Below are 115,343 nucleotides of genomic sequence, written 5' to 3'. Positions count from 1 at the left end.
TTGGGACATAGGGGGGATTTGGTTGGCGGAAATCATCTTCCAAGGCAAGATGGATGCAAAGCGATTTTATAACCACTTGCTGACGTATTTAAAAGATTGTTTAACTGAACATGATATTCTTCTCCACGAAGATCGATATATAGTAAAAATTTTTGAAGGCGGATTATCTGCTTTAACGTTTGAAAAAGTAAAGGATGCCTTTTTCGGGTTTATTGTAAAAATAAAGACAGAAGACTGGTATAGGGACATACTCAAGGAACATTTTTATTATGATGACCCCGAAGAGCAGCAGCAAATTATCGATATTATTTATTCAATCCAGGAAGGGCATCGGGAGGATTTAGCCATTTTATTAAAAGAAACAGCTGAAGAACCGAAGGTCAAGGAAGCAATTGAACAGGTTTTTCAAGAAAATATTTCTTTTTCCTTCGATTCCTTTCTTAAATTTCGGCTGCGTCCCTACCTGCAGATGCTTGAAAACTATGTAGAAATTTCAATTGATGAATATAAAATGGAGCAGGAATATCAAATGTTTATTCAAACTCTACGTGAATTTTTGGCTGGACGAGAGCCGAAAATGGACACGCTCCATCTATTGTTTGATGAGGAAATCACTTTCTTTACTGCCCAATTTGCAGAAATCAAAAGGGGGGAGTTAACAAAAATGATTGACCGAAAATTACTGGTGAATCATCCGGTCTATGTTGACTCTGCATCGATTGCACCGCTTTTGTCGATTGCGCCCAAAACGATTTTTCTTTATGCAAAGGAACCTGATGCACCGCTAGTTCGAACCATTCAAAATATTTTTGAAGAAAGGGTTACGCTCAAATCCTTTCAAGCACTGCGGAAAGTAAAGGAGCAAGAGGAGTATAGGAATGAAATGGGGGAAAATCATGCGTGAAAAATAAAAATGCAAAAATGGGCTAAAGGAACTTGATTTTTCAAAATTGAATCATTATAATTACGTACATAGTTTACTTACAATCATACATGCGTAAAAAGTAATGATAAGGATAACAGTATTTTTTTACGGTTTCTAGAGAGGGAGGTCCTAGGCTGAAAATCTCCTATCACGAGAAAAATACTTACCACCTTTAAACTTCGGCAGTGAATACCTTTCTTTTCTGCAGGGTTAGTAAATGCTGACGGCTAATCATCCGTTATTTGTCCAAAGTCATTTTAAAAAGCAAAAGGTCTTTTAAAATGAAAAATTGGGTGGAACCACGTGTTAATTATAACCCGTCCCTTTCTTTAGGGACGGGTTTTTTTATTTTTATAAAAAATATTATAAGGTTCGATTAGTGTCTAGCTCCAGCGCCTAGGGGCTCTAGGTCATAAGCCAATCCGTCGAGAAGGTTAAAAACCAACCTTCACGCCGGCTCGTCTTATGCTTGTCGCCCCTGAGCAAGGCGCTTCCGCTTTTCGAGTAAGGAGGAATTATCATGTCAGACGTTGTTAAGATTTCGTTTCCAGATGGGGCAGTAAAGGAGTTCCCACGGGGAACAACAACGGAAGATATTGCTGCTTCCATCAGTCCCGGCCTCAAGAAAAAGGCGATTGCCGGCAAATGGAATGGTAAATTAGTTGATCTTCGCCGTCCAATTCCAGAAGACGGTTCAATAGAAATTGTTACACCGGATTCAAGTGATGCATTAGAGGTTTTACGTCACAGTACAGCTCATTTAATGGCACAGGCAGTTAACCGGCTTTATCCAAATGTAAATTTAGGTGTAGGCCCTGTCATTGAAGGCGGTTTTTATTATGACATGGATTTGGAAGATTCGTTAACACCTGAAGATCTTCCAAAGATTGAAAAAGAAATGGCGAAAATCGTCAATGAAAATCTTGAAATTGTTCGTAAAGAAGTAAGTCGTGCAGAAGCTGTACAACTGTTTAAAGAAGCTGGCGACCCGTATAAGCTTGAATTAATCGAAGCGATTCCTGATGAGGAAACAGTGACAATCTACGAGCAGGGTGAATTTTTCGACCTTTGCCGCGGTGTTCATGTACCGTCAACTGGAAAAATTAAAGAATTTAAGCTTTTAAGCATTGCAGGTGCCTATTGGCGCGGTGACAGCAACAATAAAATGCTGCAGCGTATTTACGGTACAGCCTTCTTCAAGAAAGAAGATTTAGCAGAACATCTTCGTCTGCTCGAAGAAGCAAAAGAGCGTGATCATCGTAAAATTGGTAAGGAATTAAGTCTTTTCACAAGTTCTCAATTAGTTGGGCAGGGATTACCAATATGGCTTCCTAAGGGGGCAACGATTCGACGTATCGTTGAGCGTTATATTGTTGATAAGGAAGTAAGCCTAGGATATGACCATGTTTACACTCCGATAATGGGGAATGTGAATCTTTATAAGACTTCAGGTCACTGGGACCATTACCAGGAAGACATGTTCCCAGTTATGGACATGGATAACGAACAATTAGTGCTTCGCCCAATGAACTGTCCTCATCACATGATGGTTTATAAAAATGCGATTCACAGCTACCGTGAGCTGCCAATACGGATTGCCGAGCTAGGAACTATGCACCGTTATGAAATGTCTGGTGCGTTATCAGGGTTGCAGCGTGTCCGGGGAATGACTTTAAATGATGCCCATATCTTTGTCCGCCCTGATCAGATTAAGGAAGAATTCCAGCGCGTTGTCCGCTTAATTTTGGATGTCTATAAAGACTTTAACTTAACAGAATACTCGTTCCGTTTGTCCTACCGTGATCCACAGGATAAAGCGAAGTACTTTGATGATGATGCAATGTGGGAAAAAGCACAAAGCATGCTGAAGGAAGCAATGGATGATATGGGTCTAGAGTATTATGAAGCGGAAGGGGAAGCGGCATTCTACGGACCTAAACTTGATGTTCAGGTTAGAACAGCATTAGGTAAAGATGAAACACTTTCTACTGTTCAATTAGACTTCTTATTGCCTGAGCGTTTTGATTTAACTTATGTAGGGGAAGACGGAAAGCAACACCGTCCAGTTGTTATTCACCGTGGTGTCGTTTCAACAATGGAACGCTTTGTTGCCTTCTTAATTGAGGAATACAAAGGGGCATTCCCAACATGGTTAGCACCTGTTCAGGTTCAAGTTATTCCGGTTTCACCTGCAGCACACTACGACTATGCTAGAAAAATTCAAGAACAGCTAAAAAGCGCCGGCTTCCGTGTTGAATTAGATGGACGCGATGAGAAGATCGGCTATAAAATCCGTGAAGCTCAAATGCAAAAAATTCCATATATGCTCGTTGTAGGCGACAAGGAAGTCGAAGAGAATGCCGTCAATGTCCGTAAATATGGCGAACAAAACTCAGAAACTATAGCCTTTGCGGCATTCCTTGATGCATTAAAGGACGAAGTAAGAAAAGGCTAATTTTTTAAAAGGAAGGATTTACCTTCCTTTTTGTTTTTGAAAAAACTATTGAATAATTTTTTGTTTCTTGCTAAAATAAATTTCGTTGCATGAACATAGTCTATTTGACATTACGTCTTTGCTTATGTTATAGTAATCAAGGTGAAAATAGAATACGATTTTAGGAAAAGAAGGAGCACCCGCTTCTCACCTGATTGACGCTTTTTAGCAGTTGGCAGGTTTTACGTGAACTTTTTGTTTTATTACTTATGTTTCGTAAAGTGTGGGTGGTTTCATCCGCACTTTTTTGTTTGGTTAAAAAAACAAAGCATTGCTTAAAAGTTTTAGTATCTGACGATTTGCTTAGTGTCATAAGTAACGAGGAGCCTTTTTAAGATCCTTCTTGACCTGGATGTTGTTTTCGTGATTAAACCTTGGAGGTGGCTAATTATTAGCAAAGACATGTTGTTAAATGAGGGAATTCGCGCTCGTGAGGTTCGCCTAATTGATCAAAATGGTGAGCAGTTAGGAATTAAATCCAAAAACGATGCGTTGGAGATTGCAGGACGAGTGAATCTTGATTTAGTGCTTGTAGCACCAACTGCAAAGCCTCCGGTAGCCCGAATTATGGACTATGGAAAATTTAAATTCGAGCAGCAAAAGAAAGACAAAGAAGCTCGTAAAAACCAAAAAATCATTACCACGAAGGAAGTTCGTCTAAGCCCGACAATTGATGAGCATGATTTTAATACAAAGCTTCGAAATGCCATTAAGTTTTTGGAAAAAGGCGACAAGGTAAAAGCTTCAATCCGATTCAAGGGCCGGGCAATTACCCATAAAGAAATCGGTCAGCGTGTGTTAGACCGTTTTTCCCAAGCGTGCAAAGAAGTTGCGACCATTGAGTCACATCCTAAAATGGACGGACGAAGCATGTTCCTAGTTCTAGCACCTAAAACAGACAAGTAATAAGGAGGAAGTTCCCAATGCCAAAAATGAAAACTCACCGCGGCGCTGCAAAGCGTTTCAAAAAGACTGGTTCTGGTCAATTAAAGCGTGACCACGCTTATACAAGTCACTTATTTGCTAACAAATCTACAAAAGCAAAGCGTAAGCTTCGCAAATCTTCACTTGTTTCAAAAGGCGATTTCAAACGCATTCGTCACTTATTAACTTACGTTAAATAATCTCGTATTTTCGATTTATATAGGAGGGAAATTACATGCCACGTGTAAAAGGCGGTACAGTTACGCGCAAGCGTCGTAAAAAGGTTCTTAAATTAGCAAAAGGTTATTTCGGTTCTAAACATACTTTATATAAAGTTGCAAACCAACAAGTAATGAAATCATTACAATATGCATTCCGTGATCGTCGTCAGAAAAAACGCGATTTCCGCAAACTTTGGATTACTCGTATCAATGCAGCAGCACGTATGAACGGTCTATCTTACAGCCGTTTAATGCACGGATTAAAGCTTGCTGGTATCGAAGTAAACCGCAAAATGCTTGCTGAATTAGCAGTAAGTGATATAAATGCATTCAATGAATTAGCAAACGTTGCAAAACAACAAATTAACAAGTAATTATATAAAAAGCCATTCTCTTCTTTGAGGATGGCTTTTTCTCATAAGGAGGAATCGTGAGTGGAGGGGAAAACAATCTTAATACTCGCTTATATTGTTATGAATTTCACGGGGTTAATCATTATGTGGGAAGATAAACAAAGAGCGATTCATCATAAATACAGAATTCAAGAAAAAACATTATGGCTTGTGGCATTGTTCGGCGGTGCAGTAGGAGCAACGATGGGAATGCAGCTTTATCGCCATAAAACGAAGCATGTTCAGTTTAAAATCGGTTTTCCGTTGCTAGCCGTTATAGAATTTATCCTAATGCTCTATTTATTTTTAAAATATTAAGTGTCTTTTAGGAATTCCTGAATCGGACTTTTCCAATGAATCTCGGCATATGGATATTTTTCACAGATCTTTTTTTCAATAAAAATAAAGTCTTCTTTAGCTAATCCACTTGGCTTATTTTGTGGCCAAATCGTAATGGAAATAGCGGTACTACCGTTATATTTTTCACCTGTAAACACAGCCCCTTTGTAGGTCAGCTGGAAGTTCCTTCTAACATCATCACTATCAAGAAGCAAAAAACGCTTTTGTTTCCGGGCAGATTTAAGCTTCCTAGAAGGGGTAAAAATGTTTTTGAGTATGACATAAAAAAAGAAAATAATAAAAATCAATAAAATGATGCGCAGAAACCAAACCATTGGTAATGCCTCCCAGAGAGAGTTTTCTTTCTATACGATAGCGTGGCAAAAAAGTTTCATTCGTTTTTGAGTTTGATATAATTCTCTAAGGGAGTGATCAAAAAGATGCAGCTTGAAAAATTGTTTGAAATGCAGAAAGCATTAGATTCTCATATTCAAGAAAAACATGGTTTGATGGCGGAAGATTTAGTAAATAGAAAGATTCTTGCATTGCTTGTTGAAATTGGGGAATTGGCAAATGAGACCCGCTGTTTTAAGTTCTGGAGCGTAAAACCTTCTTCTACAAAGGAGGTTATTTTAGAGGAATTTGTTGATGGTATTCATTTTATATTATCTCTTGGGATTGAATGCGACTTTCATGACCGTGAATTAGTAATGAGACGCACAGAAGCCTCGATGAACCTAACAGAACAATTTCTTGCGATTTACGAATTAGTTGGTAATTTTCAAAAGAATAGAGGTTTTAATGAGTATCAAGCATTATGGGAAGGGTACTTGCAATTGGCTTCACTTTTGGGATTATCTTCTGAGGAAATCGAACAGGCATATTTTGCAAAAAACGAAGTAAATTATCAAAGACAAGAAAATAATTATTAGAAGGAAAATTTGTTAATTTGTTAATCGATTTTGTATAATGAAAGTTGGTACATAAGAGGATGTTTTAGAAGTGTTAAGCTAGACATTCTCAAACAATCCAATCAAAAGGGGGCAGAAAAATGGCTAAACTAGATGAAACTTTAACAATGTTAAAAGATTTAACTGATGCCAAAGGGATTCCCGGTAATGAACGCGAAGTTCGCGAAGTCATGAAAAAATACATAGCTCCATATGCTGATGAAGTTATAACAGACGGACTTGGCAGTTTGATTGCCAAAAAGGTCGGTAAAGAAGGCGGTCCGAAGATTATGGTGGCCGGTCATCTTGATGAAGTCGGCTTTATGATTACCCAAATCGATGATAAAGGCTTTCTTCGTTTCCAAACTGTCGGCGGTTGGTGGGGGCAGGTCATGCTCGCTCAGCGCGTGACGATTGTTACGAAAAAAGGTGAAGTAACCGGTGTAATCGGTTCAAAGCCGCCGCATATTTTATCTGCTGAAGCGCGGAAAAAACCAGTTGAAATTAAAGATATGTTCATTGATATTGGTGCCTCAAGCCGTGAAGAGGCAATGGGCTGGGGCGTTTGTCCGGGGGATATGGTCGTTCCATATTTTGAATTTACGGTAATGAACAATGAAAAAATGCTGTTGGCTAAAGCTTGGGACAATCGAATCGGCTGCGCGATTGCAATTGATGTTCTAAAACAATTGCAGGGTGTGGACCATCCGAATGAGGTTTATGGTGTGGGCACCATTCAAGAAGAAGTTGGTTTACGTGGAGCGCGGACATCAGCTGCAAAAATTGAGCCGGATATCGGTTTTGGTGTTGATGTAGGAATTGCCGGCGATACTCCTGGAATTTCTGAGCAGGAAGCCATGAGCAAGATGGGGAAAGGACCGCAAATCATTTTATATGATGCATCGCTTGTTTCTCATAAGGGCTTACGTGATTTTATCACAGATGTTGCAGATGAATTAAATATTCCGTACCAGTATGATGCGATTCCAGGCGGTGGAACGGATGCAGGTTCGATTCATTTGACGCATAAGGGTGTTCCGACTTTAGCGATTACTATCGCTACGCGTTATATACACTCTCACGCGGCCATGCTTCATCGTGATGATTTTGAAAATGCGGTTAAATTAATTGTGGAAGTCATTAAGCGATTAGACCGCGAAACGGTTGATAAGATTACATTTGAATAAAGATATTTTCCCCCGGGGGCAGCGCCTCGGGGGATTTATTTTATAGTCTCTATTAAAATTAGTTGTTGATTTCCGCTCCAGGCACAAGGGGTTCGTGGGCGGTTGGGGGAGCCTCCTCGTCGCTTCGCTCCTGCGGGTCTCCCCTGTCCCGTACTCCCACAGGACACTGAATTGCTTCCTTGAATCCGCCCAAGCACGAAGAAAATGCGTTAGCATTTTCGAGGAGTCTTCGTGCCTTCCGCTCCAATCAACGCTGTTCAAAAATCAACATTGTCCTTTAACACAGCCATTTTATAAAAAAACTGCCGATCTCAAAATCGGCAGCTAACTTCATCCATTATTGTTTTAAACCATTTTCAAGTGAAGACAGCATCTCTTTTTTCTCATCCTCGGAGGAATTTTTCCAAATTACTTCAAATAATACCCCAAGACCTGGGAGCATTTTTTCTTCGCCATTTTGGATGGCATCCACAATTGTATCCTCTAACTCAGCCTGTGAGTTCCCAGATACATTATGAATAATAGCATTTCTTAAGTTTAGGTTCATCCATACACACTCCTTTTTAGCCTTCGATTCTTTATTATCATTTCTAATTTTGGTTTAATTATGTATAATGAGGAAATTAAAAAGCATGTAAAAGGAGATTTACTGTTGAAACACATTCAATCTGTCCAAAATCCACTGGTGAAACAATGGAAAAAGCTGCAAACCAAAAAAGAACGTGATAAAACAGGATTGTTCATCGTAGAAGGATTTCACTTAGTAGAAGAGGCCCTAAAACAAAGAGAACAGGTTCTAGAAATTATTATTTCAGACAAAGCGGAGCTGCCGCCGCGCTGGGATACCGGATCAGTATCCATCACACTAGTAACAGAAGAAATTTCGAATACATTATCCGACACAGAAGCCCCGCAGGGAATTTATGCAATTTGCCGTCAAGAAGGCAGCGAAACTGCACTAAATAATGCGAAAACATTTCTATTCATTGATGCAGTTCAAGACCCGGGAAACTTGGGAACGATGATCCGTACAGCAGATGCTGCTGGAATTGAGGCTGTTATCGTCGGACACGGCAGCGTGGATATTTTTAACGCAAAAGTCCTAAGGTCCGCACAGGGCAGCCATTTTCATCTCCCAATTGTAAGGGGAGACCTAAATGAATGGATCCAAATACTGAAGGGAAAAAACATCCCGGTTTATGGTACTGCACTTGAAAATGCTTCTGTTTATACAGAAACTAAAACATCTGAATCCTTTGCTCTTGTCGTCGGTAATGAGGGAGCTGGCGTCAGTAAAGAGATCCTGTCCAATACAACCGCCAATCTCTATATCCCGATTTACGGCAAGAGCGAATCCTTAAATGTAGCCGTCGCAACTGGCATCCTTCTTTATTATTTGAAAAAATAGGCTTGATTAGGGTTTGAAACCGCAAGAAAATTATTATATAATAATGAACAATATTGATATTCTCAAAAACAATGACGGAGAAAAGTATCTTGTACAGAACCTTTTAGGGAGAAAGTGCCGTGACTGAAAGCACTTTTACGCGTTCACACAAGAGAAGTTCACCTCCAGAGTTGGCATCGGGACCATTTTCGAGCGAAAATGTAAAGATGCATCGGCGAAAAGCCGTTATCCGAATGAAGCGAACGCTAATGTTTTATACATACAGTGTTTACAAGGGTGGTACCGCGAACAAAACCTCGTCCCTTTTTGGGATGGGGTTTTTTTATTTTGTTGAATTCGACAGAATCCGACAGGTGCCTGTCGCCACCCGAAATTTGTCGAAATTAAAAGGAGGAAATTCTGATGCAAGAACGTTTAAAGGAGTTGCAGGAGGAAGCAATCGGAAAGATTGAGCAGTCTTCTAGTTTGAAGGAATTGAATGATATTCGTGTTGCGTATTTAGGGAAGAAGGGGCCGATTACGGAGGTGCTTCGCGGGATGGGTAAGCTTTCAGCGGAAGAGCGTCCGATTATGGGGGCACTTGCGAATGAGGTGCGTGAAGCCATTTCTGTAAAGCTTGAGGCAAAGCAAAAGGATTTAGAGGAAGCAGCGGTAATGGAGAAATTGGCATCGGAAACGATTGATGTTACGCTGCCTGGTCGTCCGGTCAAAGTGGGGAACCATCATCCATTAACAAGAATTATCGAAGAAATTGAAGATTTATTTATCGGTATGGGCTACCAGGTGGCAGAGGGTCCGGAGGTTGAGCAGGATTACTATAACTTTGAAGCGTTAAACCTGCCAAAAGGACATCCGGCTCGCGATATGCAGGACTCTTTTTATATCACAGAAGAAATCCTGCTTCGTACGCATACATCACCGGTTCAAGCAAGGACAATGGAAAAGAATGAAGGTAAAGGTCCGATTAAAATTATCTGTCCGGGTAAAGTGTACCGACGCGATAATGATGATGCGACACACTCCCATCAATTTATGCAGATTGAAGGACTTGTGGTTGGCGAAAACATCCGTATGAGTGATCTGAAAGGGACATTAGAGGTTTTTGCAAAGAAAATGTTTGGTGAAGACCGCGAAATCCGCCTTCGTCCTAGTTTTTTCCCATTTACAGAGCCATCTGTTGAAATGGATATTTCCTGTAAAATTTGTGGTGGTCATGGCTGCAGCGTATGTAAGCGAACAGGCTGGATTGAAATTTTAGGTGCCGGGATGGTTCATCCAAACGTATTGGAAATGGCCGGATATGATTCGAAAAAATACACAGGCTTCGCATTTGGAATGGGTCCAGAGCGGATTGCCATGTTAAAATACGGGATTGATGATATTCGTCATTTCTACACAAATGACGTTCGTTTCTTAAAGCAATTTTCAACGCATGAATAATAACAGGCCATCGGTCACTTAAGTAAATCAATAAGGAGGAGTAACGACATGTTCGGTTCATATAAATGGCTCCAGGATTATGTAGATTTATCCGGAGTAACGGCAGAAGAATTAGCTGAAAAAATTACAAAGAGCGGGATTGAAGTTGAGGGCGTTGAGGTTCTTAACGAAGGAATTAAGGGTGTCGTAGTTGGGTATGTTCAAGAACGTGAACAGCATCCAAATGCAGATAAACTTAGCAAATGTCTTGTTGATATTGGTGAAGAAGCACCCGTTCAAATTATTTGCGGCGCACCAAATGTCGCCCAAGGACAAAAGGTTGCAGTGGCCACGGTTGGTGCAGTGCTTCCAGGCAATTTTAAAATTAAAAAAGCAAAGCTTCGCGGCGAAGAATCAAATGGGATGATTTGCTCGTTAACGGAGCTTGGCATGGAAGGAAAAATTGTACCAAAAGAATATTCTGAGGGAATCTTTGTTTTTCCTGATGATGCTGAAGTCGGGACTGATGCGCTGGCATTATTAAACAGAGATGACCAAGTTCTTGAGCTTGGGTTGACACCTAATCGATCCGACTGCTTAAGCATGCTTGGTGTTGCCTATGAAGTGGCAGCAATCCTCGGGCGCGATGTAAAGCTTCCGGAAACAGTTCTTCAATCAACTAGTGAAAAAGCATCTGATTATGTAAAAGTGGTTGTTGAAGCAAAAGAGGATAATCCGCTATATGTTGCGAAAATGATTAAAAATGTAAAAATAGGCCCATCCCCATTGTGGATGCAAACACGCTTAATGTCAGCAGGAATTCGTCCACACAATAACGTCGTCGATATTACAAACTATATTTTATTAGAATACGGTCAGCCGCTTCATGCGTTTGACTACGACCGCTTAGGTTCTAAAGAAATCCTTGTCCGCCGAGCGAAAGATGGGGAAAAGATTGTAACACTTGATGATGCAGAACGCACCTTGACCTCTGACCATCTTGTCATCACAAATGGTTCAGAACCTGTAGCCATTGCCGGAGTAATGGGTGGTGCTAACTCTGAAGTAATTTCAGACACCACTACGGTTCTATTAGAAGCGGCTTATTTTAGTGGGGCAGCTGTCAGAAAAGCTTCAAAAGACCATGGATTACGAAGCGAAGCAAGTGCGCGTTTTGAAAAAGGGGTTGACCCGAATCGTGTTCGTGCTGCAGGAGACCGGGCAGCTTACCTAATGGTGAAATATGCCGGAGGTGAAGTGTTAGAAGGTACTGCAGAAGTGGATACCCTTACAGTTGAGCCTGCTATTGTATCAATTACACTTGAAAAAATTAACCGTGTCCTTGGAACAAATCTAACTGCAGCCGATGTTAAAGATATTTTTGACCGTCTGCAATTCGGTGTGACGATTGAAAATGATTTCGTTACGGTTTCGGCTCCGACCCGCCGTGGTGATATTAAAATTGAAGAAGACTTAATTGAAGAAGTAGCGCGTCTATATGGCTATGACAATATTCCAAAAACATTACCAATCGGTTCTTCCACTCCTGGAAAACTATCTGATTATCAGAAAAAACGCCGTATTGTCCGCCAATATTTAGAAGGTGTGGGACTTTATCAAGCGGTTACGTATTCCTTAACTAGTGAAGAAAAAGCGGCGCAATTCGCTCTTAATCAAGGTGAGTTCATCCGCTTGGCGATGCCGATGAGTGAAGAACGGAGCATTCTCCGCTTAAGTATTATGCCACAGCTGTTAGAGGTATTAAAATACAATAGTGCCCGTCAAAACGACAGCTTGGGGGTTTATGAAACGGGTGCTGTTTTCTTAGCTAATGGGACTGAAGTCCTTCCAACAGAGGAAGAACATGTAGCGGCTGCGATTACCGGCTTATGGCATAGCCATTCATGGCAAGGTGAGAAAAAGCCTGTTGATTTCTTTGTTTTAAAAGGGATTTTAGAAGGAATGTTTGCGAAACTAGGACTGCTTGATCAGGTGAATTTTGTCCAAGCGAGAGTAGATAGCATGCATCCGGGCCGTACAGCGGAAGTACAGCTGAATGACCAAAAAGTGGGCTTTATCGGGCAGGTACATCCAAAGGTGCAAAAAGAGCTTGACTTAAAAGACACTTATGTGTTCGAGCTTTCGTTGAAAGATATTCTTGGTGAGGAAACCGCTGCACTTCAATATGAAGCAATTCCTCGTTTCCCATCGATTACAAGAGATATAGCCCTTGTAGCCAATAAAGAAACAGTTTCCAACACCTTGAAGGAAATTATTTTAACAACAGGTGCTCCTTTAATTAAAGAAGCCCATGTGTTTGATTTATACGAAGGGGAGCATATGGAAGAAGGCAAAAAATCCATTGCGTTCTCATTAAAATATGCTGATCCAGAGCGGACTTTAACAGACGAAGAAGTCACAAAGGTTCATAATAAAGTGCTTGATGCATTAAAAGAAAAATCTGGGGCAGTATTACGAGGCTAGATAAAAGAGGGGCTGAATATCAATTCAGCCCCTCTTTTTCTTTACAAGATTCATCGCTTTTTCAGTGTTGGCAAAATGCAGTTTCACATACGCAGGCAAAACATCCTGCCCTTTTTTCAAAATCAGCTTGGCTGCCGCTTCATCTACCTGTGACCCTGCACCCTTAGGAATCGTAAAGCCTGCTGCAGCACTGAGTTTATCGATATACTGAACGAAGGCATAGCGCGCAAGGATGGAGGCAGCAGCAACTGCTAAATGGATCCCTTCTGCTTTCGTACTAAAATAAACATTCTCACGGGCAATCGCTTTCTGTCCCTTAAGATGTTGAAAATAAGTACTCTCCTGCACAAATTGGTCAATCAAAATGGCCTCCGGTTTTGCAGGAGAGATTTTTTCTAACACATGCAAAATCGCTTGATTATGTAGGATCGCCTTCATTTTCCCCTGTGACATTCCCGATTGCTGCAGCCTATTATACTTTTCATTTTTTAAAGTTAGCAGGCTGTAAGGAACAACATCCTTAATTACTTTAGCAATTGCAATAATTTTTTCATCATTTAAATCTTTTGAATCTCTGACACCCAATTCTTTTAATAGAGGGATATCCTCTTTTTTAACAAAAGCAGCGACGACTGTAATCGGGCCGAAAAAGTCCCCGGTACCGACTTCATCCGAACCAATGGCGGACATAAGTCCTATTCCCGTTGGCACATTGCCCTTAGCTGAACCAGTTTTCGCCGCAGTATTGCTTTTTCGAATAGGCGCAGAAGCTTTGGGAGTAGAATTCCCCCATTTGCTTGCCTCTCCTTCACAATTATTGCCTTGAAAAAGCACTTTGCCTGACTTATAGGCCGTAATCATACAAGCTGGGGTTTTGGCAGCAAAAATACTGCCAGGAGGCGTTTTATCGGTCAGAAAGGAATTATAATAGTTTTTCATTTTTGTGATTTCAGTTAGATCGCAATTTAAAACAACATTCCCCAAAATTTGCACCACATTTCTATAAAATTAGATTTGATTATGTGAAATTCCCAAGAGTTTTCCACATTTCTGTATGGTTTAACTTTTCCACGTATACCCGTTCGTGGTATGATAGAGAGTAGGATTCCTTTGAATGGAGGCATTTACGTTGTCAAACTCACAAAAATCAAGAACAACCGTTGATATTTACGGACAGCAATATGTCATTGTCGGAGATGAAAGTTCAAGCCATATCAGGCTTGTCGCCTCATTAGTTGACGATAAAATGCGGGAAATCAGCTCCAGGAATCCGTCGCTCGATGTAAGTAAATTAGCCGTACTAACAGCGGTAAATGCCGTTAATGATTATATTAAAATCAAAGATCAATTGGAGCGGCTGAAAGCTGAATTAATTAAGGAAAAGGACTGAAAAGTCAATGCTGGATTTAGCCATTATTATTTTATTAATTATCGGATTTTTTACAGGTCTTAGAAGGGGATTTATCCTTCAGCTTGTACATTTAACAGGTTTTATTATTGCATATATTGTGGCAAATTTATACTATGATGATTTGGCTTCAAGGTTAACATTGTGGATTCCTTATCCCAAATTAGGGGAAGACACTACCTTAAAGCTGTTAACGGGCAGCAGCAATATGGAAGTAGCCTTTTATCGGGCGATTGCCTTTGCCATCATCTTTTTTGCTGTAAAGGTACTGTGTCAAATCATTGGTTCCATGCTTGATTTTATTGCCCATTTGCCGGTCCTTAGATTTTTAAATGTTTGGGCAGGGGGATTCCTTGGATTTGCCGAAGTCTATTTACTTATTTTTATTTTATTATATATTGCAGCGCTTATTCCATTGGAAGTTTTACAGAATCCATTAGATCATTCTGTATTGGCCGGGATGATAGTAAAGCATACCCCAATCCTTTCGCAGCAAATTAAGAGTCTATGGATTGAATATTCAACTGCTTTAACTTCTCTGTAGCAGAGAAGTTTTTCTATTGATAAGGAAATGCTATTCTTTAAGGTGGGTGGAATTCATGGAAGTAAATAAAAAAGAAGTCATTCGTTTATTAGAAATCATTGCGGTCTATATGGAACTGAAAGGGGAAAATCCGTTTAAGGTTTCCGCTTTTCGAAAAGCCGCCAATGCTTTGGAGGCAGACGAACGCAGTTTATCAGAGATTGAAAACTTTACGGCGATTTCCGGTATTGGGAAAGGAACGGCCGCTGTCATTGATGAATACATAAAAGACGGTACATCCACTGTATTGGATGAGCTAAAAGAGGAAGTTCCAGCTGGATTAATTCCGTTATTGCAAATCCCTGGACTCGGAGGCAAGAAAATTTCAAAGCTATATCAGGAGCTGGGAATTGAGGATGTCAATGATTTAGAGGAAGCCTGTAAATCTGGCAAAGTGCAGGGGCTTGCTGGCTTTGGCAAGAAAACAGAAGAGAAAATTTTAGCGGCTATCGCGGGCTTAGGCAATCGGCCGGAGAGGCTGCCACTGGCCTATATGCTTCCAATTGCGGAGCAGATTGAGGCAATCTTGGCAAACACCCCGGATATTGAGCGCTTTTCAAGGGCAGGAAGTATCCGCAGAATGAGGGAAACGATTAAAGATTTGGATTTTATTATTGGGACGGACCATCCTGAAAGTGTAAAAGACTCCTTGCTGAAACTTCCAAAAATTAAAGAAGTCATTGGAGCTGGAGACACAAAGGTTTCCGTTGTATTTGGACTAGATTATGATGTTTCAGCTGATTTCCGTCTGGTAAAACCGGAGGAATTTATTACGACCTTACATCACTTTACCGGTTCAAAGGACCACAATGTCCGCATGCGCCAGCTGGCTAAGGAACGCGGTGAGAAAATTAGTGAATATGGTGTTGAAAATCTTGAAACAGGTAAAATTTTGACTTTTTCCTCCGAGAAAGAATTTTTCAAACATTTCGATCTCCCGTTTATCCCGCCAGAAATCAGGGAAGATGGCAAAGAAGTCGGAGAATTCACAGCAAATGAGGAACTAATCGAGCTGAAGGATATAAAAGGGGATCTCCATATGCACTCAACATGGAGTGATGGGGCCCATACGATCGAAGAAATGGTCGAAGCCTGCCGTGCCAGAGGCTATAAATATATGGCAATTACCGATCATTCCCAGTATCTCAAGGTGGCCAATGGTCTTACTAGAGAGCGGCTTTTAAAACAAAGGGAAGAAATAAAAAAATTAAATGAAAAATATGATGATATTCTCATTCTATCTGGGGTGGAAATGGATATTCTTCCGGATGGAACATTAGACTATGAAGATGATTTACTCGCTGAGATGGATTTTGTGATTGCCTCAATCCATTCCGCTTTTTCCCAACCGCGGGAGAAAATTATGGAACGGCTTAAAACAGCTTTAAATAATTCCAATGTCGATTTAATTGCACATCCAACCGGCCGAAAAATCGGACGCCGTGCCGGCTACGATGTCGATTTGGACCTGCTCATTGAGCTCGCAAAAGAAACCAATACGGCCTTAGAATTAAATGCAAACCCAAACAGGCTTGATTTAGCGGCAGAATATTTAAGAAAAGCACAGGCAGCGGGTGTAAAGATTCTGATTAATACGGATGCACATAGAATGGATACATTAGCCCATATGGAAATTGGCGTTTCAGCTGCCAAAAAGGGTTGGATTAAAAAATCCACGGTGATAAATGCACTGGAAACGAATGATTTACTGGAATTTTTGCATAATCGATCATAAGAAATAAGGAGGTCTCTTTCCATGCAAGAAAGAACCTTAAAGGTATTAGAATTCATTAAAGTGAAGGAACAGTTGCTTGACCATGCTGCTTCCTCACTTGGTAGAGATAAAATAAAAAACCTTGTTCCCTCAACAGATTTTTCCGAAGTCGTGAAACTCCAAGCAGAAACGGATGAAGCGACAGCTGTACTAAGGTTAAAAGGAAATGTGCCTCTCTCAGGGGTTCACGATGTACGGGCACATATTAAACGTTCGGTCATTGGCGGTGTCTTGAGCACGCATGAGTTGGTTCAAACTGCCAGCACGATCTATACAAGCCGGCAAATGAAACGTTTTATTGAGGAGATTGCGGATGAAAAATTGGATCTACCTATTTTAGCAGACCAAGCCGGACAAATTATTCCGCTGACAAACCTTGAACATTCAATTAAATATGCCATTGATGAAAGTGGAGAAGTGTTAGATGGGGCCAGTGAGCTATTGCGTTCGTTGCGGTCCCAAATGCGCTCCAATGAGGCAAGGATCCGCGAAAAGCTTGAAAGCATGATTCGTTCTTCAAGTGCGCAAAAAATGCTGTCTGATGCGATTGTGACGATTCGTAATGACCGATACGTTATCCCGGTAAAACAGGAATATCGCGGACACTACGGCGGAATCATCCATGACCAAAGTTCCTCCGGACAAACATTATTTATTGAACCACAGGCAATTGTTCAATTGAATAATCAGCTCCAGGATATTCGGGTAAAAGAGCAGCTTGAAATTGAACGGATATTAACGGAGTTATCAGCAAATGTGGCTGAGCATGAGTCCGAACTAAAGGTAATTGTTGAAGTTCTTGGTGATTTGGATTTTATTTTTGCAAAAGCACGATATGGCCGGCAAATTAAAGCGTCAATGCCAATCATGAATAATGAAGGAAGAATTCGTTTATTTAAGGCAAGACATCCATTAATCCCGATTGAGGAAGTGGTCGCTAACGATATTTTCCTTGGAACAGACTATTCAACGATTGTGATTACTGGACCAAACACGGGCGGGAAAACAGTGACATTAAAAACATTAGGTTTATGTTCGTTAATGGCTCAAGCTGGGTTGCAGGTGCCAGCATTAGATGGTTCGGAGCTCGCTGTTTTTCATGCCGTGTATGCTGACATTGGCGATGAACAGTCAATTGAACAAAGCTTAAGTACCTTTTCCTCCCATATGGTCAATATTGTCGATATCTTAAACAAAGTGGATTATAAAAGTCTGGTTTTATTTGATGAACTTGGCGCCGGTACTGACCCGCAAGAGGGTGCGGCATTAGCCATCTCAATTTTAGATGAGGTGCATAAAAGGGGAGCGCGGGTGATTGCCACGACCCATTACCCTGAATTAAAGGCCTATGGCTATAACAGGGAAGGGGTCTTAAATGCGAGTGTCGAATTTGATGTAGAAACACTTAGCCCAACGTACAAGCTGCTATTAGGGGTACCAGGGCGAAGCAATGCTTTTGAGATTTCCAAGCGACTAGGATTGAACGACCGGGTAATCGAGGCTGCCCGCTCCCATGTCAGTGAGGATACCAATCAAATCGATAAAATGATTGCTTCCTTAGAGGAAAGTAAGCGCCAGGCTGAAAGAGAACAGGAAGAAGCCCGTGATTACTTAAAGCAGGCAGAAAAGCTTCATAAGGACCTGCAAAAACAAATGATAGAGTTCTACGAGAATAAGGACAGCTTGCTCGAAAAAGCGGCCGAAAAGGCTAAGGATATTGTTGATGAGGCAAAAGGAGAGGCTGAAAAAATTATTCGTGACCTTCGGAAAATGCGCATGGATAAGCATGCCGAGATTAAGGAACATGAGTTAATTGATGCGAAAAGACGCCTTGAAGAAGCAGCACCTGAAATCAAGAAATCAGCAAATTCAACAGCGAAGAAAACGAAAAAACATACATTTGCATCTGGTGATGAAGTAAAGGTTTTAACTTTTGATCAAAAAGGCTTTTTAATCGAAAAAACTTCATCAGGTGAATGGCAGGTTCAAATTGGGATTCTCAAAATGAAGGTGAAAGAAAAAGACTTGGAATATTTGAGCACCCCAAAACAAGTAGATACAAAACCTATGGCCATTGTAAGAGGAAGAGATTCTCAAGTAAAACTTGAACTGGATCTTCGCGGGGAAAGATATGAGGATGCCTTGTTAAAGGTGGAAAAATATATCGATGATGCATTATTATCAGGGTATCCACGTGTTTCGATTATCCATGGAAAGGGTACGGGGGTTTTAAGGCAAGGGGTTCAAGAATATTTACGAAATCACCGCTCCGTTAAAAAAATTCGCTTCGGAGAAGCCGGTGAAGGCGGATCAGGTGTAACCGTGGTTGAATTCAAGTAGATTTCAACTGGTGAATTTAAATCATGTTCGGGGAGAAGCGTAATGAACCAGTTTTGGGAGAACGACTATATTCAAATTGCAGCCAATTATAGTGTTGTTATTTTATGTATGATTGTCTTTTTAGCGATTTTTGAAGTGGTAACGAAATATCGAAATTGGGAAGAAATTAAAAAAGGAAATATGTCGGTGGCAATGGCGACAGGGGGAAAATATTTGGAATCGCCAATATTTTCCGCTATTCCATTGAGCAGAATGAATCGCTGCTCATGATGATTGGCTCAGGAGTTTTTGGGTTTGTGCTTCTTTTAGCCGGTTATTTTATCTATGAATTTCTAACGCCGAAATTTAAGATTGATGAAGAGATTCAAAGTGATAATCGGGCAGTTGGTTTTATTTCGATGGTCATATCAATCGGATTATCTTATGTAATTGGTGCAGGAATATCGTAAGGGGAGAACTTTAGTGGAGACATTAGCAAAGGTACTGATGGGATTGTGCGGGCTGTTTTTGCTGATCGGATTAATTTATATGATCTTTTTTTAAATACAAACCGCTGAAAATATTCAGCGGTAATTTTTTTGCTTTGTTACTGGCTCAAACTTCGTACCGCTTTTCATTGTCTAAAAAATTCACCTATATTATAATGAAAGTAGTTAGAATTTTTTAATAATTTTAAAAAAGGAGGAGTTCAATGTCCGACCTCAAACCATGGTTAAAACACTATCCGGAGGAAATTCCCGCCACATTGGAGTATTCTACAGAGCCTGTTCAGCAATATTTAATCAATGCAGCCAAAAATTATCCAGATAAGATTGCGATTCATTTTATGGGGAAGGAAATGACTTATAAAAAGCTTTATGAAGAGTCACTCGTGTTTGCCGGGTATCTTCAGGACCTCGGGATTTCAAAAGGTGACAGGGTCGCAATTATGCTTCCAAATACACCACAGTCAATTGTTGCCTACTACGCTATTCTTATGGCGGGCGGTATTGTCGTTCAGACCAATCCTTTGTATACGGAAAGGGAACTTGAGTATCAGATGAAGGATTCAGGGGCAGTCGCCATCATTACCCTCGATATCCTCTATCCGCGTGTATCCAGTGTACAATCGCGAACCGATCTCAAGCATATTTTTGTAACCGCCATCAAAGATTATCTGCCATTTCCAAAAAAATTAGTTTATCCGTATATCCAGAAAAAACAATATGGAATTGTCGTCAATGTAAAGCATGAAGGAAGTACCCATCTTTTGAAAGAGATTATAAAGGGTCAGCCGAAGGAATTAAAGGAGTTTGATTTCAATTTTGAGGAAGATTTAGCCTTACTCCAATATACAGGAGGAACAACGGGTTTTCCGAAAGGGGTTATGCTAACGCATAAAAATTTAGTCTCAAATACTTCAATGTGTCAGGCATGGCTTTATAAATGTAAACCGGGTGAAGAATCAGTCCTTGGAATCCTGCCTTTTTTTCATGTGTATGGCATGACAGCTGTTTTGATATTATCTGTTATGCAGGCGCAAAAAATGATTTTATTGCCCAAATTTGATGTCGTTACTACATTAAAAACAATTGATAAAATGCGCCCGACCCTTTTTCCAGGTGCACCAACCATTTATATAGGTCTATTGAATCATCCTGATTTGAAAAAATACAATCTTTCTTCCATTAAGGCCTGTATTAGCGGGTCTGCTCCATTACCAGTTGAAGTTCAGCAGAAGTTTGAAGACGTAACCGGAGGCAAATTGGTAGAAGGTTATGGTTTAACAGAGTCCTCACCTGTTACCCATTCGAATTTCCTTTGGGACCGTCCAAAAGTGAAAGGAAGTATTGGGGTTCCGTATCCAGATACGGACGCCGCGATTTTTTCAATGGAAGGTGAAAGACTTCCTGTGGGAGAAATCGGTGAAATTGCCGTAAAAGGACCACAAGTAATGAAAGGCTATTGGAACCGGCCCGAGGATACAGAACAAACCTTACGAGATGGTTGGCTGTTAACGGGAGATCTTGGCTATATGGATGACCAAGGATATTTTTATGTGGTCGACCGTAAAAAAGACATGATTATTGCAGGCGGGTTCAATATTTATCCTAGAGAGATAGAGGAAGTTTTATATGAACATCCGGATGTACAAGAGGCTGTAGCCGCAGGAATTCCTGATCCATATCGCGGGGAAACGGTTAAAGCTTATGTTGTACTAAAAGATGGTTCAACTGTCACAGAGGATGAATTGAATCAATTTACTAGAAAATATCTAGCTGCCTATAAGGTACCAAGAATTTATGAATTTAGAAAGGAGCTCCCAAAAACAGCTGTTGGAAAAATTTTAAGAAGAACATTGGTTGAGGAAGAAAAGAAAAAACTAGATGAGGAACGACCTAAGCATGCATAACATGGAAAGGCCGTGAAATTCAGGTCTTTTATTTTTTGACAGAATCAGCTTGTCTTCTTTTGTTGTTTAAAGTTTTCGGAAAAATTGGTATAGTATTTCTTGACAGATGTTTGAATAAAATCTATTATTAATTTATGAATGATGGTTCATTCATTTTCTATCCCAGATAAAAAATGAATGAACTTTTTCTTCAAAGGGGGGATATGACAACGATGAAAAAAAATAAACCAAAATATATGCAGATTATTGATGCAGCAGTAATTGCCATAGCAGAGAATGGCTACCACCAAGCTCAGGTTTCGAAAATTGCCAAGCAGGCAGGAGTGGCTGATGGTACCATTTATCTTTATTTTAAAAACAAAGAAGACATCCTAATCTCACTCTTTGAAGAAAAAATGGGGAACTTTGTTGAAAAAATTGAGGAAATGATAGCAGGAAAACACTCGGCGGCAGAGAAATTATTAATAATGATAAAAGCTCATTTTCAAATGCTCTCTGATGATCATCACTTGGCAATTGTTACCCAGCTCGAATTACGCCAATCCAATAAAGAATTGCGCTTAAAAATAAACGACGTTCTAAAAGGATACTTAAAGCTGATAGAGAGAATCGTGTTGGAAGGCAAGGAAACAGGGGAATTTTCAATTGACCTGGATGTGCGCCTTGCAAGGCAGATGATTTTTGGCACAATTGATGAAACCGTGACATCGTGGGTAATGAATGAGGAAAAGTTTGATTTATACGCACTTGCACCCTCGGTCCATCATCTTTTAATTAATGGATTTGGGAGCCGGGAGTGTTAATCAAATGGGGGAGAAAATTGGAATTTTTAAAATGGTCTAAAGAAGACCAAATCGCAACCATCACGATTGAACGTCCTCCGGCGAATGCCCTTTCATCAGGTTTACTCAAGGAACTTTCGTCTGTGTTGGATGAAATTGAATCGAATCTTGATGTAAAAGTGATTGTACTACATGGAGAGGGGCGCTTTTTCTCAGCGGGGGCTGATATTAAGGAATTCACGACCATTTCTTCGTCAGAAGGTTTTTCGCAGCTTGGTAAATATGGACAAGATGTTTTCGAACGTATGGAGAAGTTTCCAAAGCCGATTATTGCCGCCATTCACGGGGCTGCTCTTGGCGGGGGCTTGGAGCTGGCAATGGCCTGCCATATCAGGCTTGTCAGCGAAACGGCGAAGCTTGGCTTACCGGAACTTCAGCTTGGGTTAATTCCAGGTTTTGCTGGAACGCAGCGACTGCCAAAATATGTCGGAGTTGCCCGTGCTGCAGAAATGCTTTTTACTTCTGAGCCAATTACTGGTGTACAGGCTGTTCAATATGGGCTTGCTAACCATGCTTATCCAGAAGGGGAAGTATTAGAAAACGCTTATAAATTGGCTAGGAAAATTTCTAAAAAAAGCCATGGCTCTTTAAAGTCAGCTATACTATTATTAAATTATGCAAAAACAGAAGAGTTCTATGAAGGTGTAAAAAAGGAAGCCGAGTTATTTCGTGAAGTATTTATGTCAAATGACGGCCAAGAAGGAATCCAAGCCTTTATTGAAAAAAGGGAACCACATTTTAAAGGTGAATAAACTTCGCTAGCGTGGTTGAACGCGCATCGAAGCCTTTATAAAATTTTTTTCGAAAAAGTTTTCTTAATCTTTCAAACTGAGCGAATGCTCGAAATTTAGGAGGGAAACCATGAACATTTATGTGTTAATGAAAAGAACCTTTGATACTGAAGAAAAGATTTCGATTTCCGGAGGAAAAATCAATGAGGACGGTGCAGAATTTATCATCAATCCTTATGATGAATATGCGATTGAAGAAGCCATTCAAGTACGAGATGCAAACGGCGGCGAAGTAACCGTCATTTCCGTTGGCACTGAGGAAGCTGAAAAGCAATTACGTACAGCATTAGCGATGGGTGCTGACAAAGCGGCTTTAATTAACATTGAAGATGATATCGAACACGGTGATCAATTCACAACTGCAAAGATTCTTGCTGAATACTTAAAGGACAAAGATGCCGATTTAATCCTTGGCGGTAATGTGGCAATTGACGGCGGCTCTGGTCAAGTGGGTCCACGCGTTGCAGAACTATTAAATATTCCATATGTAACAACCATCACAAAGCTTGAAATTGACGGAAGCAATGTAACCGTTACCCGTGATGTTGAAGGAGATTCTGAGGTGATTGAAACGAGCCTTCCATTGCTTGTTACAGCACAGCAAGGCTTAAACGAACCTCGTTACCCTTCATTACCGGGAATCATGAAAGCGAAAAAGAAACCGCTTGAAGAACTTGAATTAGATGATCTTGATCTTGAGGAAGATGACGTTGAAGCAAAAACAAAAACAATTGAAATTTATTTACCGCCTAAAAAAGAAGCTGGAAAAGTTTTAAGTGGAGAGCTTGCTGACCAAGTAAAAGAACTTGTTCAACTTCTTCATACGGAAGCAAAAGTAGTTTAATCGGTTTACAATAAGAGACTTGTCAATTGGCTTAGGAAGTTGGGGAAGGAAAAAGACAGGGTTGAACGATTAGCCAAAATTGTTGCAGGAGGTAAAGGGAATGTCTAGAAAAGTATTGGTATTAGGGGAAGTCCGTGACGGATCATTACGTAATGTTTCATTCGAAGCAATTGCTGCTGCGAAAACAGTGGCAGAAGGCGGAGAAGTGGTTGGAGTTTTGGTCGGCGAAGCTGTAAGCGCTTTAGGTTTAGAACTCATTAAATACGGTGCGGATCGTGTCGTTGTTGTCGAAGATGAGAAATTAAAGCAATATACATCAGATGGTTATTCTCAAGCTCTTTTAGCTGCAATTGAGCAAGAAAAGCCGGAAGGTCTTGTTTTAGGCCATACTGCACTTGGAAAGGATTTATCTCCAAGGATTGCCGGCAAGCTTGGCTCTGGCCTCGTTTCTGATGCTACTGCAGTTGAAGCTGCAGGTGGTAACATTGTCTTTACAAGACCAATCTATTCAGGTAAAGCATTTGAAAAGAAAATCGTAACAGATGGCTTAATTTTTGCATCTGTTCGTCCAAACAATATTGCTCCATTAGAAAGAGACGACAGCAGAACAGGCGAGGTTTCCAGCCTTTCTGTTGATATTAAAGACCTTCGTGCGATTATTAAAGAGGTAGTTCGCAAAGCAAGCGAAGGAGTTGACCTAAGTGAGGCGAAGGTAGTTATTTCCGGCGGACGCGGTGTGAAAAGTGCCGAAGGCTTTGAACCGTTAAAGGCATTAGCGCAAGTTCTTGGCGGGGCAGTTGGAGCTTCCCGTGGTGCATGTGATGCTGATTACTGTGATTACTCCCTGCAAATCGGGCAGACTGGTAAGGTAGTAACTCCTGATTTATATATTGCCTGCGGTATTTCCGGAGCGATTCAACACCTTGCGGGAATGTCTAACTCTAAAGTAATTGTTGCCATCAACAAAGATCCGGAAGCCAACATCTTTAAAGTAGCTGACTATGGTATTGTCGGCGACCTATTTGAAGTCGTACCAATGTTAACGGAAGAGTTTAAAAAACTTAAAGTTCACTCATAATAAGAAAAGCGAAGGCGAGGGTGCTCACGCTTGAAAATTGAAGCGAGCGGAATGATCCGCTCGCTCTTATTACGATTTTGTAAAGAATACTTATGGATTTAATGGGAAAAATATCTACGAAACATATTATTAGCTTGATTTACCAAACGATGGTATACTTTCGGTAGTAATTCAGTAATTTATAGGAGGTCAATATAAATGGCTATTTCACATGTAACTGATCAAAACTTTTCTGCTGAAACAGGTTCAGGTCTTGTTCTTGCAGATTTCTGGGCACCATGGTGCGGACCTTGTAAAATGATCGCTCCTGTTCTTGATGAACTTGATTCAGAAATGGGCGAAAAAGTAAAAATCGTTAAACTTGATGTTGACGAAAACCAAGAAACTGCCGCTAAATACGGCGTTATGAGCATTCCAACTTTGCTTGTTTTCAAAGATGGCGAAGTTGTCGATAAAGTTGTCGGCTTCCAACCAAAAGACGCATTAGCAGGCGTGTTACAAAAACACGTTTAAAAATAGCCCAAAAAACCTTAGCTGGAACTTTCCGGCTAAGGTTTTTATTTTTCCTATAAAACACAGCTTTTCTTTAAACGTAATTTAATTTAAACTTTAGCTATGTTAGAGAATAATGTTGATTATTAAACCTTAGTTGATTGGAGCGGAAGGTGAGGAGGCTCCCCAGACCGCCCACGAACCGCAAGCACCTGGAGCGGTAATCAACTTTTAAACAGATATAAAGAATGGGGTGGGGTGGCCGGAATGAACGAAACAATAAAACAAAAATTAACATTACTGCCTGATCAGCCTGGCTGCTACTTAATGAAAGACCGCCAAGGAACAATTATTTATGTAGGTAAAGCAAAAGTCTTAAAAAATCGTGTCCGCTCCTATTTTACCGGCTCACACGATGGCAAAACATTGAGACTGGTAAATGAAATTGAGGACTTCGAATACATTGTAACTTCCTCTAATATTGAAGCACTGCTTCTTGAATTAAATTTAATTAAAAAGTACGATCCTAAATACAATATCATGCTAAAGGATGACAAAAGCTATCCGTTTATAAAACTGACAGCAGAAAGGCATCCAAAGCTAATCATTACAAGAAAAGTTAAAAAAGATAAAGGCAAATATTTTGGTCCCTATCCGAATGTTGGAGCAGCAAATGAAACAAAAAAGCTGCTTGACCGCCTCTATCCATTACGGAAATGCTCGACCCTGCCGGACCGCGTCTGCCTTTATTATCATTTAGGACAATGCCTCGCACCATGTGTGAATGAAGTGGCGGAAGAACAATACAAGCAAATGACCGATGAAATTACCCGCTTTTTAAATGGCGGCTATAAGGAAATCAAAAAAGATCTTACCGAAAAAATGACCGCAGCGGCGGAAGAATTGGATTTTGAGCGTGCAAAAGAATTCCGCGATAAAATTATCCATATTGAAACGATTATGGAAAAACAAAAAATCACGATGACTGATTTTACTGACCGTGATGTGTTTGGCTATGCTGTTGATAAGGGCTGGATGTGTGTCCAAGTCTTCTTTGTCAGGCAAGGGAAACTCATTGAGCGGGATGTATCCATGTTCCCGATTTACAATGAACCAGAGGAGGAAATCCTCACCTACCTAGGTCAATTTTATCAGAAGTCCAATCATTTTAAGCCAAAGGAGATTTTAATCCAGGATGAAATTGATCTCGACATGGCTGAACAACTTCTTGAAGTAAAGGTGTTGAAGCCTCAGCGCGGGCAGAAAAAAGATCTCGTTAAAATGGCGATTAAAAATGCGAAGATTGCCTTGAATGAGAAATTTTCATTGATTGAGAAAGATGAAGAGAGAACGATTAAGGCTGTAGAGACCCTTGGAAATCTTCTTGGAATTTATACGCCGCATCGGATTGAAGCCTTCGACAATTCAAATATTCAAGGGACGGACCCGGTGTCGGCAATGGTCGTATTTACCGATGGAAAGGCAAACAAACGGGAATACCGCAAATATAAAATTAAATCCGTTCAGGGACCTGATGATTATGAGTCAATGCGCGAGGTTACGAGACGAAGATATGCAAGGGCTTTAAAGGAAGAACTACCACTTCCGGATTTAATCATCATTGACGGTGGGAAGGGACATGTCGAGGCGGTTAGAGATGTATTAGAAAATGAACTTGGTCTCGATATTCCAATCTCCGGCCTAGTGAAGGATGAAAAACACCGTACATCTCAATTGTTGTACGGGAATCCCCTTGAAATAGTCCCGCTTGCAAGGAACAGTCAGGAGTTTTATTTGCTGCAAAGAATTCAAGACGAGGTTCACCGATTCGCGATTACCTTTCATCGCCAGATCCGTGGCAAAACAGCTTTTCAATCGCTGCTCGATGATATCCCCGGTATTGGAGAGAAGCGGAAAAAAATGTTATTAAAGCATTTTGGTTCCGTGAAAAAAATGAAAGAGGCCAATCTTGAGGAACTTATTGAAGCTGGCCTGCCGGTAAATGTTGCTGAAGAATTAATGAAAAAACTTCAAAGTTGACCGTTGTCAGAAGAATAGTCCTATGCTATAATGAGTGAAAATTTAATAACACTTTATCAACGTAAAGTGTAGGTAGAGGTGCGAGCTTCAAGAGTAGTGGTTCTGAGAAGGATGAGCTTCAAGGAAGAATCATGAAAGGGAATGTTCGCCGAAGTGAAGAGAGTCTCATTTCTTTCTTTGCTGGTCCTGTGTTGAATAAATACTGGATTGTCAAGACTACTAGTAGGTCTTGGAGAGCTATCTTACATTGTAAACGCAAGAAAACTTTTTTTGTGTTCCCAAAGCAATGAGATACTCTTCTCATTGCTTTTTTTGTTTTTCAGAACTACATAGCCTTACAGGAAGAAGGGGAAAAAATGGGTTTAATTGTACAGAAATTTGGGGGAACGTCCGTTGGCAGTGTTGAAAGAATCATGAATGTGGCGGAACGAGTGAAAGATGAAACGATATTAGGAAACCAAGTGGTGGTGGTTGTTTCCGCGATGGGAAAATCAACAGACCAGCTTGTAAAATTAGCTAAAGAAATTTCTCCACAGCCAAGTAAACGGGAGATGGATATGCTGCTTACAACGGGGGAGCAGGTCTCGATTGCCTTATTATCGATGGCATTAAATCAAAAAGGACTTGAGGCTGTTTCCTTTACAGGCTGGCAGGCGGGAATTGTTACGGAACCTGTTCACGGAAATGCCCGAATTACCGATGTTAGAACGGAGGCAATTGAAAGCCAATTGTCACATCGAAAGGTTGTCATCGTTGCCGGTTTCCAAGGCATTACCGAAAGCGGCGAGATTACCACACTAGGACGCGGGGGCTCTGATACTACGGCAGTCGCATTGGCAGCTGCACTAAAAGCGGATCGATGTGATATTTACACAGATGTAACCGGGGTATATACGACTGATCCCAGGTATATTAAAGGAGCACGACAGTTGAAGTCTATTTCTTATGATGAAATGCTTGAACTTGCCAATTTAGGTGCCGGTGTACTCCACCCAAGGGCTGTCGAGTTTGCGAAGAATTATCAGGTACGGCTTGAAGTTCGTTCAAGTATGGAGAAAATTGAAGGAACAATCATTGAGGAGGAAGCAACAATGGAACAAAATCTAGTAGTCCGCGGTGTCGCATTTGAGGATCAAATTACGAAAGTAACGGTATTAGGTCTGGCGAATTCATTAACAAGCCTGTCTACCATCTTTACAACACTTGCACAGCATCATATCAATGTTGATATTATTATTCAAAGTACAACAGAGGCAGGAGCTGCAAATCTTTCTTTCTCAATCAAGACTGAAGATTTAATGGAAACTTTAAAAGTTCTTGAGGATCATAAAGAATTGCTAGGCTACGAGCAAATTGATGCAGAAAACCAATTATCCAAGGTGTCTATCGTCGGTTCAGGAATGATTTCCAATCCGGGGGTTGCTGCCAGAATGTTTGAAGTATTGGCTTCCAATCAAATTCAAGTAAAAATGGTCAGCACCTCAGAAATTAAGGTGTCAGCAGTGATCGAAGAAGAAAATATGCTAAAAGCCGTCCAAGCACTTCACAACGCCTTCGAACTATCCTCCGTAACAGAATAACAATGTCCGTCTGAGGCGGATAAAACAAGCAATTTGTCCACGAACGGTGACAGGCACTATGTGAATTCTTCACATAGTGCCTGTCACTTTTTAGTCTAGGGTATCTTTTTTGTCCCATTTTACAGTGAAGAGTACTTTGTTGGATTTTTTTATAGGGTGTTCGAAGGTTTCAGCGATGACCTTTTTTTGAAGTTCGATTTGCTGGGCAAGGAAACCGGCCTCGAGCTGGAAGTAATATTCAGCCTTTGATTTCACTCGGGAAACAATTAGTGGACTAATGAGTTCAAATTCCATTTCATCCTTATTCTCATTTTTAATCGTTAAGTGTCCCCATGAAGCCCTCTCGAAAAACTCAATCAGTTCATCATAATGATTTAAAGGGTACATTCTAGCTAATCGCTTTCCTGCCCAATATAGTATTTCAGGAGTGTCTTTTCCTAAAATTTCGGGTAAAAGAATTTCTCTGATTAGCTCATATCCAAAAATCGACACCGTTCTCGTCTCATCTGATTGCGTGTTTAAATTAACTGCCGTACTATCGTTCAATAGTATCCCCTCTTTCTACCATTCTATTATATACAATATTGGTTAAATTTCATTACTGAATTTTAGATTATAAAACGGTTAAGGAATCCAATTTCAAGGATTGTTATTTCGCTATACTTTTTTTGCGTACCATCATAACTATATTACCTTTTTACTTTAATTTCTATCCTTTACATAATGATAAATAAAATGTAGTTATAATGGAAACGCTTCCAAAATCAACCTCAAAAATGTAAGCGCTTAGCATTCTTTTTTACTACTAAAATCGCAAAAAAATTGTATTTTTAAAAAATAATTCTGTATACGGTTTCTTGACGCTCTATGTCGACAGGAGTAAAATGGACATGTCACAATTTTGTCATAGTGATGCTAGGTTGAATTTTCTTTTTAAATGGTTTATAAAAAGGAAGGAAACTTAACATCATTCTTATTATTTAAGGGGGGTAAATTATGGCGGGAAATCGAGAGTTTATTTCACGAAGAGTACACTCGCTGCTAGGGGTCATTCCAATTGGTTTGTTCCTTATCGTGCATCTAGTAGTCAACCATGCCGCTACGGGCGGAGCAGAATCCTTTCAAAGAGCAATAAATTTTATGGAGGATCTTCCATTCCTTATCGTTCTAGAATGGGTATTAATTTATTTGCCATTATTATTTCATGCAGTCTATGGCCTTTATATTGCCTTTACATCAAAAAGCAATGTCGGCAGAATGGGGTACTTCAGAAACTGGATGTACATTCTGCAGCGTATAACAGGGGTGATTGCCCTGATCTTTATTGCATGGCATGTATGGGAAACACGGATCGCCAAGGCATTTGGAGCTGAACTTAATTTCCAAATGATGGCGGATATCTTATCTTCACCATTCATGTTTGGTTTCTACTTAGTGGGAGTTCTTTCAGTTATTTTCCACTTCTCAAATGGTTTATGGTCATTTATGGTAAGCTGGGGAATTACCATTTCACCACGCTCACAAGTCATTTCTACATATGTGACTTTAATCATTTTTGTGCTGCTTTCCATTATTGGAATTCAAGCGCTTCTAGCATTTGTGTGATCAACAAATTAACGAACGGAAAATATTGGATTTAGGATTAGGGAGTGAGTCACGATGAGTAAAGGTAAGGTGATCGTAGTCGGTGGTGGTTTAGCTGGCTTGATGGCAACCGTTAAGGTGGCAGAATCGGGGACACCGGTAGAGTTATTTTCTCTAGTTCCGGTGAAACGTTCTCACTCTGTTTGTGCCCAAGGCGGTATTAATGGAGCAGTAAATACTAAAGGGGAAGGCGACTCTCCTTGGATTCACTTTGACGATACAGTTTATGGCGGAGACTTTTTAGCAAATCAGCCTCCGGTTAAGGCAATGTGTGAAGCTGCGCCTGGTATTATTCACTTATTTGACCGGATGGGAGTTATGTTTAACCGTACCCCTGAAGGATTACTTGATTTCCGCCGCTTCGGTGGAACACAGCATCACCGTACAGCATTTGCCGGTGCAACTACTGGTCAGCAGCTACTTTATGCGTTGGATGAACAAGTTCGCCGCCATGAGGTAGAGGGCTTGGTTACAAAGTACGAAGGATGGGAATTCCTTGGTGCGGTATTGGATGACGAAGGCGTTTGCCGCGGTATTGCTGCTCAAAATTTAAAAACAATGGAGATTAAATCTTTCGTGGCTGATGCCGTAATTATGGCAACTGGCGGCCCTGGGATTATCTTTGGTAAATCAACAAACTCTGTTATTAACACTGGTTCTGCTGCGTCAATTTTATATCAGCAAGGCGTTTCCTATGCAAATGGTGAAATGATTCAAATTCATCCAACTGCAATTCCTGGTGATGATAAACTTCGTCTCATGAGTGAATCAGCTCGTGGAGAAGGCGGTCGTATTTGGACCTATAAAGACGGTAAACCTTGGTATTTCTTAGAAGAAAGATATCCTGCATATGGAAACCTTGTACCACGTGATATTGCAACACGTGAAATTTTCAATGTCTGTGTGGATATGAAACTAGGAGTTAATGGGGAAAACATGGTCTTCCTTGATTTATCACACAAGGATCCACATGAATTAGATGTAAAATTAGGCGGAATTATTGAGATTTATGAAAAATTTGTCGGAGACGATCCGCACAAAGTTCCAATGAAAATTTTCCCTGCCGTTCACTATTCAATGGGCGGTATGTGGGTTGACTATGACCAAATGACGAACATTCCTGGCTTATTTGCAGCAGGTGAGTGTGATTATTCACAGCACGGTGCAAACCGTTTAGGAGCGAATTCATTACTATCTGCTATTTACGGTGGTTCTGTTGCAGGACCTAACGCTGTTCGCTATATTGGGGGACTTGAAAAGAGTTCTGATGCTATTTCTTCTTCTGTATTTGATCGAAAAGTTAAAGAGGAAGAGCAAAAATGGAATGCGATTATGTCAATGGACGGAAATGAAAATGCCTATGTTCTTCATAAAGAGCTTGGCGAATGGATGACTGATAACGTTACAGTTGTTCGTTACAATGATCGATTGTTAAAAACAGATGAAAAAATTCAAGAGCTTTTAGAGCGATACAAGAAAATTAACATCAATGATACAGCTAAATGGAGCAACCAAGGTGCTGCGTTTACACGTCAATTACAGAACATGCTTCAATTGGCTCGTGTTATTACACTTGGGGCTTATAACCGTAATGAGAGCCGTGGTGCTCACTACAAGCCGGATTTCCCTAAACGTAATGATGAGGAATTCTTAAAAACGACAATGGCGAATTTTGTTGACGCTACTTCAGCTCCGGCATTCCATTATGAAGATGTTGATATCTCGCTGCTTGCTCCACGTGAACGTGACTATACTAAAAAGCATTAATTGAAAGGGGAGTAGGAAAAAATGGCTGAAACAAAAACAGTAAAATTTATAATAACCCGTCAGGATACTCCAAACTCTGCTCCTTTTGAGGAGGAGTTTGAACTTCCATACCGTCCGAATATGAACGTTATTTCGGCGTTAATGGAAATTCGCAGAAATCCTGTCACTGCAAAAGGACAGGATACATCCCCAATTACTTGGGAAATGAACTGTCTTGAAGAAGTATGCGGAGCATGTTCAATGGTTATCAATGGCAAGCCGCGCCAAGCTTGTTCGGCGCTTGTTGATAAATTAGAGCAGCCAATCCGTTTGGCACCAATGAGTACTTTCCCGATTGTACGTGACCTTCAAATTGACCGAAGCAGAATGTTTGATTCCTTAAAGAAAGTAAAGGCTTGGATTCCAATCGATGGTACGTACGATTTAGGTCCTGGACCACGTATGCCTGAGAAAAAACGTCAATGGGCATATGAACTTTCAAAATGTATGACATGTGGTGTATGTCTAGAGGCGTGCCCAAATGTGAATAGCAAAACAAACTTTATGGGTCCTGCTGCCTTTAACCAAGTTCGGTTGTTCAATGCTCACCCAACTGGTACGATGAATAAATCTGAGCGTTTAAATGCATTTATGGAAGATGGCGGAATGCAAGGCTGTGGTAATTCACAAAACTGCGTGCAATCTTGTCCGAAAGGGATTCCAATCACAACATCAATCGCAGCTGTTAACCGTGACGCTACCATGCAATCATTCAGAAACTTCTTTGGAAGCGACAACGATTAATCCAGTTTTAAAAACCTTCTTTTCTTAACGGAAAGGAAGGTTTTTTTATTTCCGTTCCAAATACGAGTTTTTATCCTAGTCCATTTGTTATAATGTAGGAAATTTGAAAAAGGATGGTACGGTAAGGGTGAAGTCAAAGATTCCACTTCTGTTTGTTTTAGTCGGTCTTATTTTAATAGGGATTGGAGTTTGGCAGTTTATTGATGTGAAAATGCAAACAAAGGCGTCACTTAAAGAGGCAAAAGAAATCGTCTCAGAACAGCAGCCAATCGATTCAAATCAAAAGCCTAATGAAAAAAATAAACCTAAAGCCAGCAAAAAAAGTAAAGCTCCGAAAATTGGCGATACCATTGGCTTGCTCTCTATTCCTAAAATCAGTGCGGAATTACCGATTGTTGAAGGAACAGACCCCGATGATCTGGCAAAAGGGGTGGGTCATTATAAAGGTTCCTATATGCCTGGTAATCACGGGCAGATTGTTTTATCGGGACATCGAGATACCGTTTTTCACCATCTGGGAGAATTAAAAAAAGGCGATACCTTAAAAGTAAACGATTCAAAGGGCAATTTTGAATATGAAATCACCCATATGAAAATCGTTAAAGCAGATGACACTAGCATTATTACTTTGCAAAATAAACATGAGGAATTGATTTTGACCACGTGTTATCCTTTCAGTTATGTAGGAAATGCTCCAAAACGATATATCATTTATGCCAAGCCTAAATCATAAAAAGTTCCGGATCATAACTCGGAACTTTTTATTTTTTAACTTTTAGGCTGTGTTAAACTTGTCTGGTGAATTTCCGCACCAGGCACTTCGCTTTCCGCGGGCGTGCAGGGGAGCCTCCTCGTCGCTTCGCTCCTGCGGGTCTCCCCTGCCCCGTACTCCCGCAGGACACTGAATTGCTTCCTTGAATCCGCCCACGCACGAAGAAAATGCGTTAGCATTTTCGAGGAGTCTTCGTGCCTTCCGCTCCAATCAACAGGGATAAAAATCGACAATGTCCTTTAACACAGCAAACTTTTAAATTATAATAGGATTAAAGAGTACTGAATGACTATTCATTTTTTTGAAAAGGAGTTGACAAATAAGATGGTGAGAGCAAATTATATAGATGATTTTGATAAGTGGCAGCATGAATTCGAATATTTTCTCCCAATCAGGGTTAGGTTTTCCGAAACGGATATGTTTGGACATTTAAATAATACAGTTCCATTCGTTTATTTTGAGGAAGCCCGGACTGAATATTTGAAATCCATTGGTTTTATGGATGAGTGGGTAAAGCCTGAAAGTGAAACATTTCCGGTTGTTGCCGATCTGCAATGTGATTTTTTACAGCAAATTTTTTTCGGGGAGAATTTAAAGGTATATGTAAAAGCCGCTTCAGTCGGAAATTCCTCTGTTGATCTTCATTATATGGGCAAAAAAGAAGACGATTCTGTTGGGTTTGTAGGAAGAGGAACGCTTGTTCAAATCTCAAAAAAGGCAGGAAAAGGCGTTCCCTGGACAGAGGAAATGAGAAATCTGCTTGTACGGCATATCGATGTTCAAATATAACGAAACAAAATCATTTTTCAGATAGTATTTATAGTCACTACATTTGTAGAGTTCACATAAGATATGGTGACTAAATATATACCCACCCCACGGTTCATAACTGGCGAAGGCAAGGAGGGTCACAATACTTGAAGGAGAATGATTATACTCACAAGCCATTACTCACCAAACGCGAAAGAGAAGTATTCGAACTGTTAGTACAAGACAAAACAACGAAGGAAATCGCTGGTGAATTATTTATAAGCGAAAAAACGGTTAGGAATCATATTTCCAATGCCATGCAAAAGCTTGGTGTTAAGGGGCGTTCACAAGCCGTTGTAGAGCTCCTTCGAATGGGAGAGCTAGAACTTTAATCATGACCGGCATCCTTTTGGGACGCCGGTTCATATTTTTATAAAGATATTTTCTTATTGCATGCGGTTGTAAAACACCGTAATAGCTTTTTGGTAAAAAAACAACGGTTTATGTTCCTGCTTGAAATTTAAGCGAAAAAAGTAGAAAATATATACAAGCTTAACTCATCTTTAGAGAAAACAACTCGTTAAGCGGCGCTTTAAGTTGAGGGGAAAGCATATTATAGGAGTGTATAATACATGAAACTCGAAAATTCACAAAAAGTGAACGGGGAAATAGTGGCGAATATTGAAAAAGATTTACGGTACATATCCGGGATTATTAAACAAAAAGGAAGAGAAATGTTAAGTAATTATAAAATTACTCCTCCCCAGTTTGTTGCCCTGCAGTGGCTTTTTGAAGATGGAGATATGACAATTGGGGAATTATCTAATAAAATGTTTCTTGCCTGTAGTACCACCACAGATTTAGTCGATCGTATGGAGAAAAATCAACTCCTTGTCCGGGTAAAAGATCCGAATGATCGTCGAGTAGTGAGAATTCACCTGCTCGAGGAAGGCGAACGAATTATCAATGAGGTAATCAAGAAACGTCAAGTATATTTAGAGGAAATCTTAAAAAACTTTACCACAGACGAGATTCTTCTGGTCCAAAACAATTTAAGTAAACTGCATCAGGAAATGCGTTAAGAATGAGGCGAGAAGCTTGAAACAACCAATAGGTGTAATTGATTCCGGCGTTGGGGGGTTGACGGTTGCAAAGGAAATGATGCGGCAGCTGCCAAATGAAAAAATCATTTATTTGGGAGATACGGCACGTTGTCCTTATGGACCAAGACCAACAAAGGAAGTTAGAAAATTCACTTGGGAATTAACAACCTTTTTATTAGAAAAGCAGATTAAAATGCTGGTCATCGCTTGCAATACGGCAACAGCTGTTGCTCTGGATGAAATTCGTAGGGAATTAAAAATTCCAGTGCTCGGTGTCATTTATCCAGGAGCACGGGCCGCGATAAAGCGAACAAAAAACTATCGGGTTGGCATTATAGGCACCCAGGTTACCGTAGAAAGTGGCGCATATGAAAAGGCATTAAAATCGTTAAACAGCAGGCTGTTTGTAAAAGCCCATGCCTGTCCTAAATTTGTTCCGCTGGTGGAAAGTGGCGAATATGACGGGCCGATTGCGGAAAGAATTGTTACGGAATCCTTGCAGCCGATGTTACATTTAAATTTAGATACATTAATTTTAGGATGCACGCATTATCCTCTGCTTGGTCCGCTTATTAAAAAAGTAATGGGTCCGGAGGTTAACGTGATTAGTTCCGGTGATGAAACTGCGAGAGAAATCAGCGCCATCCTCCAATACAACGGCCAGCTCGAAGAATCTGAGGACGAGCCGGAGCACGAGTTTATTACAACTGGATCAAGAGGCATCTTTTCCAAAATCGCCTCCGAATGGCTGGACATGCCGGTGGACAATGTACAAAAAATTAAATTATAAGTTGGAGCTCCTAGTTTCTAGGAGCTCTTTTTGGTACTTTTGAAGAATCGAGTGAGGGGTCCTGTGCTTTAGTGAGGAAAAAAAGCTTTTCGGTAAAAAGGAAAGGCGCTGCATTACCCTTTAGGAGGAAAAAATCGCAAAAGAGGTAAAAGGAAAGGCGTTGCATTACCCTTTGGGAGGAAAAAAGCACCCAAGAGGTAATAGGAACCCCTATCCTTTGCCCTAAATAAGAAAAACAAACCTTTCATAGTAAAAGGAGATCCCACCACAACTACCCCCAAACAAAGATTTTTTAGAGAATGTCCAAATTTTTTTTTCCAGACGGTCTAAATTTCCGGAAGGCTCGTATACATGGTAGTACAAACTGTCTTGGGAGGGAATTTTATGTCTAAAAATAAAAATAAAGCAGTCATCCTTGTTTCGGCTATGTTTGCTTCGAGCGTTCTATTATCCGGCTGTGGCTTATTTAATACAGAAACGGAAAAGAAAATCGACCCGCCGAAATCCGTCTCCATGGACACTGGAAAAACGGTAAGCAAAGAAACAGTGGCTAAAACAGAAAATGCAAAAAATACCATCAAAACAGAACTATACCTCATCGATAAAAATGGTTATGTAGTGCCGCAGACAATAGCACTGCCGAAAAAATCTTCTACCGCCACACAAGCTCTCGAATACTTAGTCGATAACGGACCAGTTGAAGATATGCTGCCAAACGGATTTAGAGCAGTCATTCCGGCAGAAACTTCATTGTCTGTTAACATTAAGGATGGCGTAGCCCATGTTGATTTTTCAAAGGAATTTAAAAACTATCAGCCTGAAGATGAGTTGAAAATTCTTCAATCCATTACCTGGACATTAACCCAATTTGACTCCGTTAAGTCTGTACAGTTATCCATGACCGGGCATCCATTAACCGAAATGCCGGTAAACGGTACACCAATCAGTGATCACTTAACGAGATCCATCGGAATCAATATTGATACAACGGATGTTGTGGACATTACCAATACAAAACCGGTAACAGTATACTATATTGGCGGTGAAAAAGAAGGCTCGTATTACTATGTACCGGTAACACGCCGGGTTAGCAATAATGTAACCGATAATATTACTGCTGCTGTAAATGAATTAATTGAAGGGCCAAGTCAGAAGTCAAACCTTCTTTCAGAGTTTATGTCTGACGCAAAACTTCTTGAAGCGCCAAAAGTGGAAAATGGACAGGTGACATTGAACTTTAATGAGAATATTTATGGAAGCTTCGAAGAAAAGGAGATTTCGCAGGCCGTGTTAAACACTCTTGTATTATCATTAACAGAACAGCCGGGAATTGAAAAAGTTGCAATCGAAGTGAAAGGGAAAGCAGGGCTCAAAAATGAACAGGGTAAAAAAATATCTGAGCCTGTAACTCGTCCGGAAAAAGTAAATACAGGTAGTTTTTAAAAAAAGTTTTTTGTTATACTATATAATGACCATGAAAGAGGTTGGCTTCCCGCCGCCTCTTATTTATTTGTCTGGCTCTTAGCGTCCCTTAAAAAGACGCTTATGCTTTTCTATTTGCCAGATAGGCCTGCTTAAACCGACCAGGCGAGCTTGATCATGAAGGAGGAAGGTTAGTGCGTGTTGATGGACGTGAACCATTGCAGTTAAGACCCATACATATTGAAACAAACTATTTAAAGCATCCGGAAGGCTCGGTGCTCATTTCTGTTGGGGACACAAAAGTAATTTGCACCGCTACAATTGAAGACCGGGTGCCGCACTTTATGAGGGGAGAAGGCAAAGGCTGGATTACAGCGGAATATTCGATGCTCCCAAGAGCGACGGCATCAAGGAATATCCGGGAATCTTCTAAAGGGAAAGTGTCCGGGCGCACAATGGAAATTCAGCGGCTGATAGGCCGTGCCTTAAGGGCTATTGTAGATTTAAAGTCTTTAGGGGAAAAAACAGTTTGGATTGATTGTGATGTCATTCAGGCTGACGGTGGAACCCGTACGGCTTCCATTACCGGAGCATTTGTCGCGATGACGCTTGCTTTAAATGAATTAGCTGAAAAAAGAGCGATAAAATTCCCCATTACTGATTTCCTGGCAGCGACCAGCGTTGGAATTTTAGAAGAGAACACTACCATCCTAGATTTAAATTATCCGGAGGACTCCGGTGCTTTGGTTGATATGAATGTAGTCATGACCGGAAGCGGTGAATTTGTTGAACTGCAGGGAACAGGTGAGGAAGCTACATTCTCCTATAACCAGCTTCAAGAATTACTTCATGCGGCACAAGCCGGATTGAGTGAGCTTTTTGAACATCAAAAAATTGCTCTTGGTGCAGACATAACGGAAAAAATTGAAGAAAGAAGAAAAAATAAATGAGAGAAGTTATTATTGCAACTAAAAACCCCGGAAAAGCGAGAGAATTTGAGAGTATTTTTGCAAAAAGGGGAATCGAAGTTAAAACACTATTAGATTTTCCTGAGATCCCTGAAGTAGAGGAAACAGGAACTACTTTTGAGGCCAATGCAATCCTTAAAGCAGAAGCGATCTCGAACGCCTTGAATAAAATGGTCATTGGAGACGACTCCGGTTTGATTGTGGATGCATTAGAAGGTAGACCTGGTATCTATTCAGCCCGATATGCCGGAGAACATAAAAATGATCAGGACAATATTGATAAGGTTCTTTCTGAGCTAAAGGATGTCCCTGAGGAAGAGCGGACGGCAAGATTTTATTGTGCACTGGCGGTGGCTGTGCCGAATCAAGAAACGATGACGGTTTCGGGAACTTGTGAAGGCCGGATTTTAACAGAAAGAAAAGGGACGCATGGCTTTGGTTACGATCCGATTTTTTATGTTCCGAATTTGGGACTTGCAATGGCTGAGCTTCCTTCAGAGGAAAAAAATAAAATCAGCCACCGCGCAAACGCCTTAAAGAAACTTGATACGGTGCTGGATTCAATTTTAGAAAGAACAAATCAATTATGAGCAAGATTTTGATTGTCAGCGATAGTCACGGAATGACAAAAGAGCTTGAAATTCTGCGGGACAGACATATGAAAGATGTCGATTTAATGATTCATTGCGGAGATTCGCAGTTAATGCCGGATGACCAAGCGATTTCAGGGTTTGTCACCGTATTAGGGAATTGTGATTTCGGTGGTTATCCTTTAGAAGTGATCGAAGTGGTAACTGGCCGGAAAATTTTCGTTACTCACGGGCATAAGTATTCGGTTAAGTCATCTTTGATGAATTTAAAGTATAAGGCGCAAGAAGTAAACGCCGATATTGTTTGTTTCGGGCATTCCCATATATTAGGGGCGGAGGTCATCGGTGGAACGCTGTTTTTGAACCCCGGAAGCCTTCGACTGCCCCGGGAGCGCTTTGAAAAAACGTACGTTATTCTAGACTTAGCAGATGAAAAAATAAAGATGACCGTTTTTGAATTAAACGGTCGTGAATTAGTCGATTTAGGTTATGAATTTACCTTGCCGAAAAAATAATGGGGAGTGTATCTCCCCATTTCTTGTTTTAAAAAAACAGCAAATTTTTTATTGACTTTTATTTTTTAGGACTATATAATAAATCTTGTCTTTGATAAATGACTACGTCCCAGTAGCTCAGCCGGATAGAGCATACGCCTTCTAAGCGTACGGTCGGGAGTTCGAATCTCTCCTGGGACGCCATCTACATACCAAAATGAACTTTACTCACCCAGAAAAGGTGAGTTTTTTTGTTTTTTACCGAATTCGTGCTACACTAATTTTCATCAACCATAAGGGCGGAATTTTATGAAAAAGCGGGAACGAGTTAAAAGAAAAGAGAATGTAATCTTCTTTCCCGGGCTTGAACAGCGATTAACGGAAAAGGGTTTAGAAAGCCTGCAATTAAAAAAGTTTGAAGAAGCCATCGAGCTTTTAGAAGGGGCGAAGGAACTTGACTCGGAAAATGGCGATGTGCTAATGGGATTAGTCTTAGCCTATTTTGAAGCAGGTGCTTACCGCAAAGCAAAAAAACTTGCAAACGAACTGTTACTAAAAGGAATCGGCGATTATTATCAGATGGTCGATTTATATTTGACCATTCTGATCCAGCTGCACGAATATCAAGAAATCGTTTCAACAATTGAAGTCTTATTGGATGAAAAAGAAATCCCACCCGAAAAACAGGATCATTTTCTAACCATCCTGCAATTTAGCAAAAGGATGGCGGAACAGAATCAAGCAGATGTGGAAAATGATAATTCGGATGTAACTGGTCCAATGAACAAGAGCCTGAACCTTTTTTCCTTACAAAATACAACGGAACAAATGCTGCTCCTATCCAAACTGGCGGAGAGGAACATTAGACCGTATATAGAGGAAATTACAGCCTATCTAATCGCAGAAACAGGACAGTCCTTTTTTAAAACAACCCTGCTTACTCTACTAAAAGAGCAGGAATATGATAAGGAAATCGAGGTTCAAAAGTTTCATCAAATCATAAAGATTATTCCGATAAAATTGCCTGAAGTTCATGCCCAGCCCAGGATGGAAAAAATCATAGAACATTTAAAAGATTATCTAGAAAATAGTAACCCGGTTTTATTGGCAGATATAATAGGTATGGTAGAACGAATCTTTTTTATCAGCTATCCTTTCGAACTAGAGCCGAAGAATGCTAAAGCATGGGCAGCAGCCTTTCATGTTCTAGCAGAGGAATATATGGGAAACGATGCAGAAATAATTGATAGAGCGGAAGAATACGGTGTTCCTAGTGAAGAAATCAATCTAGCAATCGTTAAAATACGAGAAATAGAAGAAATTTCTTACCCCAATTTTTAGGCAGTGTGTTGAAAGAAATCAATCCTATGATATAATGTAGGGGTCGCATTCTGAAGAAATTCGATATTTTACAACAAAAAGTGGATAATGACTTGATAGAACAAGACATATTCATACAATTCGTTACGAATGAAATGAGAATAGATGTTGGAGGGAAAAAACGGTATGACAGCTAAGTGGGAAAAATTAGAAGGAAACCGCGGTGTTCTTACAGTTGAAGTAAGTGCTGAGGAAGTAAGCAAAGGATTAGACGAAGCATTCCAAAAAGTTGTAAAACAAGTAAATGTTCCAGGATTCCGTAAAGGGAAAATGCCTCGTGGCATGTTTGAAAAGCGCTTTGGTGTTGAATCATTATATCAAGATGCTTTAGATATCATTCTTCCTGAAGCATATGGAAATGCAATCGATGAAACAGGTATCGAGCCAGTTGATCGTCCTGATATTGATATCGAGCAAATGGAAAAAGGCAAAGAGCTTATCTTCAAAGCTACTGTTACAGTTAAGCCTGAAGTAAAATTAGGCGAGTACAAAGGTCTAGAAGTAGAAGAGCTTGAAACAAATGTTACAGATGAAGACGTACAAAAAGAATTAGAAACACTTCAAAATCGTCAAGCTGAACTTGTTGTAAAAGAAGAAGGTAAAGCTGAAAACGGTGATACTGTGATCATCGACTTTGAAGGTTTCGTTGACGGTGAAGCATTTGAAGGCGGAAAAGCTGAAAACCACTCACTTGAGTTAGGTTCTGGCTCTTTCATCCCTGGCTTTGAAGAGCAGCTTGTTGGAGTTGCTGCCGGCGAATCAAAAGACGTAGAAGTATCTTTCCCTGAAGAATATCATGCTGCAGAGCTTGCAGGTAAACCAGCAGTTTTCAAAGTAACTGTTCATGAAATTAAAGGAAAAGAACTTCCAACACTTGATGATGAGTTTGCAAAAGATGTAGATGATGAAGTTGAAACATTGGATGCATTAAAAGAAAAAATTAAAACTCGTTTAGAAGACAGTAAAAAGCATGAAGCTGAGCATAACCTACGTGATACTGTAGTGGAAAAAGCGGCTGAAAATGCTGAAGTAGAAATCCCAGCTGTTATGATCGATAGCGAAGTAAACCGTATGCTTCAAGAGTTCGAACAACGCTTGCAAATGCAAGGTATGAACCTTGAGCTTTACTTCCAATTCTCAGGTCAAGATGAAAATGCCTTGCGCGAGCAAATGAAAGAAGAAGCAGCCAAGCGTGTACGTATAAACTTAACGCTTGAAGCAATTGCGAAGGCAGAAAATCTTGAAGCAACTGATGAAGACGTTAATGCTGAACTTGAAAAAATGGCTGGCATGTACAATATGACAGTTGACAATATCAAAGCAGCACTTGGCGGAGTTGAAGGAATCAAAGCAGATCTTCAGCTTAAAAAAGCAGTTGACTTTCTTGTTGAAAACAAAAAATAATTAATTTTTAGCAAGGCACGATTCCATCGTGCCTTGTTTTATACATTTTATCGATTACATATTATAATAGGGGTAGGGAAACCTTTTTATTAAACCTCATGAAAAGCCTTATACATTTTTGCAGATGGGCAGGAAAAATGGAATTACATATCGAATTAAATTAAACCAAATGGATTTAAGGTTGATTTTTTAAAATTATGGTTATGCTTAATGGGTACATAAGTTTCTGTTATGATGGCGAATCCCAGTAAATTTAACAGTAGCAAACATAAGGCTTTTTATTTCCAGTCCATCGGCAACATGTGTTACAATGCAATACATACCACTAAAAATAGAAGAAAAAAGATTCGGATTTATTTGGGATTCGCAGCTTTAAAATTGTGTGACAACAAGTATCAAGGGGTGAAAAGATTGTTTAAATTTAATGATGAAAAAGGGCAATTAAAATGTTCTTTCTGTGGTAAAACACAGGATCAAGTTCGAAAGCTGGTTGCGGGTCCAGGAGTTTATATATGTGATGAGTGTATCGAGCTTTGCACAGAGATTGTTGAGGAAGAACTTGGAACAGAAGAAGAAGTAGAATTTAAAGATGTTCCAAAGCCAAAAGAAATCTGTGAAATTCTTGATGAATATGTCATCGGCCAGGATCAGGCTAAGAAATCATTATCGGTAGCCGTTTATAATCACTATAAGCGGATTAATTCCAATAGTAAGATTGATGATGTTGAGCTTGCAAAGAGTAATATTTGTATGATTGGACCAACTGGTAGTGGGAAAACGTTATTAGCACAAACATTAGCGCGCATTCTTAACGTACCATTTGCGATTGCCGATGCAACTTCATTAACCGAGGCTGGTTATGTTGGTGAAGATGTTGAAAATATTTTGCTTAAATTAATCCAAGCTGCTGATTATGATGTTGAAAAGGCAGAAAAGGGCATCATTTATATTGATGAGATTGATAAAATTGCCCGTAAATCGGAAAATCCATCGATTACAAGAGATGTTTCCGGTGAAGGCGTTCAACAGGCATTATTAAAAATTCTTGAAGGTACGGTTGCAAGTGTTCCTCCACAAGGCGGCAGAAAACATCCGCATCAAGAATTTATCCAAATTGATACAACGAATATTCTATTTATTTGCGGTGGTGCATTTGATGGCATCGAACCAATCATTAAACGCCGTTTAGGGCAAAAAGTCATTGGATTCGGCTCAGATGTTAAGACCCAAGAAATTGGACAAAAAGAGCTTCTTTCAAAAGTATTGCCTGAGGACTTGCTTCGCTTTGGTTTAATTCCGGAATTTATCGGACGTTTACCTGTTATTGCAAGCCTTGAGCAATTAGATGAAGGTGCTTTAATTGAAATCTTAACGAAGCCGAAGAATGCTTTGGTGAAGCAATACCAAAAAATGCTTGAAATTGATGATGTAAATCTTGAATTCGAAGAAGGCGCTCTAGTGGAAATCGCGAAAAAAGCGATTGAACGAAAAACAGGTGCCCGCGGCTTACGTTCTATTATTGAAGGAATCATGCTTGATGTGATGTTTGATCTTCCATCAAGAAATGATATCACGAAGTGTATCATCACGCAGGAAACGGTTTTAGATAACAGTGAACCGAAGCTGATTCTAGAAGACGGAACTGTTGCCAACGAAAAATCTGCATAATGAAAACGTGTTAAAGTACCTAATTACAGGCACTTTAGCTAAACAATCAAAGAACCTGGCGGTGTGCCAGGTTCTTTTTCTTACCAAACCGCACAATTTGTGGTTTATTACACCCAATCGCAGGAAATACTGAAAATATCTATCAGAATTAATCTGCAGGAGGGGATAGTATGAGTTGGACGGGGATTGCCTTATTTATACAGCTCTTTTTTGGAATCATCATTGGGCTTTATTTTTGGAATTTGCTTAGAAATCAGCGAACACAAAAAGTATCCATCGATAGAGAATCAAGAAAGGAAATGGAGCAGCTTCGCAAAATGAGATCCATTTCTTTAACCGAACCATTATCAGAAAAAGTACGTCCTACTAGCTTTAAAGATATTGTTGGGCAGGAGGATGGAATTAAATCATTAAAGGCGGCATTATGCGGTCCCAATCCACAGCATGTCATCATTTACGGACCGCCTGGTGTAGGGAAAACAGCTGCAGCCCGCTTAGTTCTTGAAGAAGCGAAAAAAAATAGCAAATCACCATTCAAACCGGCATCTGTTTTTATTGAACTTGATGCGACAACCGCCCGATTTGATGAACGGGGAATTGCCGACCCATTAATTGGCTCTGTACATGACCCGATCTATCAAGGAGCTGGGGCAATGGGACAAGCTGGAATTCCACAGCCAAAGCAAGGCGCCGTAACAAATGCACATGGCGGCGTATTATTTATTGATGAAATTGGTGAATTGCATCCTATCCAAATGAATAAATTGTTAAAGGTGTTAGAGGATCGGAAGGTTTTCCTAGAAAGTGCCTATTATAATGAGGAAAATAATCAAATCCCAACACATATCCATGATATTTTTAAAAATGGACTCCCTGCCGATTTCCGGTTAATTGGGGCAACAACAAGAACACCGAATGAAATTCCCCCGGCGATTCGTTCGCGCTGTATGGAAGTGTTTTTCCGTGAATTAAGCGAGGAGGAAATTAGTTTAGTTGCAAGAAAAGCAGCAGATAAAGTGAACCTATCCATAAGTGAAAACGGTGTTGAAACACTTTCAAACTATGCAAGAAATGGGCGGGAAGCAGTTAATTTAGTGCAAATTGCAGCCGGCCTCGCCATTCAAGAGGAACGAGACTTTTTAAAAGACGAAGATATTGAATGGGTGATTCATTCCAGTCAAATGTCACCGCGCATGGAAAGAAAAATTAATGATGATTCCCAAGTTGGTCTTGTGAATGGGCTTGCTGTTTACGGCCCGAATTCCGGTGCGCTTCTAGAAATTGAAGTAACGGTAATTCCAGCAAAAGAAAAGGGTTCGATTAATATTACCGGTATTGTGGAAGAGGAAAGTATTGGCGGTCAAGGCAAATCGATTCGCCGCAAAAGTATGGCACGCGGTTCGATTGAAAATGTGATTACCGTATTACGTTCGATGGGAGTTCCTGCTGATGACTTCGATATCCATGTGAATTTCCCAGGCGGAGTTCCAATTGACGGACCATCAGCGGGAATTGCGATGGCAACCGGAATTTATTCGGCCATTTATAAAATTCCGATCGATAACAAGGTAGCCATGACTGGGGAAATTAGCATTCATGGTAACGTCAAACCAATTGGCGGTGTTTATCCAAAGGTGAAGGCAGCGAAAAAGGCCGGTGCAGAAACGGTTATTATCCCGGAAGAAAACATGCAGTCGATTTTAAATGAAATTGAGGGCATCAATATAGTTCCAGTCACTCATTTACATGAAGTATTTGAGATTGCCTTGGTCAATGAGTTAGCCCGGAACAAAGTTATTCCGGCGTCCATTGAACTTTCAAAGAAAGAATCTATTTGAAAAATAAACTTCGGTTTGTAAACAAAAACAAACCGAAGTTTTTTATTGGCATGGAAGAAAACGAAATGATTGGGGAAAATAGAATCATATCTAACACGCTTTTCTTTTATAGTCTAGCTCCAGCGCCTAGCCCCTCGAGGTTGCTTCGGACCTGACGATGAAGTCAAAGAACGACTTCACCGAAGGACCTAAAGCCTTGTCGGGGCTGACCAAGGCGCTTCCGCTTTTCTTATAAATAGACACTTTTTTGCAAATAGGATAGAATTGTACAAAGATGAATTCTAATTCACTAATGGAAATATTGATTTTTGGAGGTGCAGTATTTTGGCGAAAAACAATGAAATAATCGTCCCCCTCCTGCCGCTTCGGGGGCTGCTTGTTTATCCGACAATGGTCCTTCATTTAGATGTAGGACGGGAAAGATCGGTTCAAGCCCTAGAAAAAGCGATGGTAGATGACCACTTAATTTTTTTAACAACCCAAAAAGATGTGTCAATAGATGAGCCTTTGGAAGAGGACATATATAAAATTGGGACTTTGACAAAAGTAAAGCAAATGCTAAAGCTCCCAAATGGGACCATCCGTGTGCTGGTGGAAGGACTTAGCAGGGCTGAAATCGTAACCTTTCATGACGAAGAAGATTATTATTCTGTCGTCATTCAAACATACGATGACCCGGATACAAAAGATGTGGAAGATCAAGCCCTGATGAGAACGATGCTTGATTATTTCGAGCAATACATAAAACTATCGAAAAAAATCTCTGCTGAAACTTTTGCATCAGTTACCGATATTGAAGAACCCGGAAGGATGGCAGATATCATTGCCTCCCATTTACCGATTAAACTTAAGGATAAGCAGACGATTCTTGAAACGATTGACGTGAAAGAACGAATGAGCCTCGTCATTGATACCATCCATAATGAAAAAGAAGTCCTTAATCTTGAAAAGAAAATCGGCCAGCGAGTAAAGCGCTCAATGGAAAGAACGCAAAAGGAATATTATTTGCGTGAACAGATGAAGGCGATTCAAAAAGAATTAGGTGATAAGGAAGGTAAAACCGGGGAGGTCGCTGATCTTACTGAAAAGATTGAAAAGGCTGGAATGCCGGACCATGTAAAACAAACAGCATTGAAAGAATTGGATCGTTACGAAAAAGTTCCATCAAGCTCTGCTGAAAGTGCAGTAATCCGCAATTATATTGAATGGTTAATTTCGATTCCATGGTCAAAGAAAACGGACGATGATATTGATATCAATCGTGCGGAGCGAATCTTAAATGAAGATCACTATGGTCTTGAAAAGGTGAAAGAGCGGGTACTTGAATATTTAGCTGTTCAAAAGCTGACCAATTCGTTAAAAGGGCCCATTCTTTGTTTAGCTGGGCCTCCAGGGGTAGGGAAAACAAGTCTGGCAAAATCGATTGCGACCTCTCTTAATCGTAATTTTGTCCGGATTTCTCTTGGCGGTGTCCGAGATGAATCGGAAATCCGCGGCCACAGAAGAACCTATGTCGGGGCTATGCCGGGAAGAATTATTCAAGGAATGAAAAAGGCGGGCACGATTAACCCAGTCTTTTTACTGGATGAGATCGATAAGATGTCCAGTGATTTCCGCGGTGATCCTTCTGCAGCCATGCTGGAGGTGCTTGACCCGGAGCAAAACCATAATTTCAGCGACCATTATATTGAAGAGACGTATGATTTATCAAAGGTCATGTTTATTGCCACGGCCAATAATTTGTCTACTATTCCGGGGCCGTTGTTAGACAGAATGGAAATCATTACAATTGCAGGTTATACCGAAATTGAAAAAGTTCATATTACAAGAGATCACTTGTTACCAAAACAAATTAAAGAAAATGGACTTTCCAAGGGAATTCTTCAGGTTCGTGATGATGCAATTTTAAAGGTCGTCCGTTATTATACACGTGAAGCAGGGGTTCGGAGTCTTGAACGGCAAATGGCGACCCTTTGCCGGAAAACGGCTAAAATCGTTGTTTCCGGTGAGAAAAAACGAGTCATTATTACCGAAAAAAACATCGAGGAATTTTTAGGCAAGCCAAGATTCCGTTATGGTCAGGCAGAAGCAGAGGATCAGGTGGGGGTTGCAACCGGATTAGCGTACACAACCGTTGGGGGGATACGCTGCAAATTGAAGTTTCACTGGCACCGGGTAAAGGCAAGCTAGTTTTAACAGGTAAACTCGGTGATGTCATGAAGGAGTCGGCCCAGGCGGCATTCAGTTATGTTCGTTCGAAGTCGAAGGAACTTGGCATCGAGGAAAATTTCCATGAAAAATATGATATCCATATTCATGTTCCGGAAGGCGCCGTTCCGAAAGACGGGCCATCTGCGGGGATCACCATTGCAACGGCGCTTGTCTCAGCATTATCCGGAAGACCAATCCGTCGTGAAGTCGGAATGACGGGAGAAATCACGTTAAGAGGTCGCGTTCTTCCAATTGGCGGATTGAAAGAAAAAACCTTAAGTGCTCACAGAGCCGGATTAACAAAGGTCATTCTCCCGAAGGATAATGAAAAGGATATTGAGGATATCCCAGAAAGTATTCGAAATGAAATTGAGTTTGTGCTTGTATCGCATGTAGATGAGGTATTAAAACATGCTCTGCTTGAAGGAGTCGTAAAATGAAAGTAATAAGTGCAGATATTGTCATCAGCGCTGTAAAGCCAGAGCAATATCCTGAAACAGATATACCGGAATTCGCCTTAGCGGGGCGTTCCAATGTAGGAAAATCATCTTTTATTAATCGAATGTTAGGTCGAAAAGCTTTAGCAAGGATTTCTTCCAAGCCGGGAAAAACACAAACCTTAAACTTTTTTATCATAAATGAAGTGCTCCATTTTGTTGATGTTCCTGGTTATGGCTATGCTAAGGTTTCAAAAACGGAGCGTGCTGCCTGGGGGAAAATGATTGAAACATACTTAACTTCCCGGGAACAGCTAAAAGCCGTTGTATTAATTGTTGACTTAAGACATCCGCCGACACAGGACGATATTATGATGTATGATTTTTTAAAGCATTACGAAATCCCATGTATCATTATCGCCACGAAGGCGGATAAAATCCCAAAAGGGAAATGGCAAAAGCATTTAAAGGTAACCCGTGAAACCTTGGATCTAGACCCGAATGACCATATTGTTCTTTTTTCATCAGAAACTGGTTTAGGGAAAGATCAGGTCTGGTCACTGCTGCAAAGCTATATGAAATAAGAAAAGCGAAAGCGCCTCGTTCAGCCCCGAAGCAACCTAGAGGGGCTGGGGCGCTGCAGCTAGACAAAATAAACGCCCGGGATCGATCCCGGGCGTTTATTTTTTGCGTTTCAGTATAAAATAAATACCAACAATAATTAAGAGGACGGGCCAATATTTCCAAATAATGGACAAACCGTTTTGCAGAAAGCCGAAATATCCGGCAATTTTATCATAAAACAGCAGCAAAACAGCTAAAATTAGAAATAAGAAGGCTTGAAATAAACCTGTATTCGCTCTTTGAAAACGAAGAAAAAACCCTAATGAAATAATCAGCATTAGCATTCCAATCGTGTTCTGAGGCCAAAAAGATACCTGTCCGACAAGATGAAAATGCAACCCAAAACCAAACATAATCACCCCGGGAAGAATTCCCTCATGGTCCTTAGCGGCATAGCCTTGACCAAGGAAAGCTGCGCCAACAATAAGAAGCAAGGTTGGCCACGTATAAAATTGTTTAAAAAGAGTGATATGTGATTGCTGTAGTAAAAAATAAGCTCCAAAGCCGAGCAGAATAATTCCAGGAAAAATTCGTTGATTTTTCATCTAAACCACCACTTCCAGAAAGGTTCACTTGAATATCGTTCGTTTTTTTGATACTGTACATAAGGAAGGAATTTGTCGAAATAGAATCCTTATCAATTCATAATCATATCATATAGTTTCATTTTCTGTTCACATTTTTCGGGTAAATAAACAAATTATCCATGGTATAATCATACTAGTTAAATTTGCAATCTTACGGGGGGTGTCTTAATCAATGCATATATTAGTGATCGGTGTAAACTATAAAACTGCCCCTGTAGAAATCCGTGAGCGGTTGACATTTAATCAATCCGATCTTGTGGATGCCATGAAAAAATTAAACGCAAAGAAAAGCATCCTGGAAAACATTATTCTTTCTACATGTAATCGTACGGAAATTTATGCGGTTGTCGATCAATTACATACAGGCCGCTATTATATAAAGGAATTTCTGTCAGAATGGTTTGGACTTGACCAAGCGGAGTTTTCTCCGTATTTATTTGTGTATGAAGAAGATGGTGCAGTGGAGCATCTGTTCAATGTAACATGCGGATTAAATTCCATGGTTTTAGGGGAGACGCAGATTCTTGGACAGGTACGAACAAGCTTTATGCTTGCACAAGAAGAAAATATTACCGGCACTGTGTTCAACCACCTATTTAAACAAGCGGTAACGGTGGCAAAACGGGGGCATTCTGAAACGGATATCGGGGCAAATGCCGTATCTGTCAGCTATGCTGCGGTTGAATTGGCGAAGAAAATCTTCGGTTCATTATCTGGTAAGCACGTTTTAATTTTTGGTGCGGGAAAAATGGGCGAATTAGCTGCTCAAAACTTACATGGCAATGGGGTTAAAAAAGTAACGGTAATCAACCGTACATTTGAAAAAGCACAAGAGCTTGCCACACGCTTTGGCGGTGAGGCAAGAGGACATGAAGAGCTTCAAAAAGCGCTTGTAGAAGCAGATATTTTAATCAGCTCAACAGGAGCAAAGGATTTTGTCATCACAAAGCCAATGATGGCAAAGGTTGAAAAAGCGCGGAAGGGCAAGCCCTTATTTATGGTCGATATTGCCGTGCCGCGTGATCTAGATCCGCAAATTGCTGAGCTTGAAAATGTCTTCCTTTACGATATTGATGACCTAGAAGGCATTGTGGAAGCGAACCTGCAAGAGCGCAAGAGAGCTGCTGAGAAGATCATGCTGATGATTGAAAAGGAAATCGTTGAATTCAAGCAATGGCTTGGCACGCTTGGTGTCGTACCGGTCATTTCAGCACTTAGAGAAAAAGCCCTTGCGATTCAGGCCGAAACAATGGTTAGCTTGGAACGAAAGCTTCCAAACTTATCAGACCGAGACATAAAAGTATTAAATAAGCATACAAAGAGCATTATTAATCAGCTTCTAAAAGATCCAATTTTATCAGCGAAAGAATTGTCTGCAAGACCAGATGCGGAACAGGCGATGGCGTTATTTAAACAAATATTTAATATTGAAGAGCTTGCAAAGGAACAACAATTGAAAGCAGCTGAATCAAAACCTTCACCCGTTTCTAAAGTGCAGGCTGCCTTTGAAGTCTAAGGGGCCGTTCGATGTTTAGTGTCTTAATGACAAGGCTGCACGAACTTACCGTTGTTCTATATGCCTTCAGTGTGTTGTTATATTTTTTCGACTTCATTCACCATAACCGGAAGGCAAATCGTATTGCCTTCTGGTTACTTGCGTTTGTATGGATTTTGCAAACCGTCTTTTTGTTTTTCTATATGGTTAAAACAGGAAGGTTCCCTGTACTCACCATTTTTGAGGGGCTTTATTTTTATGCCTGGGTATTAGTCACACTATCACTTGGGATCAATCGTTTCTTGCGGATTGATTTTATCGTCTTTTTTACCAATATCCTTGGCTTTATTGTCATGGCGATTCATACCTTTGCCCCGATGCAATACCATTCGCATGTGATGGCAAATCGGCTGGTTTCCGAATTGCTGCTGATTCATATCACGATGGCCATACTTTCTTACGGAGCTTTTTCATTATCCTTCGTTTTCTCCCTGTTATATTTGCTTCAATATGATTTATTGAAACGAAAGAAATGGGGCAAGCGATTATTAAGGCTTGCAGATTTGGAAAAACTGGAGAGACTGTCATACATAACTGCGATTATTGGTGTGCCAATGCTTTTGCTAGGCTTAATTTTAGGGCTGCAGTGGGCGTTTCTCAAGCTTCCCGGGATGGATTGGTATGATATGAAGATCATCGGGTCGTTTTTATTGCTAACAGCCTATAGCATCTTTTTATATTTACGGACTGTAAAAAACATCCATGGGAAAAATTTAGCCTTATGGAATGTCGCATCCTTTTTAATCGTATTAATTAACTTTTTCTTATTTGGTCGATTATCATCATTTCATTTGTGGTACTCGTAAACTAGGAGGCAATCATGAGAAAAATTATCGTAGGTTCCAGACGAAGCAAATTAGCATTAACTCAAACCAATTGGGTCATTAATCAGCTAAAAAAACTTGGTGCACCCTTTGAATTTGAAGTAAAAGAAATCGTGACCAAGGGTGATAAAATCCAGGACGTAACCCTTTCAAAGGTTGGCGGAAAAGGGTTATTTGTTAAAGAAATTGAGCAAGCCATGCTAAACAAAGAGATTGATATGGCCGTCCACAGTATGAAAGATATGCCTGCTGTTCTGCCGGAGGGACTTACGATTGGCTGCATTCCTTTCCGTGAGGACCACCGTGATGCGCTTATTTCCAGAGACCATATTAAGTTAAATGATTTAAAACCGGGTGCGATTATTGGGACTAGCAGTTTAAGACGCAGTGCCCAGCTATTAGTTCAGCGCCCTGATTTAGAAATTAAATGGATTCGCGGCAATGTCGATACAAGATTAAGCAAGCTGAAGGAAGAAGAATATGATGCAATCATTCTAGCGGCAGCTGGTCTATCCCGTCTTGGTTGGGCAAGTAAGACGGTTACGGAATTTTTAGATGCGGATCTATGTATCCCGGCTGTTGGTCAGGGTGCCTTATCGATTGAATGCCGTGAAGATGACCATGAGCTCCTCGAATTATTTGAGAAATTCACCTGCAAAAAAACAGAGCTTGCTGTCCGCGCAGAGCGTGCTTTCTTGCAAAAAATGGAGGGCGGCTGCCAGGTGCCGATTGCCGGCTTTGCAACGGTTGAAGATAACGATGAAATTGCCCTGAAGGTTTTAGTCGCATCCCCTGAAGGAAGAGAAGTATATAAAGAAGAGCTTCGCGGGAATAATCCGGAAGAGTTAGGGGTTCAAGCAGCTGACCTTTTAATTCAAAAAGGGGCAAAAGACTTGATTGACCGGGTGAAGCGGGAGCTTGAGGGGAAATGATTAAGCCTTCCCCTTTGCTTGAAAAAAAGGTCCTTGTTCCAAGGGGTGAAAATCAAGCAAAATCCTTTTCGCAGCTCGTCGAAACCTATGGAGGGATCCCTGTTGAAATTCCTCTGATTGCCTTTCGGCCGATTGAAAGCAATCAACGCCTTCAAGCCTGCTTGAAGGCTCTTGATACATATGACTGGATTATTTTTACGAGCAATGTGACGGTGGAAACATTCTTCTCGTTTTTACCGGGACAACAAAGCCGGCCGAAAATTGCCGTGATTGGCAAAAAAACCGCAGAGGGATTGGCAGCGAAGGGACTGCAGGCTGAATTTGTACCCTCCGCATTTGTTGCTGAGACATTTGTGGAAGAATTTTTACCGATTGTTCGTCCTAGTTTGAGGGTTCTAATTCCTAAAGGAAATTTGGCCAGAGATTATATTGCTGCTTCATTACGTATTGCGGGTGCAATAGTTGATGAAGTGGTCATTTACGAAACATTTATGCCTGAAGAGAACCGAATGAAGTTAGCGAGTATGCTTACTGAAAAACAATTGGATATTTTATTGTTTACCAGTCCTTCAACCGTGGACAATTTTATGGGTGTCATTAATGACTTAGAATTGAGAGGTAAATTAACGGGCTGCATAATCGGCTGTATAGGCCCTATAACCAAGCAAAAATTACTTTCGTATGGATTGCCGGTTCATGTCTCTCCGGAGGAATATACGGTTAAGGAAATGATAAAAAGTACGATTGCTTATATTGAGAGGGAGGAATTATAAATGGATTTACAATTTTCACGTCACCGCCGCCTGCGTTCAAGTGCAAGCATGCGTGCACTTGTGAGAGAGAATCACTTAAAGGCAGAAGACTTCATTTATCCACTGTTTATTTATGAAGGGGAAAACATTCGCAAAGAGGTTTCTTCGATGCCGGGAGTATTCCAAGTTTCAATGGACAATCTTCAAGCGGAAATGGAAGATATCGTTGCACATGGTATTAAAGCGGTTCTATTATTTGGAATTCCAGCTGAAAAAGATGAGTGCGGTACACAAGCATTCCATGATCATGGGATTGTTCAAGAAGCAACTCGTTTTATTAAAGAAAAATACCCTGATGTACTTGTTGTTGCAGATACATGCCTGTGCGAATACACCAGTCACGGTCACTGTGGTGTGGTCGAAGGGGAAAAAATTCTGAATGACCAGTCGCTGGACTTACTGGTAAAAACAGCGGTAGCCCAAGCGAAGGCCGGAGCGGACATTATTGCTCCTTCCAATATGATGGATGGGTTTGTGGCGGCTATCCGTGTCGGACTAGATGAAGCGGGATTCACAGAAATCCCAATCATGTCCTATGCCGTTAAATACGCATCTGCATTTTACGGACCTTTCCGTGAGGCAGCAGAAGGTGCGCCACAATTTGGTGATCGTAAAACGTATCAAATGGATCCGGCAAACCGTATGGAAGCGTTTAGAGAAGCAGAATCGGATGTTGCTGAAGGTGCCGATTTCTTAATTGTAAAACCAGGTATGCCATACCTTGATATCGTTCGTGATATTAAAAATAACTTCAATCTTCCAGTGGTTGTTTACAACGTCAGCGGTGAGTATTCGATGATTAAAGCTGCAGCATTAAACGGCTGGATTGACGAGAAAAAGACTGTTCTTGAAATGTTATACGGCATGAAGCGGGCAGGAGCTGACCTAATTATTACTTATGCAGCTAAAGACGCGATTCGCTGGTTAAAAGAAGAAGAATAATCAAGTGAAATGAGGGATTGCAATGCGTTCGTATACAAAATCGATTGAAGCCTTTAAAGAAGCCCAAACACTCATGCCAGGCGGCGTAAACAGTCCTGTGCGCGCTTTTAAATCGGTCAATATGGATCCGATTTTTATGGAGCGGGGCAAAGGGTCAAAAGTTTATGATATTGATGGAAATGAGTACATTGATTATGTGTTATCATGGGGGCCGCTTATTCTTGGCCACTCAAACGATCAAGTGGTCGAGTCTTTGAAAAAACAAGCAGAAATGGGTACAAGCTTTGGCGCACCGACAGTATTGGAAAACCAATTAGCCCAGCTTGTAAAAGAACGGGTACCTTCGATTGAAATCATCCGTATGGTTAACTCCGGAACGGAAGCAACAATGAGTGCTTTACGCTTAGCTCGCGGATATACCGGCCGTGACAAGATTCTAAAATTTGAAGGCTGCTACCACGGTCATGGCGATTCATTGCTGATTAAAGCCGGTTCCGGTGTGGCGACTCTTGGTTTGCCTGACAGCCCAGGGGTGCCTGAGGGTATTGCGAAAAATACGGTTACGGTTCAGTACAATGACCTTGAAGGCGTGCGCTATGCATTTGAGCAATTTGGCGAGGATATTGCTTGTGTGATTGTTGAACCAGTTGCAGGTAATATGGGTCTTGTGCCGCCACAGCCAGGATTTTTAGAAGGTCTTCGTGAAATCACTACGCAATACGGAGCATTGTTGATTTTTGATGAGGTTATGACAGGTTTCCGGGTGGGCTATAATTGTGCACAAGGTTACTTTAACATTACTCCTGACTTAACGACTCTTGGTAAAGTAATCGGCGGCGGACTTCCTGTTGGGGCATACGGCGGTAAAGCGGAGATTATGGAGCGAATCGCACCAAGCGGTTCGATTTATCAGGCTGGAACATTGTCTGGAAATCCGCTTGCCATGACTGCCGGTTATGAAACATTAAGCCAGTTAACGCCGGAGCACTATGATGAGTTTATCCGTAAAGGTGACCTGCTTGAAAAGGGCTTTAAAGCCGCTGCGGAAAAATACGATATTCCAATTACGTTTAACCGCGCAGGTTCCATGATTGGTTTCTTCTTTACGAATGAAGATGTTATCAATTATGAAACAGCGAAAACATCGAATCTCGAGTTCTTTGCGGAATATTTCCGTCAAATGGCGGATCAAGGGATCTTCGTACCGCCTTCCCAATTTGAAGGACTATTCCTATCCACCGAGCATTCGGATGAAGATATTGAAAAAACCATCCAAGCTGCAGAAAATGCTTTTTCAAAGCTTAGAAAATAATCTTTTGTCTAGGACACTCACCTTTTGGTGGGTGTTTTCTTATTATAGGGGCTGATTTCGTAAACTTTGGTGCTAATGAGCAAGAATGGTTGATTTCCACTCCAGGTTGCTCGCTTTCCGCGGGGCGGGCGGTGAGCCTCCTCGTCGCTTTGCTCCTGTGGGGTCTCACCTGTCCCGCTGCTCCCGCAGGAGTCTCGCACCTTCCGCTCCAATCAACCTCTTTCTAAACAGATTTCCTTATCAAAACCTATTAAAAAAACAACAATCCTATAAAAACAGCTATTAAGAAAGACGAATAGAAAAAGACATTGACGAAGTTTTGCGTACTATAATCGCTTTTTTATCATATTTATTTATCATCCCTCATAGAGTGTAAGTGACATAGTGATTTTACGTGAAGGAAACGAAAGGAGGAGTCGCTTTGTCTCAGGAGAATCAATCGAGCCTACGTTTTTCCTTGGAGGAATCTTTGTGGTTTAGAAAGGGACAGGAAGTCGAAGAACTTGTATCGATTTCCCTAGACCCGGATATTACCATCCAGGAAAATGATCAATACGTAATCATTCGTGGTTCGTTGGAATTAACCGGCGAATATAAGAGTTTCCAAGAAAGTGATGCAAACGAGCAATTTCAAGCTGCTAGTCAGAAATATGTTGAAAGGGTAGATGAACAGGACGAAGGCGTCTGCCAATTTGCGCACCGCTTTCCAGTGGACATTACTATCCCGAATAATCGGATTCAAAGCATCTACGATATTGACGTCCTGGTCGAATCCTTTGATTATTCCCTTCCGGAGCGCAGTTGTCTAAAACTATCAGCTGAGCTGACGATTAGCGGCTTATATGGCAATGAAGAACAGCTCGAGCCGCAAATTGAAGAAGAACAGCCTGAGTTGGAAGTTCTCCATCGTGCTCAAGATGAAAACGAAGAGGAATTATACCAGCAGCCAGTACAGGCAAATCCATATGCGGAATCCTTCCTATTCGAAGCAGAAGCAAGAAAGCCTCGTGAAGAGGAAGAGAAACCAGAAGCATTTCCGCAGTTCCCGAACTTTTCCTACCAAGCACAGGACTATGAGCCTGTAGAGCAATACCAGCCTTCCTGGAGCTTCCAAGAATCACGCAGCGAAGGGAACCATCCATTTGAAGTGGTCGAAGAAATTACGGAAGTTCAAACGGAAAATGTTCATTACGAAGAGGATGTAAACATGATCGAAGAAAGTTCTTCATCCTCTGAACAGGCTCCAAAGCAAGCGAAGAAGAAAAAGCCTGCCAAAAAGAAAAGCATGACGTTAACCGAATTTTTTGCACGCAAGGAAGATGGTGCGGAACAAGCAAAACTTAAGGTTTGTATTGTTCAAAAAGGAGAAACAATCGAAAACCTTGCGGATCGTTATGATGTGACCGTACAAAATCTTCTTCGTGTTAACAACCTTGAACTAAGTCAGGATGTATATGAAGGGCAGGTATTATATATACCGGTTGGATTTGCAAAAAAATATTAGAAATATCTAACAGATGAGCGGGTTTTAAACCCGCTCACCTTGTTGTAAAATCCGAAAAACAAAGAGAGTTGAGTAACATGAATGACTCCAATTGGCTTGAACGGCTTTCTCCCATTCTTGAAAATTATCAGATTAAGCCTTATTTTGTAGAGGATTTCGGCAGTGTCCTGAAGGTCTATTCCAATAAAGGAACCTTTGCCCTCAAAAAAATCACTCCTACAACAGGAACGGATTTTATTCGCCATGTCCATCTTTTATACCAAAAAGGCTATAACCGCATCGTTCCTATTTATCCAACCATGGATGGCCGGTATGCGGTCCTCCATAATAATGAGCTGTATTATTTGATGCCGTGGATGTCAAACGAGCTTAAGGAAGACCGTGTTCACCGAAATCAGCAATTATTCCGTGAACTGGCCAGGCTTCATACACTATCGGCAAAAGAAATCGATGTGAGCAAGGAAGAACGAACAGAGCATTACGAAAAGACCATTCAGCAGTTGGAAAAACATCAGGAATTTCTAGAAGGCTTTATTGAAGAATGTGAAAATAAGACCTATATGTCGCCGTTTGAATTATTGTATTGCCTGTATTACAACGAAATTAGTATGGCACTGCGTTTTTCAAAGGAGCGATTCGAAGATTGGTATGAAGAAACGAAAGACTCAGAGAAAGCCAGGATGGTCATAATCCATGGGAAATTATCTTCAGAGCATTTTCTATATGATGACAGGGGATACGGCCATTTTATTAATTTTGAAAATGCCCGGTATGGGTCACCCATCCATGACATGCTGCCATACCTATCAAGATCCTTAGAAACCATGCCAAAACGGAATAATGATGCAATAGGATTGGTCCAGCATTATTTTAAATATTTTCCTTTTAAACAGGATGAAAAATTACTTTTTTACAGCTATTTAGCTTATCCGGTCCCAATGATCCAGTGTGTGGAAGGTTATTATCGCAGGCAGGACACAAAAAATGAATTAAAGTTTGTCCGGCAGCTACAGCGCCGTTATTGGCATTTGAAAAACTCGGAATATGTAGTGACAAGTATGTTCGAAATGGATAAACAGCAGCAGCTAGCAAAAGAAGGAGCCCAGCAGCAATAATCTTGCTACCAAGGCTCCTTTAAATAATTTCAAACATAAGTGAAAGGCCGACAACGATAAAAAATGATAATAACAAAACATCAAAGACTGTCGGTAAAAACAGTGTACGGATAAATTGAAAAATAATAAATGGAACAATAAATTGCGCGGCGATTCTGCGGCAGGCTCGAAACCAGGGATGGTGGGCAAATTTGTTGAATTTTCTCCTTCGCACCGAAAGAGTCCTCCCTTTTTAACTGACTTTCTTTATGTATATTCTTGACCCCGTTCAAATTCCCCAAAAAAATACTAAAATCTGTCTAATACCTTAAAAAGGTCTACTTAGTATAAAATTTAAAAAAATAGGCAATCATTATTGACGTCAACACCCTATTTTGGGTAGTATAACAATATAATTTAATTAGCTAAGCACTGACAGGGAAGAGTACATTGCAATCTGCTTTTAGAGAGGGAAATCATTTGCTGAAAGATTTTCTAAGTAGAACATTGGAAGGTCGCCCTTGAGCTTCTTCTGCGAAAGGATCTATATCCCATTAGTAGAAGACGGATGAAATCCGTTATCCGATGAAGAGCCAATCGTAGTTTGATTGGAAAAAAGGTGGTACCGCGAAGCAACTCCATTCGTCCTTTTATGACGAATGGAGTTTTTTTATTTTTCGGTACAGTTTTTGTAAGAAACAAAGGAGGCAAATTTAGATGGAAACAAAAGAAATTACAATGCCGACCAAATACGATCCGCAATCGATTGAACAAGGTCGTTATGATTGGTGGCTGAAAGGCAAATTTTTTGAGGCGAAAGATGATAAAGAGAAACAACCATATACGATTGTCATTCCTCCGCCAAACGTAACAGGAAAACTTCATTTAGGTCATGCGTGGGATACAACCCTTCAAGATATCCTTACCCGGATGAAACGGATGCAAGGCTACGATGTTCTTTGGCTTCCTGGAATGGATCACGCCGGTATCGCTACACAAGCAAAGGTTGAAGCGAAACTCCGTGAAGAAGGCAAAAGCCGTTATGATTTAGGCCGTGAAGCATTTGTCGAGGAAACTTGGAAGTGGAAGGAAGAATATGCTTCTCATATCCGTCAGCAGTGGTCGAAGTTAGGACTAGGGCTGGATTATAGCCGCGAGCGTTTTACTCTTGATGAAGGTTTATCCGCTGCGGTTCGTGAAGTTTTCGTTACGCTTTATAAAAAAGGCTTAATTTATCGCGGTGAATACATTATCAACTGGGACCCGTCCACAAAAACGGCTCTTTCCGATATTGAAGTTATTTATAAGGATGTTCAAGGCGCGTTTTATCATATGAGATATCCACTAGCCGATGGATCCGGACATATTGAAATTGCAACAACTCGTCCAGAAACCATGCTCGGGGATACAGCAGTTGCTGTTCATCCCGAAGATGACCGTTACAAGCATTTAATTGGTAAAACTGTTATCCTGCCAATCACCGGACGCGAAATCCCAATCGTCGGTGATGACTATGTGGATATGGAATTCGGTTCAGGGGCTGTAAAAATTACACCTGCACATGATCCAAACGACTTTGAGATTGGCAACCGTCATAATTTAGAAAGAATTCTCGTTATGAACGAAGATGGCTCGATGAATGCCAATGCAGGCAAGTATCAAGGCCAAGACCGTTTTGAATGCCGTAAGCAAATTGTTAAGGATCTTCAAGAACTGGGCGTTCTTTTCAAAATTGAAGACCATCTTCATTCGGTTGGACATTCCGAGCGGAGCGGTGCGGTTGTTGAGCCATATCTGTCCACTCAATGGTTTGTAAAAATGCAGCCACTTGCGGATGAGGCAATTGCCCTTCAGAGCAAGGAAAACAAAGTAAACTTTGTTCCAGACCGTTTTGAAAAAACGTATATGAACTGGATGGAAAACATTCGTGACTGGTGTATCTCCAGACAGCTATGGTGGGGTCACCGTATTCCTGCTTGGTATCACAAGGAAACAGGTGAGGTTTACGTAGACCATGAGCCGCCGGCAGATATCGAGAATTGGGAACAGGACACTGATGTATTAGATACATGGTTCAGTTCAGCATTATGGCCGTTCTCAACTATGGGCTGGCCTGACAAAGAAGCAGCTGATTTCAAACGTTACTTCCCTACTGATGTACTAGTAACTGGCTATGATATTATCTTCTTCTGGGTATCAAGAATGATCTTCCAAAGCATTGAATTCACAGGCGAACGTCCTTTCAAAGATGTTTTAATTCACGGACTTGTTCGTGATGCACAAGGACGCAAGATGAGTAAGTCTTTAGGAAACGGTGTAGACCCAATGGATGTCATCGATCAATACGGCGCTGACTCACTCCGTTACTTCTTATCCACTGGCAGCTCACCTGGCCAGGACTTACGTTACAGCACTGAAAAGGTTGAAGCAACATGGAACTTTGCCAATAAAATTTGGAATGCCTCCCGCTTTGCCTTAATGAACATGGACGGTCTTAAGTTTGAGGAAATCGATTTTAGCGGAGAAAAATCAGTTGCTGACAAGTGGATTTTAACAAGATTAAATGAAACGATTGAAACAGTAACAAGACTTTCTGCCCGCTATGAATTTGGTGAAGTCGGCCGTGCCCTTTACAATTTCATTTGGGATGACTTCTGTGATTGGTATATTGAGATGGCAAAGCTGCCTCTATATGGAGAAGATGAAGCGGCGAAGAAAACAACACGTTCTATTCTTGCATATGTTCTGGATAACACAATGCGTTTACTTCATCCGTTTATGCCATTTATCACGGAAGAAATTTGGCAAAACCTTCCTCACAGTGGCGAATCGATTACAACTGCTCAGTGGCCTGAGGTAAACCCTTCGTTTACAGACGAAGAAGCAGCACAAGAAATGAAAATGTTAGTAGAAATGATTCGTTCTGTACGGAATATCCGTGCAGAGGTTAATACCCCAATGAGCAAAAAGATTAAAATGCTTGTAAAAGCAAAAGACGAATCTGTTCTTAAAGCGCTTGATAAAAATCGTGCTTATATTGAACGTTTCTGTAATCCTGAAGAGCTTCAAATGGGTATTGCGATTGAAACACCGGATAAAGCGATGACTGCTGTTGTTACTGGTTTAGAAATCATTCTCCCGCTTGAAGGCTTAATCAATCTTGAGGAAGAAATTGCACGTCTACAAAAAGAATTCGATAAGTTCACAAAAGAAGTAGAACGAGTTCAAAAGAAATTAAGCAATGAAGGCTTTATCAAAAAGGCTCCTGAAAATGTCATTGCCGAAGAAAAGGCAAAAGAACAGGATTATCTTGAAAAGAGAGCAGTTGTCGAAGCGAGATTAAATGAACTAAAAGGATTATAATAAATAAGACGAATCCGTCATTGGATTCGTCTTTTACATAAAGGCTCTGTTAAACTTGGTTGTTGATTTCCGCTCCAGGCACTTCGCTTTCCGCGGGCGGTTCGGGGAGCCTCCTCGTCGCTTCGCTCCTGCGGGGTCTCCCCTGTCCCGTACTCCCACAGGAGTCTTCGTGCCTTCCGCTCCAATCAACGCTGTTCAAAATCAACATTGTCTTTTAACACAACCTACATAAAAAAAACGGGGTGTCAAAAATGTTTGCAACCTATCAAGAAGCCCTTGACTGGATCCATGCAAGGCTAAGACTTGGGATCAAACCTGGTTTAAAAAGAATGGAATGGATGATGGAAAGACTTGGGCATCCAGAAAATAAAATAAAAGCGATTCATATTGGCGGAACGAATGGTAAAGGCTCAACAGTCACCTTTTTGCGTTCTATGCTCCAAGAACAGGGATACAAAGTCGGAACATTTACATCTCCTTATATTGAGCAGTTTAATGAACGGATTAGCATTAATGGAATACCAATCGATGATGATGAATTATTGCAGCTTGCCAATATTATTCGCCCGCTTGCTGATCAGTTAGAGGAAACAGAACTTGGCGGTCCGACAGAATTTGAAGTGATTACGGCCATGTCTTTTTATTATTTTGCTGAAATAAATCCTGTAGATATTGCCATTTATGAAGTAGGGCTTGGCGGTCGTTTTGATTCTACAAATGTCATCTTGCCGATTGCTTCGATTATAACGAATATTGGACTCGATCATACCAGTATTTTAGGGGATACTTATGAGGAAATCGCTTTTGAAAAGGCGGGAATTATAAAAAATCAAACACCTATTTTTACTGCAGTCAAACATCCTGGAGCATTAAATGTGATTGAAGAGCAGGCGAAGCAAAAGGATGCGCCGATTTATCGTCTCAGTGAGGAATTTACAATCAGCGGTCATCAGTCGGTTTCGAAAGGTGAAATCTTTTCAATGAAAAATGCCTTTGATTCATTGGAGGAAATTGAAATCAGTATGATTGGCAAACACCAAACCGAAAATGCCGCTCTGGCTATTACATCCGCTCAATATTTAAATCAAAAGGGATTGATTTCAATTACGGAGCAGTCCATCAGAGAGGGATTAAAAAAGGCCTATTGGCCGGGGAGATTTGAAATTCTTTCTGAAAAACCGTTAGTTATTATTGACGGTGCGCATAATGATGAAGGAATTGCCACGCTTGTTAACGAGTTAACAAACCGTTATTCGGATTGTAACATACACATTGTCTTTGCTGCATTAAAGGATAAAAAATTCGATAAGATGATTGAACAGTTGGATCAGGTGGCTGATAAGATTTCTTTTGTTTCTTTTGATTATCCGCGAGCTGCTACAGGACATGATTTGTATCAAAAAAGTAAGTCAGAAAATAAGGAAATTGTAGAGAAGTGGGAGGAGTATTTAAACGAAGTGATTCAAGTGGTACATCCAGAAGGTTTGTTAGTGGTAACAGGCTCTCTCTACTTTATTTCAGAAGCAAAACCGTTGATACGCAAATATTTAAAAAATATGGAACATGGGAATTGAGAAGAGAAGAAATCCGAGATCAAAGGATTTCAAATCTTAATAAAAAAGAAGCATGACTAGATGTTTTTCAAAGTCTGCTTCTTTTTTTAAATATATCTGAGTCATTATTATTTATAATCAACGTTATTAACAACTGTTCCTGTTGTTGTTTTCCAATCAATAGAGTTATATTCATCAAAGGTGTTTCCGCACTGTTGCCTAACGTAGGTATCGGTAGGATCTGTAACTTTAATAATTTGTGTTCCTGAAGGAATCCCTTTAGTTACTGTAACCGTTCCTTTAACAAATAATTTTCCACTGGTATTGATTGTTAAGTCGTCAGCTTTGAAATTTCCATTGACACACATCTTTGAGGTGGAATCAATTGTAAGGCTTTTACCTATGGTTGCATTTCCTCTAGCAAATAAACTTGAAGAAGTGGCGAGAGTCACGTGATCATCCGTAACCATATTTCCCCCTATATAAATATGCGACGAATCAACTCTAAGCTGACCACCAAAGCTTGCATCGTGTTCTGTTTCAAGGGTTAGATTCGTTAAACTATTTAAATTTCCTTTTAGGGAAACGGAATCAGCATGAAGGATAAGGTTTGATTTGTTTCCATTTCCATTTAATGCTAGATCAGCAGTTGAATATATTGTACCAACATACCCATTATAATTTTCTGAATAGGTCATATCTTGATTAATAAGAATTCCATTAGGGCAGCTAATGTTTGAGAATGTAGTTGGATTCGTGCAAGTGGAACTAACATTCTCTGGTTTTGGTACAGCATTATATTCTGGAGTAATCGATCCACCTTCCAAATTAATATCTTTTAGGTCAATCTCCATTTCCGCATTAAGGGTAGTATTTTTTCCATTCTCTGTCCCTACAATATCAAAAGTAGTCCGCACTTTATTCGTACCTGAAATAACTGTTGCAAGAAAATTTTTCATTGTGAAAGTCGCATTGGGATAACCATCGATTGTAACAGCAGGTTTTGTTTGTCCCAAATCCTGCTGAAGGGCATCTTTCATTAATCTTGTTGCCTCTGTTTTATAATCTTTTTGTGGATCAGTTTTTAAAATATTAATGACTTGATCATTTACACTTTGTTGTTTTGATTCAAAAACTCTTTGAACTTCGACTTTATAATAGGAAACACCCATTTCCGCAAGTGCTACGGAATGTGACGTTTTTTCAACTACTTGATTTTGCTTAGTACTGCTAAAAGCCTGTCCCATAAAAGAAACGAAAATAACCATAAAAATCACTATGATTAATAAAACGGTTATAAGAGCATAACCTTCTTCATTTTTCAATTTGTCCATTAATATCCACCCGCCTTAATTCGGTAAAGCATTGTGTTTATCGTAATGTTATTAGAAGGATTCTTTTTGTCACTTGAAGTTATTTTCAAGGACACATCATTTTGCTTTGGATTCACAGGCATTGTAACGGAATTAGTAATATCGAAATTAAAGCAAATTTGCGGATTATTATAGATTTCAGTCTGTGTAGTTCCGTCCATTTTTGTGTAATTAATCGTTATTTCACAATTTGCCCCAGTGTTTGAAAGGGTGTATTGAGTTGATTTTTGATGGATTCTTGTTAGATTGGTAATTACTAGGTTTGTTTCTTGAATCATTGAATTTTTAGAAACAGCCCTTTGTGATAATTTATAGCCTTGCAAAAAGACATTCCAGATTATAACACCAAGGATAGATAGAATCGTTATTGAAGCTAGAACTTCAATTAAGGTTAACCCCCGTTCATCTCGTTCCAATAATAAACCCTCCTACCTATTTATATAGCCAAATGTTTCACTGACAACTTTTCCGTTATTATTTAATATTTGAACAATAATTAAATTTGAATTGGTAAATCGGGAACTATTACTTGGTGTTTTCTTAATTTTTATATTCACTAAACCTCCATTGGGTTTAAAAATATAATAATCACCATCAAGACGGTCATACTCACTTATGACAGACTTGGTTGGGGTAACAAAAAAATTCTTCACTCTAGAATCATTTTTCCATTGGACTAACACCTGTTTCGCTGTGCTAATCGCTTGAGTCTTATCCTGATTTTGTTTATTCATTAAACCCATTTGAGGGAAGAAGCGCATTATTGATAGAAAAATAATGGATAAAATTGTGATGGAAACGAGTATTTCTATTAGGGTTAATCCTTTTTCATTTCTAATTAGATTCAAATTAGATCATTCCCTTCGGTAAGAAGCAAATTAGTTATTACGACCCAATAAATATTTACCAGCTTCTTTTAAACTAGCTAAAAATATTATACAATATTTAGTAGGCGAATTATGTCTAATTTTCCAAGAAACGACTAAAAAATAATATTAATTGAGGAAAAATGTAGATTTATAGGATAGACGTACTATAAGAGAGGTAGTGTCTGAATGCAAACCATTATATGGGCCTTTGGTTCGATGTTAGTGTTGATGTTAATATTATCCTTTTTATCCATAGGCTACACATTTAAAGGAAAGTTATCGATTGTTTTGGCTAGTCTTGTTTTATCTCTGGGCGGAAGTTTGGCCGCAAGTTCCTTTTCATTGATACTCACTATTTTGTTGATTATTTCCCTCGTGTTTTTTACAGCATATTTTTTAGATCGCCGTGCAGGAAGTCTTATATATATTGGAAACACAGTCTCTGAAGAAGGGTCAGTAGAAGAAATCGAAAATGTAATACCTTTCGATTCAAAAATAGAATTAGTAAACGAGGAAATTAGTCTTATTCCTCCAGAATTGGAAGTGGTTAAATCAAACGAAATTAATGTACTTGAAGATGTAAATGATCAATCTGCCCAAAATTCTAGAATTTTAGAAAAGAACCTTGCGTTTGAAGAGATAACAGAAATATTGGATGAAGATATTTCTTCCTATTTAGAAGAGAATACGGATTTAGAAAACTTGGGGCAGGATATGGAAACTGAACCTGAGGATACTTATTTATCTGATATTGAGAGCTTACTAGTTGAAGAAGTAGAAATGAACCACTTAAAAGATGAACAAGAAATCTTAGACGAAGATGAAAATATCACATCGTTAGACAAAGCAGACACACTTCTTTACGATTCATCTGAACTTAAACAGTTGGATGATTTTACTTTGGATATTCTAATTGCTGAACAGGAAGCGGCAGTTGGTCGTAACGAGGATATAGAAATTCTTAATAAAGATAAGTCATTACAAAAATAATTTCCTCTAGGAAAAAAATTTAGAAGAGACAATTTCATTGAAGGTAAATGAACGGAGGCTAATACCTTGGGGAAAAATCAACAATTTATCAAATTGTTTATTGTTCTATTTTTATGTACTGGATTTATTTTTAGTTTCTCCCATTTTGCTGCCAAAGCTTTTGAAAATTTAACAAATGCTGATGGAAAATATTCAAATGGAACTACAATTGGATTGATCGATATTTCAGGGATGTCTGAAAGTGAAGTCGTTGGTCTTCTAAAAAATCGTTACTCTGATTGGGTAAAAAATGCAAAAATAAATTTGCAATATAACGAAAAAAGTGCAGGAATCGATTTAAAGGAATTTAAATTGGATTCAAGCACGACAATCAGTTCTATTAAAAATGGTCAAAGTAATCCTATATTTGTGACTATAGATAAATCTAAAGCAGAAGAGCAAATTCAAATCCTTTTCCCACAAATCAACACTAAAGGTGTTGACCTGGACAAGCTCACTAATAGCTTAAATGAAACTGGGTCAAAGTTAGACAAGGGACCATATAGCTTTGATTTATATAATGACTTTTCACTACCAGGTACACATGATACCGTTGATGTGGTAAGTAGAACAACCTTGAATTTAAATGTGGTACCAATAGACTTACAAGATTTGCTGAATTTAACATCTAAAATTGAAATTCCTGGAGAATCTGAATTTTCCTTCTTAGAATTTGCCAAAAAGCAACATATTGAAGAATTCCCTTCCCTTAATATAATGGTAACGGGTATGTATCAAACTATTTTACATACAAATTTTTCAATAGTAGAAAGAAATATTGGAAGTAAACTTCCAAGCTATGCAAGCTTAGGAAATGAAGCAAAAGTAGATGATCAATCAAAAGCTGATTTCATCATTAAAAATCCAAACAAAGGTAAGTATACTTTAGAATTTAAATTAGCGAAAAAACACTTAACTGTAACATTAAAAGGCGAAAAATTAATGTATTCCTATAAAATTACTAAAAAGAATAAACAAGAATTAAAACCAAAAACGATTTTACAATATAGCCCGCTACTTCTTTCTGGGCAAACAAAGATTCAAACAAAAGGAGAAAATGGTCGTATTGTTAAGGTTTATAGAAATGTTTATGAAGGAGACCAGTTTATTAAAACTGATCTGATTTCCGAAGATTATTATCCACCGGTTTATCGTGTGGAGGTTCATGGATTGGCAGGAAGTACACAAGGGACATCCTCGGCATCTACTGGAACTGCAGATAACGAAACGGATAGTAGCACTTCAAATGATTCAAATGAGAATCAATCAATTACATCCGACTCAACTCAGAAAAGTTCAAATGATAGTAACCTTTGGGGGAAACCAAATGAACAGCCAAAATAATGTGATAAAAAGCAGGGATCGAAAATGAAGCAAATCAGAAGGAGACTTGGCGATTTATTAATAGAAGAAGGCATGATAACCGCTGACCAGCTGGAAACTACATTAGCGGAAAAAAACTCCTCCCAAAAGCTGGGGGAAGCGCTGGTTCAAAGAGGTTATATAAGTGAACAGCAATTAATTGAAGTGCTGGAATACCAGCTGGGAATTCCACATATAAGCCTATTTCAATACCCATTTGATACGAATATTTTTTCGCTCGTCCCGAAAGAAACTGCTAGAAGGAACTTAATTATTCCTTTGAAAAAGGATGGTAACAAGCTTTATATTGCGATGGTTGACCCAATGGATTTCATCGTCATGGACGATTTACGTCTTTCGACAGGCTTCCAAATTGAAGCGGCAATTGCAACTAAGGACGATATCTTAAAAGCGATTAATAAATATTATGATATTGACGATGGTCTTGATGAATTGCTAGATGAATTGCCGCAAAATGAAAAGGGCCGAAATGATGATGTAACCGACCTCAATTCACCAATTGTAAAGCTAGTGAATCAGATTCTTACTAATGCGGTTATCCAAAAGGCAAGTGATATCCATATTGATCCTCAGGAAACAAAAATTGTTGTTCGCTACCGCATTGACGGAGTCTTGCGTAATGAGCGAGTCCTGCCAAGACATATGCAAAGTGTATTGACTGCCAGATTAAAAATCATGTCCAATCTTGATATTACAGAGCATCGAATTCCGCAGGATGGACGGATTAAAATGAATCTTGATTTTCACCCAATCGACCTTCGTGTCTCGACACTCCCAACCGTTTATGGGGAGAAGATTGTTATGCGTTTGCTCGATATGAGCTCAGCTTTAAATGATATTAACAAACTTGGATTTAATGCACTTAACTTAAAAAGGTTCGGAGAATTAATTGAAAATCCAACAGGGATAGTGTTGATTACAGGGCCAACAGGATCGGGGAAATCCTCCACTTTATATGCTGCGCTCAATAAAATGAATAGCGAGGAAGTTAATATCATTACTATTGAGGATCCTGTTGAATACCAACTAGAGGGAATTAATCAAATCCAAGTAAACCAGAACGTTGGAATGACCTTTGCTGCTGGCTTAAGATCGATCCTTCGTCAAGACCCTAATATCATCATGGTTGGAGAGATTCGGGATAAAGAGACAGCTGAAGTAGCCATAAGAGCTTCTTTGACTGGGCATTTGGTCTTAAGTACCTTGCATACAAATGATTCTATCGGAACAGTTACAAGATTAATTGACATGGGGGTTGAACCCTTCATGCTTGCATCTTCACTTAGTGGTGTTGTTGCACAACGTCTTGTCCGAAAGGTTTGTAGGGATTGTTTGGAAGTACATGAACCATCGAAAAGGGAAATTGAGATATTTGCAAGACGCGGAATTAAGATTGAAAAAATTCATCGTGGTAAAGGCTGCTCCTACTGTAATATGACAGGATATAAGGGAAGAATTGCACTCCACGAAGTGTTAATGATAAACGAAGAAATGCAACGGTGTATTATGAACGGAGAGTCTTTTCAAAAGTTAAAAGAATTAGCGAAGAAAAGCAAAACTATCTTTTTACTAGATGATGGCCTATTAAAGGTAAAACAGGGATTAACTACAACGGAAGAAGTATTACGAGTAGCAACTCTTGAATAGGAGTAGTGAAGATGAAAGAAAAAATTGATCAAATATTAAAAGCTGCAATTGAATATAAAGCATCCGATGTCCATCTAACAGTAGGCGTTCCACCAATTTTCCGGATACACGGGGACTTAAAAAGGTATGGGCAAGATAGACTTTTGCCTGATGATACAGAAGGAATGGCCAAAGCGATAATTCCTGACCATTTATGGGATGTTTTTAAGGAAAAAGGCGAACTCGATTTTTCTTATGGGGTTCCGGGTATCTCCCGTTTTCGTGTTAATGCCTTTCATCAGCGCAAAAGTGTTTCAATCGCATTAAGAACGGTGGCTTCGAAAACTCCGACAATTGAAGATCTCGATTTGCCTGAAGTTATTGGTAAGTTAGTAGAAAAACCACAAGGTCTTATTCTTGTGACGGGTCCGACGGGAAGTGGTAAATCTACTACACTTGCATCGATGATTGATTATTTGAATCGGACGATGCGAAAACATATTATTACACTAGAAGACCCAATAGAGTACCTTCATAGACATGGAAATTCGATTATTGACCAGCGTGAAGTTGGCTTTGATACAAAGTCATATGCCAGCGGCTTAAAAGGTGCGCTTCGTCAAGACCCTGATGTCATTCTTGTTGGGGAGATGCGTGACTTAGAAACGATCGGTATCGCGATTACGGCCGCAGAAACAGGCCACCTTGTACTTGGTACACTTCATACATCTAGTGCACCAACAACTATTAACAGGATTATCGACGTGTTTCCACCTGTACAACAGCCACAGATTCGTGTACAGTTAGCATCTGTTTTAGTAGGAGTAATTTCTCAACGGCTGTTCCCAACTCCTGATAAAAAAGGCCGGAAAGCAGCGACGGAAATCATGGTAAACAATCCAGCTATTGCAAACTTAATTAGAAATGAAAAGATTCATCAAATTCAAAGCACGATGCAAACTTCCCGTGCCCAGGGGATGCATACGCTTGAGATGAGCATTAAAGATTTACTTGACCGAAACCTGATTCAAAAGGAAGCAGCAACTCAATATTTACATGAGAAGATGCTGAATGGCTAGATTTAAATACTCAGGTCGTGACCGCAAAGGAAAACGGCAGGGCACCGTTAATGCAACTTCTAGACGGGAAGCGATGGAAAAGCTTAAAGAAGAAGGTATTCGTGTAATTGAAATAAATGAAGTTCCCGAAACTTTCATGACAAAGGACCTTTCTTTTGGGGAAAAAGTAAAGCTTCAGCATTTTGTTATCTATTTAAGACAATTTTCAACTCTGTTAAAGGCAGGGGTAACGGTCGTTGATGCAACAGCTATTCTTGCACAGCAGACAGAAAGTAAAGGATTAAAGAAAGCGCTACTCGATGTTGAACTAGAATTAAGGGAAGGTAATCCACTTTCAGAAGCAGTCTCAAAGCATAAAAAAATTTTTACACCAATGTTTATAAACATGGTAAATGCCGGAGAGGTTAGCGGTAATCTAGATGGGACGTTGGACCGTCTAGCGGAACATTTTGAAAAACAACATTATACACGACAAAAAATTAAATCGGCACTATCCTATCCAATTGTTGTTGGTATCGTTGCAATTGCTGTAGTGATATTTTTACTTGTTTCCGTTGTACCAACCTTTGTGTCTATGTTTGATCAAATGGGAGGGAAGCTTCCAGCAATTACTTTATTTGTGGTAGGAGCAAGTGAGTTTATGCAGAAGAGCTGGTGGTTAATTGCAATTTTAATTTTTTTATTCGTTTTTGTATTCTCTTTTATGAAAAAAAATAGTAATACAAAATACTATTTAGATTACATGTTATTAAGGTTACCGATTTTTGGGAATTTGCTCCAAAAAGCTGCCCTAGCACGAATGATGAGAACGCTGAGTTCATTATTTTCTAGTTCGGTTCCCATTCTGCAGGCAATGTCAATTGTAGAAAAGGTTGTTGAAAACGAGGTACTTGCAAAGGTAATCCGCGAGTCTCGTAATACCCTTGAAAAAGGACGTTCAATGACAGAGCCCATGGAAAAACATTGGGCCTTTCCTCCCTTGGTTACACAGATGATTGCGATTGGAGAGGAAACTGGGGCTTTAGATGCAATGTTGTCAAAAATTGCAGAGTTCTATGAAAAAGAAGTAGAAACAGGAACAGATCAATTAAAATCTTTAATTGAACCATTAATGATTGTATTTTTAGCAGGTGTTGTTGGAACAATTGTTACGGCGATTATGATGCCGCAGTTTACCATGTTCGACCAATTCCAACAAATGAATCAATAAATGACATTTTAAAGAAAAAACTGATAAAATATTACAAAAAATACTATTTTCCTCTTTTTTTCGACTGCTAATTAAATTATAATAAAAAGGACTAAATTACTAGGTTCATAGAACCAAAAAGGAGATGAAGGCATGTTTCAAAAGTTAAGAAATAAGCTTAAAGAACAACAAGGTATGACATTAATTGAATTACTAGCTGTTATCGTTATCTTAGGGATAATTGCAGCAATCGCAGTACCTTCTATTTTAGGTCTAATAGACAATACTAAAAAGGATGCGCATGTAGCAAACGCTCAACAAATGATAAATTCAGCAAAAATGGCAATTTCTTCAGATGTGAATTTACAAACCGGTACAAAATATTTACCATTAGGATATTTAGAAGGACAGAATTTTATTGAACATATTGATGATCCAGATAGTACTAAAACCTATGCGCTTGGAACTAGTCAAATTGAAAGTACTATTACTGAAACAGATGCGATATCGTATGTAAAAATCGTTAGCGGTCAAGTAACAACTGTAAAACTTGTTGATCAAACACGAGGAGTTCAAACTAGCGGTGGATTAGGAGTAGCACCAAGTGCTTTAAAACGCGGAGTTGTTATTAATAATCCATAAGGTAATACATGATGGAAATTTATAATAATATTGTTGTTTCCTTTATATTCTTTTATGGATTGATTTTAGGATCTTTTTTCAATGTTGTTGGCCTTAGAGTCCCATTGAAGAAATCAATTATTGTTCCACGATCAGCTTGCCCAAACTGTGGGCACCAATTAAAAGCTTACGAACTAATACCAGTACTTTCATTTTTAATTCAAGGAGGAAAATGCCGCGGCTGTAAGTCGCGGATTTCTCCTATCTATCCGACTTTTGAATTATTAACTGGAATTCTATTTGCAGCTGCACCATACTTGGTTGGATGGTCTTGGGAATTATTGATTGCCTTAACACTTATTTCACTGTTCATGATAATCATTGTTTCAGATATTCACTATATGATCATCCCTGATAAAATTTTACTTTGGTTTGCAGGGATTTTTTTATTGGAAAGAATCTTTGTTCCATTAACTCCCTGGTGGGATAGCCTCATAGGCATGGCTACAGGTTTTCTCCTCCTCCTAATTATTGCTCTCGTTAGCAAGGGCGGTATGGGATTTGGAGATGTGAAACTTTACGCATTGCTTGGTTTTGTATTAGGGATTAAACTAGTACTATTGTCCTTCTTTTTATCAACATTATATGGTGCAGTGATTGGCGGTCTTGCGTTAATCTTTAAAATCGTAAAAAGGCGCCAACCAATCCCGTTTGGCCCCTTTATTGCAGCTGGAACTTTGTCGGCTTATTTTTGGGGAACCGATTTAATCAACATGTATTTTCAATTTCTTAATCAAGGATTTTAAATAAGGGGTTTTCAAAATGGCTTTTTCCCTTTTCACACCGAAAAATCGAATTATTAATCTGGTAATGAATGACCATTCAGTTCGCCTTGTTGAATTAAAGCAAGCGAGTCCGCCTACTGTGCAGAGATGGAATGAACGCTTCTTGCCACCTGGTCTCATTAGTGATGGGAAGATTGCTGATGTCGATTCCTTGTCTGGCATTCTTGAAGAATGTATTGATGAATGGAAAATTCAGCGTCGATCCATCCGCTTTATAGTGCCAGATCAGTTGGTGATTATCCGGAAGGTCTCTATTCCAGCAGAAATTCAGGATGATGAATTAAAGGGATATCTATATCTAGAGCTTGGTTCAAGTATTCACCTGCCATTTGAAGAACCGGTTTTTGATTATTACTTATTAGATGACAATGGTAAGACAAAGGAATTATTGCTATTTGCTGCACCTGAACAGCATGTTACTGAATATGCTGACTTATTTTCACAACTTAAGCTAAACCCGATTGCAGCAGATATTTCACCGCTTGCCTTATATCGGTTATACCATACGCTTGAAATGAACAGACCAAACGAAGTTCTTTTTACCATTCAGTTTGATTTGACAAGTGTAAATTTGTGTATTTTTGAAGAAACGGTCCCGCTTGTGATGCGTCAATTTCCATTACCTTTTAATTTGGAACAATGGGAAATTAAACGAAATGTACTAGGTACAATGGATTATAAATTTATTGGTGAATCAGAAGAACTAGCGATACAAATTGAGGATATCTTTAGAGAAATCAATATGCTTCATGATTTTTACCGTTATTCTCTAAGTAATGATAAGCAAGATGTCACCAAGTTTTTGTTAAATGGGGACCATCCAATGCTTACAGCAATTTATGATGAAATGGTCGAAAGATTTGAAATGCCGATCGACCGAATTTCACTTGAAAATGATCCAAAAGGAAAAACCGAAAGCGTACCCGAAAATCTTTTGTTAACTTTAGGGCTTGCTTTAAAAGAGGTGAAATAATGCTAGTAGAAATTAACCTGCTTCCTAAGAAAGAACCGAAAAAGATTAACTTAATCATTGCTCTTGGCAGTGGACCAGCATTATTTTTGCTTATTGGCGGTTTCTATCTTTGGCAAATCAATTCAACAAAGAGCGATGTTGCAGATGTTGACAGACAAATTTCGATGACACAGAAAATTGCTGAACAACAACAGCAAAAAACGGATTCAGCTGAATCTACCAATTCCGTTAGCCAATTGAAAGGTGCAATCGAGTGGGCGAACAACTATCCAATCCATACGATTCCTGTCATGAAACATCTGAATTCACTATTACCAGAACGAGGCTTTATTCAATCCTTTAGTTATACGGAAGCAGGAACGGTTACGCTTACTGTTCAATTTGATAGTGCTAGAGAAGCTGCCTATTTCTTGGACAGCCTTAATGAATCCAAATGGATTGAGGAAGCCAATTTGAATTCATTATCAACTACTGAAACTAATACAGCAGATACCACAGCTGTTTCAAATAATCAGACAAACACAACAAGCACAAGTGCAAGTACAAATATTCAAAACACAGCAACTACCAGCACGAATAATCAAACAAATACAACAAGTAATCCGTCAAATGACACCGATCAGAGTAATAATTCAGGTACGACGAATAATAATTCGTCACAACCAACAAAAAATTCAAATGATTCGAATAGTAAGGCTACAAATCAAACAGGTAATACAACAAGTTCATCATCTCCAAATAGTTCAAGTAGTACTTTAAATTCAACGAATAATAAAAAAGTCAAAAAGTATTTACCTCGCTATACAGGACAATTTGAAATCAAATTAAATAAAGATAATATCAAAGAAATTCTTAATAAGGGTAAAAAGGATCAGGAAGGGGTGACTGGTTCATGAAACTATCATTCCTAAAAAAACGTAAATTTATTGTTCTTATCGGCATATTTTTACTTATTTTACTTATCGTTATTGCCCAATTCAATTTATTATCACCATTAAAATCGGATTTAACAATGAAACAGCAGCAATTGCAATCAGAGCAGAAGCTGTTAGATATCGCTAGCCAAAAGACAGAAGAAGCGTCAGCGAATGTTGCAGATGATACACGGGAGTTACAGAAAAAGATTCCTGTAAAGCCACTTCAAGACCAGTTCATCTTGGATTTGGAAAAAGCTGAAACTGTTTCTAATAGTGAAATAAAATCCTACGGTTTTTCAAAGGATGCAGATGTTAGCACAAGAACAGATCAAGCAAACTCTGGAAATCCTACAGGCAACACTAGCTCAACTCAAAGTACATCAGCAAATGCAAGTACTAGTGGAACGGACCAAGCAGCTGCCAATCAAAATACATCAACTCAGCAGGCTGCTCCAGCAGTACCAAGCGGGATGAAAAAGCTAACAGTCTCATTGAGTGTGGAATCACCTAGCTACGAAGACTTTGAAAAATTTATTCAAACATTAGAGTCATTAAAACGAATCGTTGTCGTTGAAACGATTAACTATTCTGGCGGCCAGGAGATTACTTCTCTTACTCAAGAAGACCCGCCATTAACTTACTCTCTTACGGTTTCAACCTATTACATGCCAGGCCTAGCTGACCTAGCATCACAAGTACCAAAACTTGATGCACCGGCACCTGCGCACAAGGACAATCCATTAAGTACATTTGCAGATACTACCGAAAAGGCTAATTAAAAACTGAAAAATTTGACGAAAGTCTACGATAACAAGACGACAAAAGTCTTGTTATTTTTTTTTGTCAATATGATAGGATGGAACAAATTAGCAGTTTGGTAGAGAGAGGTGTACAAATAGTGGACAAGCCCAATAAAAATGGCCGGACCATCACAATTAAATTAAATGGTGAACCACATACGTTTCAGGAAGAGATAAAAGAAGAGGAGAAAATAGAAACAAGGCAGCTGCAGCCTGAAGTAATAGATGTAGAATCTAATCAGGAAGAAACGGAGGTTATCTTGGAAACAGCTGCTGCTCAAGAGTCGATGGATGAAAGTTTCGATTGGATTATCCCTGAAACCGCAGAGCATGAAATTGAGGAATACAAAATTGTTAATCACCAAAAAAACAAGAAAAGTACATTACCTAAGATTGCATCCTTTACTACCAACACCAAAAATAAAGATGGAAAGGGATTCCAGTCCATTCTTATTTCAGCCGTATTCGCCATCATCCTTGGCACCGGGTTTGGTTTTCTTATGCTTAAGCTTGTCCTTACTGAACATAGCAATAAGCCAGCAACTGAGCAAGTCCTAACAGAAGAGCAAGGTGGCCAAAAAGCCGAAACACCTGCAGCAACAGGTGCAACAGCTTCAGTAAAGCCTATCACCACCTTTGTTATTCAGGGCGGTGTTTTTTCTTCAAAGGATGGGGCCCAAGCAACTGCCGATCAGTTAGCGGCAAAAGGAGTACCTGCACAGTCAGTTGAAATTGACGGCAAACAGTATTTATTTTTAGGAGTGGCAAGTACGATTGATGATGCTAAAAAGCTTGGGAGTAATTATAAAGATGCTGGAATAACGGATGTATGGGCTAAATCGCTCTCAGTTGATCAAAAGGATATCAATGGAGTAAATGCCACTGATAAAACGTTCCTTGAAACAGCAGATGCCGTCTACCAGGACCTTTCCGAAGTAACAACAATTGCTTTGCTGACTGAAAGTATTCCCGAGGATTCTTTCAAAACTGTTTCATCCTTAATCGCAAAAACAGATAGTACGGCACTGAAAAATACAAAGGTAAAAAGCCTGCAAAATTTTCTGGCAACAGCTGCCGAAAAAGTAGCGAACTATCAAAAAAACAAAGATCAAAATAATCTAGTAGAAGCGCAACAAAATCTATTAAATTTTCTTTCCTTATATTATTCGCTGTAATCAAATTTCGACATCGATAACACAAATCGCTATTTTCCGGGAAATGAATCTGCAAAAAAGCCTGTTCAAAAATGGACAGGCTTTTCATCATGAACATAAATTTAATTGTATAATTTGACAATTTTCTTCAAATTTTAACGATATATAAATTGTTTGCTCAGGCATAATCTGATACGATTGATTTGTATCTCCCTATGATGAAAAAAGCAAAAAGGTAAGGTGATGAAATGCAGAACCTCATTTTAGCCTCTTCTTCTCCACGGCGAAAAGAACTTCTAGAAAACCTCCGCCTATCTTTCGCAATTTCAAGTAGCGATGTTGATGAAAGCTTTGAACCACATCTTTCACCAGAGGAAGTCGTAAAGGAGCTTGCCAGCCGCAAAGCCCGGGTAGTTTTTAAAGAGAACCCCGAAGCCTTTGTGATTGGGGCTGATACCATCGTGGTTGCGAATGGCCAAATCTTAGGAAAGCCAGCGAATGAAGCAGAAGCTATCAGTATGTTAAGGAAACTTTCAGGAACAAAGCATGAAGTATACACAGGTGTTGCCATCATTTCTTCAGAAAGCTCAACCCAATTTTATGAAAAAACGGAAGTTTGGTTTTGGGAGTTAACGGATGAGGAAATTAACTTTTATGCGCAAAGTGGGGAACCGCTTGATAAAGCAGGTGCATATGGCATCCAAGGACTAGGGAGCATGCTTGTCAAAAAAATAAATGGAGATTATTTTGCGGTTGTCGGTCTGCCGGTTGCACGAACGGTTCGGGAATTAAAACGGCTAGGCTATCCATTGCCGTATTAAGTGTTCATTAACTCCCAATTAACAGGGAGGAAAAAAAGTGTCCACTAATTCATTAATGATTCGGGATTTCCCACAGGATGAACGTCCAAGAGAACGGTTTATTCAACATGGTCCGCAAAGCTTGTCCAATCATGAGCTCATTGCCATTTTACTAAGGACTGGTACAAAGGATGAATCCGTCCTTCAATTATCTAATCGCCTCTTAACCCATTTTGAGGGGTTACGTTTGCTGAAATCGGCCACGCTGGAAGAAATTACCGAAATAAAAGGAATCGGTTCAGCAAAGGCGATTCAAATTCTTGCTGCTGTTGAAATTGGCAGAAGGATTGCCAATCTAAATTACAATGATCGCTATGTTATTCGCTCCCCGGAGGACGGGGCTAATTTTGTTATGAATGACATGCGCTTTTTGTCACAGGAGCACTTTGTCTGCCTGTATTTAAATACGAAAAATCAGGTGCTTCATAAACAAACCATTTTTATTGGCAGTTTGAATGCATCGATTGTACATCCTAGGGAAGTATTCCGTGAGGCATTAAAACGTTCGGCTGCTTCTATTATCGCTTTGCATAACCACCCCTCTGGAGATCCGTCTCCGAGCCGTGAGGATATTGAGGTGACGAAGCGTTTAGTTGAGTGTGGAAAAATGATTGGAATCGAGGTCCTTGATCATCTGATCATTGGTGAAAACAAATTTGTCTCACTCAAGGAAAAAGGTTATTTATAACAATAGGTTTTTATTTGACTCTAGGCTATAATATTAGTTATGATTTTTTAGGACTGTTTTGGAATTTTACGTTTTTTTTACAAACAATAAAGTTCGATTAAATGGTAAAGACATTACCTTTAAGATTAATTGCATTTTCGTATCAGAAAGGGAGATACAACGTATGTTTGGAATTGGTTCAAGAGACCTAGGAATTGATTTAGGTACAGCAAATACACTTGTATTTGTAAAAGGAAAAGGAATTGTTTTACGTGAGCCATCAGTAGTGGCTTTACAAACCGATACAAAATCGATTATCGCTGTCGGAAATGACGCAAAAAATATGATTGGCCGTACACCAGGAAATGTTGTTGCCCTAAGGCCAATGAAGGACGGCGTCATCGCCGATTTTGAAACGACTGCCAAAATGATGAAGCATTATATTAGTCAAGCACAGAAGAACAAGGGTGTTTTTGCAGGTAAGCCATATGTCATGGTTTGTGTACCATCGGGAATTACTGCGGTTGAAGAAAGAGCAGTAATTGATGCAACACGTCAAGCTGGTGCGAAAGATGCCTATACGATTGAAGAGCCGTTTGCAGCTGCGATTGGGGCAAATCTCCCGGTCTGGGAACCAACAGGAAGCATGGTAGTGGATATTGGCGGCGGAACGACTGAAGTTGCCATCATTTCTTTAGGTGGTATCGTAACAAGCCAATCCATCCGCATTGCCGGGAATGATATGGACGAATCGATTATTTCGTTTATTCGTAAGAATTACAATCTAATGATTGGGGATCGTACTGCTGAAACAATTAAAATGGAAATTGGTTCTGCAGGTGATTTGGATGGAATTGAAAATATGGAAATCCGCGGCCGTGACTTATTAACTGGACTTCCAAAAACCATTGAAATTACAGCTAAAGAAATTGCGGTTGCCTTAAAAGACACCGTATATGCCATCGTTGACGCGGTGAAAAATACGCTTGAAAAAACTCCGCCGGAACTTGCGGCAGATATTATGGATCGCGGCATTGTGTTAACAGGCGGTGGAGCCCTTCTCAGAAACTTGGACAAGGTGATTAGTGAAGAAACTAAAATGCCGGTTCTTATCGCTGAAAACCCGCTTGACTGTGTGGCTATCGGAACAGGTAAAGCATTAGATCAAATTCACATATTTAAAAATAAAGCGAAAGACTCACGCTAGAAAAATAGAGGTGTATAAATCATGCCACAGTTCTTTTTGAATAAACGACTGATTGTTTTGCTTCTCAGCATTATTATTCTCGTGGCATTGATTGGGTTTTCTATGAGGGAGAGGAGTAAACTTACCTGGCCGGAGCAGTTTGTTAAAGACTCGGTCGGCTGGGTTCAATCCCTGGTTTCAAAGCCTGCGTATGTTGTTGCAGGCTTTTTTGAAAATCTCAAGGATTTAGAAAATACATATCAAGAAAATAAGGAATTAAAATCACGTGTCGAACAGATTGTCAGTCTTGAATCCCAGGTTCAAGATTTGAAAAAAGACAACGCAGATTTACGAAACGTTCTTGGTGAGAAAAAGACTCTGAGAGATTTTAAACCGCTGCCAGCTACCGTTATTGGCAGAAACCCTGATCGCTGGCATGAAATGATTATCATCGACAAAGGTAAAATTAATGGAATCAAGCAAAATATGGCGGTTGTTACCGCAAATGGACTTATTGGAAAAGTAAAAAATGTCAATCAATTTAGTTCGACTGTTCAATTATTAAGTGCAATGGATCCGAAAAACCGGATATCAGCTGTCGTTCAAGGGCAAAAAAATTCGTTTGGATTTGTTGAAGGCTTCGACAGCGAGAAGAAATTACTTCAAGTAAAAACCATCCCATCAGGAGCGATAATTAAGAAAGGACAAACCGTTGTCACCTCAGGTCTTGGCGGTGTGTTCCCAAAAGATTTGCCAATTGGGAAGGTAGTGGAAGTGAAACCGGACCAATATGGTCTGAATCAAACAGCATTAGTAAAACCTGGCGCGGATTTTTATGACATTCAAAATGTTTTGGTTATCACGAGAACGATGACTTCGCCTGATGTAGGACTGGTTGATAGTAAGGGGTTGGGATTGTGAAAAAATTCCTTCTTCCTCTTTTATTTTTGTTTTTATTTTTATTAGAAAGTCTTTTTGTGCAATTAGTTCCTGCAGATATTTTTGGACCCCGTAAAATGTGGGTTCCGCATTTTTTATTTTCTGCCGTTCTTTTTCTGACTATTTATGGCGGCAGAAAGTACGGCATTATTTACGGTGCTGTTTTTGGGCTGCTATTTGATATTGTTTATACGGAAATCCTTGGAATTAACCTTTTTCTTTATCCGTTTGTAGCCTATATCGTTGCAAAAATTATGCATGTATTGCAAAACAATATTATTGTTGCATTTATCGTTTCTCTTTTCGGAATTGGGCTATTAGAGATTGGTGTGTACGAAATGGATTCCTTAATTCATGTGACACAGCTTAGTTTTATGAGCTTTGTCGAAATGCGTATTTACCCAACTCTACTTTTTAATGCAATCTTTTTACTTCTGGCCGGCTATCCCTTCAAAAAATATTTTGAAAAATATTCTCAAGTATTACGGGACGAATAATGAATTAAAAAAGAGGAGAATAGACTGGGCGTGTCGAATTTATATAGTGCGTGTACTCTGACTCATTTAAATGCATGATTTTCATGCATTTTTTGGCTGGTAAGAAAGTATAAACTTATTCTAAGTTGATACTTTCTTCCTGCGCATAAGTGCAACTACGCCTCTGTCTTCGCCCTTACGGGCTCGCCAGTCGGCGAGTTTTCTTTAAATCCTTTGGGGATTGTGTTTGATCGACGGCGCAGCCCTTTTCTTTAAACTTGAGGTGAAAATTCTCCATGAAAAAACGACAAAATGTAACGATAAAGGGAACAAAGGAAGGCTTGGTCCTTCAACTAGATGACTGCTGTTCCTATGAGGAACTTAAAAAAGAACTGGATGAAAAGCTTTCTACTAACCTAAGAACCGAGGAAGACAGTCATTTCCTTGCGGTAAAGGTGAATGTAGGAAACCGATTTTTAAGTGATGATCAAAGGGAAGAACTTAAAAACCTAATTCGGCAGAAAAAGAATTTGGTTGTTGATGATATTGAATCAAATGTAATTACGAAAGAGGAAGCGAAACGGTTAAAGGCTGTAGATGAAGTCGTAACGGTTTCAAGAATCATTCGTTCAGGCCAAGTATTAGAGGTTCCAGGGGATTTATTGTTGATTGGTGACGTAAACCCTGGAGGAACGGTTATGGCCGGTGGCAATATTTTTATTATGGGAACATTAAAAGGAATTGCCCATGCAGGCTGTACAGGAAACGACGAAGCGATTATTGCCGCATCCAATATGAGGCCAACACAGTTAAGGATTAGCGATTGCTTAAATCGAGCACCCGACATTGTTCAAGATAAAGAAAAACATGAAATGGAATGTGCCTACATAGATGAGGACCGAAAAATCAGCGTAGATAGATTACAAGCTTTAATACATTTAAGACCTAATTTAACAAGATTAGAAGGGGGACAATAAAGTGGGAGAAGCTATAGTAATTACATCTGGTAAGGGTGGCGTCGGCAAAACAACGACTTCTGCTAATATTGGGACATCTCTGGCCCTTCAAGGAAAAAAGGTTTGCTTAGTCGATACAGATATTGGTCTTCGGAACTTGGATGTTGTGATGGGACTTGAGAATCGTATTATCTATGACCTTGTTGATGTCATTGAGAAAAGATGTAAAATTCATCAAGCATTGGTCAAGGACAAACGCTTTGATGATTTATTGTATTTGTTGCCTGCCGCTCAGACTGTTGATAAATCTGCGGTGAAACCGGAGCAAATGAAAGAGTTAATTACCCAACTAAAACAAGACTATGATTATATTATCATCGATTGCCCGGCTGGTATTGAGCAGGGCTTTCAGAATGCTGTTGCCGGGGCTGATAAAGCGATTGTGATTACTACCCCAGAGGCTTCTGCTATTCGTGATGCGGACCGGGTGATCGGTCTTCTCGAAAAAGAACAACATATGGAGCCGCCGAAATTAGTAATTAACCGGATTCGCAACCAAATGATGAAAAACGGCGATATGCTGGATGTCGATGAAATCACTCAGCATTTGTCGATTGAGCTTTTTGGGATTGTGGCGGATGATGAGGAAGTCATTCGCGCAAGCAATCACGGGGAGCCGATTGCAATGGATCCAAACAGTAAAGCATCGCTTGCTTATCGGAATATTGCCAGAAGAATTCTTGGCGAATCCATTCCTCTCCAGTCCTTAGAAGAACCGAATAAAGGTATGTTCACAAGGCTTAAAAAGTTTTTCGGTGTAAGATAATTTATAGATTTGTAAGTCTGTTCACAGGGCGTGGACAGGCTTTTTTTGATGTTGGTATTTTCTTTCCACTTTTATTAATATATTTTCCAGTTTAGGTAAAATACTTTCCATTTCAAAACCCACATATCAAGATAACAAACCAAGGATTTTTTTGAAGAGTCATACTCCTTAAATCTCTTTCATAAACTTGTACAAAAAGTGGGAAAAGGGTTGATGGATATGGCGCGGTCGACACCGGATGAAATACGCAAAAGAATCAATAAACGGAAAAAAGAAATAGGCATGCAAGAAAAAAATCCAGACCGCCAGCTGGCTTGGCCTGGGGAAGAAGAAAAGTACGGGTTCAATCATGTATCTTCCTATGGAAGTGGACCAGATGACGAAGGGCACCCGCTGTTTCGCATGGAAGTTTTTATTTTTAAAATACTGGCTTCAGTGTGTCTTTTTTTAGTAGTTGCGATTTTGTTTCGAAATCATACCGCAACATTTGACCAAGCCAGGAATGTAGTCCGAACCACAATGGACAAGGAGTTTAAATTTGCAGTAGTATCCCAGTGGTATGAAGAAAAGTTTGGTAAGCCACTTGCTTTGCTGCCTTTTAATGAACCGAAAAAAGAAAAGCAAACAGAAACAGATACAGCAGAAAAGCCTGCCTTGCCTGCAACCGGTAAAGTTCTAGAAAACTTTGAGAAAAACGGGCAGGGGATTATGATTGAAACGGCAAACGGAGCCTCGGTCAGAGCGATGAATGGGGGAACTGTTACATTTTCAGGTGTAAAGGATGGCATCGGAAAGACAGTCATTATCCAGCACTCCGATGGAACAGAAACCTGGTATGGGAACTTAGCTGACATTCAAGTCAAACTTTATGATTATGTGGAAAAAAGAAAAGTGGTCGGAACGGTATCATCGAGTGAAGAGAAATCAAAGGGTACGTACTATTTTGCCATTAAAAAAGGGGATGATTTTATCGACCCGGTCCAGGTGATCCGCTTTGAGTAGAGTGAGAGATTTACTTCAACAGGTTTATATTCATCCGCTGTTATGGATTATTGTCGCACTTTCGATTGCAACCGCACATTTTCGAGAGGTTTGTCTATTGTTAGGAATTATTTTTATACATGAAATGGGGCATGCGGCTGCAGCTTCATTTTTTTCATGGAGAATTAAAAAAATAACCCTCCTGCCGTTTGGCGGGGTTGCTGAAATGGATGAACACGGCAATCGTCCGTTAAAGGAAGAGGCAATAGTTGTCCTTGCCGGCCCTTTGCAGCATGTCTGGATGGTCGGTCTTGGCTTTTTGCTCTACACCAATTCCTTGGTGTCTGCAGATTTATTTTATTTATTTTTCCAATACAATTTAATGATACTCATTTTTAATCTTTTTCCGGTGTGGCCGCTTGATGGCGGTAAGTTAGTCTTTTTATTCATGTCACTCAAAAAATCGTTTCCATTCGCGCACCGGGTCACATTGCAGATTTCCTTTATCAGTCTCACCATTTTCTCGTTGCTGATACTTTTTACCGCTCCGTATCATCTCAATGTCTGGGTGGTCATCGCGTTTCTGTATTTCTCGCTTTACCACGAGTGGAAGCAGCGTCGCTTTATTTTCATGCGCTTTCTGCTTGAACGCTATTACGGCAAGAAAAGTGATTTACACTTATTAAAACCGATTCAAGCGAACGAACATGATTTGTTAATTCATGTCCTCGAAAAATTTCAACGCGGCTGCAAGCATCCGATTATTGTTGAGGGGAACGGCATGGAAAAAGGAATGTTAGATGAAAATGAGCTGTTGCACGCTTATTTCACAGAAAAACGCTTAACCGACAAAGTTAGTGATTTGCTGTTTATGTTTTGAGAATCGGGTTTGGGGCAATCTGCTAGTAAAAGGTGGTTTAGCGCCAGTGAGATTGGCTATCCGACAATAGGCGTAGTCTACCCGACAATAGGAACAGATTATCCGACAATAGGAACAGATTATCCGACAATGCGTAGTCTATCCGACAATAGGAACACAGTCTATCCGACAATTGAAGCACGCTATCCGACAGTTGGCTCTCCTCTCCAAAAAGGGTATAATAAATGCATCAAAAATAAAGTGGGGCCGCCCGATTGGATCAATTAATCATCAATTATCAGTCAAGAGAAAAAAGATTTGCCTTCATGCGAAATCATAAGGTGGAAAAAATGGTTTTTGACCGGCCAGAGCAGCGTTCTTTGGTCGGTAATATTTATTATGGGACCGTTTCAAAGGTACTCCCCGGAATGAATGCCGTATTTGTCGACATTGGCGAAGAAAAACACGCCTATTTGCACCGGGACCTGCTGCCTTCCTATGTTTTATCATTAGATAAAATAAATGAAAAAAAGGGCATCTCAACATTTGTTCATCAAGGTGAAAAGCTGCTCGTACAGGTGAACAAAGATGCGACAGGAACAAAAGGGATGCGGGTAACAGGGATTATTGAAATCCAGGGAAATCAGCTCATCTACATGCCGCAAGGCCGCTATGTGGCGGTATCGAAAAAAATTGCCGATGATAACGAGAAAGCCAGCCTCCGCCGGATTGGCCATCAGCTCAAAACAGCCGACGAGGGAATTATTTTTCGCACCTCAAGTTTATTTGCAACAGAAGAAGAAATACATCAAGAACTTGAACAACTAAGAGTTCAACATCATGAATTAATGAAGCAGGCTGAAACCTTTAAAAAGCCCGGGTTGATTTTTCAAAAAGATACATTCGTTGAAATGCTAATCGAAGTGATGGCAAATATGGATAACGGCGAAGTCCTCGTAGATGATCTTTCATTAAAAAGAATATTAGAGGAACACAATCAAAACGCCACGGTAAGCTATTACGGCGGGAAGGAAAATATTTTCGCGGTGAACCGGGTTGAGCATGAAATCGACAAAGCGCTCAAACGGGTCGTTTGGCTCGAAAATGGTTCCTATCTTATTTTCGATGAAACGGAAGCATTATCGATTATTGATGTGAATACTGGCAAGTTCTCTGGAAAAAGCGACTATCAGGAAACTGTATTAAAAACAAACCTCTTGGCAGCAAAGGAAATTTGCCGGCAGCTGCGCCTTCGTGATATTGGCGGCATAGTCCTGATTGATTTTATTGATATGCATCGCGAGCAGGACAAGCAGTCAGTATTGGCAGTTTTTGAACAGAATAAAGATGAGAATCGTATTAAGTTGATTGGCTATACACCACTGGGCATTTTGCAGCTGACACGAAAGAAAACAAAGGTTTCCTTGTCAGAAGCGTTAACGGTTAAATGTTCCGTTTGTGAGGGAACGGGCAGAATTTTAAGTCAGGAAACGGTGGCTTTCCGGCTTGAAAGGGAATTAGTCGAGCACCGGAATGGAGATTTTGAAGCGGTGCTGGTGGAAACAACGAAAGAGGTAAAAGAAGCAATGGCACATCACCTTGAATTCTTAGAGGAATCTCTTAAATTTAAAGTTTATTTTTCCGTGAAGCCAAATCCAAGCCATTATTATCTATTAAAACAATTTGGTGAAGAAAGTGAGATGGCCCAAAAAGCTGGCGATTTCTATTGACACTTTCGTTTAAAATATGTTAGTATCTTAATGTTATGTTTGTAGCACCCGTGCTACAACCGCACAGAACAGGTAGTAAGTTTTATGCTTAAAGCATAGACGCCTGTGTATGGCGAGTCTGAGTTTATAAGGAGGTGCAGTTCATGTACGCAATTATCGAAACTGGCGGTAAGCAATTGAAAGTTGAAGAAGGCCAAGCAATCTACATTGAAAAATTAGATGCAGAAGCTGGTGAAACAGTTACTTTTGACAAGGTCCTTTTCGTTGGCGGTGAAGATGTAAAAGTAGGAAGCCCTGTTGTTGCAGGTGCTACAGTTACAGCTAAAGTTGAAAAACAAGGCCGTGCGAAGAAAATCATTGTTTTCAAGTACAAAGCGAAGAAAAACAACCGTAAGAAGCAAGGTCATCGTCAACCTTACACTAAAGTAGTCATCGAAAAAATCAACGCGTAAGGTGTTGAAATATAGATGATTGGAATTACGATTGATCGTAATCATTCCGGTGAAATTCAATCCTTCGAAATAAGCGGACATGCTTTTTTTGCCGACCGAGGCAAGGATATCGTCTGTGCAGGCGCATCTGCCGTTTCAGTTGGAGCTATCAATGCTGTTCATGCCATTACTGGTGTGACACCAATGATTGAACAGGGAGATGGTTTTCTCCGCTGTGTCATTCCTGATCATTTATCAGCTGACATACATGAGAAAATCCAGATTCTTCTCGAAGGTATGGTCGTTTCATTACGAACGATTGAAGAAGAGTACGGAACGCACATAAAAATTACCTTCAAAAAGCAGGAGGTGGAATAAATGTTATTAAAATTAGATCTTCAGTTGTTTGCATCTAAAAAGGGAGTAGGTTCTACAAAGAACGGACGTGACTCTATCGCAAAGCGCCTTGGTGCTAAGCGTGCAGACGGTCAATTCGTAACTGGTGGTTCAATCCTTTACCGTCAACGCGGTACAAAGATTTACCCAGGTGAAAACGTAGGCCGCGGCGGAGACGACACTCTTTTTGCAAAAATCGACGGCGTTGTAAAATTCGAACGTTTAGGTCGTGACCGTAAGAAAGTGAGCGTTTATCCAGTAGCTCAAGAAGCTTAAGCTTTTAATAAAACTCTAACCGGTTGGTTAGAGTTTTATTTTTGCAGATGTGAGAAAAAATTGCCAATTGGAATGATGGGAAATCATCCGAAACTCCATAAGTACTTCTTCATAAAAGCCGCTTTTTTTCCTCATTTGGACATAATTCGCAAAAAAACGCTTACTCATGGTTGCTTTTTTGATATACTATCAGAAAACGGTTATCGGACAATTAATGTGGGAGTGCAGGGAATGAAGGATCTAGATATTGTTGAAGTGCTTCGGCATTCGCGGCACGATTGGTTAAATCGGCTGCAATTGATAAAAGGAAATTTAGATTTAAATAAAATTGATCGGGCTAAAGAAATCATCGATGAGATTGTCATTGACACGCAGCAGGAATCAAAGCTCTCCAATTTACAGATGCCGATGTTTGCTTCATTGCTTTTAAAATCCAATTGGGATCAACCACATTTTCAGCTTGAATTTGAGGTTCTATCCGATGGGGATTTTATAAAAATAGATGATGCATTATTAACAAATTGGACAAAGTCCTTATTTTTACATTTAAATCAAGCAATTGAAGTATTTGGTGAAAACCATTTATCGATTACCATTGACCCGCAAATTGATGGTGCTCGTTTCTTTTTCGATTTTAGCGGGATAATAATAAAAAGTGAACTGATTGAACAATTCCTTTCTGAATCTCAAGGACCTGAACTGGTTCATGAAGTAAAGGAATTTTCTGAAAACGAACTCGCATTAGAAGTTTTTATGCCTTTTTTAAAAAGAGGATAGGGCTTCGCGATTCTCGTTGGTAGATCAGTTTGTTAAATGCAGACGGGAGGTCTACAACAAAATGTTTGTCGATCAAGTGAAAGTATATGTTAAGGGTGGAGATGGCGGCAATGGTATGGTCGCATTCCGCCGTGAAAAATATGTTCCAAATGGTGGTCCTGCAGGCGGGGACGGCGGAAAGGGTGCAAACGTCGTATTTGTCGTTGAAGAAGGTTTGCGCACACTAATGGATTTCCGCTATCAGCGTCATTTTAAGGCACCGCGCGGGGAGCATGGCATGTCAAAAAGCATGCATGGAAGAAATGCAAAAGATATGGTTATTAAGGTACCACCGGGAACGGTTGTAACTGATGCAGAAACAAAGGAAGTCATTGCTGACCTTGTTGAACATGGCCAACGTGCTGTTATTGCTAAAGGCGGCCGTGGCGGCAGGGGAAATAACCGCTTTGCCACACCGGCCAATCCGGCTCCGGAAATTGCTGAAAATGGTGAGCCGGGTCAGGAGCGCGATGTAATCCTTGAATTAAAATTGCTCGCTGATGTTGGGCTTGTAGGATTCCCAAGTGTCGGGAAATCCACTTTATTATCGGTTGTTTCAGCGGCTAGGCCGAAAATTGCCGAATATCATTTTACGACGATTGTTCCTAACCTTGGCATGGTGGAAACGGAAGATAACCGAAGTTTCGTCATGGCTGATTTACCTGGATTGATTGAGGGGGCCCATGAAGGTGTAGGCCTTGGCCATCAATTTTTACGGCATATCGAAAGGACCCGTGTCATTGTCCATGTCATTGATATGGCAGCGACAGAGGGCAGAGATCCGTACGAGGATTATTTGACCATTAATAAGGAATTAAAAGAATATAATCTAAGGCTGACCGAGCGTCCGCAAATTATTGTTGCGAATAAGATCGACATGCCGGATGCGGAAGAAAATCTGCAAAAATTTAAAGAGCGCTTGGAAGACGATTATCCAATTTTTCCGATTTCCGCTTTAACAAGAAAAGGGCTGCGCGATTTATTATTTGCGATTGCTGATAAATTGGAGGAGACACCGGAGTTCCCTCTTGAGCATGAAGAGGAACAAACAGGTGTACATCGTGTTCTATATAAACATGAGAAGGACCCTGACCACTTTAAAATTACGAGAGAGCCAGATGGTTCATTTGTAGTTTCTGGCGAAAAGGTGGAAAGGCTGTTTAAGATGACAGACTTTTCTCGTGAAGAATCTGTCCGCCGTTTCTCGCGGCAGCTTCGTGGTCTTGGGGTGGATGATGCCTTAAGGCAAAGAGGAGCAAAAGATGGGGATATCGTAAAATTGCTGGAGTTTGAATTTGAATTTATAGAGTAGCCTTCCTTGGTGGTTGGAGGTATAGAGATGAAAAGGAATAGAGTAGAGAAAAAATTCTATTTAGTACGTGAGGATGTTCTTCCGGAGGCAATGAAAAAAACGATTGATGCGAAGGAATTGCTTGAACGGGGTAAGGTGGAATCCGTCCAGGAAGCTGTCCAGCAAACCGATTTAAGCCGAAGCGCGTTTTATAAATATAGGGATACTGTTTTTCCTTTTTCGTCGATTAAAAAAGAAAAATTGGTCTCGCTCTTTTTTCATTTAGAAGATCGTTCCGGTACCCTTTCAAAATTGCTAAGTGTTGTTGCTTCGTCAGGCTGTAACTTGTTAACGATTCACCAAACCATCCCGCTCCAGGGCCGCGCGAATGTGACGCTTTCCATGAATACGGGGAACATGACCATGGAAATTGATGAGTTATTAACAGAATTAAAAAAGCTCGAATTTGTAGAGAATGTGGAAGTGCTGGGAACAGGTGCATAAGGAGGAGTTGTTTGTTCCTTATGAAAGCTGCTCCTAGCTTTCTTTTATTAGACATGACAACAAGGGAGTGGAGAAAAAGTGAAGGTAGGTTTCTTAGGGCCAAAGGCAACGTTCACCGAAATTGCGGTGATGAGTGTTTTTTCAGAAGATGAGCTTGAACCGTTCCGGACGATTCCGGAATGCATGGATGCGGTTGCCGATGACAGAGTAGAGTTAGCGGTTGTTCCAATTGAAAATGCCCTTGAGGGTTCTGTAAATATTACTTTGGATTATTTAACCAGGGTAGTGGATATCCCGATTGTCGGGGAAATTACCATTCCGATTAAACAGCATTTTATGGTGCATCCTTCGAATCAGGAGCATTGGCAGGATGTAAAGCATATTTACAGCCATTCTCATGCCATTGCCCAGTGTCATAAGTTTTTACATACGCAGTTTAAGGGTGTTCCATTTGAAAGTGTAACATCGACGGCTGCGGCGGCCAAAATGGTAATGGACCATCCGGAATGGCAGGCAGCAGCGATTGCCAATGAGTTAGCTGCGAAGGAATATGGACTGCAGATTGTTCAAAGAAATATCCATGATTTTAACTTTAATCAAACGAGCTTTTTTATTCTTTCGAATAAAGATATGGATTTACCGTTAATGGAAGCAGCGAATGCTACCTACAAAACGACGATTATGGTGACTCTTCCTGCAGACCATGCCGGAGCGCTCCATCAGGTGCTATCTGCTTTTGCCTGGAGGAAATTAAACCTTTCGAAAATTGAATCGAGACCGATGAAGACCGGAATCGGCAATTACTTTTTCATTATTGATATCGAAATGAAGCTTGATGAGGTGTTGATTCCCGGAGCAATGGCGGAGTTAGAGGCACTTGGCTGCGGTGTAAAGATTTTAGGAAGCTATCCTTCGTTGATGGTGGAGTTGGATTAGGTAGCTTGTGAATTTTCAGAGTTTTAAAAAAGGATCCGGGAACATGTTTCCGGGTCCTTTTAAGATTCCATTAAAAAGCCTTCACGTTTTAAGGCTGCTTCTGCTTCGTCAAGTGTCTTTTCACTTGGAGCTGAAATGGTATGAAGATGGATGCCGTCGGTTAATTCCGACAATAATGCTGCTTTGGTCGATTTCAGGTTTTCGATAAATTGTTTGACTTCCTTGCGGTTTGAAACCATTACGGATGCCGTTAAATCCCCGTATATCGCATGTTCGATTTTAACATCCTTGACCAATACACCCAGGTCCACCAACAGGTTGAGCTCCTTTTCAGTATCTTCCGGTTTATGAAAAGAGGGAATTGTTCTTTCAAATGCAGGGTTTCCGGCATTTTGATGTAAATATAGGTAGCCTTGGCTTGTGGCGATAATTGGTTCATTTTTTGCCTTGAGAAGGGTAATATCTCCAACGATGACCTGCCTGCTGACGTTTGTCCGGTTAGCTAAATCACTGCCAGTCAGTGGCTCAGTACTTTCTTTAAGCAGTTGAAGGATCAGGGTTCGCCGTTCCTCCCCTAAGATTTTCTTTTGTTCCATACAAGACCTCCTAGAAATTTCAAAGGGTTTACTATTTTGGGTTGTTAGTCCTTATACCCTGAAGTAGTAAGCCCATCAACCTAATAATTATCGTTTTTAGCATAACATAATTTACTCTTTTTAAATAACTACAGTGCCTTTATATTCCTTAACAATCCCAACGAGCGCTTCCCCAAGCTTCAAAACATCCTCTATGCTTGTTGACCGTCCAAATGATATCCGAATAAATTCCTTCGCTTGCCCGTCGCTAACTTCCAAAGCCTTCATCACCTTCGATGGGGACTGCATCCCCACTTGGCAGGCACTTCCGGTAGAAATCGCAAATCCGAGACGATTACATTCTAACATCACCCATTGCCCCTCAATCCCTGCAATTCGAAGACCAATAATTGAAGGCAGCTGAGCACCCTCCGCCTCAAAAAACTGAACCCATTGCTGAATCGGATTAAGTGCTTCTAGTAATGCCGTCCGGAGCCCCACATAATGATGATAAGTTTCCGAAATAGAAGGAAATATTAATTGAGCAGCTGCCGTCATGGATGCAACTCCAGGTACGTTAACCGTCCCAGGTCTTAACCCTTTCTCATGTGAGCCCCCTGGGAAAAAGGGTTGCCAAGAAATGCTGGGATCAATATAAACGCCCCCAACTCCTTTTGGACCATAAATTTTATGCCCGGAAAAAGAAAAGCTGCTGACTTGCGGTGCCAACGTACTAATATTGATTTTTCCAAATGACTGAACAAAATCACTGTGAAAATGAATATTCTTTTCCTTGCAAATGTGTGCAATTTTTTCAATTGGCTGGATGGTACCAATTTCCGAATTTACATGCTGAATCGTGATTAACACTGTATCTGGCCTGATTGCATCTACGAGTTTCTCGAGATCAATCAATCCAGATGACTGAAAGGGAAGGAAGGTTATTTCATACCCTAATGCCTTGAGACGATTTAAAGCACCATGAATCGATGAATGTTCTGCCACACCTGAAATAATATGTTTTCCTTGTTTTTTAGGAGCGGACAATAAAGCTTCGATTGCTAAAAAATTGCTTTCCGACCCGCCGCTTGTAAAAAATAACCCGTGTTTATCGACATTTACTAGATTGGCCAACTCTTCCCGGCAGTTTTCAAGCAGTGCTGAGGAGTTGCCGCCGATGTCATGGAGGCTGCTGGAATTCCCAAAAAACTCTGTAGCTGCTTGAACGTAAACCTCGGCTGCTTCCGGATCGATAGGCGTTGTCGCTGCATAATCAAAATAAATCATTCTCGGATTCTCCTAACCTTAAAAAATACTTGATATTAGTGTAAATCTGTGTAAATATATATGTCAAGACACCTGTAAAACCAGGAGGGTCAAAATATGACTTATACTGATGTGTTAATTATTGGAAGCGGAGTAGCAGCTTTACAGCTGGCAGTCCGTTTAAATAAGGAATTAAATGTGAGAATTATCACAAAGTCAAAAATTAGGACGGCGAATTCTTACTTGGCCCAAGGGGGGATTGCAGCTGCACTTGGTGACAACGATCATCCTGACAAGCATTTTATGGACACGCTTGAAGCGGGGAGATTTCATAATCATCCGGAAACGGTGCAAGAAATCATCAACGCTGCTCCCAAGTTGATTAGAAATCTTTCAAGTCAAAGTGATGTATTTGACAGGGATCAAAATGGTGAGTTACTTCTAGGAATGGAAGGGGCCCACTGTGAAAAAAGAATTGTTCACGGTGGCGGGGATGCAACAGGAAAAAACGTCATGGAACATCTTATCAGCATGGTAAAAGAAAATGTCCAAATTGAAGAAAATACCTTCGCATTTGAATTAATTATAAAAAATAAACGTTGTATGGGTGTCAAAGCGAAAAAATTAAATGGATACATTGAGCACTACTACGCCAGCCATGTAATCCTGGCAACGGGAGGCTGCGGTCAGCTTTATCCGTACACTTCCAATGCTGAAACCGTCAGCGGCGATGGGATTGCTATGGCGTATTTAGCGGGTGCTGAAATTGTAGATATGGAATTTATCCAGTTTCATCCCACGCTTTTATATATCAATGGTGAAACAAAAGGGTTAATATCTGAAGCCGTACGTGGTGAAGGTGCCATTTTGGTTACAGAAGATGGAAGTCCCATCATGGAAGGAATCCATCCTTTAAAAGACCTGGCACCAAGGCATGTTGTTTCGCAAACCATTTATAGCTATCTCAAACAGGGTGTGAAAATTTATTTAGATATAAGTAAAATTAGCAATTTCAAAAATAGATTTCCAACCATTACTTCGAATTGTGAGGAAAACGGAATTGCCATTTCTGAAGGTAGAATCCCAGTGGCACCGGGAAGTCATTTTTTAATGGGAGGTATCAAAACCGATCTCATTGGACGTACCTCGATTGAAGGTCTCTATGCCATTGGCGAGGCGGCTTGTACCGGTCTTCATGGGGCGAACCGTTTAGCAAGCAATTCTTTGTTAGAAGGTTTATTTCAAGGGGAAAAACTTTCAGCTTGGCTGAATAAGGCAAAAATGGAATTGCCTGAACCAAAATACTCTCATTATTCAACAACAAACACAGAGATGTTAAAACTTCCGGATGTCCAGATCTTAAAAGAACGGATGATGGAACGAGTCGGAATTGTCCGAAATGAACTCGATTTGAAAAAACAAAAAGATTGGCTGAATCAATGGGAAACAGTTGATCAATTAGACTCATACAGCATGGAAGACATAAACAAAATCTTTATGCTGACGATTGCAAAACTCATCACGGACTCGGCATTAAGAAGAACGGAAAGCCGCGGCGGTCACTACCGAAGTGATTACCCATATGAGGATGAAATAAATTGGTTAAAGAAATCAATCATTCAAAAACGGGAAGTGGAGAAGAAAAATGAACACATTGAAACTGCGCTCGCAACTTGAACAATTTTTTATAGAAGATATTGGAGAACAGGACATCACAACCGATTTAATTTTTTCGAACAATACCAATGGGGAAATTGTCTTCTTATCAAAAGATAACGGAATTTTTTGCGGAGAAGAAATCATCCGAACCGGCTTTCAGGTATTAAACCCACAACTCACAACTCAAGTTTTTGTAAGGGATGGCGAGGCCATTGAAAAAGGGCAGCAGCTCGCAACTGTCACTGGAAAAATTGCAGACCTATTAAAAGGTGAGAGGGTTGTTCTAAATTTGCTCCAGCGGATGAGTGGAATTGCCACCTTAACAAAGAACGCAGTAACAACGCTGGGCAGCACTCATACAAAACTATGTGACACAAGAAAGACAACACCGGGACTTAGAATGTTTGAAAAATATGCGGTTCGCTGTGGCGGCGGCTACAATCACCGCTATGGATTATACGACGGAATTATGATCAAAGATAACCATATTTCCTTTGCAGGATCCATTACAAAGGCTGTTGAAGTAGCAAGAGAAAAGGCCGGTCATATGGTAAAGATCGAAGTCGAGGTAGAAACGGAAGAACAGGTAATCGAAGCGGTAAATGCTAAGGCGGATATCATTATGTTTGATAACCGTACCCCTGAAGAAATCAAGGAATTAATTAAATTGGTACCGCCTGGAACCATTACCGAAGCTTCCGGTGGAATTCAATTAAGTAACCTGGCATCCTTTCAGGATACTGGTGTGGATTATATTTCTTTGGGCTTTTTAACCCATTCGTATAAAGCGCTTGATATCAGTGTAAAAGTAAAATGGAACTAAGGGGTGGAATAAGATGAGCATTCTAGCAGCCTTACAAAAAAACCGAATGATACCGGAAATTTATAAACAAATGTCAAGAGAAGCATTGGAAGAACGGGTACGTGAAGTAAAAAATAAGCTGGGATCAAAATTGTTTATCCCGGGACATCATTATCAAAAGGATGAGGTTATTCAGTTTGCCGATGCTACTGGCGATTCTTTAAAACTGGCTCAGCTTTCAGCTGAAAATAAGGAAGCAGAGTTTATTGTTTTTTGCGGTGTTCATTTTATGGCAGAAACAGCCGATATTTTGACAAGCGAGCAGCAAAAGGTATTTTTACCAGATATGAGGGCTGGCTGTTCGATGGCGGACATGGCGGATCTTCAGCAAACGGAGCAGGCTTGGGAGAAGCTCGGGGAGATTTTTGGAGACACGATTCTTCCATTAACCTATGTAAATTCAACAGCGGCTATTAAATCTTTTGTTGGAGCACATGGCGGGGCAACTGTTACCTCTTCCAATGCACATACAATGGTAAAATGGGCTTTCACTCAGAAGGAGCGGATTCTATTCCTTCCTGATCAGCATTTAGGAAGGAATACGGCTTTTGATTTAGGTATTGATTTAGATGATATGGCTATTTGGAACCCAATTACAAACACACTGGAATATGAAGGTGATGTTTCAAGTATTAAGGTCATTCTTTGGAAGGGGCATTGCTCCGTACATGAGAATTTCACGGTTAAAAATGTTATTGACGTAAGGTATCAACATCCAAAAATGAAGATTATTGTTCACCCGGAATGCCGCAGAGAAGTTGTGGAACTGTCAGATATGGCCGGATCAACAAGTTATATTATCAAGGCTATTGAAAATGCAGAACCTGGAACTGAATGGGCAATTGGGACAGAAATGAATCTTGTAAACCGAATTATTCACGATCATCCGGATAAAAAAATAATTTCGCTTAATCCTCATATGTGTCCGTGTCTTACAATGAATCGGATTGATTTGCCACATTTAGTCTGGAGCCTTGATACCTTAGAGGATGCATCTAATCTTAATCTTATTAAGGTGGATGCAGAAATTGCCGAGAATGCAAAATTAGCTTTAGAAAGAATGCTAGCAAATTCATAAATAACTGTTAAAAGGGATGCATTTTTAAAATGTATCTCTTTTTTTATATAGAAGAATTTATCAGCAAACCGAGCCGCTTTATCAGCGGATTGAAGAGATTTATCAGCGAATCGAGGCACTTTATCAGCGAATCGAAAAAATCCATCAAATCAACATCTATAAAATAATTCATCAGGGTCCAACTCATATTTTTCCCAAAAAAAGCATATGTTTTTGTGAAGAATGATAGCACTTTGCCCATTTCCACATAGACTATATGGACTTATGCATAGGAGGGAAATCAGAGTGAAGATCCATATCGTACAGAAAGGGGATACTCTTTGGAAGATCGCCAAGAAGTACGGCGTGAATTTTGAAGAGCTGAAAAAGATGAATTCCCAGCTCAGCAACCCTGATATGATTATGCCCGGTATGAAAGTGAAAGTCCCGACAACAGGGGGAATGGTAAAGAAAGAAGCACCTGTAGGGAAACCGGAAGCTGCCATCAATTTAGGAGCTAAGAAGGAAATGCCGCTTGTTGAACACCCATTTGCCAAGGAAAAGCCTATAGCGAAAGAAATGCCGATTAAAGAAATGCCAATTAAAGAAATGCCAATTAAAGAAATGCCGATTAAGGAAGTTCCAATAAAAGAACAGCCAATTATTAAGGAAGCACCAAAAGTACCTTATACTCCAAAAATGCCTCTCCCAGTTGTCCCAGAAATCGATATTAATAATTATTATATGACAAACATGACAAATATGACGGTAAAACCGGAGTTGCCGCCAAAACCGGCAAATATTTTACCCGAAATAAAGGAAGTACCGAAAAAAGAAGTACCTGTACTTCCACCTATGGAGGCACCAGTTGAGCAGCCATGTGTTCCGATCACACCTGTTATGCCTGGACCAGGATTCTGCCCACCAATGGAATTCTACCCGCAGCCATATATGCCATATCAACATGGTGGCGGCTATCCGGGGACGCTAGATGGCTATGCAGGTATGCATGGTGGTTATCCAGTAAATCCGGGTGCCTATCCAGGAGCACCTGGTGTTGGTGCCTATCCAGGAGCACCTGGAGTCGGAGCCTATCCAGGCGCATTCCCAGCACCTGGTATGGCACCAACTGTTGCAGGAGCATCCTTTGCACCGCATTTTGCTGATGAATCCTCATCCTTTATGCCGCATATGCCGGTTATGAACCCGGGCTATAATCCGGGAGCAGTGATGGGAGCACAAAATCCTGCCCAATATCCGGTAGGAGGTTACCCGCAAATGCTTGCAGGACCAGCTGCACCGACTGGTTATCCTGAAGGGTTTCCAGGGGCAGGAACAGCAGGATACCCAGCTGGACCGGCAGGATTTCAAGGGGCACCCGTAGGGTATGAGGGTTACCCTGGAGGCATGCCTGGAGGATTTCAAGGGGCACCTGCAGGATATGAGGGTTACCCTGGAGGCATGCCCGGGGGATACCAAGGAGCACCTGTAGGATATCCTGAGGCTTATCCGGGTGGAATGCCGCCTGGATATCAAGGAAGACCGGCAGGATATCCTGAGGGGTACCCGGGGGGAATACAGGCAGGTTACCCGCAGGCCGGATATAGTGCTGGGCCACAGGGGGGCTATCCGGGAGAATATCCGACCGCGCAGGGTGCAGTTAATCCCGCTTCAGGAGGAGCACCATACAACCCAGGATCGCCATACGGGCAAACCCCTTACGGATACCCGCCAATGGGATCTGCTTTTGAATCACCGGAAATGACAGGAGCACCAGGTGGTATTCCTGCGAGAGCGGGAGGGGATTGTGGATGCGGCGGACCGGCCAAGGGTGCAGTAACAAATTTCGTCCCATCTACTCCACCTATCTATAGTGCACCCTATACTGGACCAGTCAATGTCGCGCAGCCACCGTATATGAATCCTTATGGGATTGGGCCAGAAGGAGCAGGTGCCTACGGGATGCCCCGATTTGATGAGAGCAATGACGAGAACTAACAAAAAGGGAGACGATGCATATTTGGATCGTCTCTTCTCTTATTTTCAATCAAAGTTCCAAGAAAAAATTAAGCAATTTGTTCCTATACGAAAGAAAGTTTTTTACGTAAAAACGAAAAAAAATATCTATATCATCAAAGGTTACCGCTCAAATAGAAGACTGAAACTGCAGGAAACTTTTACAACAACTTTAAAAAATGAGGGATTTAGCAAAACCTATCTGTATGTCCAGCCTGTCAAAGAACCCCTTTATTTTGAAGGTACCCATTATGGCGTGATCGAATATATAGAACCACATAAAACCAACTTTTCGTATAATTCGAAAGAAAATATTATCGAGGGTTTAAAGCTATTAGAAGAATTTCACAAGGTCACCGCAGCCTTCGAGATACGTTATCGGACTTTAATTTCGAAGGGAGATCTGGTTGGGAAATTTCAGGAGCGTTCGTCCATCTTTATAAATAATCTTCCCGTTTTAGAGTATTTAATAAGCCAATCCTATCTTACTGAAATGTTAGAATGGGCTAAATGGTCATTGGACGGAATTTCCGCAAATCATACTTTTTTTGAAAAAGAACCTTTTGTCATCCTTCATGGGGATGTAGCGCACCATAATTTCTTACGCGATGCCTCCGGGGCTTTAAATTTAATTGATTTTGATTTAATTCAAGTTGGCCCTGATGTCCTAGACTATTTACAATATGCAAACCGGATTCTGCCATACTTGGAATGGTCCTTCGAGCGGCTTTATGAGTTTGAACCATTTCAAAAGTTTTTAAAGGAAAAAGCCTTTTTATATGCCTTGGCCTACCCTTCCGATATTTTTCGTGAATGGAACCGTTTAATCAGGGAAAATTCTCATATAAAACCCTCTAAAACAAAGTATGTATTGGAATTAACAATCAATCAATTTCATTTACGCAGGAAGTTTTTCAATGAGCTAAAAAAAATGGTTAAATAGATGCTTCCGCTTTCTGGCAGAATGAAAATCCCTTCTGAGAACAACCTAAGAATGAGCATATTTCCCTATGCTCATGATGTTCTTTGAGGGGGTTTTTCGCTTGAACAAGAAACCGTGGATGATTCCTCTATCTGCCTTATGTATTATGGGGCTGGCAGGTTGTGCAAATTCTGATCGAGCTGGTGTAAATAACAACAATGATAATAACGTAGCACGTCCAATGGGGTATTACTCAAATGAAAAACATCCAAATAATAACAATGGATTTCTTATCGATAACGATGGACCACTGACGGAAATGATGGATCATACGCTTGGGGATGAGGGGAACTATCAAAGGGATCAACGGAGACAGCTGCTCCAGACAAGGGATGAAAATGGAAACCCTCCGAATCCAACCAAACCTCTTGCGAACCATGATCATAATCTTTTCATGAGAGACAATCGATTTAGTACGGGAGATGTGAATTACCACAATCACTTAAATGTGAAGTACAGCGGCAATGATGCTGCCCATGATTCGGCAACACTTGGAAGAATCACCAATCAGATCAAGCAAAAGGCAGAATCAGTAAATAATGTACAAAACGTTCATTCAGTCATCTATGGTAATTCGGTCATGATTGCGATTGATTTAGTTGATCATAGCCGTGCAGCCGAGACGAAAAAAGCGGTTCAAAAAGCTGTAAAACCATATGTGAACGGTAAAAAGGTGTCGGTCATCACTGATGAAGGAACGATTAGTCGCGATCGTAACACGACAAATGAACTCCTTGAAGGTAAACAAATACCTTGATGAAAAAGGGTAAAGCTGCGGGCTTTACCCCTTTTTCATTTGTTAAGGATAAAAAGGCAAAAAAAGGCTAAACTAGAACTGTATGAATAAAAAGAAGAGGTGATTTGCATGAAGTTCAAATGGATGGTAATGGCTGGTTTCTTCGCTGTTATTTTGGGAATGGCCCTTGGTATGGACATGACAGGATCCGCCGCACAACAAGATCGCCATCTTGAACAGCAAACGAAGGAGCCTCTGAAATTAAAGGTTACTTTACAAAGGGTTTATTTGGATGGCGAGCTGAGCGAGGAAGTAGTTCAGGAAATAAGCTGGTCACCTGAAAATTTTTGGGCGAAATACGATCAATGGCAACTGATTACAAGAGATGGAGAAAATTTAGTTTTTCGTAAAAACGTAGACGATATTTCACCATTGTTAAAGGCAAACGGTTACTTCGGCATTACCAATGAAGGGGTATTGACCATTTTTAACGGCAGACCGGGCCAATCTAGAATAATTCAATCTTTTTTTCAAATAGATATTAGGAAACTCGAAAGCAAAAAGCAAGAAGAGCTCCTGCAGGGAATCCCTATCAAAACAAAGGATCGTTACGTAGAAGTTTTAGAAACCTTTAGGCACTACTCGACTGAGGCAGCCTCAAAAAATTAATGAGTCGAACATAAATTCAGACTGATGTCATTAATCAGCCTGTTTTTTTCGTAAAAATTAAACTTTGTCATATTAAATGATTTCTGTCAGCGGAAAATTGTCTCCTATCAGCGTAACGAATGATCTAATCAGCGAAAAATTGTCTTCTATCAGCGTAACAAATGATCTAATCAGCGAAAAATTGTCTCCTATCAGCGTAACGAACGATCCAATCAGCGAAAATCATTCCCAATCAGCGAAACCAACCATCCAATCAGCGAAACCAAAATCCCACTAAGGAAAACGGGTTATTTTCTTCAACACCCCCAAAATTTTATGTTAAAATGAAGTTTAGTCCAAACTTGGGGAGAGAAGATCATTGTTTGAATTTATTAAAGGGACCGTTGAATTTGTCGGTCCGGAATATATCGTCATCGAAAATGGCGGAATCGGGTATCAAATATCAACCCCTAACCCGTTTATATACTCCGGCAAAATGGAAACGATGGTAACAGTATATACTTACCATTACGTCCGTGAAGATATCATGGCCTTATACGGCTTTACTACAAGGGAAGAAAAAAGACTTTTTACAAAATTATTAAATGTTTCCGGGATTGGACCGAAAGGGGCGCTTGCCATACTTGCCTCCGGTGAAGTGCAGCAGGTTGTTTCCGCCGTTGAAAATGAAGACGAAGGCTTTCTTGTTAAATTTCCGGGAGTCGGCAAAAAAACAGCGAGACAGATGATTCTTGATTTAAAAGGGAAATTACAGGATATTGTCCCGGATTACTTTCCGAATTTATTTAATGCCGACCAATTTGCGGCACAGCAGGTACCGGCTGCCAACACTTCCTTAGAAGAAGCAATTCTTGCTCTTAAAGCCCTCGGCTATTCTGAAAAAGAAATCAAGAAGATTTCGCCGGAATTACAAAAAGAAAAACTTTCAACAGATCAATACATTAAAAAAGCCTTGCAACGGCTTTTAAAATAAGGTGATGATTCATGGAGGAAAGAATTATTTCGAGTGAAGCGAATCAGAGCGAAATAAGTTTGGAACAAAGCCTTCGGCCGCAAAACTTAAAGCAATATATCGGTCAAACCCAGGTGAAAGAAAATCTGGAGGTTTTTATTGAGGCAGCGAGACTCCGGAAAGAAACCCTTGATCACGTTCTCTTATACGGACCGCCTGGTTTGGGGAAAACTACACTTGCAGTCATTATCGCCAATGAAATGGGCGTAAACATTCGGACTACTTCAGGACCGGCAATCGAACGCCCGGGTGATTTAGCAGCCATCCTTACAGCTCTTGAACCGGGAGATGTGCTTTTTATTGATGAAATTCACCGGCTTCCGCGCTCAATTGAAGAGGTGCTTTATCCGGCAATGGAGGATTTTTGCCTTGATATTGTCATCGGAAAAGGACCAAGTGCCCGTTCTGTCCGCCTCGATTTACCGCCTTTTACACTTGTCGGTGCGACCACAAGGGCCGGTTCGTTATCGGCGCCACTCCGGGACCGATTTGGAGTTTTAAGCCGTCTCGAGTATTATAAGGAAGACCAATTAAAAAACATTGTCCTTCGCACTGCAGAGTTGTTTCAAACCGATATTGACGAGCAATCGGCGATGGAAATTGCAAGGCGAGCAAGAGGGACCCCAAGGATTGCCAACCGCCTGCTTAGGAGGGTTCGAGACTTTGCTCAGGTAAAAGGAAACGGGACGATACATCTTACACTTGCCATGGAAGCCTTGGACCTACTACAGGTCGACCGGCTTGGACTTGACCATATTGATCATAAATTGCTGAAAGGGATTATTGAAAAATTCCGCGGCGGGCCTGTTGGTCTTGATACAATTGCTGCATCGATAGGGGAAGAGTCAGAAACAATTGAAGATGTGTATGAGCCTTATCTCTTGCAAATTGGTTTTTTACAAAGAACCCCAAGAGGAAGAGTTGTGACCCAGGCTGTGTATGATCATTTTGGCATGGAGGTGCCTGAGAAGTGACCGGTCTATCCAAAGCACTAATGATTATCGGTGCGATTATTTTTATTATTGGTTTCCTTATGCCATATTTGCATTTGGGTAAGCTTCCGGGAGACATTGTCATTAAAAAAGGGAATGCAACCTTCTTTTTCCCGATTGTTTCATCGATTATAGTAAGTATTGTCCTATCATTAATTTTTTACTTCATAGGAAGATTTCGATAAAGTAAGGATGTAATAACATGAAAATAGACTTATTTGATTTTGAATTACCTGAAGAATTGATTGCACAGGTCCCATTGAAAAATCGGACGGACAGCAGATTGATGGTGTTAAATAAAGAAACAGGCGAAATTAAGCATGAGATTTTTAAAAATGTGACTGAGTATTTGCGTGAAGGAGATTGCCTTGTGTTAAACGATACCAAGGTATTGCCTGCACGCCTTTTTGGCGTTAAAAAAGACACTGGTGCCAAAATAGAAGTACTCCTATTAAAACAGCTTGAAGGAAACAAATGGGAAACACTTGTCAAACCCGCAAAAAGAATAAAAGAAGGAACAGAAATTGATTTTGGCGACGGGCTGCTGACTGCGGTATGTACGGAAACCTCTGAGCATGGCGGCCGTGTATTTGATTTCAAGTTTGAGGGGATTTTTTACGAGGTATTGGATCAATTAGGGGAAATGCCACTTCCTCCCTACATTAAGGAGCAATTAGAGGATCGTGACCGTTACCAAACCGTGTATGCACGCGAACTGGGATCCGCAGCTGCACCGACAGCCGGTCTTCATTTTACCGAAGAACTATTGCAAGAAATCAAGGAAAAAGGGGTTCATATTGCATTTATTACCCTTCATGTCGGCCTTGGGACATTTCGTCCTGTAAGTGTGGACGATATCTTGGAGCATGATATGCATTCCGAATATTATATGATAACCGAAGAAACAGCCCAATTATTGAATGATGTGAAAAAGCGCGGAGGAAGAATTATTTCGGTTGGGACCACCTCGACTCGCACACTTGAAACCATTGCGTCAAAAAATGACGGGGAATTTATTACAGGTAGCGGCTGGACGAGTATCTTTATTTATCCGGGATATGAATATAAAGCGATTGACGGGTTGATTACCAATTTCCATTTGCCAAAATCGACCTTAATCATGCTTGTTAGTGCCTTGGCAGGGCGGGAAAATATATTGCATGCCTATAATACAGCCGTCGAAGAGGAATATCGTTTCTTTAGCTTTGGAGATGCAATGCTGATTATCTAGTCAATGGATTAGGAAGGAGAAAAAATTTTGACAGCGATTCGCTATGAATTAATTAAAACATGTAAACAAACAGGGGCACGTCTTGGTCGCGTCCATACACCCCATGGTTCTTTTGATACACCTGCATTTATGCCAGTTGGTACACTTGCAACAGTAAAAACGATGTCACCTGAAGATTTAAAAGAAATGGGTGCTGGAATTATTTTAAGTAATACCTATCATTTATGGCTTCGTCCAGGCCATGAGATTGTTAAGGAAGCCGGCGGCCTTCATAAATTTATGAATTGGGATCGGGCAATTTTAACGGACTCAGGCGGTTTCCAGGTATTCAGCTTAAGTGAATTTCGTAAAATTGAAGAAGAAGGGGTTCATTTCCGCAACCATTTGAATGGAGACAAATTATTTCTATCCCCTGAAAAAGCAATGGAAATCCAAAATGCCCTTGGCTCTGATATCATGATGGCATTTGATGAATGCCCGCCATTTCCGGCGACCTTTGAATACATGAAAAAATCAGTGGAAAGAACTTCAAGATGGGCCGAGCGCTGCTTAAATGCTCATCAACGTCCCGAAGATCAAGGTTTGTTTGGAATTGTTCAAGGCGGAGAATATGAGGAACTAAGGAAGCAAAGTGCGAAAGACCTTGTTTCCCTTGATTTCCCGGGTTATGCAGTCGGCGGTTTGTCGGTTGGTGAACCAAAAGATGTAATGAACCGGGTGTTAGAGTTCACGACACCGTTATTACCAACGAATAAACCGCGCTATTTAATGGGAGTCGGTTCACCTGATTCATTAATTGATGGAGCTATTCGTGGAATTGATATGTTTGATTGCGTCCTGCCAACTAGGATTGCACGAAATGGAACGTTGATGACAAGCGAAGGCAGATTGGTAGTGAAAAATGCGAAATATGCAAGAGATTTTGGTCCGATCGATCCAGATTGTGATTGCTATACATGCCGAAATTACTCGAGAGCCTACATACGTCACTTAATTCGCTGTGAAGAAACGTTTGGAATTCGATTAACTTCTTACCATAATCTCTATTTTCTGTTAAGATTAATGGAGAAGGTCAGACAAGCCATCATGGAAGACAGGCTTGGTGATTTCCGAGAAGAATTTTTTGAACGTTATGGTTTTAATAAACCGGACGCGAAAAATTTCTAATAGATGTTACTTGAAAGGAGGGAAATGTAAATGCAAGGAATTGGTACACTTTTACCATTAATTTTAATGTTTGTGTTGTTTTATTTCTTATTAATTCGCCCACAGCAAAAGCGTCAGAAAAACGTACAAAATATGCAAAGCAGTTTAAAAAAGGGTGATAAGATTGTCACGATTGGCGGCCTTCATGGCTTTATTGATTCCATCGATGACAATAAAGCAGTCATTAAATGTGGAGACGGCAGCCGTCTTACCTATGACCGCTCAGCGATTCGTGAAGTAACGGAAGCGAGCAAAGAAGCTCCAAAAGAAGCTTCAAAAGAAGCTTCAAAAGAAGTTAACCTTGAAAAATAATTGCGGAAAAAAGGAAGCCGATCCATACTAGGCTTCCTTTTTTACATTGAAAAATTTTCATGCTGTTCTGGAATTATTGTTTGTGGCGATATTCACTCCAAGAATGCCGCCCATCATTGCAATCAGTGTATAGCAGGAGTGATAGATAATCTGATCGAAAGAGAATAGTTTATCATAACCTAAGTATTGAAATAAGAAGACGACGAGGGAATAAATTAGGCCTGTTACTCCCCCGATTAACCATCCTTTTTCCTTTCTTTTCCCTCCGGATAGAAATCCGCCGCCAAATAATGCGATAAAGGATAGGGCGGTGACAATGTATTGGAGTGATACTTCCCGTGTGGAGGTAAATTTAAGAATTAACGAAACAATAAGGCTGCTAATTGCTGCAAAAGCGAAGATAAAAATGAGCCCGTATAAAATGGATGTACCAAAGCTTTTTGATTCGATTTCAACTCTCCCCCTTCAATGCCTTATGGCAGTCTATATCATTCCTGTATAAATTCCTTCCATTGGAAGCTATACAGTAACCTTCTTAGTACAAGTTATTCAAAATGGTTGGAAAGTAGAATCAAAAAAATCTGCCTATGCTCATAAACATGGTTGTTGATTTCCGCTCCAATTAACAATAACCTTTAACACAGCCATTTTTTGAATCATTAGTTATTGGGTAATTATTCCACTTGTTATTCCCATTACTTTGCAAATAATAGATTTGAATGTACAAAAAGGGGAGACAAACAGTGGAAGTTTATTTGAATATTGCGTTTCGGACTATTTCTTTATATGTAGTGATTCTTGTGATTTTCCGCTTAATGGGTAAACGGGAAATTGGCGAATTAAGTATCTTGGACTTAGTGGTTTTTATTATGATAGGTGAGATGGCAGTCATTTCAATTGAAAATACGAAAGATCCCTTGACTCATACGATGGTTCCAATGGTCTTATTAATGTTAATTCAAATCTCACTTGCTACGATTTCCTTAAAAAGCAAACGATTTCGGAATTTAGTTGATGGGCAGCCGACCATCATTATAAACCGGGGAAAAATCGATGAACATGCAATGAAAAAACAACGGTATAATTTCGATGATTTAATGGCTCAATTAAGAGAAAAAGATATCCGAAGCATCGCGGATGTTGAATTTGCCATTTTAGAGGCTTCAGGGAATTTGTCAGTAATCGAAAAACTGCAGGATCCTAATAAACCGAATAAAAATGGGGATATTACGATTCCATTAATTATGGATGGTCAGATTGATGAAGAAAATTTAAAAAGAATTAATAAAACCAATCTTTGGCTAAGGCAAGAGCTAAAAAAGAAGGGGCATCATGACATAAAAAAAATTTCCTTTTGCAGCTATGAAAATGGAAAGTTTTTTATTGATTTACAGGATGAATGAGGAAAGCCACGTAAAACCCGTGGCTTTTATTCATTATCGAAAAACTAAGTTGCCAATGATAGGAATTCGTTTGAGTTCCTCTTTTTTATCAACCCTAGGCCCAAGAGCAGGAGGATATAGAGAATAGAGATCCCCGCAGTAGATATTACCACACGAATGGCTAAAAATTGGTTAATCAGGAAATGTCCAAACAGCCAATAACCACACCAGCCGGAAATCCCCATGGCAATAAACGCTTTTGCATAATCACGAATATAAAAAGAAAAAGCAATTTTCTTTAAGACGGTGGCAAAATGAAGGACCGTTACCAAGACAAAACCAACAATAATTCCTAATGCTGCGCCGGTTATGCCAAAAGAAGGCTGGGAGGCCAGCAAAAAGATAACGGCAGTTTTGACGACTGCCCCGATTAGGCTGTTAATCATCGCAGCTCTTGCTAAATTTAATGCCTGCAAAACGGCTTGAAGCGGACCCTGATAGTAATAAAATAAGAAAAATGGTGCCATTAGACGAATAAAGTATGAACCATTTGATTTACCATACATGATCGTCATTAATGGGTCAGCTAGTACATATAGGATCACAACCGCAAGACCGCCGGATAAAAACGCTAGCTTTAATGCCTGCTGCAGACGGTATTCGATTAATTTATGATTGTTTTGCGAATTAGCCTCACTGATGGCTGGGACTAAGGATGTTGCCAATGAAAACGTAATAAATGAAGGGAGCATTAAAAGAGGCAGCGCATATCCCGTTAAGGCACCATATTGTTTAGTTGCTTCCACTGCCGCCACACCGGCCAGTGCTAAGCTATTGGCCACCACAATCGGTTCAAAAAACCAGGCAACCGAACCAATCATCCTGCTGCCCATCGTTGGTACGGCAATTTCCATTAAATCTTTGAAGGTTTTTTTTCCGGAATAAACAAATTTAAAAAAGTTCCTTCGAAGTCTAAATCGTTTTTTGAGCTTAAATGCAGTCATTAAATAGACAAGGGAAAACAGTTCCCCGATTACCGCCGAAACCATTGCTGCTGCTGCGGCATATTGAATTCCATAAGGGATAAATGCTTTTGTCATAACCGCAATCAAGGTAATTCTCACAAGCTGCTCTAGTATTTGGGAGTTAGCAGACGGACGCATGTTCTGTCTCCCTTGAAAATATCCCCGTAAAACGGAAGATACAGCAATAACCGGAACAACCGGCGCAATTGCAACCAGTGGATAGTAGGTTCTCGGATCTGTGAAAAGCGTTGTTGAAAGAATCGGCGCAAGCAATATTAATGCCGGAGTAAATATAAGAGATAAGGATAGAGTTATGGCAAGTGAAACAACTAATATTTTTTTAATTTCCTTATGATCGCCCCGTGCTTCTGCTTCAGCAATATTTTTCGATATGGCAACAGGCAGCCCGAACTGAGTGATGGTTACTGCCAGAATAAAAGTCGGAAATGCCATCATATAGAGGCCAACGCCCTCTTCTCCAATACTTCTCGCTATTACAATCCGATTAATAAAGCCCAAAACTCTTGTAATTAGGCCCGCTATTAATAGGATGAAAGTCCCTTTTAAAAACTTCGACATTCAACTTCCCACCTTCTCAAAAAAGAAGAATTCATATACAATTAACTATATGCACCAAGGTGGACAAAGCATGACAAGCAGAATTGTTTTTTAGAAAAACTAATGGAATGGGTGACCTTTATGGAGGAGGCAGTTGGGATGGAGAATAGCCACGCATACGATCATTTTCGTACACAGGTAAAGCCGGCATTAGCAAGCAAACTTTCGGAATTTAAGATTCTTGGTTATGATTCGGTTACGGAAAGCAGCTTATGGGGATACTTGCAAAAGAAAAAATGGAAAAAGGTAAAGGATGAAATCTATTTACATGAAATTATCCAGGATATTCTTAAGGTTAAAGTAAGTGATTACATGAGTTTTGCAACGATTGAAGCCTATAAATCACCCGAGTTCTCTCTAGAGAATGAAAATGAGTGGAAGAAACTGTTCAAATAGACTTCCATCTTTACAATGTCTTCATATTTTTGTAAATTGACAGCCTTTCCATATTATCTCATAATGAAGGCAATGGATTTTTCATTATTGTACTAGGCTTGTACGTTAAAGTGCTTTGTCTTATGCCTAAGGAGGAAGAAATACATAATGGTAAAACGCAGTAGAATCCTCGCTTTCCTGCTTATTATTGTACTGCTGGGAAGCACAATGGGAGTCACCACGAAAGATATTTTACACAAAATTAAGCTTGGATTGGACCTTCAGGGCGGCTTTGAAGTTTTATATGAAGTTCAGCCATTGAAAGGACAAAAGATTGACAAAAAGGTTTTGGCTGATACAGCCGAAGCGCTTGATCGACGGATTAACGTCCTTGGTGTTAGTGAGCCGAGTATTCAAACCGAGGGAAATAATCGGATTCGAGTTCAGCTTGCCGGTGTAACCGACCAGAATAAGGCGCGTGAGATATTATCCACACAGGCGAACTTAACGTTTCGTGATGCCAATGACCGCTTAATGATGGATGGGTCTGACCTGAAGCAAGGTGGTGCCAAACAAACCTTTGATGAAAATGGTAAGCCAAGTGTATCCCTGACATTAAAAAGCGCTTCAAAGTTTGCTAAAGTAACAAAACAAGTTCTCGATATGGCACCAAATAATGTTCTTGTTATTTGGTTGGATTTTAATAAAGGGAAAGATTCCTTTAAAACGGAAGTAACGAAAAAAGATCCTAAATACTTATCTGCTCCACGAGTTAGTCAGGTATTTAATCAAGATACCGTTTCCATTGTCGGTGATTTTAAAGTCGAAGAAGCACAAACTCTTGCAAAACTTTTAAACGCCGGCGCCCTGCCTGTAAAACTAAAAGAAGTTTATTCCACTTCAGTAGGAGCCAAATTTGGTGAGCAGGCATTACATGATACCATTTTAGCGGGGATTATCGGGGTTGCGCTGGTCTATCTATTCATGCTTGTATATTATCGTTTTCCAGGTTTTATTGCGATTCTTTCTTTAAGCATTTATATTTATCTGGTCCTCTTGATTTTCGATTGGATGAATGGGGTCTTAACCCTGCCGGGAATTGCGGCTATTATCCTCGGGGTTGGGATGGCCGTCGATGCGAATATCATTACCTTTGAACGGATAAAGGATGAGCTTAAAGTTGGTAAATCCATTAAATCAGCATTTAAGGCTGGTGAAAATCATGCATTTAGGACCATTCTTGATGCCAACTTGACAACGATGTTGACAGCAGCTGTTTTATTTTTCTATGGGACAAGCTCAGTCAAAGGGTTTGCTACAATGTTACTTGTGAGTATTTTTATGAGCTTCTTAACTCAAGTTTATGGATCTCGTCTATTATTAGGTCTTTGGATCCATAGCAGTGTACTGAATAAGAAAATAAGCTGGTTTGGTGTGCGTCCGTCTAAAGTTAAGGATATTGCTGAAAACTATGATACAGTAGATCTCCCAACTAGATATGATAAATTAGATTTCGTAAAAATGAGAAAGACATTCTTCATTTTATCAGGAGTGCTATTTGTTGTAGGTATAATCGTTCTTTCTGTTTTCAGATTGAACTTAAGTATTGACTTTACAAGCGGTACCCGTGTTGAGATTCGATCAAATACTCCTTTGACAACTGCACAAGTTGAAAATGCCTTTACTAAACTTCATTTAAAAACAGATGATGTTACCATTTCTGGTGATAAAAAACAAATGGCCGGCGCAAGAATGATAGGTGTTTTATCTAAAAATGAAATTGCCCATTTAAAAAATGAGTTTAAAAAAGAATTTGGCTCGGAGCCAAATGTCAGCACCGTTTCTCCAACAGTTGGTAAAGAGTTGGCGAAAAATGCCTTTTTATCTGTTTTGATTGCATCCATTGGAATTATTCTATATGTTACAATCAGATTTGAAATGTATATGGCGATTGCGGCTGTGATTTCCTTGCTTCACGATGCGTTCTTTATGGTTGCCTTCTTTAGTATCACTAGACTTGAAGTCGATTTAACCTTTATCGCTGCAGTCTTGACGATTGTTGGTTATTCAAATCACGATACAATTGTAACCTTCGACCGGATTCGTGAAAACCTTCATAAGAAAAAACGTCTCAAAACCGTTCAGGAGATCGCTGAAGTAGTGAACGTAAGTATTCGTCAAACATTAACACGTTCCATTAACACTGTTTTAACTGTATTAATTACCACAGCCGCTTTAATGGTTTTTGGTAGTGCATCGATCCGAAATTTCTCCATCGCATTGTTCGTTGGTCTCATTGTTGGGGTATACTCTTCGCTCTTTATTGCTAGTTCATTATGGTATGTAATGAAATGTAGAGAGTTAAAGAAAAAGGGTGTTATTAAAACAGAAAAAGTAAAGAAAAAGTACACTGATCAACCTCAAGTGTAATAATCGTGAAAAAACCGCAGAAAATCTGCGGTTTTTCTTATACACGCATTTCTGATTGAAACGTTTATTCCACTCCTGTATAATATTAAAGTCTGAGAGGTGACCTTTACGCATGTTAAAGTCAAAAACAAGATGGATTGTTCGAGAGTCCGACCAAGCGAAAACAAAAGAAATCGCAGCTGAATTGAAAATTACACCTCTTGTAGCATCGCTGCTTGTTAACCGCGGATTAGATACCGTCGATTCTGCACGGTTTTTTTTATTTGGCAAGGAACAGTTTCATGACCCTTATCTTTTAAAAGGTATGGACCTTGCTGTAAAAAGAATAAATGAGGCTATAGAAAAACAAGAACCGATCTTAATTTTTGGGGATTATGATGCGGATGGTGTAAGCAGTACGACAGTTTTAATGATCACCCTTCGTGATTTAGGGGCCAATGTTCAATTTTACATTCCAAATCGTTTTACTGAAGGCTATGGCCCGAATGAAAATGCCTTCCGACATGCAGCTGATATTGGAATAAAATTAATCATAACGGTTGATACGGGAATTTCTGCAATACATGAAGCAAACATAGCAAAAGAGCTGGGACTTGATCTCATTATTACTGATCACCATGAACCGGGTCCAATTCTGCCTGAGGCGCTTGCCATAATCCACCCAAAGCTGCCGGATAGCGTTTATCCTTTCCGTGAGCTTGCTGGTGTTGGAGTTGCCTTCAAACTGTCCCATGCACTTTATGGCCGGCTCCCTGAACATTTATTTGAAATAGCAGTCATTGGAACGATTGCAGACTTAGTATCCTTGAAGGACGAAAATCGTCTTATTGCCAAAAAAGGTTTAGAAAACCTTAAAATGACAAATAATATTGGTTTAAAAGCGATTTTTAAATTAGCGGGAGTTGACAATAAGTCGATTAACGAAGAAACCATTGGATTTACTCTTGCGCCGAGAATCAACGCAGTTGGGCGCTTAGAAAATGCCGATTTAGCTGTAGAGCTTCTTCTTTCACAGGATCCTGAAGAGGCTAAAAGTTTGGCCGAGGAAATGGATTCTTTAAATAAATCAAGGCAGTCCATTGTTAATACGATTACAGCTGAAGCCATTGAAGAGGTAGAAAAGAATTATCCGATTGACTCAAATCATGTTCTTGTCATTGGTAAGGAAGGCTGGAATGCAGGTGTAATCGGGATTGTCGCATCCAGATTAGTTGAGAAGTATTATCGACCGACGATTGTTTTGAGTTTTGACAAGGAAAAGGGTCTTGCTAAGGGCTCTGCACGGAGTATTTCGGGTTATGATTTATTTAAAAATCTTTCAACCTGTCGTGAAATACTGCCTCATTTCGGCGGCCATCCAATGGCAGCTGGGATGACACTTACGATTGATGATGTTGCTGAGCTTCGTTCAAGGCTTAATTCTCTGGCTAAGGAGCAACTTTCTGATGCCGACTTTATTCCAGTTACGTATCTGGATCATGAAGTTAGGCTAGAGGACATTAACCTTTCGGCTTTAGATGAATTGAATTTATTATCACCGTTTGGGATGGACAATCCAAAGCCAAAGGTGTTAATTAATGAAGTTGCCATTTCGACAATGAGAAAAATTGGCAGTGATCAGAATCATCTAAAGGTTCTCGTGAGCGAAAATGGTGCGAATCTTGATGGAGTTGGATTCGGATTAGGAACTTTGGTGGACCATATTTCTCCTTCTTCTAAAATTTCATTAATCGGAGAATTATCCATCAATGAGTGGAACAATATCCGAAAACCACAAATTTTCGTCCAAGATATTGCCGTCCGTTCATGGCAATTATTTGACCATCGCGGCGGAAAACGCTTAAGCCATCTTGCCGGTTCCGTACCGAAGGAAAATAGAAAGTTTATTTTGTTTAAAAAGGAACTTTATGAGAAAATAGATTCTGAACTAATTGACGATGTTGTGATTATTGATCATTCCGAAGCGGCAAAGGATTTGGATCTTACTGAAACGAATACGGTTTTAGTTGATTTCCCAACTTCAAAAGAAATCCTCTTTAATTTATTTAGAGGAAAACAGCCTGCAAGGATTTATGCATATCTTTATAAACAATCAAGTGATTTTTTAAGCACTATTCCAACGCGGGATCATTTTAAATGGTTTTATGCCTTTTTGTTAAAGAAAGGGCCGATTGATTTGAGACGACATGGTGATGAAATTGCGAAACACCGTGGATGGTCACAGGAAACAGTCACCTTCATGGCAAAGGTATTTTCCGATTTGGAATTTGTTACAATAACCAATGGATTTATTACATTGAATAAACAAGCGCAAAAGCGTGATTTAACTGACTCAATTACCTATCAAACTAAACAGGCACAACTTTTACTTGAGAAGGATTTATTATTTTCATCTTTTCAGCAATTGAAGGACTGGTTCGACCAGGTCATTCATGAGTCGGTTGAAACTGAGGAGGAAAAGACGAATGGATTTAAAACAATTTATTAGTATCGTCGAAGATTACCCAAAACCAGGAATTAAATTTAAGGATATTACTCCTTTAATGAATAATGGAGAAGCGTATAAATATGCTACGGACCAAATTGTAGCTTATGCCAAAGATAGAGAAATAGACTTGATTGTTGGACCGGAAGCACGCGGGTTTATTATTGGCTGTCCTGTGGCATATTCATTAGGAATAGGCTTTGCACCCGTTCGTAAGGAAGGAAAGCTCCCTAGGGAAACCATTAAGGTTAGCTATGGTTTGGAATATGGAAAAGATGTCCTAACCATCCATCAAGACGCCATTAAACCTGGACAGCGCGTCCTGATTACGGATGATTTACTAGCAACAGGCGGAACGATTGATGCTACCATTCAACTAGTGGAGCAGCTTGGCGGTGTTGTAGCCGGGATTGCCTTTTTAGTCGAATTATCTTA

The 115,343-nt window shown here is 40.1% G+C and carries 109 protein-coding genes, 1 tRNA gene, 3 pseudogenes, 1 riboswitch and 4 other annotated features (1 of these 118 running past the window's edge); of the genes and pseudogenes, 100 read left to right on the top strand and 13 right to left on the bottom strand.

Annotation, left to right across the window (positions count from 1 at the left end):
* Positions 1-22 precede the first annotated feature (22 nt).
* The 6 genes from RCG21_RS26700 (at position 23) to RCG21_RS26675 (ending at position 5,274) form a co-directional block, all read left to right on the top strand.
* The gene (locus RCG21_RS26700; protein WP_133334368.1) at positions 23-904 is read left to right on the top strand and encodes a putative sporulation protein YtxC; all 882 of its coding nucleotides are present in this window, start codon (positions 23-25) and stop codon (positions 902-904) included.
* A 541-nt stretch (positions 905-1,445) separates the two neighbouring features.
* Positions 1,446-3,380, top strand: a complete 1,935-nt coding sequence (gene thrS / locus RCG21_RS26695) for a threonine--tRNA ligase (protein ID WP_308913937.1) — start codon at positions 1,446-1,448, stop codon at positions 3,378-3,380.
* 161 nt (positions 3,381-3,541) lie between these two features.
* Positions 3,542-3,674, top strand: a sequence feature (ribosomal protein L20 leader region).
* Between the two features lie 132 nt (positions 3,675-3,806).
* Positions 3,807-4,325 carry a translation initiation factor IF-3 gene (gene infC, locus RCG21_RS26690; protein WP_165976260.1) on the top strand — a complete coding sequence of 173 codons (519 nt, stop codon included), beginning with the start codon at positions 3,807-3,809 and terminating at the stop codon, positions 4,323-4,325.
* A 17-nt stretch (positions 4,326-4,342) separates the two neighbouring features.
* On the top strand, positions 4,343-4,543 hold the full coding sequence (gene rpmI, locus RCG21_RS26685) for a 50S ribosomal protein L35 (protein ID WP_026572234.1): 201 nt from the start codon (positions 4,343-4,345) through the stop codon (positions 4,541-4,543).
* A 35-nt stretch (positions 4,544-4,578) separates the two neighbouring features.
* Entirely contained in the window at positions 4,579-4,938 is a 360-nt protein-coding gene (gene rplT, locus RCG21_RS26680) for a 50S ribosomal protein L20 (RefSeq protein ID WP_133334370.1), read from the top strand.
* Between the two features lie 60 nt (positions 4,939-4,998).
* A complete protein-coding gene (locus RCG21_RS26675) occupies positions 4,999-5,274 on the top strand; it encodes a DUF1294 domain-containing protein (RefSeq protein ID WP_235824790.1) in 276 nt (91 codons plus the stop codon).
* On the opposite strand, the gene RCG21_RS26670 is transcribed toward RCG21_RS26675, so the two are convergent.
* Positions 5,271-5,630, bottom strand: a complete 360-nt coding sequence (locus RCG21_RS26670; protein WP_133334371.1) for a sigma-w pathway protein ysdB — start codon at positions 5,628-5,630, stop codon at positions 5,271-5,273. The genes RCG21_RS26675 and RCG21_RS26670 overlap by 4 nt on opposite strands.
* Before the next feature lie 105 nt (positions 5,631-5,735).
* Here RCG21_RS26670 and RCG21_RS26665 point away from each other — a divergent pair, with 105 nt between their 5' ends.
* Positions 5,736-6,227 (top strand): dUTP diphosphatase, encoded by a 492-nt coding sequence (locus RCG21_RS26665; protein ID WP_133334372.1) that lies wholly within the window; start codon positions 5,736-5,738, stop codon positions 6,225-6,227.
* A gap of 119 nt (positions 6,228-6,346) precedes the next feature.
* Positions 6,347-7,432: a M42 family metallopeptidase gene (locus RCG21_RS26660; protein ID WP_133334373.1), complete on the top strand. Its 1,086-nt coding sequence runs from the start codon at positions 6,347-6,349 to the stop codon at positions 7,430-7,432.
* 337 nt (positions 7,433-7,769) lie between these two features.
* On the opposite strand, the gene sspI is transcribed toward RCG21_RS26660, so the two are convergent.
* On the bottom strand, positions 7,770-7,979 hold the full coding sequence (gene sspI / locus RCG21_RS26655) for a small acid-soluble spore protein SspI (RefSeq protein WP_133334374.1): 210 nt from the start codon (positions 7,977-7,979) through the stop codon (positions 7,770-7,772).
* Positions 7,980-8,084: 105 nt separating this feature from the next.
* Here sspI and RCG21_RS26650 point away from each other — a divergent pair, with 105 nt between their 5' ends.
* The 3 genes from RCG21_RS26650 (at position 8,085) to pheT (ending at position 12,743) form a co-directional block, all read left to right on the top strand.
* Positions 8,085-8,840: a TrmH family RNA methyltransferase gene (locus RCG21_RS26650; protein ID WP_133334375.1), complete on the top strand. Its 756-nt coding sequence runs from the start codon at positions 8,085-8,087 to the stop codon at positions 8,838-8,840.
* 62 nt (positions 8,841-8,902) lie between these two features.
* Positions 8,903-9,147 (top strand) — a binding site (T-box leader).
* A 95-nt stretch (positions 9,148-9,242) separates the two neighbouring features.
* On the top strand, positions 9,243-10,280 hold the full coding sequence (pheS, locus tag RCG21_RS26645; protein WP_133334376.1) for a phenylalanine--tRNA ligase subunit alpha: 1,038 nt from the start codon (positions 9,243-9,245) through the stop codon (positions 10,278-10,280).
* 48 nt (positions 10,281-10,328) lie between these two features.
* Positions 10,329-12,743: a phenylalanine--tRNA ligase subunit beta gene (gene pheT / locus RCG21_RS26640; protein ID WP_308913936.1), complete on the top strand. Its 2,415-nt coding sequence runs from the start codon at positions 10,329-10,331 to the stop codon at positions 12,741-12,743.
* A 24-nt stretch (positions 12,744-12,767) separates the two neighbouring features.
* Here pheT and rnhC read toward each other — a convergent pair whose 3' ends face one another.
* On the bottom strand, positions 12,768-13,727 hold the full coding sequence (rnhC, locus tag RCG21_RS26635; protein WP_133334378.1) for a ribonuclease HIII: 960 nt from the start codon (positions 13,725-13,727) through the stop codon (positions 12,768-12,770).
* A 145-nt stretch (positions 13,728-13,872) separates the two neighbouring features.
* Between rnhC and zapA the strand changes: the two genes are divergently transcribed.
* The 13 genes and pseudogenes from zapA to RCG21_RS26570 all read left to right on the top strand — a co-directional run bounded on the left by zapA (position 13,873) and on the right by RCG21_RS26570 (position 28,907).
* Positions 13,873-14,133 carry a cell division protein ZapA gene (zapA, locus tag RCG21_RS26630; RefSeq protein ID WP_133334379.1) on the top strand — a complete coding sequence of 87 codons (261 nt, stop codon included), beginning with the start codon at positions 13,873-13,875 and terminating at the stop codon, positions 14,131-14,133.
* A gap of 7 nt (positions 14,134-14,140) precedes the next feature.
* On the top strand, positions 14,141-14,695 hold the full coding sequence (locus RCG21_RS26625; protein ID WP_133334380.1) for a CvpA family protein: 555 nt from the start codon (positions 14,141-14,143) through the stop codon (positions 14,693-14,695).
* 55 nt (positions 14,696-14,750) lie between these two features.
* Positions 14,751-16,469, top strand: a complete 1,719-nt coding sequence (gene polX / locus RCG21_RS26620) for a DNA polymerase/3'-5' exonuclease PolX (RefSeq protein ID WP_308913935.1) — start codon at positions 14,751-14,753, stop codon at positions 16,467-16,469.
* 21 nt (positions 16,470-16,490) lie between these two features.
* Positions 16,491-18,848, top strand: coding sequence for an endonuclease MutS2 (locus RCG21_RS26615; protein WP_308913934.1), 2,358 nt, complete (start codon positions 16,491-16,493; stop codon positions 18,846-18,848).
* Positions 18,849-18,890: 42 nt separating this feature from the next.
* Positions 18,891-19,297 (top strand): annotated as a pseudogene (locus RCG21_RS26610) (DUF350 domain-containing protein).
* A gap of 242 nt (positions 19,298-19,539) precedes the next feature.
* Entirely contained in the window at positions 19,540-21,240 is a 1,701-nt protein-coding gene (locus RCG21_RS26605) for an AMP-binding protein (RefSeq protein ID WP_133334384.1), read from the top strand.
* Between the two features lie 212 nt (positions 21,241-21,452).
* Positions 21,453-22,043, top strand: a complete 591-nt coding sequence (fadR, locus tag RCG21_RS26600) for a fatty acid metabolism transcriptional regulator FadR (protein WP_026572251.1) — start codon at positions 21,453-21,455, stop codon at positions 22,041-22,043.
* A gap of 17 nt (positions 22,044-22,060) precedes the next feature.
* Positions 22,061-22,834, top strand: coding sequence for an enoyl-CoA hydratase (locus RCG21_RS26595; protein ID WP_308913933.1), 774 nt, complete (start codon positions 22,061-22,063; stop codon positions 22,832-22,834).
* Between the two features lie 109 nt (positions 22,835-22,943).
* Positions 22,944-23,717, top strand: a complete 774-nt coding sequence (locus tag RCG21_RS26590; protein WP_133334386.1) for an electron transfer flavoprotein subunit beta/FixA family protein — start codon at positions 22,944-22,946, stop codon at positions 23,715-23,717.
* 100 nt (positions 23,718-23,817) lie between these two features.
* Positions 23,818-24,795: an electron transfer flavoprotein subunit alpha/FixB family protein gene (locus tag RCG21_RS26585; protein WP_308913932.1), complete on the top strand. Its 978-nt coding sequence runs from the start codon at positions 23,818-23,820 to the stop codon at positions 24,793-24,795.
* A 198-nt stretch (positions 24,796-24,993) separates the two neighbouring features.
* On the top strand, positions 24,994-25,308 hold the full coding sequence (gene trxA, locus RCG21_RS26580) for a thioredoxin (RefSeq protein ID WP_133334388.1): 315 nt from the start codon (positions 24,994-24,996) through the stop codon (positions 25,306-25,308).
* A gap of 246 nt (positions 25,309-25,554) precedes the next feature.
* Positions 25,555-27,327, top strand: coding sequence for an excinuclease ABC subunit UvrC (gene uvrC, locus RCG21_RS26575; protein WP_308913931.1), 1,773 nt, complete (start codon positions 25,555-25,557; stop codon positions 27,325-27,327).
* A 65-nt stretch (positions 27,328-27,392) separates the two neighbouring features.
* Positions 27,393-27,575: riboswitch (Lysine riboswitch) on the top strand.
* A gap of 108 nt (positions 27,576-27,683) precedes the next feature.
* Entirely contained in the window at positions 27,684-28,907 is a 1,224-nt protein-coding gene (locus RCG21_RS26570; RefSeq protein ID WP_308913930.1) for an aspartate kinase, read from the top strand.
* A gap of 90 nt (positions 28,908-28,997) precedes the next feature.
* On the opposite strand, the gene RCG21_RS26565 is transcribed toward RCG21_RS26570, so the two are convergent.
* A complete protein-coding gene (locus RCG21_RS26565; protein ID WP_133334391.1) occupies positions 28,998-29,453 on the bottom strand; it encodes a YslB family protein in 456 nt (151 codons plus the stop codon).
* Positions 29,454-29,903: 450 nt separating this feature from the next.
* On the opposite strand from RCG21_RS26565, the gene RCG21_RS26560 reads away from it, so the two are divergent.
* From RCG21_RS26560 to yihA, 19 genes and pseudogenes are all read left to right on the top strand, one after another.
* A complete protein-coding gene (locus RCG21_RS26560) occupies positions 29,904-30,512 on the top strand; it encodes a succinate dehydrogenase cytochrome b558 subunit (RefSeq protein WP_133334392.1) in 609 nt (202 codons plus the stop codon).
* Positions 30,513-30,566: 54 nt separating this feature from the next.
* Positions 30,567-32,318: a succinate dehydrogenase flavoprotein subunit gene (sdhA, locus tag RCG21_RS26555; protein WP_133334393.1), complete on the top strand. Its 1,752-nt coding sequence runs from the start codon at positions 30,567-30,569 to the stop codon at positions 32,316-32,318.
* Between the two features lie 21 nt (positions 32,319-32,339).
* Positions 32,340-33,101: a succinate dehydrogenase iron-sulfur subunit gene (gene sdhB, locus RCG21_RS26550; protein WP_308913929.1), complete on the top strand. Its 762-nt coding sequence runs from the start codon at positions 32,340-32,342 to the stop codon at positions 33,099-33,101.
* A gap of 127 nt (positions 33,102-33,228) precedes the next feature.
* Positions 33,229-33,834, top strand: coding sequence for a class D sortase, LPxTATN-specific (gene srtD, locus RCG21_RS26545; RefSeq protein ID WP_308913928.1), 606 nt, complete (start codon positions 33,229-33,231; stop codon positions 33,832-33,834).
* A gap of 363 nt (positions 33,835-34,197) precedes the next feature.
* Positions 34,198-34,662, top strand: coding sequence for an acyl-CoA thioesterase (locus RCG21_RS26540; RefSeq protein WP_133334395.1), 465 nt, complete (start codon positions 34,198-34,200; stop codon positions 34,660-34,662).
* A 128-nt stretch (positions 34,663-34,790) separates the two neighbouring features.
* On the top strand, positions 34,791-35,015 hold the full coding sequence (gerE, locus tag RCG21_RS26535) for a spore germination transcription factor GerE (RefSeq protein ID WP_026572264.1): 225 nt from the start codon (positions 34,791-34,793) through the stop codon (positions 35,013-35,015).
* A 240-nt stretch (positions 35,016-35,255) separates the two neighbouring features.
* Complete coding sequence (locus RCG21_RS26530; RefSeq protein WP_026572265.1) at positions 35,256-35,705, top strand: MarR family winged helix-turn-helix transcriptional regulator; 450 nt, start codon at positions 35,256-35,258, stop codon at positions 35,703-35,705.
* Positions 35,706-35,721: 16 nt separating this feature from the next.
* The gene (gene racE, locus RCG21_RS26525; RefSeq protein ID WP_133334396.1) at positions 35,722-36,516 is read left to right on the top strand and encodes a glutamate racemase; all 795 of its coding nucleotides are present in this window, start codon (positions 35,722-35,724) and stop codon (positions 36,514-36,516) included.
* A 384-nt stretch (positions 36,517-36,900) separates the two neighbouring features.
* The gene (locus tag RCG21_RS26520; RefSeq protein ID WP_026572267.1) at positions 36,901-37,959 is read left to right on the top strand and encodes a GerMN domain-containing protein; all 1,059 of its coding nucleotides are present in this window, start codon (positions 36,901-36,903) and stop codon (positions 37,957-37,959) included.
* A 173-nt stretch (positions 37,960-38,132) separates the two neighbouring features.
* Positions 38,133-38,888: a ribonuclease PH gene (gene rph, locus RCG21_RS26515; protein WP_133334397.1), complete on the top strand. Its 756-nt coding sequence runs from the start codon at positions 38,133-38,135 to the stop codon at positions 38,886-38,888.
* Complete coding sequence (locus RCG21_RS26510) at positions 38,885-39,496, top strand: XTP/dITP diphosphatase (protein WP_308913927.1); 612 nt, start codon at positions 38,885-38,887, stop codon at positions 39,494-39,496. Before rph ends, RCG21_RS26510 begins: the two co-directional genes overlap by 4 nt.
* Positions 39,493-40,011 (top strand): metallophosphoesterase family protein, encoded by a 519-nt coding sequence (locus RCG21_RS26505; protein WP_133334399.1) that lies wholly within the window; start codon positions 39,493-39,495, stop codon positions 40,009-40,011. Before RCG21_RS26510 ends, RCG21_RS26505 begins: the two co-directional genes overlap by 4 nt.
* A 106-nt stretch (positions 40,012-40,117) precedes the next feature.
* Positions 40,118-40,194: transfer RNA gene (locus RCG21_RS26500), tRNA-Arg, on the top strand.
* A 105-nt stretch (positions 40,195-40,299) separates the two neighbouring features.
* Complete coding sequence (locus RCG21_RS26495) at positions 40,300-41,331, top strand: tetratricopeptide repeat protein (RefSeq protein WP_133334400.1); 1,032 nt, start codon at positions 40,300-40,302, stop codon at positions 41,329-41,331.
* 165 nt (positions 41,332-41,496) lie between these two features.
* Positions 41,497-42,774: a trigger factor gene (gene tig, locus RCG21_RS26490; protein ID WP_133334401.1), complete on the top strand. Its 1,278-nt coding sequence runs from the start codon at positions 41,497-41,499 to the stop codon at positions 42,772-42,774.
* 411 nt (positions 42,775-43,185) lie between these two features.
* Positions 43,186-44,442: an ATP-dependent protease ATP-binding subunit ClpX gene (gene clpX, locus RCG21_RS26485; RefSeq protein WP_308913926.1), complete on the top strand. Its 1,257-nt coding sequence runs from the start codon at positions 43,186-43,188 to the stop codon at positions 44,440-44,442.
* 170 nt (positions 44,443-44,612) lie between these two features.
* Positions 44,613-46,280: an ATP-dependent protease LonB gene (gene lonB, locus RCG21_RS26480; RefSeq protein ID WP_308913925.1), complete on the top strand. Its 1,668-nt coding sequence runs from the start codon at positions 44,613-44,615 to the stop codon at positions 46,278-46,280.
* Positions 46,281-46,604: 324 nt separating this feature from the next.
* Positions 46,605-48,931 (top strand): annotated as a pseudogene (lon, locus tag RCG21_RS26475) (endopeptidase La).
* Positions 48,928-49,512 carry a ribosome biogenesis GTP-binding protein YihA/YsxC gene (gene yihA / locus RCG21_RS26470; protein ID WP_133334404.1) on the top strand — a complete coding sequence of 195 codons (585 nt, stop codon included), beginning with the start codon at positions 48,928-48,930 and terminating at the stop codon, positions 49,510-49,512. The pseudogene lon and the gene yihA overlap by 4 nt, the downstream one beginning before the upstream one ends.
* A gap of 96 nt (positions 49,513-49,608) precedes the next feature.
* On the opposite strand, the gene RCG21_RS26465 is transcribed toward yihA, so the two are convergent.
* Entirely contained in the window at positions 49,609-50,097 is a 489-nt protein-coding gene (locus RCG21_RS26465) for a LiaF transmembrane domain-containing protein (RefSeq protein WP_308913924.1), read from the bottom strand.
* Positions 50,098-50,311: 214 nt separating this feature from the next.
* On the opposite strand from RCG21_RS26465, the gene hemA reads away from it, so the two are divergent.
* From hemA to ysxE, 8 genes are all read left to right on the top strand, one after another.
* The gene (hemA, locus tag RCG21_RS26460) at positions 50,312-51,655 is read left to right on the top strand and encodes a glutamyl-tRNA reductase (RefSeq protein ID WP_308913923.1); all 1,344 of its coding nucleotides are present in this window, start codon (positions 50,312-50,314) and stop codon (positions 51,653-51,655) included.
* Positions 51,656-51,666: 11 nt separating this feature from the next.
* Entirely contained in the window at positions 51,667-52,500 is an 834-nt protein-coding gene (gene ccsA, locus RCG21_RS26455; protein WP_026572279.1) for a cytochrome c biogenesis protein CcsA, read from the top strand.
* Between the two features lie 14 nt (positions 52,501-52,514).
* On the top strand, positions 52,515-53,450 hold the full coding sequence (hemC, locus tag RCG21_RS26450; RefSeq protein WP_308913922.1) for a hydroxymethylbilane synthase: 936 nt from the start codon (positions 52,515-52,517) through the stop codon (positions 53,448-53,450).
* Complete coding sequence (locus tag RCG21_RS26445; RefSeq protein ID WP_308913921.1) at positions 53,447-54,223, top strand: uroporphyrinogen-III synthase; 777 nt, start codon at positions 53,447-53,449, stop codon at positions 54,221-54,223. Before hemC ends, RCG21_RS26445 begins: the two co-directional genes overlap by 4 nt.
* Positions 54,224-55,204, top strand: coding sequence for a porphobilinogen synthase (gene hemB, locus RCG21_RS26440; protein WP_133334409.1), 981 nt, complete (start codon positions 54,224-54,226; stop codon positions 55,202-55,204). It abuts the gene before it with no gap.
* Positions 55,205-55,226: 22 nt separating this feature from the next.
* Positions 55,227-56,516, top strand: a complete 1,290-nt coding sequence (hemL, locus tag RCG21_RS26435; protein WP_308913920.1) for a glutamate-1-semialdehyde 2,1-aminomutase — start codon at positions 55,227-55,229, stop codon at positions 56,514-56,516.
* A 421-nt stretch (positions 56,517-56,937) separates the two neighbouring features.
* Complete coding sequence (gene spoVID, locus RCG21_RS26430) at positions 56,938-58,020, top strand: stage VI sporulation protein D (RefSeq protein WP_133334411.1); 1,083 nt, start codon at positions 56,938-56,940, stop codon at positions 58,018-58,020.
* 77 nt (positions 58,021-58,097) lie between these two features.
* The gene (gene ysxE, locus RCG21_RS26425) at positions 58,098-59,135 is read left to right on the top strand and encodes a spore coat protein YsxE (protein WP_308913919.1); all 1,038 of its coding nucleotides are present in this window, start codon (positions 58,098-58,100) and stop codon (positions 59,133-59,135) included.
* A 19-nt stretch (positions 59,136-59,154) separates the two neighbouring features.
* Here the strand turns inward: ysxE and RCG21_RS26420 are convergent, their stop codons facing one another.
* The gene (locus RCG21_RS26420) at positions 59,155-59,349 is read right to left on the bottom strand and encodes a YszA family small membrane protein (RefSeq protein ID WP_133334413.1); all 195 of its coding nucleotides are present in this window, start codon (positions 59,347-59,349) and stop codon (positions 59,155-59,157) included.
* A 188-nt stretch (positions 59,350-59,537) separates the two neighbouring features.
* Positions 59,538-59,767: a binding site (T-box leader), on the top strand.
* 64 nt (positions 59,768-59,831) lie between these two features.
* On the opposite strand from RCG21_RS26420, the gene RCG21_RS26415 reads away from it, so the two are divergent.
* Together RCG21_RS26415 and RCG21_RS26410 are read left to right on the top strand one after the other, a co-directional pair.
* Positions 59,832-62,477 carry a valine--tRNA ligase gene (locus RCG21_RS26415; RefSeq protein ID WP_133334414.1) on the top strand — a complete coding sequence of 882 codons (2,646 nt, stop codon included), beginning with the start codon at positions 59,832-59,834 and terminating at the stop codon, positions 62,475-62,477.
* Positions 62,478-62,728: 251 nt separating this feature from the next.
* Positions 62,729-64,051 (top strand): bifunctional folylpolyglutamate synthase/dihydrofolate synthase, encoded by a 1,323-nt coding sequence (locus tag RCG21_RS26410; protein WP_308913918.1) that lies wholly within the window; start codon positions 62,729-62,731, stop codon positions 64,049-64,051.
* Positions 64,052-64,158: 107 nt separating this feature from the next.
* Here RCG21_RS26410 and RCG21_RS26405 read toward each other — a convergent pair whose 3' ends face one another.
* From RCG21_RS26405 to RCG21_RS26395, 3 genes are read right to left on the bottom strand one after another with little or no spacing between them, the layout of a single operon-like run.
* Positions 64,159-65,364, bottom strand: a complete 1,206-nt coding sequence (locus tag RCG21_RS26405; protein ID WP_308913917.1) for a hypothetical protein — start codon at positions 65,362-65,364, stop codon at positions 64,159-64,161.
* Entirely contained in the window at positions 65,364-65,819 is a 456-nt protein-coding gene (locus RCG21_RS26400) for a prepilin-type N-terminal cleavage/methylation domain-containing protein (protein WP_308913916.1), read from the bottom strand. The genes RCG21_RS26405 and RCG21_RS26400 overlap by 1 nt, the downstream gene beginning before the upstream one ends.
* A 12-nt stretch (positions 65,820-65,831) precedes the next feature.
* Positions 65,832-66,251, bottom strand: a complete 420-nt coding sequence (locus RCG21_RS26395) for a PulJ/GspJ family protein (RefSeq protein WP_308913915.1) — start codon at positions 66,249-66,251, stop codon at positions 65,832-65,834.
* A gap of 207 nt (positions 66,252-66,458) precedes the next feature.
* Here RCG21_RS26395 and RCG21_RS26390 point away from each other — a divergent pair, with 207 nt between their 5' ends.
* The 28 genes from RCG21_RS26390 (at position 66,459) to pheA (ending at position 92,018) form a co-directional block, all read left to right on the top strand.
* Positions 66,459-67,262, top strand: a complete 804-nt coding sequence (locus RCG21_RS26390; protein ID WP_308913914.1) for a hypothetical protein — start codon at positions 66,459-66,461, stop codon at positions 67,260-67,262.
* Between the two features lie 66 nt (positions 67,263-67,328).
* Positions 67,329-68,645, top strand: coding sequence for a G5 domain-containing protein (locus RCG21_RS26385; RefSeq protein ID WP_308913913.1), 1,317 nt, complete (start codon positions 67,329-67,331; stop codon positions 68,643-68,645).
* 24 nt (positions 68,646-68,669) lie between these two features.
* Positions 68,670-70,331: a GspE/PulE family protein gene (locus tag RCG21_RS26380; protein WP_308913912.1), complete on the top strand. Its 1,662-nt coding sequence runs from the start codon at positions 68,670-68,672 to the stop codon at positions 70,329-70,331.
* Between the two features lie 11 nt (positions 70,332-70,342).
* Positions 70,343-71,389 carry a type IV pilus twitching motility protein PilT gene (locus tag RCG21_RS26375; protein WP_308913911.1) on the top strand — a complete coding sequence of 349 codons (1,047 nt, stop codon included), beginning with the start codon at positions 70,343-70,345 and terminating at the stop codon, positions 71,387-71,389.
* Positions 71,382-72,599 carry a type II secretion system F family protein gene (locus tag RCG21_RS26370; protein ID WP_308913910.1) on the top strand — a complete coding sequence of 406 codons (1,218 nt, stop codon included), beginning with the start codon at positions 71,382-71,384 and terminating at the stop codon, positions 72,597-72,599. The genes RCG21_RS26375 and RCG21_RS26370 overlap by 8 nt, the downstream gene beginning before the upstream one ends.
* 132 nt (positions 72,600-72,731) lie before the next feature.
* Entirely contained in the window at positions 72,732-73,220 is a 489-nt protein-coding gene (locus RCG21_RS26365) for a type II secretion system protein (protein ID WP_308913909.1), read from the top strand.
* An 8-nt stretch (positions 73,221-73,228) separates the two neighbouring features.
* On the top strand, positions 73,229-74,005 hold the full coding sequence (locus RCG21_RS26360; protein ID WP_372512727.1) for a prepilin peptidase: 777 nt from the start codon (positions 73,229-73,231) through the stop codon (positions 74,003-74,005).
* Positions 74,006-74,021: 16 nt separating this feature from the next.
* Positions 74,022-75,017, top strand: coding sequence for a type IV pilus biogenesis protein PilM (pilM, locus tag RCG21_RS26355; RefSeq protein ID WP_308913908.1), 996 nt, complete (start codon positions 74,022-74,024; stop codon positions 75,015-75,017).
* Positions 75,017-75,913 carry a PilN domain-containing protein gene (locus RCG21_RS26350; protein ID WP_308913907.1) on the top strand — a complete coding sequence of 299 codons (897 nt, stop codon included), beginning with the start codon at positions 75,017-75,019 and terminating at the stop codon, positions 75,911-75,913. Before pilM ends, RCG21_RS26350 begins: the two co-directional genes overlap by 1 nt.
* A complete protein-coding gene (locus tag RCG21_RS26345; protein WP_308913906.1) occupies positions 75,910-76,713 on the top strand; it encodes a hypothetical protein in 804 nt (267 codons plus the stop codon). The genes RCG21_RS26350 and RCG21_RS26345 overlap by 4 nt, the downstream gene beginning before the upstream one ends.
* 119 nt (positions 76,714-76,832) lie before the next feature.
* Positions 76,833-77,909 (top strand): SPOR domain-containing protein, encoded by a 1,077-nt coding sequence (locus RCG21_RS26340; protein ID WP_308913905.1) that lies wholly within the window; start codon positions 76,833-76,835, stop codon positions 77,907-77,909.
* A 227-nt stretch (positions 77,910-78,136) separates the two neighbouring features.
* Positions 78,137-78,709, top strand: a complete 573-nt coding sequence (locus tag RCG21_RS26335) for a Maf family protein (RefSeq protein ID WP_308913904.1) — start codon at positions 78,137-78,139, stop codon at positions 78,707-78,709.
* A gap of 55 nt (positions 78,710-78,764) precedes the next feature.
* On the top strand, positions 78,765-79,436 hold the full coding sequence (gene radC / locus RCG21_RS26330) for a RadC family protein (protein ID WP_197031363.1): 672 nt from the start codon (positions 78,765-78,767) through the stop codon (positions 79,434-79,436).
* Between the two features lie 163 nt (positions 79,437-79,599).
* Complete coding sequence (locus RCG21_RS26325) at positions 79,600-80,622, top strand: rod shape-determining protein (RefSeq protein ID WP_133334419.1); 1,023 nt, start codon at positions 79,600-79,602, stop codon at positions 80,620-80,622.
* A 21-nt stretch (positions 80,623-80,643) separates the two neighbouring features.
* Positions 80,644-81,522, top strand: coding sequence for a rod shape-determining protein MreC (mreC, locus tag RCG21_RS26320; protein ID WP_308913903.1), 879 nt, complete (start codon positions 80,644-80,646; stop codon positions 81,520-81,522).
* The gene (gene mreD, locus RCG21_RS26315) at positions 81,519-82,037 is read left to right on the top strand and encodes a rod shape-determining protein MreD (protein ID WP_133334421.1); all 519 of its coding nucleotides are present in this window, start codon (positions 81,519-81,521) and stop codon (positions 82,035-82,037) included. Before mreC ends, mreD begins: the two co-directional genes overlap by 4 nt.
* A gap of 275 nt (positions 82,038-82,312) precedes the next feature.
* A complete protein-coding gene (minC, locus tag RCG21_RS26310; protein ID WP_133334422.1) occupies positions 82,313-82,993 on the top strand; it encodes a septum site-determining protein MinC in 681 nt (226 codons plus the stop codon).
* A 1-nt stretch (position 82,994) separates the two neighbouring features.
* The gene (minD, locus tag RCG21_RS26305; protein ID WP_026572307.1) at positions 82,995-83,798 is read left to right on the top strand and encodes a septum site-determining protein MinD; all 804 of its coding nucleotides are present in this window, start codon (positions 82,995-82,997) and stop codon (positions 83,796-83,798) included.
* Positions 83,799-84,017: 219 nt separating this feature from the next.
* A complete protein-coding gene (locus RCG21_RS26300; protein ID WP_308914300.1) occupies positions 84,018-84,800 on the top strand; it encodes a peptidoglycan DD-metalloendopeptidase family protein in 783 nt (260 codons plus the stop codon).
* The gene (locus RCG21_RS26295) at positions 84,793-85,659 is read left to right on the top strand and encodes a M50 family metallopeptidase (protein WP_308913902.1); all 867 of its coding nucleotides are present in this window, start codon (positions 84,793-84,795) and stop codon (positions 85,657-85,659) included. The genes RCG21_RS26300 and RCG21_RS26295 overlap by 8 nt, the downstream gene beginning before the upstream one ends.
* 254 nt (positions 85,660-85,913) lie before the next feature.
* Positions 85,914-87,368 (top strand): Rne/Rng family ribonuclease, encoded by a 1,455-nt coding sequence (locus tag RCG21_RS26290; protein WP_308913901.1) that lies wholly within the window; start codon positions 85,914-85,916, stop codon positions 87,366-87,368.
* 47 nt (positions 87,369-87,415) lie between these two features.
* Positions 87,416-87,498, top strand: a sequence feature (ribosomal protein L21 leader region).
* 13 nt (positions 87,499-87,511) lie between these two features.
* A complete protein-coding gene (gene rplU, locus RCG21_RS26285) occupies positions 87,512-87,820 on the top strand; it encodes a 50S ribosomal protein L21 (protein WP_026572311.1) in 309 nt (102 codons plus the stop codon).
* A 15-nt stretch (positions 87,821-87,835) separates the two neighbouring features.
* Positions 87,836-88,177: a ribosomal-processing cysteine protease Prp gene (locus RCG21_RS26280; RefSeq protein ID WP_026572312.1), complete on the top strand. Its 342-nt coding sequence runs from the start codon at positions 87,836-87,838 to the stop codon at positions 88,175-88,177.
* A complete protein-coding gene (gene rpmA / locus RCG21_RS26275) occupies positions 88,178-88,471 on the top strand; it encodes a 50S ribosomal protein L27 (RefSeq protein ID WP_026572313.1) in 294 nt (97 codons plus the stop codon). It begins immediately after the preceding gene.
* A 231-nt stretch (positions 88,472-88,702) separates the two neighbouring features.
* Complete coding sequence (locus tag RCG21_RS26270) at positions 88,703-89,248, top strand: Spo0B C-terminal domain-containing protein (RefSeq protein ID WP_133334426.1); 546 nt, start codon at positions 88,703-88,705, stop codon at positions 89,246-89,248.
* A gap of 61 nt (positions 89,249-89,309) precedes the next feature.
* Entirely contained in the window at positions 89,310-90,599 is a 1,290-nt protein-coding gene (obgE, locus tag RCG21_RS26265) for a GTPase ObgE (protein WP_133334427.1), read from the top strand.
* Between the two features lie 27 nt (positions 90,600-90,626).
* Positions 90,627-91,082, top strand: coding sequence for a transcriptional regulator ThrR (gene thrR, locus RCG21_RS26260; RefSeq protein WP_133334428.1), 456 nt, complete (start codon positions 90,627-90,629; stop codon positions 91,080-91,082).
* Positions 91,083-91,160: 78 nt separating this feature from the next.
* A complete protein-coding gene (gene pheA / locus RCG21_RS26255; protein WP_308913900.1) occupies positions 91,161-92,018 on the top strand; it encodes a prephenate dehydratase in 858 nt (285 codons plus the stop codon).
* 59 nt (positions 92,019-92,077) lie between these two features.
* Here pheA and RCG21_RS26250 read toward each other — a convergent pair whose 3' ends face one another.
* Both RCG21_RS26250 and RCG21_RS26245 read right to left on the bottom strand, forming a co-directional pair.
* Positions 92,078-92,614, bottom strand: a complete 537-nt coding sequence (locus RCG21_RS26250) for a transcription repressor NadR (RefSeq protein WP_308913899.1) — start codon at positions 92,612-92,614, stop codon at positions 92,078-92,080.
* 120 nt (positions 92,615-92,734) lie between these two features.
* Positions 92,735-93,880 (bottom strand): IscS subfamily cysteine desulfurase, encoded by a 1,146-nt coding sequence (locus tag RCG21_RS26245; protein WP_308913898.1) that lies wholly within the window; start codon positions 93,878-93,880, stop codon positions 92,735-92,737.
* Positions 93,881-93,976: 96 nt separating this feature from the next.
* On the opposite strand from RCG21_RS26245, the gene nadB reads away from it, so the two are divergent.
* From nadB to yajC, 13 genes are all read left to right on the top strand, one after another.
* Positions 93,977-95,536 (top strand): L-aspartate oxidase, encoded by a 1,560-nt coding sequence (gene nadB, locus RCG21_RS26240; protein WP_308913897.1) that lies wholly within the window; start codon positions 93,977-93,979, stop codon positions 95,534-95,536.
* A complete protein-coding gene (nadC, locus tag RCG21_RS26235; RefSeq protein ID WP_133334433.1) occupies positions 95,505-96,341 on the top strand; it encodes a carboxylating nicotinate-nucleotide diphosphorylase in 837 nt (278 codons plus the stop codon). The genes nadB and nadC overlap by 32 nt, the downstream gene beginning before the upstream one ends.
* A gap of 13 nt (positions 96,342-96,354) precedes the next feature.
* Positions 96,355-97,458 carry a quinolinate synthase NadA gene (nadA, locus tag RCG21_RS26230; protein ID WP_308913896.1) on the top strand — a complete coding sequence of 368 codons (1,104 nt, stop codon included), beginning with the start codon at positions 96,355-96,357 and terminating at the stop codon, positions 97,456-97,458.
* A 285-nt stretch (positions 97,459-97,743) separates the two neighbouring features.
* Positions 97,744-99,435: a SafA/ExsA family spore coat assembly protein gene (gene safA, locus RCG21_RS26225; protein ID WP_308913895.1), complete on the top strand. Its 1,692-nt coding sequence runs from the start codon at positions 97,744-97,746 to the stop codon at positions 99,433-99,435.
* Positions 99,413-100,396, top strand: a complete 984-nt coding sequence (locus tag RCG21_RS26220) for an aminoglycoside phosphotransferase family protein (RefSeq protein ID WP_133334713.1) — start codon at positions 99,413-99,415, stop codon at positions 100,394-100,396. Before safA ends, RCG21_RS26220 begins: the two co-directional genes overlap by 23 nt.
* 100 nt (positions 100,397-100,496) lie before the next feature.
* On the top strand, positions 100,497-101,192 hold the full coding sequence (locus RCG21_RS26215) for a YhcN/YlaJ family sporulation lipoprotein (protein WP_165976246.1): 696 nt from the start codon (positions 100,497-100,499) through the stop codon (positions 101,190-101,192).
* Between the two features lie 108 nt (positions 101,193-101,300).
* Entirely contained in the window at positions 101,301-101,840 is a 540-nt protein-coding gene (locus tag RCG21_RS26210) for a BofC C-terminal domain-containing protein (RefSeq protein WP_372512726.1), read from the top strand.
* Positions 101,841-102,198: 358 nt separating this feature from the next.
* Entirely contained in the window at positions 102,199-102,813 is a 615-nt protein-coding gene (ruvA, locus tag RCG21_RS26205) for a Holliday junction branch migration protein RuvA (protein WP_133334437.1), read from the top strand.
* 11 nt (positions 102,814-102,824) lie between these two features.
* Entirely contained in the window at positions 102,825-103,826 is a 1,002-nt protein-coding gene (gene ruvB / locus RCG21_RS26200; protein ID WP_133334438.1) for a Holliday junction branch migration DNA helicase RuvB, read from the top strand.
* Positions 103,823-104,029: a DUF2905 family protein gene (locus RCG21_RS26195; protein WP_071353998.1), complete on the top strand. Its 207-nt coding sequence runs from the start codon at positions 103,823-103,825 to the stop codon at positions 104,027-104,029. Before ruvB ends, RCG21_RS26195 begins: the two co-directional genes overlap by 4 nt.
* 17 nt (positions 104,030-104,046) lie before the next feature.
* Entirely contained in the window at positions 104,047-105,075 is a 1,029-nt protein-coding gene (gene queA, locus RCG21_RS26190) for a tRNA preQ1(34) S-adenosylmethionine ribosyltransferase-isomerase QueA (protein WP_308913894.1), read from the top strand.
* Between the two features lie 27 nt (positions 105,076-105,102).
* On the top strand, positions 105,103-106,242 hold the full coding sequence (gene tgt, locus RCG21_RS26185) for a tRNA guanosine(34) transglycosylase Tgt (RefSeq protein WP_133334440.1): 1,140 nt from the start codon (positions 105,103-105,105) through the stop codon (positions 106,240-106,242).
* A gap of 30 nt (positions 106,243-106,272) precedes the next feature.
* Positions 106,273-106,593 carry a preprotein translocase subunit YajC gene (gene yajC, locus RCG21_RS26180; protein WP_133334441.1) on the top strand — a complete coding sequence of 107 codons (321 nt, stop codon included), beginning with the start codon at positions 106,273-106,275 and terminating at the stop codon, positions 106,591-106,593.
* 57 nt (positions 106,594-106,650) lie between these two features.
* Here the strand turns inward: yajC and RCG21_RS26175 are convergent, their stop codons facing one another.
* Entirely contained in the window at positions 106,651-106,965 is a 315-nt protein-coding gene (locus RCG21_RS26175; RefSeq protein WP_308914298.1) for a TIGR04086 family membrane protein, read from the bottom strand.
* On the opposite strand from RCG21_RS26175, the gene RCG21_RS26170 reads away from it, so the two are divergent.
* Together RCG21_RS26170 and RCG21_RS26165 are read left to right on the top strand one after the other, a co-directional pair.
* The gene (locus tag RCG21_RS26170; RefSeq protein ID WP_235824791.1) at positions 106,910-107,095 is read left to right on the top strand and encodes a hypothetical protein; all 186 of its coding nucleotides are present in this window, start codon (positions 106,910-106,912) and stop codon (positions 107,093-107,095) included. The two genes, RCG21_RS26175 and RCG21_RS26170, sit on opposite strands and share 56 nt — an antisense overlap.
* Positions 107,096-107,336: 241 nt before the next feature.
* On the top strand, positions 107,337-107,996 hold the full coding sequence (locus tag RCG21_RS26165) for a DUF421 domain-containing protein (protein WP_133334442.1): 660 nt from the start codon (positions 107,337-107,339) through the stop codon (positions 107,994-107,996).
* A 33-nt stretch (positions 107,997-108,029) separates the two neighbouring features.
* On the opposite strand, the pseudogene spoVB reads toward RCG21_RS26165, so the two are convergent.
* A pseudogene (gene spoVB / locus RCG21_RS26160) lies at positions 108,030-109,579 on the bottom strand (stage V sporulation protein B).
* 138 nt (positions 109,580-109,717) lie between these two features.
* On the opposite strand from spoVB, the gene RCG21_RS26155 reads away from it, so the two are divergent.
* From RCG21_RS26155 to RCG21_RS26140, 4 genes are all read left to right on the top strand, one after another.
* A complete protein-coding gene (locus RCG21_RS26155; RefSeq protein ID WP_133334444.1) occupies positions 109,718-110,014 on the top strand; it encodes a post-transcriptional regulator in 297 nt (98 codons plus the stop codon).
* Between the two features lie 147 nt (positions 110,015-110,161).
* Positions 110,162-112,423 carry a protein translocase subunit SecDF gene (gene secDF / locus RCG21_RS26150; protein WP_133334445.1) on the top strand — a complete coding sequence of 754 codons (2,262 nt, stop codon included), beginning with the start codon at positions 110,162-110,164 and terminating at the stop codon, positions 112,421-112,423.
* A 112-nt stretch (positions 112,424-112,535) separates the two neighbouring features.
* A complete protein-coding gene (gene recJ, locus RCG21_RS26145; RefSeq protein ID WP_133334446.1) occupies positions 112,536-114,911 on the top strand; it encodes a single-stranded-DNA-specific exonuclease RecJ in 2,376 nt (791 codons plus the stop codon).
* Positions 114,889-115,343, top strand: the 5' portion of a protein-coding gene (locus tag RCG21_RS26140) for an adenine phosphoribosyltransferase (protein ID WP_133334447.1). Its footprint extends 58 nt past the window's final position; only the first 455 of its 513 coding nucleotides appear in the window; its start codon is at positions 114,889-114,891; the stop codon falls past the right edge of the window. The genes recJ and RCG21_RS26140 overlap by 23 nt, the downstream gene beginning before the upstream one ends.

The organism is Bacillus salipaludis, from assembly GCF_030938565.1.
Taxonomy (GTDB): domain Bacteria; phylum Bacillota; class Bacilli; order Bacillales; family Cytobacillaceae; genus Neobacillus; species Neobacillus salipaludis_A.
Note: the sequence above shows the minus strand (reverse complement) of the source record. Positions and strands in the feature narration are given on the sequence as shown.

Excerpts from the sequence above, each read along its gene's own strand:
- RCG21_RS26345 (WP_308913906.1), top strand. The coding sequence starts at position 75,910 with ATGAAACTATCATTCCTAAAAAAACGTAAATTTATTGTTCTTATCGGC.
- RCG21_RS26300 (WP_308914300.1), top strand. The coding sequence starts at position 84,018 with ATGGCGCGGTCGACACCGGATGAAATACGCAAAAGAATCAATAAACGG.
- secDF (WP_133334445.1), top strand. The coding sequence starts at position 110,162 with ATGGTAAAACGCAGTAGAATCCTCGCTTTCCTGCTTATTATTGTACTG.
- thrS (WP_308913937.1), top strand. The coding sequence starts at position 1,446 with ATGTCAGACGTTGTTAAGATTTCGTTTCCAGATGGGGCAGTAAAGGAG.
- RCG21_RS26350 (WP_308913907.1), top strand. The coding sequence starts at position 75,017 with ATGCTAGTAGAAATTAACCTGCTTCCTAAGAAAGAACCGAAAAAGATT.
- RCG21_RS26220 (WP_133334713.1), top strand. The coding sequence starts at position 99,413 with ATGAGAGCAATGACGAGAACTAACAAAAAGGGAGACGATGCATATTTG.
- thrR (WP_133334428.1), top strand. The coding sequence starts at position 90,627 with ATGAAAAGGAATAGAGTAGAGAAAAAATTCTATTTAGTACGTGAGGAT.
- RCG21_RS26590 (WP_133334386.1), top strand. The coding sequence starts at position 22,944 with ATGAACATTTATGTGTTAATGAAAAGAACCTTTGATACTGAAGAAAAG.
- hemB (WP_133334409.1), top strand. The coding sequence starts at position 54,224 with ATGGATTTACAATTTTCACGTCACCGCCGCCTGCGTTCAAGTGCAAGC.
- RCG21_RS26465 (WP_308913924.1), bottom strand. The coding sequence starts at position 50,097 with ATGAAAAATCAACGAATTTTTCCTGGAATTATTCTGCTCGGCTTTGGA.
- yihA (WP_133334404.1), top strand. The coding sequence starts at position 48,928 with ATGAAAGTAATAAGTGCAGATATTGTCATCAGCGCTGTAAAGCCAGAG.
- rplT (WP_133334370.1), top strand. The coding sequence starts at position 4,579 with ATGCCACGTGTAAAAGGCGGTACAGTTACGCGCAAGCGTCGTAAAAAG.
- RCG21_RS26560 (WP_133334392.1), top strand. The coding sequence starts at position 29,904 with ATGGCGGGAAATCGAGAGTTTATTTCACGAAGAGTACACTCGCTGCTA.
- RCG21_RS26410 (WP_308913918.1), top strand. The coding sequence starts at position 62,729 with ATGTTTGCAACCTATCAAGAAGCCCTTGACTGGATCCATGCAAGGCTA.
- RCG21_RS26155 (WP_133334444.1), top strand. The coding sequence starts at position 109,718 with ATGGAGAATAGCCACGCATACGATCATTTTCGTACACAGGTAAAGCCG.
- RCG21_RS26325 (WP_133334419.1), top strand. The coding sequence starts at position 79,600 with ATGTTTGGAATTGGTTCAAGAGACCTAGGAATTGATTTAGGTACAGCA.
- RCG21_RS26660 (WP_133334373.1), top strand. The coding sequence starts at position 6,347 with ATGGCTAAACTAGATGAAACTTTAACAATGTTAAAAGATTTAACTGAT.
- nadA (WP_308913896.1), top strand. The coding sequence starts at position 96,355 with ATGAGCATTCTAGCAGCCTTACAAAAAAACCGAATGATACCGGAAATT.
- RCG21_RS26370 (WP_308913910.1), top strand. The coding sequence starts at position 71,382 with ATGGCTAGATTTAAATACTCAGGTCGTGACCGCAAAGGAAAACGGCAG.
- RCG21_RS26605 (WP_133334384.1), top strand. The coding sequence starts at position 19,540 with ATGTCCGACCTCAAACCATGGTTAAAACACTATCCGGAGGAAATTCCC.
- RCG21_RS26405 (WP_308913917.1), bottom strand. The coding sequence starts at position 65,364 with ATGGACAAATTGAAAAATGAAGAAGGTTATGCTCTTATAACCGTTTTA.
- RCG21_RS26670 (WP_133334371.1), bottom strand. The coding sequence starts at position 5,630 with ATGGTTTGGTTTCTGCGCATCATTTTATTGATTTTTATTATTTTCTTT.
- RCG21_RS26615 (WP_308913934.1), top strand. The coding sequence starts at position 16,491 with ATGCAAGAAAGAACCTTAAAGGTATTAGAATTCATTAAAGTGAAGGAA.
- ccsA (WP_026572279.1), top strand. The coding sequence starts at position 51,667 with ATGTTTAGTGTCTTAATGACAAGGCTGCACGAACTTACCGTTGTTCTA.
- trxA (WP_133334388.1), top strand. The coding sequence starts at position 24,994 with ATGGCTATTTCACATGTAACTGATCAAAACTTTTCTGCTGAAACAGGT.
- rpmA (WP_026572313.1), top strand. The coding sequence starts at position 88,178 with ATGTTATTAAAATTAGATCTTCAGTTGTTTGCATCTAAAAAGGGAGTA.
- yajC (WP_133334441.1), top strand. The coding sequence starts at position 106,273 with ATGCAAGGAATTGGTACACTTTTACCATTAATTTTAATGTTTGTGTTG.
- fadR (WP_026572251.1), top strand. The coding sequence starts at position 21,453 with ATGAAAAAAAATAAACCAAAATATATGCAGATTATTGATGCAGCAGTA.
- ruvB (WP_133334438.1), top strand. The coding sequence starts at position 102,825 with ATGGAGGAAAGAATTATTTCGAGTGAAGCGAATCAGAGCGAAATAAGT.
- lonB (WP_308913925.1), top strand. The coding sequence starts at position 44,613 with ATGAGTTGGACGGGGATTGCCTTATTTATACAGCTCTTTTTTGGAATC.
- queA (WP_308913894.1), top strand. The coding sequence starts at position 104,047 with ATGAAAATAGACTTATTTGATTTTGAATTACCTGAAGAATTGATTGCA.
- RCG21_RS26625 (WP_133334380.1), top strand. The coding sequence starts at position 14,141 with ATGCTGGATTTAGCCATTATTATTTTATTAATTATCGGATTTTTTACA.
- obgE (WP_133334427.1), top strand. The coding sequence starts at position 89,310 with ATGTTTGTCGATCAAGTGAAAGTATATGTTAAGGGTGGAGATGGCGGC.
- sdhB (WP_308913929.1), top strand. The coding sequence starts at position 32,340 with ATGGCTGAAACAAAAACAGTAAAATTTATAATAACCCGTCAGGATACT.
- RCG21_RS26210 (WP_372512726.1), top strand. The coding sequence starts at position 101,301 with ATGAAGTTCAAATGGATGGTAATGGCTGGTTTCTTCGCTGTTATTTTG.
- sspI (WP_133334374.1), bottom strand. The coding sequence starts at position 7,979 with ATGAACCTAAACTTAAGAAATGCTATTATTCATAATGTATCTGGGAAC.
- RCG21_RS26390 (WP_308913914.1), top strand. The coding sequence starts at position 66,459 with ATGCAAACCATTATATGGGCCTTTGGTTCGATGTTAGTGTTGATGTTA.
- pheT (WP_308913936.1), top strand. The coding sequence starts at position 10,329 with ATGTTCGGTTCATATAAATGGCTCCAGGATTATGTAGATTTATCCGGA.
- uvrC (WP_308913931.1), top strand. The coding sequence starts at position 25,555 with ATGAACGAAACAATAAAACAAAAATTAACATTACTGCCTGATCAGCCT.
- polX (WP_308913935.1), top strand. The coding sequence starts at position 14,751 with ATGGAAGTAAATAAAAAAGAAGTCATTCGTTTATTAGAAATCATTGCG.
- RCG21_RS26510 (WP_308913927.1), top strand. The coding sequence starts at position 38,885 with ATGAGAGAAGTTATTATTGCAACTAAAAACCCCGGAAAAGCGAGAGAA.
- RCG21_RS26170 (WP_235824791.1), top strand. The coding sequence starts at position 106,910 with ATGTATTGGAGTGATACTTCCCGTGTGGAGGTAAATTTAAGAATTAAC.
- RCG21_RS26375 (WP_308913911.1), top strand. The coding sequence starts at position 70,343 with ATGAAAGAAAAAATTGATCAAATATTAAAAGCTGCAATTGAATATAAA.
- RCG21_RS26280 (WP_026572312.1), top strand. The coding sequence starts at position 87,836 with ATGATTGGAATTACGATTGATCGTAATCATTCCGGTGAAATTCAATCC.
- RCG21_RS26415 (WP_133334414.1), top strand. The coding sequence starts at position 59,832 with ATGGAAACAAAAGAAATTACAATGCCGACCAAATACGATCCGCAATCG.
- RCG21_RS26365 (WP_308913909.1), top strand. The coding sequence starts at position 72,732 with ATGTTTCAAAAGTTAAGAAATAAGCTTAAAGAACAACAAGGTATGACA.
- RCG21_RS26505 (WP_133334399.1), top strand. The coding sequence starts at position 39,493 with ATGAGCAAGATTTTGATTGTCAGCGATAGTCACGGAATGACAAAAGAG.
- rplU (WP_026572311.1), top strand. The coding sequence starts at position 87,512 with ATGTACGCAATTATCGAAACTGGCGGTAAGCAATTGAAAGTTGAAGAA.
- ysxE (WP_308913919.1), top strand. The coding sequence starts at position 58,098 with ATGAATGACTCCAATTGGCTTGAACGGCTTTCTCCCATTCTTGAAAAT.
- RCG21_RS26585 (WP_308913932.1), top strand. The coding sequence starts at position 23,818 with ATGTCTAGAAAAGTATTGGTATTAGGGGAAGTCCGTGACGGATCATTA.
- radC (WP_197031363.1), top strand. The coding sequence starts at position 78,765 with ATGATTCGGGATTTCCCACAGGATGAACGTCCAAGAGAACGGTTTATT.
- pheS (WP_133334376.1), top strand. The coding sequence starts at position 9,243 with ATGCAAGAACGTTTAAAGGAGTTGCAGGAGGAAGCAATCGGAAAGATT.
- RCG21_RS26360 (WP_372512727.1), top strand. The coding sequence starts at position 73,229 with ATGATGGAAATTTATAATAATATTGTTGTTTCCTTTATATTCTTTTAT.
- RCG21_RS26380 (WP_308913912.1), top strand. The coding sequence starts at position 68,670 with ATGAAGCAAATCAGAAGGAGACTTGGCGATTTATTAATAGAAGAAGGC.
- hemC (WP_308913922.1), top strand. The coding sequence starts at position 52,515 with ATGAGAAAAATTATCGTAGGTTCCAGACGAAGCAAATTAGCATTAACT.
- rpmI (WP_026572234.1), top strand. The coding sequence starts at position 4,343 with ATGCCAAAAATGAAAACTCACCGCGGCGCTGCAAAGCGTTTCAAAAAG.
- nadC (WP_133334433.1), top strand. The coding sequence starts at position 95,505 with ATGAACACATTGAAACTGCGCTCGCAACTTGAACAATTTTTTATAGAA.
- RCG21_RS26495 (WP_133334400.1), top strand. The coding sequence starts at position 40,300 with ATGAAAAAGCGGGAACGAGTTAAAAGAAAAGAGAATGTAATCTTCTTT.
- sdhA (WP_133334393.1), top strand. The coding sequence starts at position 30,567 with ATGAGTAAAGGTAAGGTGATCGTAGTCGGTGGTGGTTTAGCTGGCTTG.
- recJ (WP_133334446.1), top strand. The coding sequence starts at position 112,536 with ATGTTAAAGTCAAAAACAAGATGGATTGTTCGAGAGTCCGACCAAGCG.
- RCG21_RS26520 (WP_026572267.1), top strand. The coding sequence starts at position 36,901 with ATGTCTAAAAATAAAAATAAAGCAGTCATCCTTGTTTCGGCTATGTTT.
- RCG21_RS26530 (WP_026572265.1), top strand. The coding sequence starts at position 35,256 with ATGAAACTCGAAAATTCACAAAAAGTGAACGGGGAAATAGTGGCGAAT.
- tig (WP_133334401.1), top strand. The coding sequence starts at position 41,497 with ATGACAGCTAAGTGGGAAAAATTAGAAGGAAACCGCGGTGTTCTTACA.
- nadB (WP_308913897.1), top strand. The coding sequence starts at position 93,977 with ATGACTTATACTGATGTGTTAATTATTGGAAGCGGAGTAGCAGCTTTA.
- RCG21_RS26445 (WP_308913921.1), top strand. The coding sequence starts at position 53,447 with ATGATTAAGCCTTCCCCTTTGCTTGAAAAAAAGGTCCTTGTTCCAAGG.
- RCG21_RS26270 (WP_133334426.1), top strand. The coding sequence starts at position 88,703 with ATGAAGGATCTAGATATTGTTGAAGTGCTTCGGCATTCGCGGCACGAT.
- RCG21_RS26665 (WP_133334372.1), top strand. The coding sequence starts at position 5,736 with ATGCAGCTTGAAAAATTGTTTGAAATGCAGAAAGCATTAGATTCTCAT.
- hemA (WP_308913923.1), top strand. The coding sequence starts at position 50,312 with ATGCATATATTAGTGATCGGTGTAAACTATAAAACTGCCCCTGTAGAA.
- RCG21_RS26250 (WP_308913899.1), bottom strand. The coding sequence starts at position 92,614 with ATGGAACAAAAGAAAATCTTAGGGGAGGAACGGCGAACCCTGATCCTT.
- RCG21_RS26570 (WP_308913930.1), top strand. The coding sequence starts at position 27,684 with ATGGGTTTAATTGTACAGAAATTTGGGGGAACGTCCGTTGGCAGTGTT.
- pilM (WP_308913908.1), top strand. The coding sequence starts at position 74,022 with ATGGCTTTTTCCCTTTTCACACCGAAAAATCGAATTATTAATCTGGTA.
- minC (WP_133334422.1), top strand. The coding sequence starts at position 82,313 with ATGAAAAAACGACAAAATGTAACGATAAAGGGAACAAAGGAAGGCTTG.
- hemL (WP_308913920.1), top strand. The coding sequence starts at position 55,227 with ATGCGTTCGTATACAAAATCGATTGAAGCCTTTAAAGAAGCCCAAACA.
- RCG21_RS26335 (WP_308913904.1), top strand. The coding sequence starts at position 78,137 with ATGCAGAACCTCATTTTAGCCTCTTCTTCTCCACGGCGAAAAGAACTT.
- RCG21_RS26540 (WP_133334395.1), top strand. The coding sequence starts at position 34,198 with ATGGTGAGAGCAAATTATATAGATGATTTTGATAAGTGGCAGCATGAA.
- mreC (WP_308913903.1), top strand. The coding sequence starts at position 80,644 with ATGCCACAGTTCTTTTTGAATAAACGACTGATTGTTTTGCTTCTCAGC.
- RCG21_RS26245 (WP_308913898.1), bottom strand. The coding sequence starts at position 93,880 with ATGATTTATTTTGATTATGCAGCGACAACGCCTATCGATCCGGAAGCA.